This window comes from Alteromonas sp. 07-89-2 (assembly GCF_013113925.1).
GTDB lineage: Bacteria > Pseudomonadota > Gammaproteobacteria > Enterobacterales > Alteromonadaceae > Alteromonas > Alteromonas macleodii.
In genome coordinates this window covers 1-115,343 of the sequence record NZ_VTYM01000024.1, presented here as the reverse complement: position 1 = coordinate 115,343, position 115,343 = coordinate 1, and the positions used below count along the sequence as shown (strand labels likewise).

Genomic DNA, 115,343 nt, shown 5'->3' with positions numbered 1-115,343 from the left:
CGAAAATCTCTTTATCTACGGTAGCCATAATGTAAGGGTTGGCGTTAACCTCTCGCCCTACCATAACGCCATCAACAAGTTCTAGCTGTTGCTGGGTTTCTTCTAGCGTTTTAACCCCACCATTTATGCTAATAGATAATTCAGGGCGAGCCTGTTTCAGTCTATGAACCCGCGGATAGTTTAACGGCGGAATTTCGCGATTTTCTTTTGGGCTCAATCCCTGTAGCCACGCTTTCCTTGCGTGAACAATAAAGGTATCGCATCCGGCATCTGCCACGGTATCGATGAAACGAGCGAAGTCTTCATCTTCGTCCATATCATCAATGCCAATACGGCACTTTACGGTAACGGGAATATCTACCGCAGCCTGCATGGCTTTGACACAACTTGCGACCACCTCTGGCTGGGCCATTAAGCAGGCACCGAAGCTACCGTTCTTAACTCGATCACTTGGACAACCTACGTTTATGTTAACTTCATCATAACCGCGCGCTTGTGATAGCTCAGCACACTTGGCCATGTCAGACGGATCGCTTCCGCCCAGTTGAACAGCAACAGGATGTTCCTCTTGGTTGTAACCCAGATAGTCACCCTTGCCGTAAATGATCGCGCCTGTGGTTACCATTTCTGTATAGAGAAGTGTGTGCTTAGACATTAATCGTAAAAAGTAGCGACAATGGCGGTCTGTCCAATCCAGCATTGGAGCGACAGAGAATTTACGATTTAGCGGAGTGATAGACACGACAGGAACCTCAGACACAGTTATTACTCATATACCTCGCGTACGCGCGAGCGGCGTATAGTACCTATGTTCAATAAAAAAACAATGTCGCTTGCCATTATTTGATAGGCCTATTCCAGCCTCAAAAAACAGCTCAAATCGTAGAACGCATAAGTAAATCTTCATAGATTATTCAACTTACTGAAAAGATAACGTTTTTTGTATAAGGATTTTTGTAGGTATTTGCCACTATTATGCTTTTAGCGTATTTCAAAGTTCACGATTAGCGGCTATTGTATAAAGTAATAACCATAATTATTAGCACAGACAAAAATGTGATTGCAGCTCATTAGCGTGTTCAACGCAAAGAACTGCGCCTTCCGGAGACATTTTATGGCGGACAAGAAGCCGAAGGATCAGCAAGCGCAAGACGTAACTCAAACTGAAGGCGCGCCCAAACCAGCAGACGAACTTGCTCAACTTAGAGAAATTCTGTTTGGTCAAACAAACCGTGCTTTCCGTGCAGATCTTTCTGCGTTGGAGTCACGGGTCAACGACAGCTTCTCTAAACTGAATACGCATCTTGATAATCAGTTTAACGATATACGTAAGCTTATTGACCAACAGATCACAGAATTATCGAATCAGTTGGCCAGTGCTAACGACAACCACAGTAACGTGCAAGAGCAACTTCAAAACACCACTGACAAATTGCAAAGTGAATTGGAGATAGCGGAAACTGCTGCAAAGAACGACAACGATGCATTGGAAGCTCATGTGGTTAAAGAACTAGAGTCGCTTGATAATTTATTTAGTAAGCGTCACCAAGAGCTGCTAGAAAAGCTTCAGCAGGTTACCAGTGAGCTTTCAGAAAGTAAAACCGATAGAAAAACGTTGGCAAACTTACTTTCGACTATGGCCACCAACCTCGCTACAGATCATTAATTAATGACTGAAAAAGTGCCGCCGTCGGAGCTATCTGACAACTCTCTGGACAAAGTCAGAGAGCTACTCATTGGAAAGGACGACAAGTTCGTTCAAGAAAAGTTGAATCGCGATGCGAAAGGCATCGTGACAAACGTCGTTTCTGAAGCGCTCTTTGAACGCGAAACAAAGGACGGCTCAGTTAACAAAGTACTTGTTCCTCTTGTAGAGAAGTCGCTTCACCGCTCTATAGAAGCTAATAGCGATAAGATTGTTGGTACACTTTATCCCTTGGTTGGCACGCTTGTAAGAAAGGCAGTATCTTCATTTCTTGTTGAGTTTGTCGAGCGCACTAACGCGCTTATCGAAAACAGCTTAAGTCCCAAAAGCGTATCGTGGCGATTCAAAGCTTGGCAGTCTGGAGTCAGGTATTCTGAATTTGTCGCATCTCAAATTTACCAATACCAAGTCCAACAGCTGCTGGTCATTCATCGAGAGACCGGCACGCTACTTCACAGCATTTCTTCAGATCCTGAGAAAGAAAAAGACGCAGACTTAATTTCGTCAATGCTAGTGGCCATTAATGACTTTGTGGCAGATGCGTTTGGCGTTACCAGTACCGAGTCAGAAAACGAGCTCGGCGAGATAAAAACGGAAGACTTTACGCTGCTAATAAAAATTGGGCCACAAGCGCTGCTTGTTGCTGCAGTTACGGGCAGTATTCCTCCTGAGGTACGCGGAAAACTTCAACAGGCGTTGGAAGATTTTCATCAGTTCTATCAGCAACCGTTGCTCACTTATGAAGGTGACAATGCGCCCTTCGACGGTTGCGAAACCATTCTTTCAGACTGCTTAATAAGCGAAAAAAAAGAGGGTGAAGGAAAAAAATCAAACCGATTAATAGGCGCACTAGTGCTTCTGGTGATTTTTTTCGCACTTGCAGTGCTGTCTTTTATGCGTTTGTCGCTAAGCATCTTAAAAAGCGACTTGCACGAGCTTCCTCCTCCACCTGGAATCATAGTAACTGATACTTATATTTCCAATGGGAACGTGCACGCTAAAGTCCTTCGCGACCCGGTCGCCACCAGCATCGAACAATGGTTTAGCGATAATAACGTCGATGCAGAAAGAGTTACTGTTATTGAAGAACCCTTTGTTTCTTTAAAACCAAGTGTGGTTGAACGCAAACTTGAAAAGCTCGTGAGCGACTATCCACTCAGCGAATCAGAAAGCCTATTAATTAAAAAAGGGGATGAACGTAGCTTTATTATTTCAGGAACCGTATTCACCCCAACCGCAATTAACTTTACTCAGCAAATAAACGCTATTCCTGGTATTTCAACAGTTAACGTTGATACCACCGCGCTTAACGTCAAAGCAGCCTATCAAATTGACAATACTGAGCTCCAGAAAGCCGCATTGAACCGATTAGTTAATAAGGTTTCCTCACAAAATGTACTTTTTGCTACTAACCAAGAAGCGCTTTCTGAAGTACAGTTAGCAAAATTAGAACCTCTGGCAAACGACATAAAACAATTGTTAACCCTTGCTGACAAGACAAAAACTGTTGTCAGTATTGTTGTAATGGGTGCCAGTGATAATTCAGGCTCAAGCGCACGAAATCGCGCATTGAGTCAAAAACGAGCAGAGAATGTTGTGAATTCATTAATTTCACTTGGCGTAGAAAGTGATATTCTTATACCTGTAAGCTTAGGAGAGCTACCATTGCAGAAAGCATCAATGGGGCGTTCAGTCATGTTAAACGTTTTGATATCCAGTGAGCAATAGTAAGGAAGCTTTGCAGTGATACAGAAAAAAGTATGTATTTTAGGGCCCACTGGTGTTGGCAAAACAAGCTTGGTTAAGCAATTCGTTGAAGGTATTTTCTCCGAAAAATACAAGACCACTATTGGCGTAAAAATAGATAAGAAACAAGTCAATAAAGACGGACGCGGGGTTCAGCTTCTACTTTGGGATTTAGAAGGTATCGACAGATACTGTGGCTTCAACCCTCGCTACCTTCGCGGCGCAAGCGCCTACATTATTGTAGTTGACCAAACTCGGTCTCAATCCTTGCTTGAAGGCATGGAAATTCTAGAACTCGCACGCGAACACTACCCCGATATCCCCGCATTTTTTGTCGTAAATAAAACCGATCTCCCCACAAGTTGGCACTGGAGTGAGGAAGAACTTAATTCTTACGCTCAAAAATTCGCTTCACTAACGAAGACCAGCGCAAAGACCGGTGAAAATGTAGAGAATTTATTCAGTACAATTGCGTTTTGGTAGGAGATTGCCATGGATATTCATTTATTAAATGCATTGGGCATTACTAACTGCGCGCTATTTAGGTGTAACTCCGAAAGCGACATTGAATGCTTAACGCCAGAACTTCCATGGCTCGCAAATGTTGTGACGATTGACGAAAACAACAAACTGCAAAAGAAGCATATCCCCTCTATTTTTTTAGACGACTTTTTTCTCGATGCCGACGAAGTATGGAAAGGCGAAACGTCATTTACGCTTTCATCTGGCTTTTGGACGGAGCACAATGAGAGCCAAGTACTTCGCTTAGAAGCATTGGCAATTAATAGCGGATCGGGTTCTCGCTATCTGGTCGTTAAAAACGTAGAAGAGCAATTTGACGAAAAACGTAAAACGCTGCAAGCCGCGCGTGAATTATTGCTAAGCCATCACGAAATTGTAGGTCAGCATGAATATATTAGGCACAAATTAAACGGTGTTTTACGCAAGAACACCCGACTTCAAAAGCTCGTTCCGCCCATTCAGCAAGCTATTCACAACCTGGAAACCGGCGTTGTCATTTTAGACGACAAAGGCGGATTGATACTGGACAACAAAGCGTCTCATAGATTGCTGCTTTGTAATAGCACAACGCCAAGCTCTATTCGCGTCAACGAGCTTCTTACTGATATTGATGCGCCGGCAACGTTTCTTCCCGCACTAGTGCAGCGAAAAGCCCCCTGGCAAGGTGAGCTTTATTGGCAACCTGTTGACGATTATGGTGTGTGGCTTCAGGTTACCATTCACCCTGTATTACAAGGGGATGAGTTAACCCATTGGGTTTACCTACTTACCGATATTACCCATATCCACAATAAAGAAGAGAGCGTATTAACTGCCAGTGGAATGGACTCGTTAACAAAGGTAGCCAATCGCAATTTGTTTACCGATACAGTAAGAAGACTGGTTCAGGAAGAAATCGCATTCAAGTTGTTCATAATAGATATATGCGACTTTAAAAAGATAAATGAATCACTTAGCTATCAGTCGGGTGACGAGATCCTTAAATCGTTCGCACTGCGACTGCAGACCTTTGTCGGCAACAGCGGGTTTATAGCGAGAATAGGCAGTAATGAGTTTGCATTGGTGAAACGTGAAGATACCTTTAACGAACTTACCAGTGCCGAGTATATTGAGCAGCTAGTCAAAAAGCTCACTCAAACCTATACCGTTCTCAATGGCAGCGAGCCGAACTTAGGCATAAATATTGGCGAGGCAAACTTCCCCCGACACTGCCCGTCAACCGAATCACTTCTTCAATGTGCTGACATCGCCTTGCAGGCCGCTAAATACCAAGGTCGCAATGTGGCACTTACCTACAGTGAAGAACTACACAAACAACATCATGCAATTAGCGAGCTTGAGAGTCAGCTACGTTCTGCCATCGAAAACAATGAACTCAAACTCTTTTTGCAGCCTATTGTCGATTTAGAGACTGGCAAAATTGTTAAATGCGAGGCTTTGGCAAGATGGATAACGCCGGAAGGCAAGTTCATTTCCCCAGAAGTGTTCATTCCTCTTGCTGAAAAAAGTGAACTCATTTTCCCTTTCGGCGAGTGGCTTATTAATGAAGCTTGTGATGCTATAGAAGCGTTAAAGGCCTCTAATTTGGACATTAGGTTGGCCATTAATATCTCTGGCCGCCAAGTGTCAGATTTAGCACTACTAAACCAAATTAAAAACGCATTGGAAGATCACCAACTCCCCGGCTCAAACTTATCTATCGAGTTAACCGAAAGCGTGTTTGTGGAAAGCTTGGATACCGTTTCAGTATTACTCAACGAGCTTCGAGCAATGGGGATCACCGTGTCGATTGACGATTTCGGTACAGGTTTTAGTTCACTGGTGTATCTGAAGAAACTGCCTATCGATGAGCTTAAGATTGACCGCTCCTTTGTCAGTGAACTTGAGAAAAACACCGACGACCAAGCTATCGTTCAGGCTATTCTTGGACTGGCGAGCAACTTAAACATTAAGATTATTGCAGAAGGTATTGAAACCCAACAGCAGCAACAGTTTTTGCAAAATCATCGGTGTGCTTATGGTCAGGGTTACTTATATCAGCGCCCCGTTGCCATACCTGAATTTATAACTTTAGCGCAAAAGCTAAAGTAAGCTTAAGCAAAGCCTCATCAGCCATAAACAAAAAAGCCGGAGTACGATCCGGCTTTTTTACAGCTTTTATTCTACACTTAAATTAGCCCCATATGTCCTGCATGGAACTCCAAGTGCTCTTCAATAAATGATGCAATAAAGAAATAACTATGATCGTAACCTTCATGCATGTTAAGCGTAAGTTGCGTATCTGACTGTTGCGCAGCATGAACAAGACACTGAGGTTTCAGCTGCTCGTGCAAAAACTCATCTTTTGTCCCTTGCTCTACTAGCAGAGGTACACTGTGTGTTTTGCTTGCTAATAGCAACGAGGCGTCGTAATCCTGCCATGCTGCCTTGTCATCGCCTAAGTATCGATCTAAGGCTTTCTCGCCCCACGGACAATCTGAAGGATTTGAGATAGGGCTAAAGGCCGATACCGATACAAACTTATTAGGATTACGCATGCCAATAACTAAAGCACCGTGTCCGCCCATGGAGTGACCGCTAATAGCGCGCTCTTTGGTTACAGGGAACTCGCTTTCAATAAGCGCAGGTAGCTCGTTCACAATATAGCTATACATTTTGTAATGCTTATCCCACGGCGCCTGCGTAGCGTCAACGTAGAAGCCTGCCCCAAGGCCAAAGTCATAAGATCCTTCTTCGTCGTCTGGAACGTTCTCGCCACGGGGGGATGTATCGGGCGCTACAATAGCCATACCTAATTCCGCCGCTAGCTTCATTGCACCGGCTTTTTGCATAAAGTTCTGGTCGGTACATGTCAGCCCTGACAGCCAGTAAAGCACGGGCACTAGCTTTTCTTTCGAGGCGAAAGGGGGAAGAAAAATTGCGAAGGTCATATCGCATTGTGTTGTTTCAGCTTTATGGGTATAGCGTAAATGCCGTCCCCCGAATGCTCTATTTTCGCCAATAAGCTCCATTTCAGCTCCTTAAATACGTAAATTTGCACCTTTATTGTGGAATCAGTAAAGGCTCTATCGGATTTTAGATCAAGTTCGTTTACACTAAGCGCCTAATTTTTGAGGTAAGTACAATGGTAAAAGCACTGTTGCATCATATTGTTGGCACTATTTCGGTCATCTGCTATTTCGTCAATACGGTAGTGTGGTCAACGCCTATTTTTATATTGGCTATTTTTAAACTTATACCTTTTGCGCCGTGGCGACGATTCATTTCTTATTTACTCGACGCATGCGCGACTGCGTGGATCGGCGTTAATAACCTGAATCAGCGCATCAGCGGACGCACCAAATGGCAAGTAAACGGACTAGAAAAACTCACTCGAGATGATTGGTATCTCGTTGTTGCTAACCATCAATCTTGGGTCGATATTTTAGTTCTTCAACGTGTATTTAACCGAAGAATCCCATTTTTGAAGTTTTTCCTCAAAAAAGAGCTTATCTATGTTCCCATTTTAGGTCTGGCTTGGTGGGCACTCGATTTTCCATTTATGCGCAGGTATTCCAAATCATTTTTGGCTAAAAATCCACATTTGAAAGGAAAGGATATGGAAACCACGCGCCAAGCGTGTGAGAAATTTAGAAATAAGCCTGTAAGTATTATGAATTTTGTTGAAGGCACCCGCTTTACGCAAGCCAAGCACGACAAGCAGGCCTCGCCTTTCACTCATTTACTTAAGCCTAAAGCAGGCGGCATAGCATTCGTTTTGTCTGCGATGGGCGATCATTTGCATAAGCTTATTGATGTCACAATTGATTACCCTAACGGCGTACCGTCTTTCTGGGACTTTGTTAGTGGTAAGGTTCGTGATATTCGTGTGAATATCAACGTAATGCCCATCAAAGACATTATGGAAAACGGCATTTTCAACGACGATTATTTTGATGATCCGCAAGTTCGAGCCCGTTTTCAGACGTGGTTGAATGAGCGCTGGCATGCCAAAGATCAACTTTTAGATTCACTAAACGCAACACAGAAACCATTATGATTCGCGCAGTACTCGCTCCTTTTATTTTCGTATTACACACTTCACTACAAATCCTCAATCTTGCGTTGTGGGGAGGCCTAATTATCTTACTGGGCTTGGTAAAACTTATTATGCCTAACGGAAAGATAAGAACGGCATGGAATAAAGTGATGCACGGGCTAATGTTTAGCTTCGGACGGGTCAGCGTTCTCATGATACGCTTGTTCAACCGCGTCGATATTGAGTGTTCGGTACACGGCGAACTGTCAAAAGACCGTTGGTATCTGATTATTGCCAATCATTTAAGCTACCTCGACATTATTCTGCTCATTGAATTCGCAACGAACCGCATTCCTGCACCCAAATTTTTCCTTAAGAAAGAGCTTATTTGGCTGCCATTTGTCGGACTGGGTGCCTGGGCGCTTGATATGCCGTTCATGCACAGATACACCCGTGCTTATTTAGAAAAGCACCCAGAGAAAAAAGGAAAGGATCTCGAAACCACCAAAGCGTATTGTGAGAAGTTTAGAACGGTGCCCACAACGGTCATTAACTTTGTAGAGGGGACTCGATTTACTTCGTTGAAGCATCTGTCAAAGCAAAGTCCCTATGAAAACCTCCTGCCCCCCAAAGCCGGCGGCGTTTCCTTTACACTCTCAGCTATGGGCGAATTATTTACCAACGTGTTAGATATCTCACTGCTCTACCCAGAAAATAAGCGTCATCCTATGATGGCAATGCTTAGCGGTCAGATGACAAAAATAGTGATCGATGTGAACGTTACGCCGGTACCTGAATTACAACAGCATTCAGAACGCACTGAGTCTGAGTTTCGTCTTTATTTCCAAAACTGGTTGAACGGTCTATGGGAAAATAAAGACAACCGTATAAAGAAAATGTTGGAGTCGTAATTAATGGAAGTCAGTGCTTCAGTACGCGATAACTTTATTCACATAGTTAATGATATTTTCCCGAATCTTACTACTGAAGATCCGCTGTATAACGTCATCGCACTAAGTAGTATTTTAGTGGTGTCGGCGATAATCTATATTATCGCAAGGCTATTGGTGCGCCCCCAGATAGCCAGTTGGGTATACAAATCCAATAATCTCTGGGACAACGCCTTGCAGCAGCACGGATTTTTCCGTCGCTTAATGCACCTGTTTCCTGCCCTGTTTATTTACCTAACTACACCAGTACTTATTAGCGATGAAGCCGTGATGCACGGTATGGTGATAAAGAGCGCTCAGCTATACATGCTATATAGCGGCCTTCTTGCCTTATATGCCATGTTGAGCACAGTGGAAGACGTTTATAACGCCTCAGCGCTTGCTAAACGCGCACCTATCACTGGCTTTATTCAAGTCACTAAGCTCGCTTTTGCAATCATCACCATACTATTAAGTATTTCTTTGATTGTAGACAGAAGCCCGCTACTTATTGTGTCTGGCTTAACCGCCATTGCCGCAGTTTTACTATTGATATTCAGAGACACCATTCTGGGCTTTGTTGCCGGCATTCAAATAGCCGCTAACCGCATGTTTAATACAGGCGACTGGATTGCCATGCCTAAGTATGAAGTAGATGGTGAAATACTCGAGATAGGCCTTACCAACGTCAAAGTACAGAACTGGGATAAAACCATTTCTACGCTGCCGACTTACAGCCTTACTACAGAAGCAGTTAAGAACTGGCGCGGTATGCAAGAGTCTGGCGGACGCAGAATTAAGCGCGCCATTTATATTGATGTGCACTCTATTAAACTTTGTGACAACGATATGCTAGAGCGCTTTTCGAAAATTCGCTATATCAACGAATATATCGATAAGAAGAAAAATGAGCTCCGCGCTTATCACCGAGATTACTCCATTGATGAGTCGGATCTGCTAAACAGCCGTCGCCTTACCAACATCGGCACTTTTAGAGCTTATTTAGAGGCATACTTGCGCAAGCACCCGGATATAAACCAAGAACTGACCCTAATGGTTAGGCAACTACCGCCTAATGAGCTTGGTTTACCTTTAGAAATTTACTGTTTCAGCGCACAAAAGGAATGGGTGAGGTACGAAAAAGTACAGGCGGATATTTTCGACCACGTTATGGCTATGCTGGATTTGTTCGATTTACGCGCTTATCAACGTGATGGACATTTGTCGCTGCTTGCCCATCGCGAACAAAGCGCTTATAGAAACAGTCCTGAAAGCGACAATGCGCCTGAAGATGCTCAGGAGAAGAGCGAACCTAATCGATAAGGCAGTGATGAATAAAGACTTGTTCAAGACGAAAAAAAACCGGCTGAGATAGCCGGTTTTTTTAATGCTTATCGCTTAAGCCAATGCGTAGGCCATCAGTAAGCAAAGTACTAAACCAGTAACGCCAAAAAAACCGTACTCGATTTTTTCCTGCATACCTTCAGCACCTGCTTTAGCAGTCATAAAGCCCATAACGATGCTGCTTAGCCCTAGCGTAAAGGCAATTAGCGTAACACCAAACATAATTGCATTAATCCAATCAGCCATTGTGATAACCCCTTAAAAATATTGGCGGTATTATGCACCAATAAATAAGATTTAACCATGCTTGGATTGGCTTAAATGTACCGCTATTGATATTAATTGATCTTAGTCAAAACTACTAATTAGTTGGTAATCTCACTAAATAATGTATTTAGCAGAGCATAAAGAAATCATCAAATATCACTAACCATTTGAAAGATATAGACTTTAAATATTGGCAAGGCCATTGCTCTACCTTAGGTATAACAGCGAGTATCGTTAGCGTCTATCTGACAGTGACACTACAACGCATTGCAGTTTGCTTCGAGCACTTTCGTTAACGCGTCACACGTAAATTAAGGAATAAACAATGTCTAAGAAACTATTACTTTCAGTTGCCCTTACCAGTGCTTTAATGAGCGGCCACGCATTTGCGCATGACAGCAGCTTTCAAAACAACAGTTGTGACATGGAGCTTGATGGTCATATTCAATATTACCAAGGTGACCTAACGGTACAGATGGACAATGGCTCAGTGATGACGATTGACTCCCATCACAATATGACCATTAACGGCGAACCAGTATCGCTTGACAGCGAACAACAGCGCTGGGTAAGTGAATATTACAACAACATTGATATCGCCATCCCTATGACCTTGAATATCGCCAGTGAAGGGCTGCAAATTGCCAATGTGGCAGTAACTGAAGTATTTACTGAACTGTTAGGCGGCGATCAAATGGGTGATGATTTTCGTGAACTGTTCGACTCACTTGAAACCAAACTAAACACTTCATTCTATGATGACGCAGGCAATATTCGCGTTGATTCAACTAAATTCGATGAGCCAGGTTGGTTTGACGAAAGCTGGGAGCAAGAATTCGAAGCGCAAATTGAGTCTTTAATCAGTGAGTCTATGGGTAGAATTCTTATCGCCGTAGGAACACAAATGTTGTGGGAAGGCGGTGATATGTCTGAGTTTGAGCAAAAGATGGAGCGCTGGGGTGAAGATTTAGAATATCGCTTAGAAAGCCAAGCGGCTGCGCTAGAAGAAAAAGGTGATGCATTGTGTAAGGTACTGAAGAAAGCGGATTATGCCGAAGGCAAGATGCAGGCATCCATATCTGGGCTAGATGACTTGAACCTGCTAGATATTGATCAAGACAACCACCATGACCACAACGACGAAATGAAAATGTAGTTGGAAAATTCAGCGAACTAAACGCGCAGAGCGAAACGACTTACAACTCTAACCACTCACCTTAGAAAACCGACTGTAACCCAGTCGGTTTTTCATTTTTACAGTTAACGACAACCGCCCTTCAATTAATGTACTCTTAAGCCATAAACAAAGGGGTATTTAATCGATGACTCAAAATGTAGTAATTAGTGGCTACGGTTGGTTAGCCAGCTATGTGGGCAAAGCACTTTCAGGTAAGGTCAATATTGTTGGTACCACTCGAAGCCAACAGAAACGTCTCGCGTTAAAAGAGCAAGGTATCACCGCAATTGAATATGCCCTAGGCGAAGATACATCAGCGCTTTGTAACTACTTGCCAAACGCTACCTTGTTGCTAAATATTCCCCCTGGCAGGAGAAACACAGATCTCGCGTCATACACCAACAATATGCTGCAGTTGATAGACGCAGCCATCAATGTAAAGGTAGCGCATATTGTGTTTATCAGCACCACGTCGGTTTACGGCGATGCAACAAATGAGGTAGTGTCCGAAGTCAGCACTACACAGCCGCAAACAGCCTCGGCCAAAGCCCACGTGACTATTGAAGACTATTTATTGTCTAAACGAGGTCAGGTTGATATCAGTATTGTTCGCCTAGCCGGTTTAGTAGGCCCAGACCGCCACCCCGCCCGCTCGTTAAGTGGAAAACAGTTAGATGCAGGAAATAAGCGAATAAACCTTGTACATGTGTACGACATTGTATCTGCGTTGACGACCATCATTTGTGGCAAGCCGCTTAACGATGTTATTCACCTTTGCAGCTTGTCTCACCCTAAGCGCGGTATTTATTACGTGGATGCAGCGAAGGCGATGGATATTGATGCCCCGCACTTTTCTGATACTGAAGCAGAACCTGCTGGCAAGGTGATTGACGCCGCACAAAGCTGGGCAAGGCTAAATGTAACGCCTGTGTACGGTGACCCCTATCGCATGTTTTAGGCTTTACTCTTAGTGAAAATACATACTCTGACACAAACAAAAACGGCAAGCTTTAGGCTTGCCGTTTTTAAGTTGAGCTCGCTGCTAGCTCACGTCATTTCATGTAAAACCTGACTATCCGAATAGGCTCAACCCGAAGTATTTTACCGCTACCGTGTTTACAAAAATCACGAGTAAAATAAGTGGAATAAAGGTTTTCAGCGATATATCCACGTATTTTTCAAACCAACTACCTTTGTAACCACTGCTGCCCTCTTCCAAAGAAGCATTGAAGTTTGCACTCTTCCAACGATAAATAACAAACAAACAAATTAGCAAGCCGTTTAAAGGCAAAATCGTGTCGTAGAACACATCGTAAATGACATCAAATAGTGATTTATCTGCGCCAGCGTAGTGCATAAACGACGTAAGCATATCAACTTTACCGAATGACAACGCACTTAGGATGGCTAGCAAAATCATAATGCTTCCTAGCGACCCAAGCGCCCATTTACGGCTTACACCTTTTTCATCCATAAGCGCCGCAACAGGTACTTCAAAAATAGACACTAGCGACGTAATTGCCGCAAAGAACACTAATAAGAAGAACAAGCTAGCGACAATCGATGCGCCCATATATCCAATCGAGTCTTGTAACGCTAGAAAGATACTAGGCAGGTAAGTAAAAATCATGCCCACTGACGATTCACTTAAATCATCAGGGTTAATGTCTGGGTTAAAAGAGAAGATGGCTGGAAGGATCATCAAACCCGCAGTGAACGCCACGGCTGTATCCGTCAACGCCACCAGCTTGGCAGCGCTCGGTACATCTGCACGCTTATCAATGTAGCTCCCGTAGGTGATAAGAATACCCATGCCCAACGATAGAGAGAAAAAGGCCTGCGATAGCGCACCATTCACCACTTCAGCAGTGATTTTTGAAAACTCAGGAACAATGTAGAACTCAACGCCAGCCATCGCATTTTCGCGGGTTAATACGAAGATAACGAGACCGATTAGCATCACGAAAAGCGCAGGCATGAGCAGCTTTGCCGCTTTTTCTATCCCTTCTTTTACACCGCCTTGAAGGATGAGGTAGACCACACCAACAACGGCCGCCATATATAAAAAGATAGCTTCTGAGTTAATAAACAGCCCAAAGGTTTCTGGGTTAGCTAACTTGTCTAGATTTCCGCTTACTGCTTCGAACAAATAGCCGAAAAGCCACACAGTAATAACCATGTAGAAAACGGCAATCATGAATGGCGTAGCAATAGCTAGCCACCCCGCGACTTTCCATTTCTTTTCATTACCGCTTATATCACTGTATGCACCAAGCGGGTCTTTTTTAGCATGGCGACCTACTGACATTTCCGCCAGCATTACCGGTAAACAAATGGCAAAAACGAAAATAGCGTACATTAAAAGAAATGCACCACCGCCATTTTTAGCTGCACCGACAGGAAACCCTACCAAATTACCTATGCCTACCGCAGAACCTGCAGCTGCCAAAATAAAACCTATGCGCGATCCGAACTGTTCTCTGGCCCCGCTCATATCCCTTCCTCTTGTTGAGTTATTGTTATAGCAGTTCGCCGTATCATGCCTTGTGATGCACAAACACGTCGTGTGCTCACAATTTATGCTGGTTGTCGGTACTTACTATTCGTAAGAATCAAGCCGAGCGAACTGGTATTATTTATTATCAGGATGGCGTTTGTTGTTATGACTCACGTGTGGCGTCAACGCGTTGTATTGCTACCTCTATGGGCTTATCAATACGCTGCACCATTCCCAAAAATAGCATGGTAACAGCAGTGAAATAAAAAGTCTTGATGTTGGACTTGCTGAAATGATGTTAGACCGTATCACCAAGTTACCACTTCGCCATTCCAGTCGATAAAATGACAAGCTTGGTCTCGATTAAGCGCCGAAAGGTGGTGAATGAGCTGTTTAGCGGTAAACTCAGGCGTGAACAATTTCTTGGCGGCGACGTTCTTTTGAAAAGGCTTAGAAAGCCCCGTATCAACCGTCCCAGGGTGATAACAAACAAGCATCACGTCTTTCAATCTGCGCTTGTATTCTACCGACGCCGTTTTAACCAGCATGTTGAGCGCCGCTTTCGACGCGCGGTAGCCGTACCACCCTCCAAGTCCATTATCTGAAATACTCCCTACTCTCGCGCTTAAGCAAACAAGGGTTGAGCCTTCTTTACTCATTATATTCACCAAATGCTTGAGCCACATTGCGGGAATAATGCTGTTAGTTGAAAAATAAGCCGCTAAGGCCTGCTCGCTGACATCTTCCAAACGTTTCTCAGGATGAATGCCATCGCTTTCGTTATGCAAAAAACCGGTTGTTATTACTACCGTATTTAACACAACCTGCTGTTCAGCCAGCTGTTCAACAAATTCGCTTATGTGCCTATCGTCCTGTTCGGCCAGCTGATGATAGGTAACATCCCCAGAATGATTGGTGTCAGATATAGGGGCGCGACTAACCGCGAACACCCTAGCACCTTCACTGCTATATTGCTCAATAAGCGCAGACGCAATACCGCCCGACGCGCCCACTATAAGGACGTTATTTTTCACTGGCTTCTCCTGGTATGCAGCGATCGCACTGGCGTTTTTTACCTGTTAACAGGTATGAAATGGTGTATCTATGCTTTGCGAATACATTGTAGAAAGCATCGGCTATATGACAAATAACAGGCCAGCGAAGCGGTGCATATAGCCAACCCATGCCCACGGCTTTCCATGCTTCATGAGTGACATCAAGGCCAGTTATCAACGTCCCGTCTTCACGAAGTCCGTGAATTCTTGCATTGAGTGCATGCCAATCCATGGTTGGATAACGGCTCGAAAAATCGGGGGCCTGAATATCTACCAATGTTAATTTGTTGTGCTTGTCTCTTTTTCTTAAATGACGCATTTCAGCGATACACAACGGACAATACCCGTCATAGAAAATAATCACGACCGAATACCTCTGCCAAATTTCGAACACGCTTATACGCATTCTTACCGGTTGCAAACTGCTTGAAAGAAAGCAGTTAACCTCACATGTTAAAACCTTTCACTTAGCTTGCACATTATTCTTATTTAATATTCGTTTATACGATAAAAAAACACGCTTGGATGACTTGTGTTGTGACCTACCCGCACCCACACTACAGACAAAGATTAAGAGAGGTTTTTACTATGGCAAATTTACAAGTCGCCACGTTGGCAGGCGGATGCTTTTGGTGTATCGAATCAGCGTTGAATAGCGTTGAAGGCGTGGAAAAAGCAATTTCTGGCTATGCTGGAGGCGAAAAGGCCGATCCAACCTATGAAGAGGTATGCAAAGGAAATACTGGCCATGCTGAAGTGGTACAAGTGACGTTTGATGCCGACAGCATTAGCTACCGTGAGATACTAGAAATTTTCTTTGCGCTGCATAACCCTACACAGCTGAATAGACAGGGCAATGATGTAGGCACACAGTATCGCAGCGCGGTTTTCTATCACGACGATACACAAAAAGCTGAAGCAGAAAAAATTATCGCAGAAATCACAGAAGAAGAGATTTGGCCCGATTCCGTAGTGACTGAAATAGTAGCAGTAAATAACTACTACGACGCCGAAGACTACCACCAAGATTACTTCAAAAATAATCCACAGAACCAGTATTGCTCTATGGTCGTGGCGCCTAAGCTTGCGAAGTTCAAAAAAACCTTCGCTTCTCGACTTCGCAGCGACGCATAAATAAAACAGCGATATTAAGCGCGCTATCAATAGTGTTAGCCAACAATAAAAAGGGTTGCTTAAAAGCAACCCTTTTGTTTTTCAATCTATTCGTTTTCTTATTATTCAAACCAAACGCTGTTAATTTCTAGTGGAAATAATAAAGGCGCTAAGTCTTCATAACGCTTCTTATGCGCTTCACACGTCGCGTTTTTAAGGTAGTTTTTCTCCCAAGGATCGTTGATGATCCACAAGGTATTTTCAATGGTCACTAGTCCTTCCATCGACGAATTATCCATTGTGTACTGTTCACACTTCTGGTCGCCGGCAACGTCGAACTTAATAGGGATACGCTTTGTTGGCTTATTGCCATTCACATCAATTACCCACAGTTCATTGTCGTTTCTTGCTGCGCCAAACAAATAGGATGCGCCGGTTGAATGAGTATATAACGCCAGTCCATTGATAGGGTGATTACCTGAAGTAAACGAAGGAAGTTGAAGGTTAGGCTCGCTCACTGTGGCAAAATCATTCGACGAGAAAAAGTCTTCATCAACAGCCAATGTAAAAATTCTTGGCTGTCCTGCTTTATCTTTCTCTAGCGCCAGATATAACGTGCCGTCTTCAGCCATCGTCAACCCTTCAATGCCGTCGTTGGGGAAGTTACCTACTTCGAACTCTTGCGGAAACTGTAGTGGGCGCACATCCGACATTTCAACCGAGCCATTATCTTTTCGTGTCAATTTTACCAACAAGGTGGGGTAATCGGTTGACCCTGTTTCCTCGTATTTGGTTTCACAGCGAGGGCTTAATGCGCCGGTACGGGTAGCATCTTCGGTAACCGTATAAATTACATTGGTGTCTCTGGGGTCTACGGCTAGCGCTTCTAAATCAGGTTGCTCACTCAAATAGCTATAAAAGCAGCTTCGGCGCACGGTGTTGGAAAATGAAAAGCGTTCGCTCGATGCGCTCAGCGTTGCGGTATCTGGTGAAATGCTATGAAGTTTCAACTGTTGAGTGGTATCAGCGCTAGCATCTGCGATAGTGACAAGTTGACCGTCTAGCACCACTAACCCTGAGGTTTGAGGATCAAACATAACGTTGCCTTTTTCATCAAGGATCCATTGACCCACAGTGACTTCTGTTAAGTCTTGAGGTTCAGGAGTAATAACAACGTCTTTCGGCTCGCTACAGGCGCTTATCAGTAAAGTGGTTAGCACAGCACTGGTTAAATATTTTAGCATAGTGTGAAGTCCTCTCTCCGTTTATTAAGACGAGAGCAAAAGGTAAAACTGAAAAAATTGTAAGGGAGTATATCGAGCATACCGTTTATTCACAAAAAAGAGTAAGGTTATGCGATAGACATCAGGTTTGCTGAGTACATATATGATTTGGCAACGTTAAATAGTCGTGCTGTCATCATGTTTTTAATTAATGTGCAGCATATTTAGTTAACACGCTTACGTGTATTAATATTGACGAAAATTAAAGGAGAGCGTCATTTCTACGCAGCACTTGCCCCAAGTTATTGCAGGTCCGATAGTAAGAAAGGTGACATCTACAGAATGTCATATTTGGGTAGTAACCAGTAACGCCGATTCACCTACGCTAAATCTATCTGCAAATGAAGTCGTCGTCATCGGCAATTGTCAACGCGAAACCATACGCGTAGGTAAGTACGCATTTATACACTTGCTCTCTTTCACTTCGTCAGAGCCCTTCGAAGATACTGCGCGGATAGGTTACTCGCTATCTTTTAGCGACGATGCTCAGCAGGCTTCATGGGAAAATGAACAACGCGGGCTTCTTTACGATGGGCAGTCTTCCTTATGTTTCCACTACACCGAGACTCCCGAGACCATATTGCACGGCTCATGCCGTAAGCCTCACTTTCACAGTGATGATGCCCTAGCACAAGTAGATGTACTCCATAAAAATGCGTTCAAAAAGCAAAATGATTTTCCCGATCTTCTGTTGATGACGGGCGATCAGATTTACGCTGATGATGTCGCAGGTCCTATGCTTAAAGCCATACACAGCGTGATTGACCGTTTAGGTCTTTATCATGAAGCACTGGAAGGGGCAGTAGTAACCAACACTAATGAACTTGCCACACATGAACATGGGTATTACGAACGAGAGCAGCTTCTGCCACAAATTGCGACCAATACGGTACTGTCTTCAATATTCTTTGGTGCTAAGAAAAAACCGGTATTCACATCAGTAAACGCGCAAAACCATTTGATTGGCAGTGCGGAGATCATCGCTATGTATTTACTAGTGTGGTCCGACACGCTTTGGGCTGATATCAATATAGATAAAGATGGGATCCCCCCAAAATACCACGCTATTTTCGACAAAGAACACGAGGCGCTTAACGGCTTTGTAAAACAGCTACCGCAGGTACGTAGGGCCCTGGCACACATTCCTACCTATATGATCTTTGACGATCACGATGTTACCGACGACTGGAACTTAACCCGGGGCTGGGAACAAGAAGTCTATGGAAACCCTCTATCAAAACGCATGATCGGCAATGCGCTTATCGGCTACTTGCTTTGCCAAGGCTGGGGAAATGCACCAAAAAAAGTAGCGCCATTAATTGCTAAAGTACAAGAATCAATGGGAGAAAGCGGTTTAAACTCGCACGATGAAATCATTGATGAGCTGTTGGATTTTGATCAGTGGCATTACCGTTTAGATACCACACCACCTATTGAGGTTTTAGACACCCGCACGCAGCGTTGGCGCAGTGAATCTAATATGAATAAGCCCTCGGGGCTAATGGACTGGGAAGCACTGTGTGATTTTCAGCATTCTATAATCGGCAAAGAATCTGTCATCGTTGTCTCTGCCGCTCCCATTTATGGTGTAAAGGTTATCGAAGCCATTCAAAAGGTGTTTACGTTTTTTGGCAAGGCGCTTACTGTTGATGCTGAGAACTGGATGGCCCACAAAGGCACCGCGAACGTCATATTAAACATATTCAGGCATTACAAAACGCCCCCCGATTTCATCATTCTATCTGGCGATGTGCACTATTCCTTTGTATACGATGTACGCCTGCGCTTTAGGCGCAACAGCCCCCACATCACCCAGTTCACCTGCAGCGGATTAAAAAACGCCTTTCCGGATGGATTGATCAAATGGCTAGATAGATTAAACCGCGTGCTTTATCGCTCTAAATCGCCCCTCAACCTTTTCACAAGACGCCGAAATATGTCGGTAAAAGCGAGAGAACCAAGTTTGGGCTATGGCGAATTATTCAACGGTTGCGCCATTGGTGTATTAAAAATTTCACAGAAAAACACCGATGTTCAGTGCAAAGCTTTGTTGAGCAACGGTAAAGAGGTAGAATTCCCAGCTTCTAAAGACGATTAGTTCAAAAGAGGTATCTAATGAGTGATAGCGCACTGTCCATCGGATTATTTTACGGCTCAACAACCTGCTATACCGAAATGGCAGCAGAAAAAATCCAAGCGCAGCTCAATAGCCTTTTCGACGAAGATATTGTTGACCTTCACAACATTAAAGACGTTAACCTAACGCGCACGGCCGAATACGACATTATCATTTTTGGTATTTCAACGTGGGACTTTGGCGAGCTCCAGGAAGATTGGGAGTCTCATTGGGAAGAAGTGCACGGTTTGGATTTATCAGGGAAAACCATCGCCTTATTCGGACTTGGCGATCAACTTGGTTACGGTGAATGGTTTCAAGATGCACTAGGCATGCTTCACGATGCAATATTGCCATCAGGCTGTAAGATCGTGGGTTATTGGTCAAACGAAGGCTACGAGTTTACCGCCTCAAAAGCTTTGACCGAAGATAAGACCCAGTTTGTAGGTTTATCTCTTGATGATGAAAACCAATACGACAAAACAGACGCACGCATCGAAGCATGGTGCGAACAGTTATTGGTCTCGATGGCTTAACGCCTATTAATTTCGGATGTCAGTGTTGGAAAGTAAAGGCCGTATTCATCAGCAGTTTTATCGCAACGGCCCAAGCCACAGGGACGGCGCTGATGTTTCATTTCAAGATATTCGCAAACTGTTTAATTTCGCTACGATCACTGTGGGTAGATGGGTAACAGCAGAAGAACAACAGATCGCTGCCAACCTCTTTTTCGATGCGCTTTACGATCTGGTCGCGATCTTAAATATCAATGAACAGGTGTTATCGTTAAACGGATCCCTGTCACTGGCTTTTGGCAGTGGCGGTCAAAAACACAGCAGTGCCCACTACAACAGTGCGAAAAGACAGCTTGCGCTAGCAAAAAATGCAGGAGCCGGAGCGCTAGCCCACGAATGGTTTCACGCTTTCGATCATTATATTGCGCCGCGCATGTTCGACGGTATTGCCGCCGGTAGCTTTGCCACACAGGCCTGGCTCGACAATGCCCCGATGAATTCTCATCCGTTGAATCAAAAATTGAGCGATTGTTTCTCGCTATTGTTCCTAAATGATCAAAAAAGACCAAATGAGTACTTTGTGCGATCCGTAGAAGCTGATCGCGCGTTAAAAATGTATTATTATGCTATGCCTCAGGAGATGGCTGCCCGCGCATTTGAAGCCTGTATTCAAGATCACGAGATCAAAAATGCATTTTTGGTGCAGGGGACAAAAAAATCAACGGAAGCTAGACTTGGCATTTATCCTCATGGTAACTTGCGTACATCACTCAATCAGGCATTGATGTTGTATTTTTACCAATTAGGTGTCGCTATTTCACATAAACAAACCTAGTTTGTTGTTTTATTACTGTGAAACTGAGCATTTTTTCAACAACAAGTGTTAATGAGCACACTGTTTTTGTACAAAACCCTGTATATTTTTGTAACAAGCAGTATACTAAAGCGCTCGAACGTAACAGAAGAAAGAAGACGAGATGAAAAGAAAGAAGCATACCTCGGCTGAAGACGAGGCTCAGATTGATATGACCCCCATGTTGGACATCGTGTTCATCATGTTGATTTTCTTCATCGTAACGACCTCGTTCGTGAAAGAGAAAGGTTTGGATGTAAACCGTCCTGAAGATAATCAAGCGAAAAACGATAAGCCTTCAAAAGCGCTTTCTATCCGTATTGATGCTGATGGCACAATTATGATGGGCGGCCGCGAAGTTGATATTCGTCGTGTGGTTGCAAACACGCAAACATACCTAGCGGAAAACAACACGGATTCAGCTGCTATCCAGGCTCACGAAGACAGTGAGCACGGTACTGTGGTAGAAGTTATGAACCAAGTTAAAATTGCAGGTATTGATAAAGTATCTGTTTTGGTTAAAAAGAGCAGCTAAAACGCCTTTCTGACCACGCAAAATAAAGAAAGCCACCTTCGGGTGGCTTTTTTCGTATAAGACCTTATACCAAAGTATCTCTTGTGCTATCGCATGAATTTTGTTCAGATCGTACCATTCGGTGTGTCTGGAAAATCCATGTTGAAACTCGGTTCCAGACTCTGATGTCACTGGAGCCATTATGCACAAAAAAATACTCTATACTGCTGTACTTGCAGCGGTTATGTCAGCACCACATGTGTCTGCCGCCAAAATTGAATTGAGTGAAGCGTTTGAATACAACGCATTCATCTTCGATAGCTTTACCGGCCAATCTTCCGATGTTGAAGGAAGACTAGCTGTCGGTGGCGAAATGAACGTATCCGATTTCAATGTCGGCTTACTGCTATCGCCAGATATGTCTGAGTCTGCTCTTGCCGTAGGCGGTAACCTTCATTTCACGCGCGGTGATGTTCACGGTGGTTCAACTACCGTGTCAGGTATGGTGTTTGGCTCTGAACTCACATTCGATAAAGCGGTTAACGCTCAGCAGACTGTAAATCTCATTAATTCTACGGTGAAGTCTGGCGGTATCTCATCGAAAGGTGATGTCAAACTAGGTAACTCAAATGTTGTATCAGGTGATGTGCACGCCAATACTGTGAAACTTGGTGGGCCTAATAGTGTTTACGACAGTGTGAGTAACCCTACTTTGTATGGCTCCCAAGTTGAAAACGGAAACGTATTTGCTGAGTCTAGCGTTGAACTTGATAGCAGCGAAGTTAACGGTACCGTAACGCTTAACGACGTTAACAATTACACCGCTATCAATGGTTCGACAGCAACATCTGTTGAACAGGGCAGCGTGAGTAAGGCTGACGTTAACAATATTGACTTTAATGCTATGGCTGCCGAAGTAACAGCGCAGTCTCAAGAGTTTGCGTCAATGTCGGTGAATGGCACAACAACATTGTCGTGCACTGACGCTAACGATTCGGAGCAAGCGGTTGCTTGTACCGACGCTAGCAAGGATGTATTAAATACCATTACCTTCTCTGGCTCTGATGACATCAATATCTACAATATTGACGCTAGTTGGTTCAGCGCTGCTGATAAAGGCATTGTTTACGATTTCTCAACCACCAGCTACAACATTATCAATGTGTACGGTGAATCAGTTGAGTTATTTAACACTGGCTTCTTTAATACAGCCTTTACGCAGGAAAATGAATATTTCAGAGAAAATGGCCAGTACAGAGACAATGACAACAATGTAGGTCAGCGTCATGATGGCCTTTATACCAATAACATCTTGTTTAACTTTGTTGATGCTGATTTTCTTACACTACATAGTGTGGGTGTTAAAGGTAGTGTACTGGCGCCATATGCAGAGCTAAGTTTCTACAATGGTCATGTGGATGGTAATGTCATTGCTAATAGTTTGGTCACTCCGTTGGTGCAACTGATTAATGACGACGGCGAAACCTACAATGCGCCGACAGGCCAAGTAAATAACTATCAGTTCGGCGCTATCAACGTAAGTGAACCTGCATCAATCGCCCTCTTATTTGGCGCTGGATGTTTCATGCTAGCTAGACGTAGAAAAGCGAATTAACGCTTTAAAAAGAGAGTGAATCTTCAGGCAAAAGCGGCTTTATAGTGCAAAGCCGCTTAATCTTGGCGAAGACAGCAAAAGCTCATCACTTGTTACACCAGCACCTCGCCCTTCTCGCCACCTTATCTGAATACCCGCTTCAAATGCTTGGTACTCAACCGCAAATGCTTTTCCTATATACCCAGCCACAATCCAGTTGTGATTGATTCGATACTGACCTTCAGCCATAAAATTTCCGCTTAAACCCGTATCTGAGCTTTCACCAAGGGTCGCGTTCTCGTCTGCCGTAGGAAATGCACCTCCAATCGGAAAGCGCAGATCATCGTCTTGTTCAACACGTGAAAGCGCAAGCGAACTTCGAAGTTTAACTTGCCAGTTTAGCGCCTCAAGCGTTAACAGCTCTGAATAGCCCCCGATGCTGACAAACTGACTGGGGCTAAAGTAACCACCATTGCCGACCGTAAAGCCGCTTAAATTTTTATCGTAGCTTGTATAGCTCAAGAATGGCCCTACACGCCAATAGTCAAGCTTTGGAGATATCATGGTAGCAATATCGTAACTTACATCCCCCCGTAGAGAGAACGCGCTATTATCGGCAACCTGCTCGCCTTCTAAGCGACTAACCTGAGCAGTACCTGCAACAGACCAGTTGTCGGCTACTGCATGCGCTACTAACCCTCTTATGCCACTTTCTATTACGTAGCCCCAAGGTTTCGCGTGATTAGCATTGAAGGTTCCGGTTTGGCTTAATAAGCTGTCTTCTTTTGCCTTTCTAAATAAGGTTGTAGCTACCGTTGTACTGGTAAGAAATTTGGTTGCAGATATTTGCCCGGTTACTTTAGCGCCAACGGGTTGATCGAACATGGCATATTCAAGATTAGCGTAAAAATTGAAATCAGGTGCCTGATAATGCGCTTCGGCGCGAAGCCCCTTATCTTCAAAACCGCTTATTCCCGAAAATGCTCCACTCAATTGGTTGTTACCAAACCAGTCGCCAACTTGAGGGCGACCGCTGTAGAATTGCTTATAGTCGAGCGATACTTGCCACAGCCAGTTTTCATAACCGCTGCCAATGCCGATATATTGCGACAGAACATCGAAATTACCGAGCCCCTCACTTCCGCTTCGACTGCGAGTACTAATACCGTAGACTGCACTTAGGCCATCTTTAGTTTGTGCTGTAACTCCCCGCGCATCGCGATTTTGATAGGCTAGCCAAAACTGTTTTCTGGGCCAGGCGTTACGTGTGGTGCGTTCTTGCAATATGCTTTTTACCGCACTGTATCTCAGCGCCAATCGGTTCAGTGTGGCTTCGTCGTCTTGATTAATTGTAACCAATTCATTGGCAATTACCGCATCGGTTGGCGTCTTCCCGAGCACTCGCTCGAACGCAGCGGTGGCGGTTGTGGTGTCTTGTATCTCTTTAGCAGCCCACCCAATTAGTGCTTGCTCATCTATGCTTAAAGGTCGCAAACGGGCGAGCGCTTCGCCTGACTCAATACTTTGCTTGTAGCGCCGTGTATCGTAAAACTGAGCCTGTCGGCTAGCCAGACTATCAGCACAGCGTCGAATGAAAACCTCAGTATTGACACTACATGCTAGGTCGAACGCGCTTTGCTTGGCCGTGTCGCTGCTTTGCGCGCTAAGTGACAAATACCTGCCTTCGTTATCGTTCACCAAACTAAATAGCGCGTCGGCAAAGTCGTAATTTTTCAAGTCGTATTGTTGCCATGCCGCGCCCTGCAGCACTTCTTTCACGTAGCCGCTGTTATCAGATTTGAGAAGTTGCCCCAGCGTTGTCGTATCGCGCAAAGACAATGCCTGCTGTAGCTTAATACCAGTGACACTGTTAAGGCCTTGTTGAGCGGATTGTTTATCGATATCACGAACTGCCGATTGTTGGGCCTGAGAGAACTGCTGCGTTGCCATTTCTAACATGCCTTTATCAATGGCGGTCCACCCCATAAGCAAGTAAAAATCAGTACGCTTAATTTGATTGCTCAATGCAATAAGCGTTTCTACTTTTTGCTTCGGCGTATTTGCTCTGGCTTTCGGCGTTAACTGAGCAAATTGTTCGAGCGGGAGGAATTTAGAAGCGGGCTTATCTGGCTGCTTTTTTAAAGCCTGAAGCGATTCTCTTGGCGCTGAAACTACAGGCTTGATAGTACCTTTTAAGCGGCCGTTTATTCTGTTTAGTTCGGTTTCGACTTCTTGTGGCACCTGCCACGTAGGGTAACGAGCTTTTAAGCGCGTAAACTCTTCATTAGCTTGTTGAATCTGTCGCTCATTAATATGGTACCAAAGCCCTGTTAAATCCGGCTGATCTTGTTGTGCAGGTAATATACCCAAATCTTTTTCTTTGTACGTTGTTTTAGCTTGTCCGTATGCCTGCACCGACACAAGTGACGTGGCCAAAGCGCCTAGTGCCAGATACAAAGACGTGCGAGTAAACCGAGTTTTCACGATGCGTTATCCAAAACTGCTAGCATAGAAAGCAGCGTTAAACTTGCCGAGTAATAATCCATGTTTCGATTGATCTCAGGCCACTCTGGCCTTTGCTTTTCTTCTGATTTCATCAAGCTGTTTACGGCCATCTGCACTGAACGCATTCCCTTAGACATTTCGTATTCAGCGGTTTCCTCGTTTAACAGGTTGATGGTAGCTGGCGTAGGCGTTATCGCCCACCATGCATAGTAGGGAGAAAGTAGCTTCTCAGTTAACCTAGCGTTTTGGCGAAAACGTGGGGACCAGGCAAGCTGAAGCGGTATACGGATCGCATTAAAACCAAACTCAGGCGATATCACATTATCTAAACTTAACGCACCAATCTTACTGTTATCGGACTCAGTACTATTAGGGGTGAAACGCACCCAATCACTGGGCAATTGGTAGGTAGAAAACTGCATATTAGACAGCAAGACCAAGCCCGATTCGAACAGGCTTTCCCAACGTGACGGAGTATCCGACAGCGAAGACAGGTCAATTATGGCGGGAAAAACCCAATAGGACAGATTTAGCTGAAGGCTGCTATCTCCTGTTTGGTCAGATGCAAATCCGTATTCCCCTGGCAAGAGCACTACACTGTTATTATTCACCACCAGAAGTTTCTGCTCTACAGCACGTACAATATTCCTGGCGTCCTCCTCATACTTACCAACGCCCCACTTTTCACTTGCACGCAATAATGCCCACGCAATAAGAATCTCACCATCAGAGGCATTATTAGGGTCATCGATACAAGAAGATGAATTATCCACACAAGGTCGGTAGCGCCAGCTAAAGAGCCCGTCTTCGCGCATAAGCGTACGTTGTGTCCAGTGCCATAATGCATCAAAGGTATCTTTATCGTTGGCGGCGACGGCAAAGAGCATACCGTACCCTTGCCCTTCGCTGTGAGACACATCATCATTTCCTGTGTCTACCACGCGCCCGCCGTCAACAAACAATGCCTTATACGCTATGTACTGAGACTTGAATTCGCTATCTTCCTTGGTAGAGCACGACGCCAACAGGAACAAAAAACCTATCACTAGCGTCGCTTTTGTTGCGTAATGCCGCTTTACCATGAGTCTTGCACTTGTTTATTTCTGCGTTTAAGCAACAGGTAAATAAGTAGGCTCACAACAAATACAACCAATATAAAGCCTATTAACCAATACCACGGGTTGTTAGACAGCCATAGTCGTAAATGCAGCCAGCTGTCGTCGGCTTCACCCACTTCATATTTATCGCTTACCTGCATGATGAGTGATGGCGAAAGACCATCTTTCCATGCGAAGAAATCCCCTGCCATCTGCCCCCACATCGACAAACTAACCAGATCCTCGACTCTAGCTTGAAGAAGTTCCGGCGTCTGCGCTGCAACAATGAACAAGGTATCGGTTTGTGATGAAACAGGGTGTGCCTGTGCAGTAAGTACTGCTTGCTCACCTAAGTCACTTTCTTGAACGGTATGACCGTCTATGCGCATTTCTTTGAAAGACTGATCGTCAGTCAGGTTTCTTACGCGATTGTACAGATTGTTCTGTAACCGATAAGACCAGCGTTTCGTTGCCTCAATGGCCGTACTGAATTCAGACTGCTCAATATTCGTTAAGCTTTCAGGGGTACCTAGAACAATCACAGAACCTTCGGTTGTAATGTCGTTTCCAGTTGCTATTTTCACGTTCAATAAAGGCACTTGGGCTACTTGCGCTAATTTCGCTGAAAGGGTTAACGCTGTATCTAAATAGTCATCTGACGGAATAGCTATGGTTGACGATGGTGCTGACTTAAAGCGCGCAAACGGGTAAGCCGTTTCTGAAAGCAAGACGAGATTAGGTTGAACTGCCACGTTTCCTGCATCAGGTAGCTTTATTGCCGAAGAATCATCAAGCTGGAACACGAGGTGGGAACCAGGAATATCATCACAAGGCACACCTGCTAACGGCGCTCTCATGGTTACCGCAAAGTCTAAATTATTCGTCCCGCCTTTGAAGAACCGTGCAGGTATTCTTAGCTGATAGTCTCGGTAGGATTGTCCGTTAATATTATTAAGAGACAAACCGTGTACAAGTTCGTCATTCACGCTTACATTCATAACCGAACCTGGCCCAAAACCTGCGCCATATCCAAAATCTAAGAGCAAGCTCACGCTCGCGTTTTCAGGTACATAAAAATCTGCAGGCAATCTGAATGACACCCGTTTGGTGAAGTTCCCCTCATCCCTAAACTGAGTGGTCGCCACACCAAAGTCTTGGAATGTGTAGTGATTGTCTGGGTTCAGAATGCGATGCCGCTGCAGCGTTTCCGCCTGCATTTGTGACTGTGAAAGTACGGTGACTTGTGAAATAGGGTTAATCGCATCGTCCATTACCGCCAAAGCTTTCGCTGCCTCAAGTACTTCATCTTGCGTAGTACCGCTGACAATAAGGCGGTAGCTAGCCGGTACAATGACTTTACTGTCTTTTACAAACGCAGGGGTGCGTTGTGCTTTTAGAAACGCGCCATCAATGTCGTTAATCACTTCGTCAGATAACACAGGTGATAATGCGTCGACTGTACCAACTAGAATATGAACAGGCTGCTTTTGCTTGGCTTTGAGATACCATGCAGCACGCTCGTAGCGAGCAACATTTTGGTCGTTCCAAAAACTATTTTCTGTGTCTTCTAGCTGAGGCAAAACGTAACCATCAGCAAAGCTGTCATGCTCGATAATAAGCGGCTGATATTGATTCCTAAGAGACAGGGCTTGAGAAACAATGGGAAGTGTCTGATATTTAATTTGATCATCAGCTTCTCGCGCCGTGTAAAGCTGAACGTTTCGCTGTCCGCCAATTCCTGGATTAAAGAATCCGCTCAGCTCGTCTAACGTGAAGCGCTTTTCATTCACCGACGTCGCAATTTTTAGCGTTGAGTTGTATGCATTAATTTCGCTCCACAATTCAGGCGCACTGCCGTCAACGCATTGCTCGGCATAGTGCTGACTTACCGCTAGTGTCAGAGAGTTAAACCCGGCTCGCCACAATGAAGTAGGGATCGCAATTTCAGATACAAGAGAAGGTCTGTCTGGGTCGAACGCAATCTGTCCAATGGTCGCATTATTGAATCTCACATACAGCTGAGAACGCTTTTTGATTAACGCCTGCGAGCTGACCACTTCTAATGTAAGTAGCGCGCTGTCCACATCAGTTACTGAACTAAGGGGAATTGGAATATCAATGGAGGCAGATTTTCCCTGCAAGCGCACGGTACTTTCACCGCCAAAAAAGTCGGTTAATCGATACGTGTCAGTTTGCGCCGCTAGGGTAAAAGGCATGCACAAACATACGATGAACATAAGGTATTTTTTTATCATTGATTTTCCTTTGCCGGTTTAGCAAGCAAACCTAATTTCCCGGCGAATTTCCCCATTAATACAAGCATATGCAATAAAACAGGCTTTAACCCAACTTTCAACACATGTTTTGCGCCGAACCAATATGAGATAGCCCTTGTTCTTCTTCGTTGAAACGACATCCAGCGCAGACTATCACACAGTGAATAGGCGACGACTTCATTTTCTTGTTCTTCGGTTTGAGGCATAAAGCGTACTCGAAGAATTTTTGACCTATTGTCGTAATGCAGAACGCTAATTGGCAAATGAACGTTCTTATTCAGTGCGTGACTCCACGATGTGAGCGTGGCATTTTCAGGTACTAACGCTCCCTCACCTTTCAAGCGTAACCGAGCTCCACCAAGCGAAAGATCGACCAAATCTCCAACCCATGCTTCATCGCTTGTGGTCTTAATAACGACACTGTTGGTAGCTGGTAGACGTGCCTGACTGCGCACCTGTTTCCGCTCTAATAACACACTAAGAACAGACAACAATAGAATCAAATTAAATACATTCCACAACATGACCACCACAGTAAGTTCGCGTGTAAGAGGCTCTGTTATGAACTTATAGACGCCGCTCCCTAATGCGAATGTGATTACCAATATTAGCCAGTAAAACACGCTCGATAGTGGCGATACAAAGGTTCTGTCAAGACTCTCTCCTTTTGGCGTAACAACAAATGAAGGTGCCCGCGGCTTTAAGAAAACCTTTATTAATGCGTTTAGCGTAAATGCGCACTGTAGTATTTCATATAATTCTGACACTAAGGGCCATCGGGTTCGCCCAAAGAGCATGGTAGATATCATGTAAGTGGCAATAACGTGAGGCAGGGTGAAGGCAAAAATTTCCAGCATCGATGCATGGTAAACCTGAAGCCCAAAGACCAAATACGCCAGTGGCATAAGCAAAAAGATGACGCGAGCGAACGGGAACAGCCAAAACATGATTGAACTCATGTAGCCCACTCGCTGATACCATTTTAGTCCTTGCGCTTTAAAAGGCTTTTTAAGTAGTAAAATCTGCGTCATACCTTGTGCCCAGCGCATACGCTGCTGAATAAACGCATCAAAAGTTTCTGGCGCAAGGCCGCTTACCATAGGTCTGTCCACATATACAGACTCGTAGCCCATTTTGTGAAGATCTAACGCGGTTTCTGCATCTTCAGTGATAGAGTCGCCGGAAATGCCCCCAACCAAATCGAGGTGCTTTCTTCTCATCAATGCGGCTGATCCACAGAAGAAGGAACTCCCCCAGTAGTCTAAGCCTTTCTGTATAGTGCCGTAAAACATGTCGTTTTCTGAAGGCATGCGAGTAAACGCAGAGAAGTAGTTACGCTCAACAGGATCTGGGTTAGCCATAAAATGAGGGGTTTGAACGAGAAAGACCTTCTCGTTTTTAAGCATCCACGGCACGGTTCTATCAAGAAAATCCGAAGTAGGAACATGATCAGCATCCAAGATAACAATCAAATCACCCGTGGTATTTTGTATTGCACTGTTCACATTACCCGCCTTGGCAAACTCATTTTTTGCTCGAGTGTGATAGGTAATATCCAAACGCTTGCACAGTGCTTGCAAATCTTGTCGCCGCTGTTTTGCAGTGGCCGCTGACACAGGGTTTTCAGCGTTAATTTTCTGGTCGGTTCCGCCATCGTCAAGCAAATGAATACGAAGCTTTTCTTTAGGGTAATCGAGCATTTTTGCAGCGCGGATAGTGACTTCTAATATCCCTTCATCTTCGTTATAACTCGGGATCATGACGTCTACGCTGGGCAAAATTGATTTATCTACCCCTTCCAGAGACAAAAGCGGTCGACTGAGCGGAAACGCGTTAACGATCGCCCCTAACACGGATGTTATCCCCGCATAAATTTCAGCGCCAAATAATAGACAGACGGCAATCATTGAAAGAAAATCTGAGTAGGTTAGCGTGTAAATACCACGCCACAGCAAATACCTGACGCTAAGCGCAATGGCTAGCACCAGAGCTAAAATGCGGAATAAATGCTGGTATTTTTGCGTGTGCCGCGCTTCTTTGCTGCACAAGGATATTGCGATGAGAATAACGATTGAAGAGAGAAGCTGACCCGATGCATCCATGGGTGCCAACAGTAGCACCCCAAGAATAAAGGATGCTACTAACAGAACAATAATGAACTGAGAGGTGTAGTGTTGCCTACGAGTTTGCGAATAGTCCAAGTTTGCGATCCAATACGTGTATTTGCGTTACACTTGCATAGTTCGCCCTGTTAATTAACGTAATTTTACCGTCCGACATTTCGATCTCGTGATTACTTTTATAAAACAAACGAGAAATGTCGTCTCTCTGCTTTTTATTGCTTTTAGACGCTAATAACCACGCCGGATACGTTGCCATTCCAAATGCAGCCACAACAATAAGGCCATAGAAAAATACGGGCGACATTGTTGGCGCTATGTACAGGGAAAATAAAAACATAGCCATACTTGCAACAGTAAATATACCAGTAATTTTGCGAAAACGTATAACTTTCATAAGTTTATTTTCTGCGTCAAGCAGCATCGAAAGACGCTTCTTCCACAGCTGCTCTGTCTCTAAACTCGTGCGTTCTTCAACCAGTTGAGGTTTTTTAAAAGCAGGGTTGGTATTTTTAAACTGTTGAGCAAGCTCAAACACGTTTACCGCAGCGCCTTCATTAATAGCGCTCTGAAACGATTGTTCAAGCGTAGGTGATTGATCAAATTGTTGTGAGTTATCTACTAATTTCACTGCGCACACTCCCCTCATTACTACACACTGAGTCTACTTCCGTACATTCAGAGGAAAAATTGCTGAAACCATACTTACTGATTAATAATGATACGCTTACATACGCAAATTGATATTGAACTTTAGCTCATTGAACTTTGGTATAAGTCATGTAGGGCAAGGCCTACATGGGTGTGCAGACTATATGAAAAGCCATATAGCAGCTAGCATAAGTCGCAGGAAAGCAGCCCCAAAGTTTCAGCAACAAGAAAAACCTTTCTAATAGTGTGCGTACTGCGGATAACCAGAGATCCCACTGTAAAAATAAGTGACGACGCATAGGCAATGAAGATTATCCAGCTGTGCTCTAGCACAAACCACTCATAAGCGAGGAAGCCTAGATTCACCGCAACAAAGAAAAATAAAATGGCATTGCTTCTATGTTTAATGGCAATAAAGTTACGAACGCTGGCAAGCAGTGTTCCAATGCCTGCGGCCATGGCATCTAGCATAAAAAAATGCACGCTAAGTGCACTTAAGGCAAACGCAGAAATAAGCAAATACTTGTCTACGTTCGTTTGGCGATACCCAATAAAATTTAAAACAACGGCTATTGCGCCAAAGCCTTCTGCAACTATGTTCATTGATATAAGCTCATTAAAATTTAAGGTAGAAAGGCTGACAAAGGGCTTTGTATTCACTGGTATATTCGCCCTTTTGATCCCTAATTATCAGCTCATTTTTGATTGCATTTTTCGCTGTTAAGCTCGGCCATTCCCGATGTGCAGTAACGTTTTTAAGATTATCACTTGCGCCCTTCATTACTTTTTTAAAGTGGAACGCGCAAAGATAAGGCGATTTGTTAGATGTATGCTTTACATAAAGAATATCTGCCAGCGATAGGCCATAACCTTCAGCCGTTTCGATAGCCGAGGCTTCCATCGACGCTGGGTATACGCAGTACATTTGCCCTTGTTCTATTAACAACTTGCTGCTTGCACTAAAAAGTTCATCTGGGCCCAATGCAGACGTTTGCCTTGCCACCGAGCGAGATTGGCTTTGCTTGCTGTACGCATTTGAAAGTGTAGCTGGCGTGTCAAAGTAAGGCGGATTAGAAATCACGAGGTCATACAAGTGGGGTGAGGTGTAGCCAGTTACATCACAGCAGTAAATAAACAGCTGTTTGGCCCATTTTGCATTTTTAAAGTTGGTAGCGGCCTGCGCTGCGGCTTGCTCATCTATTTCTATCGCGTCAATTCTGGCTGCGCCATTATCGAACGAGCTGATGTCAATTGAACTGCTTTGAACGTTCTGCGCTTCACCATTCGGATTGCAAAAGTGCGCAGCTTTTTGGGCCATCATCAACGCTAAAATGCCACTGCCGGTGCCGATATCCAAGATACGTGGAGCATGGCTGAAGTTTGCTCGAAACTGTGCCCAACTTCCTAAAATCAGACTGTCGGTGTTCACTTTCATCGCGCATTTGTCCTGTGCTACGGTGAATTGTTTACAGCGGAACATAAGGAAGTCGTATTACCTAGTGCGTTAAAAGGCGCGCATTCTATATCAAGTCGGGTTGTGCTTCACGTTAAGGTTGTGACATTTACTGTGAGCGCTTATTTCCAGCGCTGCAGCGACATCATATTTCTGGCCACGTCAACGGCATGAACGGGTCGGTATTTCTTTAACGGACCTTTCATTATGCTTTGCCATATGGGCGCCGTTTTCTGCGCTATATCTTCCAGCGTTCGAGATTCATCGCGTTCGCCCAACAGTAATGAAGGGCGCACTGCAGAGGCATGGGGTAACTGAGGCATTCGCATAATCGCGTTTTCTAGCTCGCCTTTTACACGCAAATAAAAGTTACTACTTTTTGCATCAGCGCCGACCGAAGATATCCACACAAAACTGTCTGCGCGCTGTGCACGGGTAAGCTGTGCGGCAACATGCACATACTCAAAGTCAACGCGGCGAAAGGCTTGTTTAGAGCCCGCCTTTTTAAGCGTGGTGCCCAGACAACAGTACACATGATTTACGCTAAAGTAGCCTTGATAGTCCTGTAGATTGTCGAAGTCTATAACGACAGGTTTTAGGCGATTGTGAGGGTCGTTAAACATACTGGAGGAGAGCGGTTTTCTGACTAAGCAGGTTACCTCATTGTACCGTCTATCCTGTAACAGCATATTTACAAGCGTTCGTCCCACTAAACCTGTCGCTCCTAGCACCATTGCGGATTTCATATGTCGCACCTTGTATCATAAATTGATATAACTACAATCAAACCTTCGACAGTCAAATATGCAGATAAAAATGAAAAAAGCCCTTTTAATTGGAGCCGCTATGCTCTCTACTGCTTTAAACGCTGAAACGCTCACAATTGAGCGTATTTTCTCTTCTCCTTCACTCGATGGCAACGCACCCCGTTCGTTAAAAGTATCACCTGACGGTCAACGGGTAACATTTCTTAAAGGTAAGCAAACCGACTACGAGCGCCTAGATCTATGGGAATACCATATTGAAAGTGGCCAAACTCGCATGCTTTTCGACTCAAACGACCTACAAAGCGGCGAAGAAGTGCTTTCTGATGAAGAGAAAGCGCGACGCGAGCGTATGCGTTTATCTGGCAGCGGTATTGTAAGCTACCAGTGGTCGGACGATGGTAAAGCATTACTGTTCCCATTAGGGGGCGATGTGTTTTATCACAAGCTGGGCGAAAAAGGGGCGAAGCAACTTTTAGATACTGACGCTTTTGAAACTGATATTAAATTATCACCAAAAGGTAACTACATTTCCTTCATTCGCGACCAGAACCTTTATGTAAAACACATTGAATCGGGTAAAGAAACGGCAATTACCAAAGAAGGTGGCGACAACATTAAATTTGGTATGGCCGAATTTGTGGCGCAAGAAGAAATGGGCCGTATGACCGGATACTGGTGGTCGCCAGATGAGACTAAAATTGCCTTTACCAAGGTTGATGAAAGCCCGGTAGATGTGATCACGCGTTCTGAAATCTATGCTGACGACATCAAGCTTATCGAACAGAAATACCCGAAAGCAGGTACGCCAAACGTCTTGGTGGAACTTGCTATTCAAAACATCAACTCTGGCGATCGCACCTGGGTGGATTTAGGCGAAGATAACGACATTTATTTTGCTCGCGGTAAGTGGATGCCAAATAGCACCACCTTTACCTACCAGTGGCAGACACGGGATCAGCAAACACTGGAGCTGCGCGCGTTCGACCTTAACAGCAAAAAAGAAAACGTGCTGCTTACAGAATCAAGCAACACGTGGGTAAACCTGCACAACGACCTTTACTTCCTAAAAGACAAAGGCCAATTTATTTGGGCGTCTGAGCGTGACGGTTTTAAACACCTTTACCTATTTAACAACAGCGGCAAAATGGTTAAGCAATTAACCAAAGGCGACTGGGTCGTGGACAGCGTTGAAGCTATTGATACAGCGAACAACCGTTTGTACTTCTCTGGCCGGAAAGACACCCCACTAGAAAGCCATGTTTACAGCGTGCCTTTAGATGGCGGCGAGATTTCGCGTATCACTGAACTAGGCGCGTATCACAGCGCGGCATTTAGCAAAGATGCCTCTATCTTTATTGACCGTTTCTCAACGATTAACTCTCCTGCACAAGTTAGCCTAAATAGTGCTACCGGCGAGCGAATTACCTGGCTTGAAGAAAATAAAGTTGAAGAAGGCCACCCTCTGCACGCTTACATGGATAGCTGGACGGCACCTGAGTTTGGTGACATCACCACAAAGGATGGCGCAACCCTTAAATATCGAATTTACACGCCTGATAGTGCCAAGCAAAATCCTAAACAGAAGCACCCTGTTATTGTTTACCTATACGGCGGCCCGCACGCACAAGTGGTAACAAACAGCTGGGCGGGTAACCGTGGCTTGCTATTCCAACACTGGGTTGATCAAGGCTATGTGGTATTTACGCTAGATAACCGCGGCTCTAACTATCGCGGTAAAGGCTTTGAAGATCCTATTTATAAAAAAATGGGCTTTATTGAAGTGGACGATCAGGTTGCTGGCGTAGAGTTCTTGCGTACGCTTGACTACGTTGACGCTGAGCGTATTGGTGTTCATGGCCACAGCTATGGCGGCTACATGACGCTGATGACCATGTTCAAAGCGGGCGATTACTTTGCAGCTGGCGTGTCGGGTGCGCCGGTAACTGACTGGCGCTTATACGATACCCACTACACTGAACGCTACATGGGCAACCCAAATACAGATGATGATGCTTACACTGCGTCTTCAGTATTCCCTTACGCAAAAGACCTGAAGGGCGACCTTTTGATTTACCACGGCATGGCAGATGACAACGTGTTGTTTACCCATTCAACGATGCTATACAAGCACCTTCAAGACTTGGCAATTCCATTTGAAACTATGGATTACCCGGGCAAGAAGCACAGCATCCGTGGTAAGCAAACGGGCATTCATTTATACAAAACTATTACTAACTTCTTTAACCGTAACTTGAAAGACTAATACGGTTAGAGCCTGGGGCCTGTTGATCTCTCCTGTACATCCAAGCTCAACAAGCCCTAGAAAGTAGTAAAAAGCAAAAAGCGATGCTTATGAAGGCATCGCTTTTTTGTTTGGTCAGTTTAATTAACGCTTATTTTGTACATGTTTGCGTTGTGGCGCTTTGTGCACTTGCAGGGTGATTAGACTTTCTTCACTTGCTACTTCAAAGCATCAATCAAATATTACAAATGCAGAAACTAGCTAAACATCTGGGTTGCTAGGTTTTGCTGTACCGCCTGAGCAGACGATGCACTTAGTTCAATCTCGATAGGATCGGCTTTGCCCGACAGCCAGATTTTAAGCTCGGCGTCAGTATCAAAATGCCCTGCCGTCTCAACGATAAACTGCGTGATAGATTTATAAGGTATTGAGTGATAGTTCACTTTGCGCCCGGTAAGGCCTTGCTTATCTATAAGAATTAGGCGCTTGTTTGTGAATACACTTAAATCGCGCACTAGCTTAAACGCAGAGGTAACGGTTTCGTTAGCAGCAAGTATAGGCGTAAGCTCTTCTTGAACATCTGAAGCGCTAGTCTCGCTTGCATTACCCATGATGGTATCAAATAAACCCATGACATTTCCTTTTAGGCAGAGGCAAGTTTAACTCGCCATTGAACTCTATGCGCCAGTGGCTTGGGTTTATCTAAAGCAAAGCCTTGACCGAAATCTACTTTAAGCTCTCGTAAAACTTCGGCGGTCGCGTTATCGACCACAAACTCGGCCACAGTCTGTTTACCCATACTGTGCGCGATATTATTTATCGCAGTTACTGTAGCATGATCGATAGGATCGTGAACGATATTTCGCACAAAGGAGCCATCGATCTTAACGTAATCAACATCTAGGTTTTTAAGATAGGTGAACGAGGACATACCTGCCCCAAAGTCGTCTAAGGCAAAGCTACACCCCAAATCGCGTAGTGTAGAAATGAAATGTTTAGCAGCGCTTAAGTTAGTTACCGCTGTTGTTTCTGTAATTTCAAAACAAATTTTCTCAGCAGGTACAGAAGTACTTTGCATACGCTTGGCAATCTTATGCAGCGCCATTTCATCACCCAATGTAATACCCGATAAATTAATCGCGACTTTGCCCACGTTATCGATGTGAGCGGGGTTACGTTCAAGAGTTTTAAGGGTGTTATCTACTACCCACATATCCACTTTGTTCATTAAACCGTGGCGTTCTGCCAACGGGATGAAAAGCCCTGGACTTATAAGGCCACTGTCTTTTGCATTTAGACGAAGCAAGATCTCGTAATGCTGAAGTTGGGCGGCCTTTTCTTGATTGGGCACGTTAAGCGGCATGATAGCTTGGCTATACAACTCAAACCCGTCGTTTTGTAATGCGTGATGCAAGGCATGTAACACCTGGTTTTCACTGTCATCAATGGCCATTTGCGAGTCATTATCATGAAACACAAAGTAACGGTTTCGACCCAAGTGTTTGGCTTTGTAACACGCGTTGTCAGCAGCTTTAATTAACGCTTCTGCACTTTGTGTACTCTCGTTTATTTCGATAACACCAATGCTTGCCCCCACAAAGAACAACTTGTCGTCATAAACAAAACGATAATTTGAAATCGCCAATAAAAGCTTGTCTAGGCGCTTGGTCACCTCATCCAAACTTTGATTGCGAAATATAATGCAGAACTCGTCTCCCCCTATTCGGGCAAGCAGATCTTGCCCATTCACGTATTGCCTAAATATGGTGGAGATTTCTTTTAGCAGCTTATCGCCCGCTGGATGACCACAGCTGTCGTTTACTAACTTGAATCGATCCATATCGATAAAGCACATCACGCTTTGCTTGTGGTAAGCGCGAGGAAAATTGATACTCGCCACTTTTTCAAAATCAACGTGGTTTAAAGCCTTGCTCTCGCCCTGCTGACCAGCCGCTTTATGCGTTTCATCAAGGATCGCTCGCAGTTTTTCATCAAATGCATAGCGATTAAACAGCCCGGTTAACTGGTCATGGTTAGCTTGAAAATACACTTCTTCCTGCAGCGCCAGCTCTTTCGTCACATCGCGAGCTATGCCTTCAACGGCAACCAGTAGTCCTTGCTCGTCGACAATGGGTGTGTCTGAAAATTCAATCGCTAACGGCTCGCCGACCTTGCCTTGATAATGCACAATATAAGGCTCGGGCTTTTCGCCACGGGCAATGGTTTGGCGTATCTCAAACGTCTCGTCAGGTACTTGGCGAACGTACTTCGACTCGTTTGCACAGAAGTCTTCTGCGCTAAACCCTAAAATCTTTTCAATACCTGCGCTCACATACATAAAGTTGTGCTCGACGGTCTTGGTGTAAACAAAGTGGCGGTGCATGCCGTCAACTAAGCGGCGATACTTTTCTTCGCTACGCTTTAAATCATGCTGGGCGCGAAAACGTTCGGTCACGTCCCTTACGGTCACCGCAATATTGTCACCAGCTTTTACCACCTGAACTTTTATCCATTGAGGCGCAATCTTATCACTATGAATGGCAAGGTGAGCTTCATAAGGCACGCCAAGTTCAGCCACGTTTTTGGCGTTTTTAAATTCACTGCTTAAGCCTAAATAACGCGTTTGCTCGGCTAAGCTCATAGACCGCAATACATCACATGCACCGCGAAATAGGTAGCGACTGTATGAGTTTGCTTCTACCAGAGAAAAGTCATCATCTATTGGCTGATAAATAAGAAGCGCATCAAGGGAGGCTTCGCTAGCGGTGAGGTAACGCTGCTGACTTACGGATAAATTGACCGCACCTTTAAGCTGCTTGTGCAGCACATAGCTCACTAGCGCTGACATCAACAGTCCAATCATAATAATTAACAAGCCAGCGTTATATGGGCTTAGCTGAGACTGCATGGAAAGGTAAAAATCGCGTTCTAAAAAACTGAACGGCAAAAGCGACACAATGGTGCCATCGTTGATTAACTCACCGCTTTGAAAAAGCGTTGCACTGTCGGCGTTAAGCTGGAAGTTAAACTGTGGGCCTACTAGCTCGCCTAACATCACGGTTAATATGGTTTGTATGTCGAACCCCGCCACCAGAAATCCGTGCTCAGGCTCTTGAGGGCTTATGGCCCTGCCCACAACGATAAAGTGATGTTGAGCAGCATCTGAATACAAAAGCGTGCTTTCCAAATCCTCGGACAAACGCGATATGTTTAAGCCCAACGCGTCCATAGGATGGCCAATGAGGCTGTTGTCTATACGGGTTTTAATACCGGAAGATGGCGTTGCCACCCACGCTATCTCACCGTTAGCATCGACAAATACCAACGATGAAAAGCCTCGCTGCATGCCCATCAATGACAGGGCTTGCGCATTAAACCAGTCTACTTGGTTTGGCTCAAAGGTGGGCCAGTTTCGCATAAGGTTGTGCAGCGCTTGAATACGTTCGCTTGAGAAAACTTCAAGACTAATTTTTACCTGCTCTGCAACCGACTGCGCTTTAGAAATACGTGCTGCGCGTTCATCGTTTTGAATAAAAACACCAGCTGAAACAAATAAAAAGGTGAGAAAAAGAAACAAAACCGTAGGTAAGGCGTAAATACGATGGTTGTGTTTGCTTAACATGTGCCTGTCTCCGGTAACTAGCGCCGGTATACTAAAGTAGAATTATTAAATAAATATGAATTGTCTTATGTGGTGTAGGCTCTGGCGTTATCTAATAGTATCTGGCACTGTAAGGCTTCCGATTTCCTTTTAGTGCGTAAAGGCCCTTGTCGGCGCTACCCCATAAAAAAACCAAAATGAAAAGAGCGTTACTTAATGAGTATTTCCCCAAATTTCGAAGACATTAAACAAGCCTATGAACGTATAAAAGGCGACGTAAAGAAAACGCCGATTGTTGAATCTTCGTTGCTCAACAAATGGATGGGCAACCGCATTCTGTTTAAAGCGGAGTGCTTACAGACCATTGGGGCATTCAAAATTCGCGGCGCCATGAATTTTTTAGCCCGCTTGAAAGAGGAAGGTCGTTTACCGAAGCATGTGGTTGCCAATAGTTCTGGAAATCATGCTCAGGCAGTAGCCTATGCAGCAGCTCACTTTGGTATTAAGGCCACTATTTTCGCGAGCGAGACCATTTCGCCGATTAAAGCTGCTGCTACGCAAAGCTATGGTGCTGAATTAAAACTATTTCCTACCCGTCCAGAAGCAGACGCTGCTGTCGAGCAAGCCTCAAAAGCACCAGACACGGTCTGGATACCGCCGTTTAACCACAAAGATATTGTGGCAGGACAAGGCACGGCAACGTTAGAAGCGCTTAACGAAATTGGTGAGGTGGATGCTGTCTTTGCGCCGTGTGGTGGCGGAGGGTTATTGTCGGGCTCATTACTGACAACTCGCGCACTACAGCCAAATGCATTGGTCATTGGCGCTGAGCCCGCCGAAGCGAATGATGCCTCTATGTCGTTGCAAGCTGGTGAGATCATTGCTTTAGACTATGCTCCAAATACCTTAGCAGACGGTGCAGCCACGCCTTCTGTTGGCGATGTAACGTTTCCTATACTGCAAGAAATAGATGATTTCTACGAAGTGGATGAGCTGCAAATTGCTTATTGGACCCAATGGCTACATCATTTACTAAAGCTTCATATAGAGCCCACGTGCGCGATGACCATGGCTGCAGTAGCGGCTTGGGCTGCCAACACTCCACCTGGGCAAACCGCTCTTGTTATATTGAGTGGTGGCAACATTAGCCAGTCGAGTATGGCTAAGATTTGGGAGAGAGATTTTTTGCTGCAGCCTCCCATTCTTGACCTTGATGACGAAGACGAATTTGAAGACACCGAGCGTGTCGAGGCATAGCGTTGCGTTAGTGCGTAGCTATTGAAACTCGAGCAGCTCGGTATAAAAGCTAAAAAAACAAAGAATAAAACAGAAATAAAAAAGGCAGAAACTCACTATGAACTCTACATTGTCGGCACTGACATTTAAAAAGCACTCGCTTTCAAAATTGCTAACCACAACGTTTGCAACAGCGGCAACGTTAGGTGCTATGACCACCACGCTAACGGTAGATGCTGCAACGCTAGTCGAGAACGTAAAAGGCTATACGTTAAATGAAAGTGGCAAACTGATTACGTTTAAAAACCTTGTCATTGATGAAGGCAAAGTAGTTGCATTAGATATCGACAAAGATAACACGCCTGTCGATAGCACTATTGATGGCAAAGGCAAAGTCATGCTACCCGGGCTTATCGACGCTCACGGGCATTTGCTTGGCTTAGGCGCAAACTTGTTGGAAGTCGATTTGCGAGAAAGTAGCAGTGCACAAGACGCGGCCAAGACAGTTGCCGAATACGCCTTTGCAAATGGACAACAAGCTTGGATTACCGGGCGCGGTTGGAACCAAGAATTATGGTCTGACAGAGCGTTTCCAACAGCGGCTGATCTAGATAAAGTCATTTCTGACCGACCTGTGGCACTAGCTCGCGTAGACAGCCACGCTACCTGGGTGAACAGTAAAGCGATGGAAATCGCGGGTATAACTAAAGACACCCCATCGCCTGCAGGGGGCGAAATCATTAAGGACGCTGACGGTAATCCTACCGGTGTTTTCATTGATAATGCATCGCAATTAATTGAAGCGCATTTGCCTAAAGCAAGCAGCGCTATTTACGAGCAACAATTACATGCAGCAGGTGAGCACTTACTAGCAAATGGCGTTACGTCAATGCACGATGCTGGCGTAGGCAGAGACGTTTACGATTTCTATTTAAAAGAAGCGGTAGAAGGTGACTTGCCCGTGCGTATTTATGCCATGGTGAGTGCGACAGACCCTGACCTCAGCACCATGCTAGGCAATGGTACTATTCGCGACCAAGATGACTTTTTATATATTCGTTCGGTAAAAGCCTATGGCGATGGCGCACTAGGTAGCCGAGGCGCAGCATTGCTTGAACCTTATTCAGATGCACCGCATCAACATGGTTTGCTGTTAACTCAACCAGAAGATATGACCCAACTGTTTACTACGGTAATTGGTGCGGGCTTCCAGCTTAACTACCATGCCATAGGTGATAAGGCTAACCATGTTGCACTGAACGAGTTTGAAACCACGTTTAAGAGTATTGGCGGCAGCGAACTGCGCAACCGCATTGAGCATGCACAGGTGATTGCGCCTGACGACCTAGCCCGCTTTGCTTCGCTAGAGGTCTTACCTTCCATGCAGCCTACCCACGCCACCAGCGATAAGAACATGGCGGAAGATCGCCTTGGTAAAGATCGTATGAAAGGCGCTTACGCGTGGAAAACGCTACTCGATTCGGGCATTGCACTGCCTTTAGGCTCTGATTTCCCTGTTGAGCTTGCTAACCCATTTTACGGCCTTCACGCTGCGGTTACGCGACAAGACAGAAACAACCAGCCCGTAAAAGGTTGGTATGCCCACGAAGCGTTAACCATTGAACAAGCCTTCAAAGGATTTACGTTAGATGCAGCCTATTCAGGTCACATGGAAGATACCTTGGGCACACTAACGCCTGGGAAATGGGCAGACTTTATCTTGGTCGACCAAGATATTTTTACCATCGATGCCAAAGACATTTGGAAAACCGAAGTACACGCAACTTATGTGGCGGGAGAAGAAGTTTTTTCTAAATGAGTAGCGAAAACAAAAGCCTGTTAACCAAAGGGATTGGCGGCATTGGCGCTGCCCTTTTGGTGTTAAATGGCCTTATTGGGGCGGGCATTTTTGCTCTGCCCGCTAAAATGGCCGCTGAGCTCGGCGCTTTCAGCCCTTACATCTTTTTGATTTTTGGCGCGCTAATGCTGGCCATTGTGTGGTGTTTTGGGCAGCTAGCGGCGCTGTACCAAGAAACCGGTGGCCCTGTGGTGTACGCCCAGAAAGGCTTCGGCGACGCAGCGGCGTTTCAAACTGGCTTTATTTACTATTTAGCTCGCGCAACCGCGATTGCTGCCAACATGCACGTGTTATTGCTGTACGCCGGCTATGTGTGGCCCGAACTAAATGCGGGAATAGGCAAATCATTCGCTATTATCGCGCTTACCACAGCACTAATCGTAGTGAATATTGTCGGCCTTAAGGCCGCCATGCGTTCACTTGATACAATCTCGGTGCTAAAACTGCTGCCTTTCGTGGCGCTTATTGCGGTTGGTTACTGGCAGCTCGATTTTTCTACTGCGCTAGCACGTTCTTCGGAAACCGTCGTACCTGCGTTTGACACCATATCTGCTGGTGCCCTACTTACGCTTTACGCCTTTATTGGCTTTGAAACAGTAGTGGTTACGAGCGGCGAGACCAGTTCACCAAAAAGGACCATACCTCGGGCTTTAATGCTTACGGTTTCAGGTATTGCCATATTTTACTTTTGCGTGCAGTGGCTTTATTGGCACACAGTAGGGCCTGCAAAGCCGGATAGCGCACCGCTTATTGCGCTCGCCAATATGATATTTGGCGAAACTGGGGCGCTTATAATGACGCTAACCGCCGTGGTGTCGGTTGCCGGTAACTTGTTAGCGAATATGATATCTACGTCTCGGCTGACTTTTTCAATGGCAAGACAGTCACTTATTCCAGGTAAGCTAGGCAGCGTCCTGGGTAGAGTCCACACCGCCTTTACTACCCCCTATTTTTCCATACTAGTACTAGGGCTATTCGCCGGTGCTTTGGCGCTTAGCGGCAGCTTTGTGTGGTTAGCTATTTCCAGTGTACTTGCTCGGCTTGTGGTTTATGCCGTATGTGTAGTGGTGTTGATGAAAACTCAGCGGGCTTCATTGCAAGGGGCTTCCTTACAGAGCGCTTCTTCACAAAGCAACATGCAGCAAGATACTTCTGAGAAAGACGCTTACCTTAAAGGCTCTGCAGGCGTATTTGTCAGCCCTGTAAACTTGTTTCGACGTCTGATACCCTTTGTCGCGCTAGCGGTTTGCGCATGGTCTATTGCGCAGTCTTCAACCAACGCGTGGCTATTTTTACTGATCAAGGTGACACAACAAAGAGTACGGACATTTTAAACTCGCCCTTCGGGAAGGTCTGGCAAGCTTCCTAGCTTCATTCTGGGAATTTGAAAGGGAACAGCCATGCCTGCATTCCCACGCTTCGCTAGGAAACTTGCCAGCGCCTTCTGAGTGGGTAATTATCTGTGCGGACTGGTATTATCATCTCAAGCAACAAAGAATCAAAAGGTTAAACCGTGGAAATTCAAGTTATACCCGTTACGCCCTTTGCCCAAAACTGTTCATTAATTTGGGATTCATCCACTAACAAAGGCGCGTTTGTCGACCCAGGCGGCGACATTGAAAAGTTGATTGAAGCTGCATCGAATAAAGGCGTGAGTATAGAAAAAATCATACTCACTCATGGGCACTTAGATCATGTAGGCGGCACTGTCGCCATTGCTGAACATTACGGTGTACCTATTGTTGGGCCGCATATTGGCGATAAATTCTGGCTAGATGCACTTATGCAGCAAAGCCAAATGTTTGGCTTTCCACCCGCCCAACCTTTCACTCCCAACGAGTGGTTAAACGACAACGATACCATTTCAGTGGGCAATTTAACGCTAGAAGTGCTGCATTGCCCGGGTCATACACCTGGTCATGTGGTGCTGGTAGAACGCTCAAGTAATCGCGTTATTGTGGGTGATGTAATTTTCGCAGGCTCTATTGGCAGAACTGATTTCCCACAAGGTAATCATCAGCAATTAATCGACTCGATTAAACAGAAAATTATGGTGCTGCCGGATGATATGACGATTTACCCGGGTCATGGGCCAACCACTACGGTTGCAACCGAAAAGGCCACGAATCCTTATGTGTCTGGCAGGTTCGGTTAGCCTAATTAAAAATAAAAAGGCGAGGTACGTTTAATTGCTATTAACGCCCTCGCCTTCCTGCTAATTAACGCCCGCTACATACAAGCATGAAGCGATAATTAACAGACCTTACAAACAATGCTTATTCGTAAGCGCCGCTTGCATAATGCAACTCATAGCTGTGGCTATAAATTTCAAGGATGTTGCCAAACGGGTCTTCCATGTAAATCATGCGGTAAGGCTTTTCACCCGGATAGTAATAACGCGGCGCCTTCATTCGCTTTTTACCACCAGCAGCGACAATCTTCTCAGCCAAGCCTTCTACATCTGGGTCTTGAACACAGAAATGAAAAATACCGGTTTTCCAATATTCAAAGTTGTTTTCTGGGTTCTCTTGGTTGCTGAACTCAAAAATTTCAACGCCGACACGATCACCTGTTGAAAGGTGCGCAATGCGAAATTTCCCCCAACCTGGACCAAATACATCGGTACACATTTCGCCAATTGCCGAGTCATCTTCAACAATCTCAGTTGGCTTCATGATGAGGTACCAACCAAGTACTTCGGTATAAAATTTCACGGCAGCTTCTAAGTCAGGTACTGAAATTCCAATATGAGAAAACGTACGTGGATATGGTGTTTTTACTGCTTCAGTCATCACTTACTCCTATGTAGTGCAAGTTATCGAAATGGCTTAAGCGGCCGCCTCTTCAAGAAGGCCAACTCGGACACCGCTTAAGTGAATGTGCATACATAGTAACTGGACAAAGATGAAACATGAAATTATGATATTTTCTAAATTTAATAATTTTAAATTATAGAAAAATGATAAACCCTATTTGGCTCGACACCTTCATCACGTTAGTAGAAACGGGGAACTTTACGCGTACCGCAGAGCAACGGTTTATGACGCAGCCGGGCGTAAGTCAGCACCTTAAGAAACTGGAAGAAGCTTGTTTGTGTGAACTAGTCGTCCGTTTAGGCAAGGGCATTCAGCTAACTGAACAGGGCCAGCGTGTGTACCACTATGCCAAAGAGCAGCAGGAAAAAGAGCAAGATTTTATTGCCAGCTTAAAGTTTGACGCCCCTTTTGAAGGTAAGTGCGTAGTGGCCTGCTCAGGTGCGATTGCTCAGCGTGTTTACCCAGCCCTACTGGCACTGCAAAAGCAGCATAGCGCGCTTAATATTCACGTGGAAGTCGCGCCTCGACGCACAATTTTGTCAGGCATTGCGAACAATACGCTGGAGCTTGGCATTGTGACAAACCAGCCAGAGAGTGAAGATATACATAGTGAGTATTTAGGCGAAGAAGCATTGGGGCTTATTCTACCGCGTAGCCTACCTGACGCGCTTGCTGCGCAGGTACCTGGGTTATCTGAAAACGCGCAGGGTTTTATTTCGGATTCGGATTCGGATTCGGATTCGGATTCGGTAGCAAAAGTAGCAAGCGTATCTGGAAAAGCAAAGAGTAAAACTGATGATGGAAGAACATTAAAAGGCGTCATCAAGCATTTAGGGCTTATTAATCACCCTGATGCTATGCACTACTTGCAGCGCTATTTTAACGATTGCGGAGAAGCTGAGTTAGCTAACGTTAATCCGAATAAGTTGCCTCATGCCGGCTACATAAACCAGCTTTCGCAAATTCTACTGCCGGTAAGCGAAGGGTTGGGATACACCGTGCTGCCCACCAGCACACTAGACTTTGTGTCTTTTGCCGACAAACTTACCGTCTACAAAGCTAAAAATGAAGTAACCGAGCCCCTATACAGTGTTCAAACACCCCACAGCGCTCTACCCGCCCGCTACCAAGCAGTTAAACAAGCCATCACCCAAGTATTGGGTTAAAAGTGGGGTCAGAGTACATTATTCCCCTGGGTTACCAACCAAGCGCTAAGCTTTTAAAGAGCGGACTATTAAAGTTACTCTGACCCTATAGTTAGAGTTTTGGGGTCAGAGTACATTATTAGGCTGGCTTAACGACTAAGCGAAGAGCTTTTTGAGAGCGAGGCCATTAAAGTTACTCTGACCCCACAATTCGTGATTAGTCGTGAAGCGATGGATCTGGTGCAACCATTTCGGCTTCTTTTTTGTGTTCAGGGACATCTACTTTACCCGAGGCTATGACTTCGCCTTCCTGCCATAGCTTCCACTCACCCCGTTCGTAGATGTCCCATTGCTCGTCGTTGGTTAGCGGTTCAGTAGCAATAATGCTCACTACATCTTTTGGCGTGGTTTCAGCTGCAAAATCAATTTCCACCTCTACATCACTCAAACAAGCGGGGCCAAAAGGTGCTCTGCGGGTAATGCTAGCTAACTTTGTACTACAGAACGTAAATAACCAGTCGCCATTGCTCAGCAAGCAATTGAATACACCTTGCTGAGCGTACTCCTTTGCAAGTGAAACTAGCGTTTCAGCTAACTGCTCAGGCATAGCGTCTCGTGGAAGGTTTTGCCTAACATTATTCATAATATCGCAGAAAAGCTCTTCGCTATCGGTATCCCCAACTGCTTCGTAAATACCCGTTCGGCGCGAGAAGTTAGGTAGTTGCCCGTTGTGCGCAAATACCCAATATCGCCCCCACAGTTCGCGAGTAAAGGGATGCGTGTTAGCTAAGTTAATGTTACCCACATTAGCCTGACGAATATGGCAAATCGCATTCTTGCTTTTTATAGGCAACTTCGAAACAAAGTCAGCGATGGGTGATGTGGCGCAAGGCTCGGGATCGTGAAACATACGCACGCCCTTCCCTTCATAAAAAGCAACGCCCCAGCCGTCTTTATGCGGCCCTGTTTCACCACCGCGGCGAGTTAGCCCGGTAAAACTAAAACATAGGTCTGTAGGAGTGTTCGCACTCATGCCTAAAAGTTCACACACAACGTTTGTTACCTATAGCAGTTGTTTCATTAAGTACGTCGAGAATACGCAACCTCTCGAATTGAATCAATTCGACAATGGTCCGTAATAAAGGAGAAGCAGCAGACTTTACAACTCATTCACCTTTTTAAAGCCAATAACCTTCATACCACTTTATTTTAATTGAATTGCGTAAAAACGTCCGTTTTATGTTTACCTCCCCTTTCATTTATAGTTAATAATAATGATAATCAATTACAAACAAACGACTCTTTCATATATATGATGCGCTACCACTATTTCTCGATTTATTCGTTTTTCGTCATTGTTATGTGTTCGGTGTTATTACCCTACACTTCTTTTGCTAACGAGGTTTCGCCTTTAACTCACATCGCTACTACTGCGAACAACAAGATAAATCAGACCTTTGAGCATTTACTATCTGAAAACCAAATCGTGGCAATTGGTGATATACACGGCTCCGCAGCACCGACAGAGCTCTTAATCAACGCTCTGTCTGATCCTGATATCTTTGAGAGTGTCAACGTTATTGTGACTGAGTTTGGTAATAGCCATTACCAAGCTGAGTTGGATGATTATTTGCTTAATCCCAATACAATGGTTTCACTGCAAGAATTAGAGCCTTTGTGGCAGGACAGTATTTATTTTATGGCGTGGCAATATGAGCATTACCGCCATTTCGTGCAGGCACTAAGGTTACTCAATGTATCGTCAAACCATAAAGTTCGCATAGCTCTTGCTGAACCAGAGTTTAAATGGGAAGGATTGAGCAAAAAGCAATGGCAGTCTCTCACCAAAACACGCATTGTGAACTATGAGAAAACTGTGAAGCAGGTAGCTGAACAAAACGATAAAGCGATTCTTCTGTTTGGCGCAATGCATACATTAAAGCAGCCGGTGTCGTTAAAGCGGGGTGAAGCAATCAATGAGTTTGTGCCCTTTACTTCTAAGCTTGAGGACCTAAATATTGCGACGATATGGACCCACTTTTCTACATCGACAATACCTGATATTTCTACTCCTACGCTTGTTTTGCTTAACGAAAAGAGTGAATTGAACTCCCCTTTATCCAGCGTTTCAGCACGATTTGCAGACGGCACGAATCAAAAGCTTTCAGACGTTGCTGACGCATACTATTACCCAGGCCCTTTGGACCGACATGCGCCAGTGCCTTTACGTATTAAACGAGACAGCCAGTGGCACCACGAGATGAATCGACGCGCCGCAATAGTTGACGAACGAGTCTCAGCACAAATCGCTAAGCAATTAGCTGAATGGAAAGCCGAAACCGACTAGCATTGTGAGATTATGGGGTCAGAGTACTTTTTTAGTAATGTACTCTGACCCCATTTATTCGGTGACCCCATTTATTCGGTGTGTTGTTGGGGCTGACAAATCCCATGTAATGCTGACGGGTCGTCGACACTGAGATAAAGTGTGTCCATCGGCTCAATAAAAGTCGCTAAACCCGAGTAATACTTTTGTTCTGACACAAAGGTAAGCTTAACGTTTGCGTTGCCTCTACCGAAATGGAACTGTTCTTGTGTTGAAGCTGCTGCCCAACTGCCTGTTTCGACTTGATGAATATTTGAAAGTGGAATAACAGTCATTCCCCACCACGAATTATTCACCATAAGCTTATCTTTTATAAGGTAAACAGAGTAATACTTGCTGACTCTGTAGTTTGCAATGAACATCACTATGAGGTAAAAAACCAAGGTTGCCACGACAATGGCAACCGTTTCACTCCAAAGTGCAATGGCGAGATAACTTGCATACGTCGCAACTACAAGCGCTACACAAACCAATGACACATGCCACCACTGTGCAGACCATAAACGCAGATTGGCTATAGCGGGAACATGGTTTCTACTAAAACGAGGTATGGCGTAGTACCAACTGGCGGGCTCATGAGCAAACATTAGTGCCAACTCTAACTTCTTTGCTTCCTTTGATCCTTTTTCATAAATGTTATCGCCTTCATATTGTTCCAGCATATGAAGGCGCGGATCGCCAGAGAGCTTTCGAGCCCCCCACAACGCTTTAACTATCGTTACCAGGAGGAGAATTTCAATCACCATCAATACGGCAATAACCGGGTATTTAAGGTAGGTAATGAATTCAAAGTAATAGGCTAACTTCTCTGGATAGTTATAGCGTGCGACCAAACTACTTAAAGAAAGAACTAACAATAATTTCCACAGAGCCTGATTGCCAATTTGAATAATCCAGAAATAGTAAAGTACAGGCAAAAAGACGAAATATGCCAACGTAACAAGCAAGGTATTTCGCCACTGTGCGTTAGCCCAAATACTTTCAAAGGAGAGCGTTATTTCAGGAAGGGTTTCAGGTAAAAATAACGTTCCTACATAAAAGCAGGCAGCAGCAACTATTAGAAAAGCTATTCGGTATTTAACGGGTTTGCGCATAATTCATCCCTGATGCGTTAAACAAGCTGGCTGAATGCTTAACCAGCGATACTACCAACCATACTGAAAATGCGCCGAAACCAAAAGCATAAATCGTAAAACTAATGGGGTCGGAGTACATTACTTAGAAATGTACTCCGACCCCATTTATTTAATGTACTCTGACCCCATTTTTTAAGCGGCTTTCACTTTGGGAGAGTCTTCGTGCTTGGTAGCGCTGCTTTGAGTATCGCTTTTTGTGTTGCGTGACTCATCTGCAGTTTGGCTATCGCGTACGTTTTTCTGCACCGTAATAGCGGCGAAAAGGCTTAATATGAAGGCCATGCCGAAGAAGCCTTTTTCACTTAATAAAAGCTCAGCATTTAATAGGCCAATTACTAACAATACGATGGCTGATGCAGTGGCTACAGCTGATGCAAGGAAGTACGCTTTGGTAGTTGGCACACCTTCCATTTTATCGCGTACCGTTTTTTGTAAGCTCACCACAGAAAACAAGCCAAATAACATAATGGTGAAGTAATAACCTTTTTCATTAAGCGCCATTGGGGCATTGTAAAGGCCGATAAAATAAGCGGCTACACCCACAATTAGGGCTGCCAGTGAAGCTATTCGAAATGCTTTCGTTGGTTTATTCTGAGTCTGCATTATTAAATTCCTCGATAATAGTTGTCTCACCGTTACTCGCAAAAATAACTGCCTTTTCCGATAAATCGTATTTCTGCATGTAACGAGCAAGGCTTCCAAATGTAGTCGTTTCTACCTTACGACCGTGATCGGACAGCGTCACGCCGTTGCTGAACATACTCGCCAAGCCAAGTTTGGCGCGGCTCATATTTACTTTTTGCGGCGTAAAATATGCTTTTGCATTAGCTTTTAGTTGGGCTATATCTGTGGTGGAGTACACCGCAGCATTCAGCACATCTAGGGTGTACTCGGTACAGTTTTGTCGTTCACTGTTGAATGGGTTAGCAACCACTGAATAGCGTGGGTTATGCAACAATTTTGCTCTATCTTCGCTGTACATACTTATAAGCGCTTGCTGCACAGCAACCGATGGGATAATCAGGCCTGCTTCGAGCACATAAGCACTCCAGAAAAAATCTACCGGATAATCTGTAACTAAATGACTCACGTCTTGTTTATCAGCATCTTGATACAAATTATGGATTGCATAGCCTTTGGCTGTCTCTCCATTATCTAGCTGAATGCTTGAGTAGATACCAATAGCTGTGTGCGTAAAGCGAATGCCCTCCGGCATGTCTTCAATCGGTCTGCCTCTCCTTGCAATAATGAAGGCACGAGCTCCTTGGCTTGCCGCATACTTTTCTACTTCTTTAGAAAAAATGGCAATGGCTTCTGGTGAAAACGAAGGTTTTCCGTGCTGCTGACTACCTGCCAAAGCGTGATTAGCGTTGGCAGTAAGTAGTACCAAAGCCACAGCCATTGAATACAAAAATGTTTTCATACTCTTCCCTGCTTAAATTCTCTCGACTTGCACTGAATAAGAGCCACCTAAAGCGCTCGCTATTTATTATGAAGCGCTAGATGCACAACGCTTCGCTGTAGCAGTGTTTTACCAAACTATAGCCACTTTTATAGCGTCCAATCGCGCTTCAAAGTTCGAGCAATTAATTAACCGTTAGCGTTTAGTTGTGATAGTAGTTGTCGTAGTCGTTGTTGTGTTAGTGGTCGCAACGACTTTGTTTGGCGCAGGGTCTGCAGTAATGATTGTTTGGGTAATCACTAACGGCTGGTTATTATCAACGGAGAGCTGATGACTAGCTCCGTGAATACTGCGGCTACTCTCGCCAATCACACTTTCAGCAACTGCGCTACCTGCCACTACAGCACTGCCGGTAAGTATCACCGGAACAGCAACTACTGCACTCGCTACTGACGCCGTCGTTGCTAAGCCTTCTGATGCAGCAAGCGCGCTATGTTTACTGGCTTTGGCACTGTGGTCGATGGAATCATCTGCCATTACAGAATGGGTAAGAAGCGCACTACTTAATAGTGCAGTTAACATCAATGTTGAACGCGAATTTTTCATATCACTTGCTCCTAGTATGTAAAGGCGAGATGTGCCTGAACATGTTCTACACTAGAACCAAGAATAATTTTCGTAAACCACAATCACTGATGTAGTATTAAATTACACCACAAGTATAAATATTTAATACCATGAGCCAAATTAACCTTGTTTACGACACGCTTAAACAATGTTTACGAGAGCAGCGATTTACCTACAAACAGATCGCACAGAAACTGAACGTAAGCGAGGCCAGCGTAAAACGAAATTTCTCTTTACAGGCTTTCAGTCTCGATAAACTGGAACAGATTTGTGAATGCCTAAATTTGTCATTGAGCGACCTTTTTAGCCTGTCGCAAAAGCAGCAGGAAAAAATATCACAGCTGTCTGAGAAGCAAGAAATGGAACTACTTGCCAATCCCAAACTACTGCTCGCAGCAGTTTGCGTGCGCGATGGTTGGCGATTCTCGGAAATCATCAAGCACTACGATATTTCTGAGGTAGAGGGCATTAAGCTAATGACAACCTTAGATAAACTTAAGCTTATAGAGCTGTTGCCGAACAACCGCTACAAGCTACTTATTGCGCAAAACTTTCGCTGGATCCCTGCCGGCCCGCTAGAGAAATTTATGGAACAGGAAGTAATGGTGAAGTTTATGGATCCAAAGAAAAACGAGCCATGGATGTTCCGTTTCTATTTACGCGGCCGCTATTCTCAGACCTCGGTTTCGATTATTCAGCGCCGTCTTGAACAACTGCGACAAGAAGCCGCAAAACTCAGCAGCGAAGATAATGCCCTACCAATTGAAGAACGCCAGCACATTGGCCTTTTAATGGCGATGCGGCCTTGGGAACCCTCGCTTTTTGAAAATATGAAGCGAAAATAACCCTGTCGAAGTATATTTGGGGGGTCAGAGTACATTAAATAGAAAAGTACTCTGACCCCATTTTTAAGCGGTCCCGCTTTTTCGAAAGCACGCTAAGCAACATCCAGCACATTATTTTGGATGGGCTAAAGCCAGCGTAATACTTGATGCATGAGTTGCCACGGGCGTGGAATAAATTTGAGGAAGGGTCTTCTGGCGCTCTTGCATGTGGAGGACATTAACCACTCTTACAATGGTAATAGTGACGAACTTTCTTTTAAAAAACCTTCCAGTCGCTCGACCTGAGTAATTGCCACGCCCCCGTAGCGCTTTTCAATCAACTTTAAATCATACAGCTTCGTTAATGATTTATGTGCGGTAAGTACGGTAACGCCCAACCTTTCAGCATAATCACTCTGCCTTAAGGGTATAAAGGCGTGCTTAGAGGTAAGATACGATTGATAAATTAGCTTAGCTAACTGGACGTGAGTGGGTAAGCGTCGAATATCATCCAACCTTTCCAGCGCCGAGTGAAGCTTTATTGCCAGTGACCGAGTGATGAATTCAGCAATCGCTGGATGTTGGCTTGTCAGAGAACGAAAAGCAGGTTCAGGGATTTGTAAAACCTTACATTGCGTTAGCGCTTCAGCGTGATGCGTTCTTGCAAGTGATGCATATAATGTGAACTCGCCAAACGTATCTCCTCGTTGCAATACAGTAGTAATTTGATAACTGCCGTCCAGGCCATAATTACCAATCTTTACTTCTCCTGATACCACAACAGACAGCCCTTTGTTTTTACTTCCCCTATCGTGAATTGTCGACGTAGCCGCATAGGTTCTTAGCGTTCCAAAAGGCAAACAAAGCTCGACGTAGTCGTCAGACATAATGGTTTGCTGTTTGCCGTGGATGTAGGACATGGCATTGAAATCTATACAAGTATATATTCTTACATGTTAACGCAATGTAAATTCACTCTCAACAATCTCTTGGCGGGAGTCATTACAATGGGTTATCAATGGGCAATTTTAGCGGTTTTTATCACGTTTGCTTTGCTGGAAGCGAAGAATGGTAAGCTATTTAAAAAAGCGACAGAAGTGAGCGATGATGGAAAAGTAGAGCTGATAGGTACTTTACTCTTATTTATTGTAACCCAGCCACTGGTTCTATTTTGTTCTGCAACAATGATGGCACTAGCATTTCCCCAATATCAGGGAATACTTGTAGACTCCCCTATTATCTTGCACATAGCGCTACTTTTGATTTTCGATGACATGATGCAATATTGGTGGCATAGGCTGTCACATTCCACCCGATTTCTTTACAACTTACACAGAGCCCACCATAACGCTAAGTACATGAGCGTTCGCATTATTTACAGAAATAACTTTTTCTATTACCTGTTTATGCCTTCGCTATGGTTTTCCGGTGCACTAATTTACCTGGGTTTGGGTTGGACCTATGCCTTTTACTTGGTGGTCAAACTTACCGTGATCACTGGCGCCCACGCAGAGTGGAAATGGGATAAGAGACTTTACAATATTCGGTGGTTACATCCTGTGGCCTGGGTAATTGAACGCACGATATCAACGCCTTCAACACATAGTGCGCATCACGGATTAAAAGCAGATGACGGCGTGACCAACTACAAAGGTAACTATGGAAATCTGTTGTTCTTTTGGGATGTGCTATTTGGTACCGCTAAGATCACCAGGCAGTATCCTGCGCAATACGGTATTGAGGGGATGTTTTACGCCAACTGGAAAGAACAGCTTATTTGGCCGCTTTATAAAACACCACGAAAGCCTAGAGTAGTGCACATTCCATCGACGAAAGTGAACGACGCTAGCCAACCTTTGATACCGAACACAAAACAAATACCTACGGGTGAAACTATTGAAAGTAAAGCCTAGCGCATTGATACGCAGCAAGTGGGTTCGTGCTAGAATAGGGTATTAACTTAGAACAAGCAGCGGCACTTTATGAATCAACAACCTAATAATCCCTTACATGGCTTAACGCTAGAGAAAATCGTCACGCAACTTCACGAGCGTTACGGATGGGATGGATTGTATTACCGCATCAAAGTGAACTGCTTTAATAGCGATCCTTCGATTAAATCGTCACTTAAGTTTCTTAGAAAAACCCAATGGGCGCGAGATAAAGTAGAGCAGCTTTACATACAGACGTTTAGTAATAATGCCTCAAATGGTGAACCTTAAAGCCATTTGAGCTGTTAAAACTTGAAACCGGTTTCCACCAAAACGATTCAAGTAGGTCTGAGCCGTTTGGGACATTAGACAAATAAGCCAAGCGTTAGTACGAGAAAAAGCCCAATAAAACCTATTAGGGTTGCCATACACGTCCAAGACACAAACGTGTCTTTCACAGAAATATCAAAATAACGGTTTACGATCCAAAATCCCGTATCGTTCACGTGAGACATGGCCGTAGCGCCTGCCGCTATTGCAATTGTCATCAGGGCGAGTACTGATGGTGAAAACGCCAGTTCCTGCACTACAGGGCCCATTAAACCAGCAGCCGTTAACATGGCCACCGTAGCCGAGCCCTGAATAATTCTGACTGAAATTGCGATAAGAAACCCGGCTGCCAATGGTGGGAGCGGCGATAATGCGACAACATCGGCGAAGGCCTGCCCCGCCCCAGAATCGATGAGCACTTGTTTAAACATGCCACCCGCGCCTGTCACCAGTATGACCAGGGCAACCGGTTCTAACCCTCTTGATGCAATGTTTCTAATTTGTTCGCTTGATAAGCCTTGCTTCTTCCCTAGCACTTTAAAACAAGCAATGGTTGCAATGGTCAGGGCGATAAAGGGATGCCCAATAAATAGCAACGCCTCCTTCAAGACACCTTCTGAAAGCGTGAACTTTGCCAACGTACCCACCAGAATAGCCACTAGCGGAAATGTCAGTAGCGCCGCAACTGAACCAAAGCTGGGGAGTTCCTTTGGCTTTTTATGTGAAGCTTCAATGATATGGTTTGGGACAGGTACGTGCAGGCGTTTCGCTAAAAATGTTGCGTAAATTGGGCCGGCTAAACACGCGCAAGGAATACCAACGATAAAGCCGAACAAAATGACTAAGCCGATATCCGCCCCTAAAATTGAAGCTACCGCAACAGGTCCTGGTGTTGGAGGAATAAAAGCGTGGGTGACAGCGAGCCCTGCTGTGAGCGGGATTCCATAATAAATAAGCGACTTTCCTGATTTCTTTGCTAACGAGTAAATAAGAGGCATTAATATGATAAGCCCCACTTCAAAGAAGACAGGTATAGCAACAAGAAACCCCGTTAACACAACCGCCCACTGACTATTCTTATCACCAAATTTATTGTTGATAGTTTGCGAAAGCCTATCAATGCCGCCGGATTCTTCTAAGAATTGCCCGAACATAGCACCAAGGCCAACAATGGTCGCTACAAATCCCAGCGTGTTGCCCATGCCTGACTGCATGGAAGCCAGAACGTCGGCCGCTTGCATTCCCGTACCCAGGCCAACAAACGCTGCTGCCACAAGGATAGCGATAAAAGCATGAACTTTTCTAACTACAACTAAATATGTGAGAAGCACAATGCTACAAATGGCGACAAAAAGAAGGGAAAAAGTATCGGTCATACGTGCTCTCTGGTACCTGTTAGTGACACTGTCTTCATGTCGACGAAGTCATAATACGGAAATCACCCGCTACCTTTACAAGCTAAGTTGAAAAACCCAGCCAATGTTAAATATTTATTAATACAAGATAGCTATCTGGTAACACTATTATAATCACCCCTTGAACGCAACCGGTTTCCAAACTAATATTTATGAGTAAAATGGAGTCCAAATAACTCGCTCTTGATGTACTCCTGAACTTTAATGTGAGAGATAAGCTTATGACCCATTGCCATGTATTTTTCGTTTCGGGAGTTTCAGGAACGGGAAAATCGACATTGAGCCAGCATTTAGCCCAACGTTTTGACATGCCTTTCGAAGAAGGAGATCGTTACCATAGCGAGGCAAACGTAGAGAAAATGTCTTCAGGTATACCACTGCAGGATGCAGACAGGTGGGAGTGGTTAATTACGTTAAACATGATTGCCAAGCAACACATTCACGCCGGCCGGAACGTGGTTATAAGCTGTTCAGCGCTGCGCTCAGCCTATCGTGACGTGCTAACCAAAGATATCGCGCCTCACTGCCACTTTATTTACCTTCATGCGTCACAGTCTGTGCTTAGTGCGCGATTAAAACAACGGGAGCATTTTTTTAACGGTGATGCTATGCTCGAAAGCCAGTTTGCAGCCTTAGAGCTGCCTTCTAAAGAAAACGCATTCATTATTGACGTTACACAAACTTTCGAGTGTGTTTCTCAGCAGGCGGAAGACTTTATACGCCCTTTGATATCGAATTAAGCATCACGACATTAACACACACTTCCGCGCGGAATAGCGGAACTAGCAGCACATAAAAAGATCGAAAAATGAGTAAGGTAAAAAAGTCACGCACAAAAATATCAGACGTAGCCAATCATTTGGGGGTTCACAAAACTACCGTATCTCGTGCGCTTAATAATTCTAGTGGCATTTCTAAATCACTCGCCCTTAAGATCAAAAATGCAGCGCGAGAGCTAAACTATATTCCGAACCGCGCCGCCCAGTCATTATGCTCAGACAATAATAGAACCATCGCGTTATTGCTTCCGTCTTTTGGAAACAATGTGTTTAACGATGTGATGTTAGGCGTGAAGGCCGTTGCCGACAAAGCCAATTATGCACTGATGATTGGCGACTCGACCTATACCGAGCTTGGCGAGGAGCGTACTGTAGAGTCTTATATCCAGCAGAACGTGAGTGGATTCATTCTTACTTCCACGCGTCATACTGAAGAAACGAGAAAAATGCTGCTAACCACAGGGACGCCTGTGGCCGAAATTATGGATATTTCTAGTGAGCCTTTTGATATTAATTACGGAGTAAATAACGAATTAGCAGCCCAGTCTATGACCCAGCATCTTATCGATAAAGGGCGCCGCAACATTGCTTTTTGCTCATTGTATTTAGATTGGCGTGCAATATTGAGAAAACAGGGCTGGGCAACCGCACTGGACAATGCTGAGTTGTCCGCCGAGCGATATGTTTCCTCTAGAGCCGACGCCACATTTCAAGCTGGTGCTGAGCTTCTTTCAGAAACACTGCATAAATGGCCGGATACTGATGCGCTATTTTTTGTGAGTGACGAGCTTGCTGCTGGCGCGGTGATGGAATGTAATAGACGAGGTATCAAACCTGGCAAGGATATCGATATCTGCGGTTTCAACGACTTGAGTTTTGCGCGCTCAATTTACCCTGCCTTAACAACCGTATCAGTCCCGCGCCGTAAGATGGCAGAAATGGCAGCGGAATCATTGATATCGCTAATTGAGGGCGAAGACGTTGAACAAGCGAGCCAAGTTCTACCCTTTGAGCTTAAAATACGAGAAACCGCTTAGCAGACGTTTGGCAGCTCTAGCCCCTAGACTTGGTGCTCATAAACCTGCATTTCCTAACCTATTGCCTTTGAAGTTAGTGCTCAAAAACCCAGTGATAGTGCCATTTTAACGAAATTGCAGGGTCGTAAAGAAAACTACCCTGCACACTCGCTCGATATTAAAATGTAACCAATACTATTTAGGCATCAGTATAGAGTGTAGTTATCCACTTCTCTTCATTGATGAAATTCCAGCTCCAGTCGGCCCACTTATCGTCTAAGCCCATCGCTTTAACCTCATCGAGGGTTTTGCCGTCTTGCTTAAGTGCCTTAACGTAGTTGAACGTTTCAAAGATCATAGCTAAAAATGCGCTGTATTCTTGCTTGTTACTGATGTCGCCGTGGCCAGGAATAATAACGGTTTCATCGTCTATTTTAGCAAGCAGTTGTTTTACTGAGTCCATATAGCCTTCCACATTACCGCCAGCACCTTGGTCGATGTAGGGAAAGCGACCATTAAAGAACAAGTCGCCGGTGTGCATAACGTTGGGTTGCTCGAACCACACTACGCTATCGCCGTCGGTGTGGCCTACTGCTAAGTGCATCACGTGAAGGGTTTCACCATTGAAGTAAATTTTTATTCCGTCTTCATAGGTAATAGTTGGCAGCGCTTCCGGTTTTACTTTTTCATCGTTAGCTAGGCGAACACGCACATTTTCGTGCGCCAGAATGGTCGCGCCTTTATGGCTGTGGAAAAACGCATTAGAGCCTGTGTGGTCGCCGTGATAATGCGTGTTTATCACATACTTTGGCTTGTCACTCCCGAGCGCACCAAGCTGGGCCGCTATCTTTTCTGCAAGCGGCGCAAATTGATCGTCGATGATCAAAACACCGTCTTCCCCAGCAGATACGCCGATATTTCCACCTGCACCTGTAAGCATGTGCACAGAGCCTTTTATCGCTGTCGCTTTAACTTCGACATCGGCAAATCTATCTTGTGCTTTTGCGGGATTAATAGTTGAATAAACCAAAGGGCTCGCAGCAATAAACGCAGCCAAAACGTGTGCGCTAAAACGAGGTGCAGTTTTCATTATTATTTCCTTGTAAGAAGCCTGTTTATTAAAGACCTCTTACACTATGACCTAATTTCACAATTAGATCATTTTTTCATCATCAGGAATATTGCCAACATAAGCAAAACGGGGAAGTGTTTCTCCGTCTTTTTCAACCGACTCAACAAACATTTCTAGGGGACGAACCCAAAGCGCTTTTTCGCCGTAGCACGGGCGGTATACCACTAGCTTACTTTCATCTTCTGAATGCGTTGCCACTTCGTATACATCGTATAAATTACCTTTGTAATGCTTGTAGCGACCTGGGGTTTTAAGTTCTTTCGAGTCCATAACGTCCTTCATTAAAGTGGAAAAAATAGTAAGGGTTAGCCAATCGCTTTCATTTGCCAAAGATTAAGTGGTCTTAGAAACTAAACTCTGTGGGATTGGCCTTTAATCGGGTAATACAAAAGCGTCAGTCTATCGCATAGTATCAGTACGTTAAGTATAACAAGTGGTTAGATTGAGGCTACTGCATGTTAGTACTTAACAAGTGAGCTTATTGGCTAAATCGGTTCAAAAGGTAACACCAATTGCTGTGTTGATTGGTCGGCAGCAAGACCTATATGAACGCCAACAAGACGAATACCCCGCCCTGTTGCTCGTTCGAAGGCTTCCTGCATTAGCGTGCGAAAATACGCTTCATCAAGCGTGGCACAGCGGTGCTCTACCGTAGTTAGTTGGAAGTCGTTAAACTTAAGCTTAACGCCCTGCGTGCGAATACGTACCGGCTTACCCGTACGTTTCTTGTGATTTTCCATTCGCTCTTGAAGCTTTTCAAATAAATGTGGCAAAAAATCTATGCATTGGTCGAAGGTGTGAATGTCTTCGCTTAGCGTGCGCTCTACGCCGATAGACTTTCGCTCACGAGATACCGATAGTTCACGCTCATCAATACCGTGAGCACGCTCCCACAGCACACTGCCAAATTTACCCAGCTCTTTTTGAATGCGCTCAAAAGGGTATTGGCGAACATCGTCGCAGGTATTAAGCCCCATACGCTGAAGCTTTTGCATGGTGACTTTGCCTACGCCCGGAATTTTCTTTAGTGGCATTTCGCGTACAAACTCATCGAGCTTATCAGGAGTAATAACACAAATTCCATCGGGCTTATTTTCATCGCTCGCCACTTTAGCCACAAACTTACAAGGCGCAACACCTGCTGAAGCTGTAAGCCCAAGTTCATTTTTAATGCGCTCGCGTATTTCTTCGGCAATTAACGTGGCGCTGCCACCGCAAAATTCACTGTTAGTCACGTCTAGGTAGGCTTCATCTAATGATAAAGGCTCAATGAGGTCGGTATAATCAGCAAATATCTTACGTATTTTTTGCGACTCGGCAGCGTACACATCCATGCGCCCTTTTACGAGGGTCAAGTTTGGGCATAGCTTTAAAGCATACGCTGTAGCCATAGCTGAGCGCACACCAAATTTACGGGCGGGATAGTTACAGGTAGAAATAACCCCTCGACGGTCGGCACTGCCGCCTATCGCAATGGGAATATCGCGCAAGGCTGGGTTGTCGCGCATTTCAACTGCGGCGTAAAAACAATCCATGTCGACGTGGATAATTTTTCGCATTACCTGCCTTTATTCTTTAGCTATAAACACAAAGCTGTACAAAATCACAGTATATTATTATTAATGCTGAATTACACTATTTCGTTGTGATCTCCCAAAAAAATTGATGGCTCGGCTAGCTACATTTCAACCAAGTCACAGTGTGAGCGAATTTATCGAAACAACGTCAATAGAGCTCAATATTAAAGAACGTAATAGATATACCCACAAAAAAAGCGCTGTCGATTAGTATCAAACAGCGCTTTTAAACCTTAAACCAACGATGGGTTAAGCATTACAAAATTTGGTTCTGCTTCCACTCGTTTAGTTTTTTCTGGCGGGCTTCTTCTTTTTCCATGCGCGACTTTTTACGGTCACACGGTTCTGGACAGTCACAGGCTTTTTCAATACCTAGCGCACCTAAGCCACCACAGCTTCCAGAGATTGATTTTTTCTGAAAAAGGTAACCTACGGCCATAGCCAGTACCATTGTTAGAAAGAAACCAAAAGCAAGAATGAATGTAGACATTGCTACCCCCTAATTATGAACTGTGACCAGTTTATCAAATTCTGGCGATGCATACTCTTCAAATCCGTCTTCTGTGCGACGAATGAGGAATACAGCGAGTTGTTCTTGCTCAGCAACCGCTATCGCTTGTTCCCATCCCATTACATTAAACGCCGTAGCCAAACCATCAGACGTCATTGAAGAAGGATGAATTACCGTAACCGAAACCAGGTTATGTGAGATAGGTTTGCCCGTTGTGGGGTCGATTAGATGCGAATAACGAACGCCGTCTTCTTCGTAATAGTTGCGATAGTCACCTGATGTAGCAACCGCGTTTTCTCCTATTGAGACAACTTTTTGAACAGCACGTTCAGTGGTAACTGGCTTTTCAATGGCAATCAGCCACTCACTGCCGTCGCCTCGTTCACCTTTCACACGCATTTCACCACCTATTTCTACAAGATAGTTTTCAATGTTGTGGTTTTCAAGGATCTCCGCCACTTCATCAACGCCAAAACCTTTTGCAATAGTCGACAGGTCGACATAAAGCATTGGGTGACTTTTCTTTAAGCCTGTAGGCGTGGTTGACAGCTTCTTATAACCCACATATTCGCGAATATCGTCGATGTCTGTCTGGCTTGGTACTTTTTCAGGGCGTTTAGTTGGGCCAAACCCCCATAAATTAACCAATGGGCCAACGGTAACATCAAGTACTCCGCCACTAAGGTTAGCCAAGCGTAATGCCTCGTTAACTACGGTTAGCGTATCTGGTGATACGGCGAAATTGTCGGTGTAGCGATATTGATTGAACCTTGATAGTTCTGACGTTGGGTCGTAAGTAGACATCATCTTGTTAACCTCAACAAGACGGGCATCTATTTCAGCTTGTAAGCCTTCTACCGGTGTCTCCGCTACAAGGTACTTAACATTGTAGGTTGTGCCCATTGTCTGCCCTTGCAGGTGTACTACAGGCGTTTTTTCATCGCTACAGCTTGCGAGAAGTAGAATACCTACCGCAACAAAGGCGAGGAAAATTCGAATAGCAAATCGAATCACGATGTTGTCCTTAGCTAATCTGCACATTACTCAATCGCTATTATGTGCATTATGCGTTTTGCTTCAACGAAAAAGGGGCTTACGCCCCTTTTAATATGCTTGAGTTTTTAAGCGAGTAGCTCTTAAATCAAACCCTTAGCCACCGAAGTCATCTAGCATGATGTTTTCGTCCTCAACACCTAAATCTTTAAGCATGTTGATTACGGCCGCGTTCATCATAGGTGGTCCACACATGTAGAACTCACAGTCTTCTGGTGCAGGGTGATCTTTCAAGTAGTTCTCAAGAAGTACTTGGTGGATAAACCCAGTGTAACCTTCCCAGTTGTCCTCTGGCTGAGGATCAGAAAGTGCTACATGCCACTCAAAGTTATCGTTTTCTGCTGCTAGCTCGTCGAAGTCTTCTGTATAGAACATTTCACGAAGTGAACGTGCACCGTACCAGAAGCTCATCTTACGCTTAGACTTAAGGCGACGAAGCTGATCGAAGATGTGAGAACGCATTGGGGCCATACCTGCACCACCACCTACGAATACCATTTCGTTTTCAGTTTCTTTCGCGAAGAATTCACCGAATGGACCAGAGATAGTCGCTTTGTCACCTTCTTTCAGGCTCCAAATGTACGATGACATTTTACCCGCAGGTAGGCTTAAGTTATTAGGTGGCGGCGTAGCGATACGCACGTTCAACATAATAATGCCTTCTTCTTCTGGGTAGTTCGCCATTGAGTAAGCACGAATAGTCTCTTCGTCTACTTTAGACTCGATGTCGAAGAAGCCAAAACGCTCCCAGTCACCGCGGTATTCTTCAGGAATATCGAACTCTTTGTACTTAACGTGGTGCGCTGGCGCTTCAATCTGAATATAACCACCTGCACGGAAAGGTACACTTTCACCGTTAGGAATTTTAAGCTTAAGTTCTTTGATAAAGGTTGCTTTGTTATCGTTAGAGATAACTTCACAATCCCACTTCTTAACACCAAATACCGACTCTTCCAGTTCAATTTCCATGTCCTGCTTGATAGCAACCTGACATGAAAGACGGCAGCCTTCGCGCGCTTCACCTTTAGTGATGTGGTCTAGTTCAGTTGGAAGGATTTCACCACCACCTGAGTGTACATCTACACGACACTGGCCACATGAGCCACCGCCACCACACGCAGACGATACGAAGTAACCTGCGTCAGCTAGTGCACCAAGAAGTTTGCCACCCGGTGCAGTTTTGATTGCCTTGTCTGGGTCACCATTGATAGTGATAGTTACATCACCACTTGGTACCAATTTAGACTTGGCAAACATAATGATAAATACTAGCGCCAATACGATGGCAATAAACATGCCGACGCCAAGAAATATTTCTACGTTATTCATTTATATGCTCCCGAGCTCTATTACAGCTGAATACCAGTGAATGACTGGAAGCCAAGTGCCATTAGGCCAGCGATCATGAATACAGAACCAAGACCACGAACACCATCAGGCATATCAGCATACTTCAGCTTTTCACGTACTGCCGCTAGCAATACAATTGCTAGTGCCCAGCCCATACCACTACCAACGCCGTAAACGATGCTTTCAGTGAAGTTGTATTCACGCTGTACCGCAAACGCCACGCCACCGAAAATTGCACAGTTAACGGTAATTAGCGGAAGGAAGATACCTAGTGCGTTGTAAAGCGCAGGGAAGAACTTGTCTAAGCTCATCTCTAGAATCTGTACCAACGCCGCGATAACACCGATAAACGTTAGGAAGTTAAGGAAGCTTAGGTCAGCTTCTGGGAAACCTGCCCATGCTAATGCGCCTGGAGCAAGAATGTTTACATAAATAACTTGGTTAACGGGTACAGAGATACCTAGTACCACGATAACTGCAACACCAAGACCCATAGCAGTTTTAACTTTCTTAGATACCGCTAGGAATGTACACATACCCAAGAAAAGTGATAACGCCATGTTCTCAACGAAAATTGAGCGAACAAATAACGACAAATAATGTTCCATGACTTACTCCTTAGGCTCTACTTGCTCTGGACGGATAGTACGGATAAACCAAATCATACCGCCGATTAAGAAGAATGAGCTGAATGGTAGGATTAACAAACCGTTACCCTGATACCAGCCACCGTTTTGAACCAGTGGAAGGATTTCGAAACCTAAAATAGTACCGAAACCAAATAGCTCTTTAATTGTACCAATAACAATTAGAATGAAAGAGTAGCCCAAGCCGTTACCAATACCATCAAGGAAGCTCATCAGAGGTGGGCTCTTCATGGCGTAAGCTTCAGCACGACCCATTACGATACAGTTAGTAATAATCAGACCAACGAATACCGACAGCTGCTTCGATATTTCATACGAATACGCTTTCAGAATTTGGTCAACAACGATTACCAACGACGCAATGATAGTCATCTGGATAATAATTCGAACGCTAGATGGGATCTGGTTACGAATTAGTGAAATAAACAAGTTTGAGAACGCTACAACGCTTGTAAGCGCAAGCGACATTACCAATGCTGTTTCCAGCTTAGTGGTAATTGCCAGTGCTGAACAGATACCCAATACCTGTAGGGCGATCGGGTTGTTGTCCAGGATTGGCCCAAAGAGGGCCTTTTTCATTTCTTTAGTATCTGCCATGAGACTTCCCTTATGAACGCCATGCTTGGTTCTTCAGGAACTGGCCGAAGCCTTGCTCGCCTACCCAGTAACGAATAGTGTTTTCAACACCGTTGCTGGTTAGGGTTGCACCTGAAAGCGCATCGATAGTGTGAGGATTGCTAGGGTTAGCATTTTTCACTACGCGAATAGCAACTTCGCCATTTTCGTAAAGCTCTTTGCCGTCCCATTTGTCCTGCCAAGCAGGATTTTGCACTTCACCACCTAGTCCTGGCGTTTCTTTTTGCTGATAGTAAATAAGCTCGCGAACCGTTTGGCCGTCTGCGTCTACCGCTAAGAAACCGTACATAAGATCCCAAAGACCGCTGCCGTGTACAGGAAGGATGATACGAGAAACATCACCTGCGTCGTCGCGAACTAAGTAAACACTTGCCACGTTAGGGCGGCGTTGGAAACCAACATTGCTGTTGGTTACCTTAGTGCTGTACTCAGTTTCTTTGGCTGCTTTATACATATCGTAATCTGGCTTAGGCGCTTCTACGAAAGTACCTTCGTCAAGATTAACAAAACGCTGCTCTACTCGCTCGCTATAAGTGCTTTCAATTGCGCTATTGCTCATGCCCATTTCATAAAGGCCTGCAGCATTAAGAATGTTGCTCTTTTTATCTAGAGCTGCGTTTGTTTGTTGTAGAGAGCGAAGGCCAACAGCCGCGCCAGACACAACAATTGAACAAACCAAACATACGGCAACAACAATACCTACCGTTTTGCCTAAAGATTCTTTCTTAGCCGACACGTGCTACCCTCCGCTTGATATTGCTTTGTGCGACGAAATAGTCGAACAGTGGCGCCCACAAGTTAGCAAATAGAATTGCTAGCATTACACCTTCAGGGAAGGCTGGGTTAAGGACGCGGATTAGTACCGTCATGAAACCAATGAAGATACCGTAAGCCCACTTACCTTGGTTTGTGAACGACGCAGAAACTGGGTCTGTCGCCATAAAGAACATACCAAAAGCAAGACCACCAACAACAAAGTGCCAATGAGCAGGCATTGCAAACATAGGGTTAGTATCGCTGCCGATTAGGTTTAGCAAGGTTGCGAAGAACGCCACACCAATTGCTACACCAGCAACAATGCGCCAGCTTGCTATACGCATGTACATGATGAACAAGCCACCAAGAATAATAGCAAGGGTAGACACCTCACCCGCTGAACCTGAGATAGTACCGATGAAGCTGTTCATCCACTGATCCATGTTCGCGTAATCAAGGTTGCCAGAAGCCGCTTGGCTTAGAGACGTTGCACCAGAATAACCATCTGCCGCTACCCATACTTGGTCACCTGAAATTTGCGCAGGATACGCAAAGTAAAGGAATGCACGACCAGACAATGCTGGGTTAAGGAAGTTACGACCTGTACCACCGAATACTTCTTTAGCAATTACAACACCGAAGGTAATACCTAGTGCAACTTGCCATAGAGGAATAGTAGCTGGAAGTGTTAGTGCGAACAGTACCGATGTAACGAAGAAACCTTCGTTAACTTCGTGCTTGCGCACAGACGCGAACAATACTTCCCAGAAACCACCTACCGCGAACGTTACCGCGTAGATTGGCAGCCAGAAACATGCGCCATAGAAGAATAGACCTAGTGTTCCCGCATTTGCCAAGTCACCGCCAAGGGCAGCGAATAGACCTGCTTGCCACGTATCAGGTAGTGTTCCTGCGCCAGCAGCAATAGCTTCTTGCGCTTGGAAGCCAATGTTATACATACCAAAGAACATAGCTGGGAATGTTGCCATCCATACCATGATCATAATGCGCTTAAGGTCAATGCTGTCACGCACGTGCGTGTTAGCTTTATTTACTTTTCCTGGGGTGTAGAAAATGGTCGCCGCAGCTTCGTAAAGCGCATACCACTTTTCATGCTTACCACCTGGTTCGAAGTTTGGTTCGATCTTTTCTAAATACGCTTTTAAACCCATGACTTAACCCTCTTTCTCTATCGTGGTCAAACAGTCGCGTAAGATAGGAGCGTAGTTGTATTTGCCAGGGCATACATAAGTACACAATGCCAAATCTTCTTCGTCCAACTCTAAGCAACCCAACGTCTGAGCACCGTCAGTATCACCAGAAATCAGGTCCCTAAGCAGAAGCGTAGGAATGATATCTAGGGGCATAACGCGTTCGTAATTACCAATTGGAACCATAGAACGTTCAGAACCATTGGTAGTTGTTGTCATATCAAATTTCTTGCTGCCACTTAGGTGACCTAAGTAAGCACGAGTCACTGAGTGTTGGTTTGAACCGGGTAGGATCCAACCGAACAATTTCTTCTCGCGACCTTCTTTTAGTAGTGAAACTTGGGTGTGGAAACGACCAAGGAAGCCGTGAACGCCCATCGCTGTCGTACCGCTAAGTACAGAACCAGAGATAACACGTACTTCACCGTCTACTTGCTCGCTAGCAGTAAGCTCGGTCAAGTCTGCGCCCATTACGGTGCGCACTAGGCGTGGGTTAGTTGCTGCAGGACCTGCAAGTGAAATAACACGACGGTTATCTAGCTCGCCAGAGGTCAGCAATGCACCAATTGCCATAACGTCTTGGTAGTTGATGTGCCAAACCGTTTTGTTCATGCCAGCAGAATCAAGGAAGTGGATGTGAGTACCCGGTAGGCCCGCAGGGTGAGGACCGCCAAATTCTTCAACATCAACTGCCGCATCGCCAGTAGCAACAGATGCACCTGCCGCTTTACAAACGTAAGTCTTGCCACCGCTCAATTGCGTTAATGCTTTAAGACCATTTACGAAATCGTCTTGGCGCTCAGCAATAATCACTGCAGGATCTGCTGCTAGTGGATTGGTATCCATTGCTGTAACGAAAATTGAACTTGGAACAGAGTCTAGCTTAGGAGATTTGCTAAATGGACGTGTACGGAACGCTGTCCACATGCCTGACTCTACAAGGATTGACTGAAGTTGCTCGCGTGTTGCGCTCGCGATCTGGTCAGCTGCAATTTTATCAAATGTCACAGCATCGCTGCCGTTCATTTTGATAACTACAGACTGAAGAACACGTTTTGCACCACGGTTAACCTCTACCACTTCACCCGCTGCTGGGGCAGTGAATTTAACGCCAGGGTTCTTTTTATCTTCAAAAAGAACCTGACCTTTCTTCACTACATCGCCAACTTGGACGTGCATGGTAGGGCGCATACCCACATATTCTTCTCCCAGAATGGCAACGCGCGTTGCAGCAGATGCATCAGCAATCTCCTGCTTTGGCGCTCCCTCAATTGGGAGGTCGAGACCTTTCTTGATTTTTATCATATGTAATCGCACTACTCTAATAGAAATACCCTTTTGCATGACCGCAGAAAACCTGCCTGTCAGCATGCAAAAGCGCACTATTAACAGGTGTAGAACACCTTTTCGTTGTTGATTGATGGAACTTGCTGCAATTGCTACGGTCAGCCTGTTATGAAGCCGTAACGCATAATTCCTTTTGCGGACGCTTAATTCGCCCTTTCTTTATAGACCACCAGCAGAAATTTACACTTATTATTGTTTTTGTGTAGCTGCAATCGCTACTGCTGTTTTGGTAGAGGCAGAAAAGACCCCTACTTAATTTCGGGATTTTAGCATTAACCCATACGTTTGTGCCACGCTAATTCAAGATAAAGGCAAATTTTTCTACAATTTAATGTAAACCTTTGGTCTTATTCATTTACATTTTGCGAATCCATACGCCGTATCAACTTGTAATCAGGTACAAAAAAGCCGTCAAATCAGACGGCTTTTGCGTACATAAGCATTAGGTTAATTAATGGTAAGTTTAGGCTTTACCAATTAACCATTGGGTCAACTTCACTGTCGTAATCAACACTTGAAATGTCAAAACCGAACAGTTTTAAGAACTCATGGTTGTAACCTTTGTAGTCACTTAAGTCATGAAAGTTCTCTTGTGTCACTTGATCCCATAGCGCCTTAATTTTTGCCTGTGTTGCATCGTTAGTTTCTTTGCCATCCATGCGATAGCGATTTGCTTCATCTAACGTTGGTGTATTGCCGAACAGGCACTGTGTGAACAAGCCATGAATCTGCTCAATACACCCTTCGTGGGTCCCTTCCTCTTTCATCACTTTATAAATAAGTGAAATATACAAAGGCATTACAGGAATGGCTGAGCTTGCCTGCGTTACCAGTGCTTTCAACGAGCTCACATTGGCTTGCACAAGCAAATCACTGTTTTTACCGATAATGGCTGCGGCAGCGCGATCTAGGTCTTCTTTCGCTTTACCAATCGTCGCTTGACCATAAATAGGCCATGTTAGCTCTTTACCAATGTAGGTATATGCGGTGGTTTTACAGCCTTCAGCAAGCACATCGGCTTCACGTAAAAAGTCCATCCAACGTTCCCAATCTTCACCGCCCATCACTTTGATGGTGTTAAGGATTTCTTCGTCGTTGGCTGGCTCTAGCGATACTTCATGCACTTTGTCTTTATCAGTATCGTAGGTTTTCGTAGTGTACGCCTGCCCTACAGGCTTAAGCGTAGATTTATACGTCACGCCTGTTTCTGGGTCGGTTCTACGCGGGGATGCAAGGCTATAGATAACCAAGTCAACCTTGCCCATTTCCGCTTTGATCTTTTCTATGGCTTCGTTTTTAATTTCATCAGAGAATGCATCGCCATTGATGGTGTCTGCATACAGGCCTTTCGCTTTCGCCTTTTCATGAAATGCAGCTGTGTTATACCAACCTGCTGTACCTGTTTTTCGTTCCGTTGGTGCTTTCTCAAAACACACACCGAGTGTTTTTGCGCCATAGCCAAACGCTGAAGTGATGCGTGACGCCAAGCCATAGCCTGTAGAGCTTCCAATCACTAATACGTTTTTGGGGCCTTCGCCTAAGTCACCTTTTGCTTCCACATAAGCAATTTGTTCTTCAACCGCTTTAGCACAGCCGACCGGATGCGCGTTTGTACAAATGAAGCCTCTCACTTTAGGCTTGATAACCATAATAATTTTCCTTATTTGAGCGTAGGGCTATTGTAATGCCGAAGCCACTGATAACAACTCGGAGCAGATGAAACCTAGCATATCGCAAACGCAAGGCGACACCAATGAAACAACGTGCCAAATTTAGGTTTGCTTTGTATTTACGAGAAAAGAAATAGGAGAAAGGAACATTAGGCCATAACGCTAAATCTAACGAAGTGCGGGCTAATTTTTAAACGCTATGAACTATGTATAAGAAAAGATGGAACACAGGTGTACAGAACTGCACACCTGTGAACAACACATTAACCTAGAACGTCTAGAAGCTCTACGTCAAAGATAAGCGTGCTGTATGGTGCAATAGCTGCACCCGCACCTTGCTCACCGTAAGCAAGATCATGTGGCACGTATAAACGGTACTTAGCACCTACTTTCATAAGTTGAAGTGCTTCAGTCCAACCTTTAATGACGCCGCCTACTGGGAATTCAGCTGGCTGGCCGCGCTCGTAAGAGCTGTCAAAGGTAGTACCGTTGATAAGTGTACCGTGGTAGTGAACACGTACAGTGCTAGCCGCAACTGGCGTTTCACCGTCACCTTCAGCGATAACTTCGTACTGAAGACCAGATTCAGTAACGGTTACTTCGTCACGCTTCGCATTTTCTTCAAGGTACTTTGTGCCTTCTTCAATAACCGCTTTGCTAGCTTCTTCTTTAGCCGCTTGCATGCGCTTGTGAATTTCGCCGAACGCATCACGTAGTGTGTCGTTGTCAACCTGAGGCGCTTGACCTGCGAAGGCGTCTTTTAGGCCAGCTACAACAGCGTCAATCGCTAGTCCGTCAAACGGATTTGATTGTAATTGTTGACCCATTTGAAAACCAATGCCGTAACTTGCTTGGGTTTCTACTGTATTGAATGTATCAGTCACAAGAACTCCTGAAATTAAATTACAAATGCAGTACAAATTTCAAACAAAACGCATAACGCGAGAATGTTTCTGCATTTTCCGGTGCAAGAGTGTATCACACCACAAAATATCTTGCTTTGAGCAATGTTAACTAGGGTGCAAAAGTATCAAAATGTTGTAAATTATAACCGAAAGTGGTTAGACAAGTCGCAAAGGACACAGTATGGTTAAGGCCATATATTTAGGAGGATAGCATGCAAACACACTACGATGCTGAACTGAAAGATACCGTTCGATACCTAGGTAAAACCTTAGGTGAAACAATCAAAAATCAATTGGGTCAAGAGTGGCTAGACCGTATTGAAAAGATTCGTAAAGGCGGCCGAGCTTCTTATCAGGGAGACGCTACATGTAGCGAAGAACTGAAAGAAACTTTCAAAACAATGTCTGACAGCGATTTGCTTACTGTTGGCCGTGCATTCGCACAATTCTTGAATTTGGGCAACATTGCTGAGCAAGAATACAATGCGGCAATGAATGTTGATGCGTCTATTGATGCACTATTTAAACACCTAGATAAAGCTGAATTAACAGCTGAAAAAGTGCAGGACGCGGTTGCAAAACTGAACATCGATCTTGTACTGACCGCGCACCCAACTGAGGTTACCCGCCGTACACTTATTCACAAACATAAAGAATTGGCGAACTGCCTTCAGGCTATTCACCAAGAGTCGCTTAGTGATGTTGAGCGTAAAAAAATTGAAACCCGTATTGCTGACCTTATTGCACAGGCTTGGCACACTGAAGAAATTCGTTCAGTACGTCCAACACCTGTTGATGAGGCACGCTGGGGCTTCTCTGTTATTGAAAACTCATTATGGGAAGCAGTGCCAGACTTTATGCGCGAGCTTGATGGTCGCCTAAATGAAGATTACGACGTATCGCTACCGCTAGACTCGTCACCAGTACAATTTAGCTCTTGGATGGGCGGCGACAGAGACGGTAATCCATTTGTAACGTCAAAAGTGACTGAGCAAGTATTATTACTTGCTAGAAAACGTGCGGCCAAGCTTTTCGCGATTGATCTTGATCGCTTGCAAGTTGAGCTTTCAATGTACGACTGCAACGACGCGTTACGCGAAAAAGTCGGCGACGCCAACGAGCCATACCGCGCCCTTCTTCGTCCACTTGTGGACAAGTTCATCACAACCCGCGATGGCATTAGCGACTACTTAGCAGGTAAAAATCCAGATACTTCAAACTGGGTTGAAAGTGATGATGAGCTAATTGAACCACTGATGCTTTGCTACCAGTCACTGTTAGACTGCGGAATGCAAGTTGTAGCAAACGGTCTGCTGCTAGACACTATTCGTCGTGCACGTGTATTTGGCATTCACCTTCTGCGCCTTGACGTGCGTCAGGACTCTGAGCGTCATGCCGACGTTTTCAGCGAACTAACACGCTATCTTGGTCTTGGTGATTATGCTCAATGGAGCGAAGCCGACAAGCAAGCGTTCTTATTACGTGAGCTTGGTTCAAAACGCCCGCTGTTCCCTGCTCAATGGGATGCGTCTGATGACGTGAAAGAAGTGCTTGATACCTGTAAGGTAATTGCGAAGCACAGCAAACACGGTTTTGGTATCTATATTATCTCTATGGCCAGTGAGCCATCGGATGTTATGGCCGTTCAGCTGCTACTTCAAGAAAGTGGTGTAGATTGGCCAATGCCAGTGGCGCCATTGTTCGAAACGCTAGACGATTTGAACAACTCGCCTGACGTAATGCGTAAATTGCTGTCTATCGACTGGTATCGCGGTTACGTTAAAGGTCGTCAATTCGTTATGATTGGTTACTCAGATTCAGCCAAAGACGCAGGTGCACTTGCTGCGGGCTGGGCTCAATACCAATCACAAGAAGCCTTGGTTGCGATTGCTGATGAGTTTGACGTAAGCCTGACGCTATTCCACGGCCGTGGCGGTACAATTGGTCGTGGTGGCTTGCCAGCACATGCTGCCATTTACTCTCAGCCTCCTGGCTCGCTAGACGGCGGCTTCCGTGTAACTGAGCAGGGCGAAACTATTCGCTATAAATTCGGTATGCCTAAGCTAGCTAAACGCAGCCTAGGTATTTACGCCAGCGCCATAATTGAAGCCATGTTATTCCCGCCTCCGGCACCAAAAGAAGAATGGCGAGAGCTTATAACTGCAATGGCAGCCCAAGGTCGCGATAATTACCGTGCAACCGTGCGTCACGATAAAGAGTTCGTACCTTACTTCCGTGTTGCAACGCCAGAGCAAGAGTTAGGCAAACTCCCACTAGGTAGTCGCCCAGCGAAGCGTAAGCCACAAGGTGGTATTGAGAGCCTACGTGCGATTCCATGGATATTCGCCTGGGCACAAACCCGTTTGGTACTGCCAAGCTGGTTAGGCGTTATGCGCGCTATCGATAGCGTGAAGACACCGGAAAATGAAAAAGTGGTTAACGAGATGTTCAGCGAATGGCCGTTCTATCGTTCACGTCTTTCAATGCTGGACATGGTGTTCCATAAAGCCGATCCGCGTATCAGTGAAGCTTATGATGAGCGCTTGGTACCCAAAGAGCTCAAACACTTTGGTGAAGCGTTGCGTGGCGAGCTTAAAGAAAGCATCTCGTCGCTGTTGGCTATAACCGGTGACGGCGACATCATGAAGAACGACCCGCAGGGTAAAGAGTCTATGGAGATCCGTGCAGGATATCTTCAGCCCCTTCACTACCTGCAAATTGAGCTTCTGGATCGTATTCGTAAAGCCGGGGACGATGCACAAAACACCAGCCTAGAGCGTGCCATGATGGTTACCATCGCGGGTATTGCAATTGGTATGCGTAATACAGGCTAGAGCCCAAGTGAACGCGTAACGTTATAATGAAAAGCCTGCTCATTGAGCAGGCTTTTTTTGTAATGTCTTAAATGTAAAAAAGGCTGGGTACGTAAGAACGTATCCAGCCTTTTCTAGCGGATGCTAGTACATCCGCTTCAGGCGTTATTAGCCGTTTACGAAGTCTACGCCTAGCTTGATGTCGCCACGGAGGCCTTCAAGCATGTCGTTTTTCGCTTTTTCTTCAAATGCGCTTAACTCGCCGTATGGCAAGATTTCTTCAACACCGTTTGCGCCTAGGCGAACTGGGTGTGCAAAGAATGCTGCGTCGTCGCTGTCATCAGTTTGTACATAAGTGTACTCAACAACGTTCTCACCTTGCATTGCTGCAACTAGAGATAGACAGAAGCGTGCCGCTGCTTGACCCATTGATAGGGTTGCAGAACCGCCGCCCGCTTTAGCTTCAACAACTTCAGTACCCGCATTTTGGATACGAGTAGTTAGGCTAGCAACTTCTTCGTCTGTGAACTCTACGCCTTCAACTTGTGAAAGTAGAGGAAGGATAGTTGTACCAGAGTGACCACCGATTACCGGTACGTGCACAGAAGATACGTCTACACCTTTAAGTTCAGCAACAAACGTTTCAGCACGGATAACGTCTAGTGTCGTTACACCGAAAAGCTTGTTTTTGTCGTAAACGCCTTTTGCTTTAAGCGTTTCAGCTGCAATAGCAACAGTAGTGTTAACTGGGTTAGTGATGATACCAACACACGCGTTCGGGCAGTTATCAGCTACACCTTCGATAAGGTTTTTAACAATGCCGGCGTTGATGTTGAATAGATCAGAACGATCCATACCTGGCTTACGAGGCATACCCGCTGGAATTAGAACAACGTCTGCTCCAGTTAGTGCATCAGCTAGGTCATCTTTACCGTGACCGGTTACTTTTACCGCAGTGGGGATGTGGCTCAAATCAACGGCAACACCAGGAACAACTGGCGCTACGTCGTAAAGCGCTAAATCTGAACCTGCTGGCAATTGTGTTTTCAACAACAAAGACAGCGCCTGACCAATACCACCGGCAGCACCTAACACGGCTACTTTCATACCATTTCTCCTATGGGATTACTTCACGTATTTAAACGGAACGTCACACTAATGCAACGCGGGGGAAAACTCAATCACCGGATCGTCTTATTAACGTTATTTATGGCGATTTTATCTCGATATTCATTATCATGAATGATTATGCAAAGAAATTGCGCAAAGTCTACCTGTACGGCACAATATACGCATACTAAATATAATTCCTAACGATAACCCTCAAAAAAGAAAAGAGCGCTAATGGCAAACGCAAAACAAGAGCTACTCATCAAAGCTTTTAAAGAAATTCTTAAAGCAGAAAGTTACGGTTCACAGGGCGAAATTGTTGATGCATTAAAAGCACAAGGCTTCGACAACATCAGCCAATCTAAAATCTCTAGAATGCTAAGCAAATTCGGCGCGGTACGCACGCGAAATGCCCGAGGTGATATGGTGTATTGCTTGCCTCCAGAGCTAGGTATGCCTACGGCTAAAAGCCCCCTTAAACAGCTGGTACTGGATATCGTTCACAACAACGTAATGGTAATTATTAGAACCAGCCCTGGTGCTGCGCAGCTTATTGCGCGCTTGCTTGACTCATTGAGTAAGAAAGACGGGGTTTTGGGCACCATTGCAGGTGACGACACTATTTTCATCGCGCCAGCGGATGTGTCTAGAATTGAAGAACTAAGACAGCGTGTTGAAGACCTGTTTGAGAACGTTTAGGTAGCCACGCTTTTAAAACGGTGCCCTCTCATTGAGGGCACTATATATTCTGCTGTTCGCTGACGCTAACTCAATAGCTTAATCAACGCATCGGCTGCTGGTCGTGATGACGGCGGATTCTGTCCCGTCACCAGTAACCCGTCGGTACACACTTTTACAGCAAAATTGTCGGCGCTCTCATACTTACCGCCTTTTTTAACCAGTTCATCTTCAACCAGATAAGGCACTACGTCAGTAAGTTCCATTGCAGCTTCTTCACTGTTTGAAAATCCGGTAACAGATTTTCCCTCTACCAGGTATTTGCCATCAGGCGTTTTAACGTCTTTAAGCACAATTGGCGCGTGACATACTGCCCCAACGGGTTTATTAGCTGCGATAGTGTCTTCGATGAGTTTTATCGAGTGCACATTGTCAGAAAGGTCCCACAACGGACCGTGTCCCCCTGGATAAAACACCGCGTCAAACTCTTCAGCTCTCACATCTTCAAGCGGAATAGTCGACGCTATTGCGCTACGCGCCAGCTCATCTTTCGTATATCGCATAGCGTCGTCGGTCATTGCATCGTCAGCCAGACTATTGGGATCGATTGGCACTTGCCCACCCATGGGTGACGCCAAAGTTATCGTATATCCTTGGTCTTTAAATGCGTAGTACGGCGCAGCAAACTCTTCCAACCACATGCCTGTCTTTTTGCCGGTATCACCCATAATTTCGTGAGATGTCATTACCATTAGCATACGTTTTGACATAAGCCCTCCTTGCGAGCATTTAAAAATTTGTCGTCAATTACTTCGGCTAATGTACCTAGTTAGATCATTAAAAAAGCGGAGGATCGTTTGATTGCATGATTGTGAGATTAATGACGGGCATAAAAAAGTGCCACTTCCTGTTAAGGAGAGTGGCACCTAACACTACAACTTGTAGCTAGTGTTTTTCTACAGCTTAGAAGCGGTAGTTAACACCTACGCGTAGTTCCCAAAGTGACGCATCACCTTGACGGCGCTCTGGATTAGCAGTGCCGACTACAGCCGTGTTGAATGAAGTCTCTTCTAGGATACCCCAATCATCGTTTAGCATATTCGTGAAGTTATCGATTACGAAGAATACTTGTGCGGTGTGGTCTTCGTGGAACGCTGGAACATCTTGGCGAACCGCGATGTCAACCTTCGCCCACCATGGGCTTTCTTCATCGTTACGCTCAGCACCGATTGGAAGTACGTTGTTAGAATCCAAGTAAGGTGTGAAATTGAAGATATCGTTAACTTCGTCTTCAGAAATAGTGAAGCTATAAGGCTTACCAGACTGAGCAACCGCGAATGCAGAGAACGTGGTGTTATAACCATCGATTAGCTCTGTAGTATAACGGAAGTCTAACGTAAAGCGGTGTGCGATATTCCAATCTGAAAGTGAAGATACTTCTTCATTCGGGTTGGTAAATGCACGGAACTGGAAGTTAGAGAACGCTACAGAGCTAGTCATAGGCTGTACATCTTCAGCGTGGCTGTAGTTATAACCACCCACGATTGAGATGCCGTTGTCCCAAGACTTGTTCATAGTCGCTGTTAATGAATAAGAAGTAGAGCTTTCATCAGAGTTAGTTAACTCTAGTGAACCTAAGCCCGTTCTTTCATATTCAATATAACCTTCCTCTGTAAGACCCACAGGCTCTATGCCTTTGTATTTAATCATCGCTTGGTTTTGCGTAATGCTAACCAATAGATCTAAGTTAAATACGTAGTCTTCGTCTGTGATGTGCGTCATACCTGCAGAGATTTTCCACTCGCTAGGCATTTCAAAGTCTGGGTCAAGGTTATTTGGTTCAAAGTTACGGCCAACACCTGAATCCATTTGTGCATCTAGGTCAGACGGTACTGAGTAACCTGGACCGGCGGTAACGCCGTCTTCAGTGTTAACCCAAGTGATGCTGCCATCTAGGATATTTGCATAGTCGTTTCTAACTTCACCACCAGTAACGTTAGTGTTCTGGTAGTTGTTAGTCATCCAAACGTTAGGATTTCCGCCTGAGAATAAACCGAAGCCACCGCGTAGTTCTGTGCTATCGCTTAGCGTGTAGTTAAGACCTACACGTGGTTGAAGTAGGTCTACACCGTCAAGGTTTGCACTGTTGCTATAACCGTAAGATTCAGTGAATTCCGTGTTTTCTAAAGGACGATCTGACGTTGTGATCCAGTCATAACGAAGACCAGCAACCACTTTCAAGTCGTCAGTTAGGTAGAACTCGTCTTGCGCGTAGGTTGAGTGAGACGTGTAGCCCCATTCTGCTGCACGGTCAAGAAGGTTACCCGAGTATGCATAACCGTATTCGATACGTGCATTGGCACCGTTTTCGAAATCGTCAATGCTGTTGAAAATCGTTGTTGTTTCAGCGTGCTGTACGAAAAGGTTGAAGATATCAAGCTTGTCGTTTTCATAACCGAAAGTTAGCGTGTGACCGTTATCGAAGTAGTAGTTACCGCGGAACAAGATGCTAGTTGCATCCCAGTCTAGGTCGTTGGCTTGACGGCTGTCATCAGAACCTAGGTAAACGGTTAGGTTATCTGAAGAATCGTCCGGATCATTAGCCATACGGATTAGGATCTCACCGAAGTCGTTTCCACCTGGAGTGCCGTCACCGTAGAAAGAGCGCTGAAGGTTATCAAGCTCTGTACGTGCTATACGGATTTCGGTTGAGAACTTGTCTGTCCAGTCTGAGTAAAGTACACCGATGAAAGACTGAAGCTCTGCACCACGCTCATATAAGTGGCTTTGGAATTCAAATTCATTTGAATCGCCGTCAGACTGCGCAAAGTTGTTGCCGTCGTTGTAGTTATAAGTAAACGCTAAACGATGCTGGTCGTTGATGTTCCAGTCTAACTTAACAAGTAACTTTTCATCTTCGTTAGCAAGGCTTGATGGAACACCGCCAGCGTCAAAGTTGTAAACGTCTTGAGAAATTTGTTGGATGCGCTCAACTTCTGCTTGAGTAATATTAACCTCGTTAATCGCACCAGAGCCGATAGCGCCACGGTCAAAAGTATTTGCACCTTCAAGTTTTTCGTATGCAGCGAAGATAAATAGTTTATCTTTGATAAGCGGTGCACCAACGGTGAAGCCGTAACGTTTCTCAGTATACGCGCCTAGGTTGATATCATCACCTTCAAGTGAGTCACCACGTAAGCTGTCGCTACCGAAATCGTAGAATGCAGAACCGTGAACTTCGTTAGTACCGGTTTTACTTACGGCACTGATGTTACACGCAGAGAAACCACCGTAGATCACGTCGAAAGGTGCGATTTCAACTGAAACACCTGCGATAGCGTCGAAAGAGAAAGGCATTCTTTCTGTTGGGTAGCCGTTTGAGTTAAGACCGAAAAGGTCATTCATGCGAACACCGTCAACAGTCAGGCTGTTGAAACGCGGGCTTTTACCCACACACTGGATACCGTTGCTGCCGCCTTCGTCTACGTAAATACGTGGGTCAATACGAACGATGTCAGTGATATCACGGTTAATAGCAGGTGCTTCTTGAAGAGTTGAAAGGTCGAAGCTTGCTACTGGGCCAGTTTGACCGAAAGATAGGCTGCTAACCTGAGAACCAGTTACAACAATGTTTTCGTATTGAGCAGCAGGCTCAAGCATACGCTCGATAGACGCTGATTCACCAAGCTCTAGGTAAACATCGTTGATAGTTTGATCAGCGAATTCGTCAGAATCAATAACAACTGTGTATGGACCACCTACGCGAAGACCACGAAGACTGAACGTACCACCGCTGTTTACTGTTACTGTTTTAACAGCACCAGTAGGAACGTGAGTAACCGTTACTACAGTACCTGCTGCAGGGTTACCTTGCGGGCCCATAATTTTACCGTTCAATTCAGATGACGTTACCTGCGCCATTGCAGTTGACGACAAACCGATTGACAGCGCAACCGCAGCCGCAATGCGACTGAACTTTGCTGATGTTCTCATGTGTGTTTCCCTTTTTGTTTAAATTTGTTTTTAGGTTCGCTAGTAGGGTATTTCCCGTAGTCGACCTTCAATTAATATGAATCGACGAAATTGTTATAGAGATTCATGTCAATTTTATTACAACTTTACATTTTTATTTAGCAGCAATCCCCCTAGGCCTTTGACTTTGCAAAAAATATCTTGACCAAATGGTCAGATTAATTTACTTGTTATTATTCTCGTCAATTCACGGCGATTAGCTGTTCCTATTCTTGCCATATCGAGCACTAATAAACAGCGTTTAATAAAAATCAGGTTTACCCATAAAAATAACAAAAATAACAATGACTTACTATTTTAAAATAAATTTACCTATTGCAATAAGTAACCTTAACTGATGAAATCCGCGTATAAATCGTTAATTCATTTGGTCGTTTTTTTGACAGATTTTAGAATTGTTACCTCTGTAAAATGGATTGTCTTTGTTGTCGTTGCATTATTATGTAGCGTAGCTAGCTATTTTAAAAATTCTATTTTTTATGATGACATCCTGCCACAAACCGGTCAAATATTAACCTGTGAAACGGGGTTATCTGGAAATGAAGACATATTTTCTGCCTATATAACCGATGGCCGTATCGCAGAAATGGTTAATGAACGCTTATGCTCGGACAGTACAATAAAGCGTCAATATAGCGGCATTAAGGTAGTGGTTGGACAAAGCGATTACGACACCTTTAGATATATCAATCACGGCGTTGTTGATCTCGCTTTAGTGAAAAGTAATATAGTAGACGCTTTCGGCGCTGACAAAATATACGGTCTAACGAAGTTAGCCGCGCACCCCGACTATCCCGCATTCTTCATTTCACTCAGAGAGAAGCCAACATTAAGCAAAGAATATCTTCTAGGAAAACGCATAGGCCTTCTTGATTATCCAAGTAGTCGCTCTGGCCATATAGTGCCGAAAACCGTTCTTCATCATTTAGGCCTGAACAGTAGCAATATCGATATTATTTATTACAGCTCTCATAAAGAACTAAGGCGGGCACTCCTTGCAGGCGAGGTCGATATTATTTCCACGTATTGGGCTGAAGAAGACGGTGAAACTTTCTCTAAAAACTATATATCTCCACTGCTAGAAAGCGTAAGCGGCATGCAATGGTATTTGAAGATGCAGACTCAAAATACCGACTTATTCTGCGCTGTGCAGTCGGTTGTTTACGAAATAGCGACAACACACCCGAGACCATATTACAAAAATATTACGCTGGAAGAAGGGTGTAACAAATGAGTAAAATAAAGCTTCGCCCTAGGCCTCCTCTTAAGCTCGCAATTACCTTCTCTTTATTGCTAATCTCATTGCAAATTGCATCTGTTGTAGGCCAGTATTTCGCGCATCAATCTTCTATTCACCGGGCCATTGACGTAGTTGAGAGAAGAATCAGCTTAGATAGCGCTTTCCTTGATGTAGGAAATGAAACGCTTAACACGCCAGAGAACAGATATGCTATAGGCCGTTACCTTGAACGCCTAAATCGAGTAGTCGAAGAAAAGGCACTTCCTGTTGTCGTTAGTGAAATTCAAGGAGTTCAGGTCAAGTCAGACTTATCTGAATATCCAGCACTACACCGCACTACCTTCGAGAATGCAGAGCAAACCATAAATATTTCTATCAATAGTAGAGCACCTATCAATGAGGTCGGTCTTAGTTGGCTTGGCATTTTACTCGCGTTTCTTATTGCTCCCCTTTTCGCCTTTACGAGTAAAAAGAGACGAACACAGTCTTCACTTGAAGAATTAGTGCTTCCTCCTAAACCAAAGCTTGTTATCAACCTTCAGGAAAAAACGATTTCGAACGGTATTGATGACAAAGTAGTCACACTACAAAACAAACCTCTGTGTTTCTATACCGCTCTAGTTAAGTACTGCATAGATAACCCAAATGAGTCTCTGCCTCCTCACAAAGATGTACCACACGAGTTAATGGCATTGGCTAACAAGTGTTTTGGTCGATTAATCGAATTGGGCCATACCAAGCGAAAACGCCCAGATTTCAATGCAAATTTAGATAAAACCCTCAGCGAAATACGCGCTGCACTTGATGATGTATTCTCTGGTTATGTTGATGAAAAAGAAACCTACTACCCACCCAGAGCGCAAGGTGAGGGCTCTCGCTCGAAGCAGCATTCGTATGCATTACCGAGCGTTAAGGACGACGATATAGAGATAATTGGTAACTAGCGATATTTTGACTTGTTCAGTTAAAAACTGACCACTTGGAGAACTTTTTGGTGTTTTTTACGTGCTGACTAAACGCCCTGCAATACCTTGAAAATACGATAAAGTTCTAGCAAAGACCGATCCAAAAACCGAGAACTTGTGAATATAACATTGATTCGCGAGGCCTAAACGCGTATCTTTGCACCAACAAAATCAGCTTTATAGTACTATGCAATCGCCACTTATTATTGCCATTTCTGGGGCTTCTGGCTCTGGGAAGTCTCTTTTTACAAAAAATTTGTTTAACGGCTTCAGTGCTCAAGGCCGCCCTGTTCAAGTGCTGCGCGAAGATCATTACTACCGTGCGCAAGATCATCTTCCCATGGAGCAACGTGAGAAGAACAACTATGATCACCCGAACGCCTTTGAACATGAGCTTTTAAAAGCACACTTGCAAGCATTGCGTGATGGTCAGCCTATTGACTATCCACATTACTGCTATAAAACGCATACGCGTTTGCCTGAAACTGAGCGTCTAAATCCTGCGCCAGTCATTATTCTTGAAGGCATCATGCTACTAGCTCGTACTGATCTTCTTCCTTTGTACGACGTGAAGATCTTCATTGATACTCCTCTTGATATTTGTTTGATGCGCAGAATGATGCGCGACCTAAAAGAACGCGGTCGTAGTATTGAATCTGTGGCAAAACAGTACGAAGAAACTGTTAAGCCTATGTATCATCAATTTATAGAACCTAGCCGCTTCACTGCCGACGTAGTAGTGACGCAAGGTGGCAAAAACCAAATTGCATTAGATGTGATCAAATCACACATTCAGCAAGCGCTTCTTTAAGGGAACATTACTATGGTGAGTTTACTGGGCATTGCAGTCCTTCTGGGTATTGCCTTCGCGTTATCATCGGCGAAACGTAATATAAACTGGCGCACCGTCGGTGGCGCATTTGCTATTCAAGCATCCGTTGGCGCGTTTGTCCTGTATTCTGAACCTGGTAAAGAAGTATTGTTGAGCGCAACGCGTTTTGTCGCCAACATCATTGCTTATAGCCAAGAAGGCATTAATTTCTTGTTCGGTCCTATTGGCGACAAGTCGATCGCGTTTATTTTTGCCTTTAACGTGCTTCCAGTTATCGTGTTTTTCTCGGCGCTTATTGCCGTTCTTTATCACCTCAAAGTAATGGGTTTGATCATCAAGGTTATCGGTGGTTTTTTACAGAAAGCGCTGGGAACTAGCCGACCTGAATCCATGTCTTCTGCTGCCAATATTTTTGTGGGCCAAACAGAAGCGCCTCTTGTGGTTCGCCCTTTTATTCCACACATGACGAGCTCTGAGCTATTTGCCATTATGGTGGGGGGGTTGGCGTCAATTGCTGGTTCAGTAATGGCGGGCTACGCAGGCATGGGGGTAGATCTTAAGTATTTGCTAGCAGCCAGCTTTATGGCTGCGCCAGGTGGCTTACTTATGGCAAAAATCATGTTGCCAGAAACCAGTAAGCCAAATGAAGATTTACATGACGTAGATGCGGAAGATACCGGCTACGCCAATGTATTTGATGCAGCCGCCAGTGGCGCTGCATCAGGCATGCAACTTGCGTTAAACGTAGGTGCAATGCTACTCGCTTTCATAGCACTTATAGCCATGTTTAACGGCCTTATTGGCTGGACAGCAGGATTATTTGGCTATGAAAACGTGACGTTTGAAGGGATCCTGGGTTATGTGCTTCAACCTCTTGCATGGGCAATCGGCGTACCATGGGAGGAAGCGCAACTTGCAGGCAGCTTTATTGGTCAGAAAATGGTAGTTAACGAATTTGTCGCCTACCTAAACTTCCTAGAGAACCAATCACAGCTATCTGAAGCATCTCAGGCCATTATCACCTTTGCACTTTGTGGTTTTGCAAACTTCTCTTCTATCGCTATTTTGATGGGTGGAATTGGTGCCATGGCACCAACACGCAGAAAAGAAATTGCGAGACTGGGGTTAAAAGCTGTTATTGCTGCAACGTTATCTAACTTAATGAGTGCCGCGCTAGCGGGCTTTTACCTCTCTCTTGGTTAAATTTCATTAATTTGGACCAGTTGGTCAAGATTTTACTAGACTAACTGGTCAGGTTTCTGTAAATTACGCGCAAATTCCTCGCGGGGTTGATTTATGTCAATTTCTGCGACTTTTTTCTGTAGCCCGTCTACCTTTATAATGCCGCAGTCAAAATATACGGGATAAAGTTATGCAATTAGTTGCTGTTGATTACCAAGCGGAAAACGCACAAGAAGAATTCGTGAAGTCACTTCGCGAGACAGGGTTCGGTGTTTTAAAAAATCACCCTATCCAACAGTCATTAGTTCAAGGTATTTACGACAATTGGCAGGGCTTCTTCGACAGTGAAGAGAAGAACGATTACCTGTACAACAAGGGTAAACAAGACGGATTTTTCCCTCAGAGCGTATCTGAGGTAGCCAAAGGCTTTACGAAAAAAGACATTAAAGAGTATTACCATTTCTATCCGTGGGGTCAGTGTCCAGAAGCACTACAGCCGCAGATTTCCCAGTACTATGGGGAAGCAAACACACTAGCGAAAGAGCTATTGGGTTGGATAGAAAAGCATTCTCCTTCAGAGGTGAGCGATAAGTACAGTCAACCGCTAGGTGACATGATCAAAGATTCTGATCAGACCTTGCTACGTATACTGCACTACCCACCACTAAAAGGTGATGAAGAAGTAGACGCAATTCGCGCAGCTGCTCACGAAGATATTAATTTGATTACTATCTTGCCTGCAGCCAACGAGCCTGGATTGCAAGTACAAGCTAAAGACGGTAGTTGGATTGAAGTTCCGTGTGATTTCGGGAACTTGATTGTGAATATTGGCGACATGCTTCAAGAGGCATCTGGCGGATACTTCCCATCAACTACGCATAGGGTTGTAAACCCAGATGGTGCTGACATGACGAAATCTCGTATTTCATTGCCGCTGTTCTTACACCCTAGACCAGATGTTGTTCTTTCAGAACGTCATACCGCAGGGTCATACCTGCAAGAGCGCCTTCGTGAGCTGGGCGTTATATAAATTAAGTTCCTTTTGTAGTGTTATTCTTTTGCCGCAGCTAGTCTGCGGTTTTTTTTGCCTGAATTATACCGCCTACCCTCTCAACACCCACTTCATTGATTATTCGCTAAAGCTGATAATTTGGACTGATAACGAGACTTGTCTTGCCTATTGTTTGCATGCTTGATAGCCCGAGACAAGTATTGCTCAGCGTTGGTTATGTCTCCACTTTCAAAATACGTTTTCGCTAATCCAAACAGAATTTCATGACGGGTATTATCAAGTTTTAGTCCCTTTAAATAATATGATATCGCTGCCTCGTACTCTTCATTATCGAAAGCTTGTTCACCCAATATATAGTGGTAAAAGGGATTGCTTTGGCGTTTAGTATCCACCATTTGGTTGATTGTTTTCGCCTCTTCAAATCTATCTTGATAACGATAAAGTATCGATAAATTTTCCCATGCTGTGAGGTTTTCACTATTCAAAGATAAAGCATGCTTGTAGGCCGCCTCTGCTTGTTCGTATGCATCGGCCATTCGATAAAGTACTCCAAGATTGACCCAACTTTGGGCCAGTTCCGGTGCGATGGTAGCAGCAGCCCTAAAATAGCTATAGGCTTTGGTATAACTGTTGGCAACAAGCGCATCAGCTCCCTTATTGTTGTAGAACATCGCTATAACTTTTTCCTCTGACACAGCGATTCTAGGAAAGTAACTTCTGAGGGTTTGGGGGTCGAAATCCACGTCCGCAAAACTTCCTCCAATAGAGACGATATTGGGATCTTCTGGAAGTTGAACTCGTAAGTTGATATGACCATTTAGTAAACTGTACCCTTCTCGACGAGTCCAGTATTCAGGGATTTCTACTTCGTAGAACGTGGCTTGTAGCCCTACATGTTTCGCTAACGCATACGTCATAATGGAAAGAGACAAACAATTCGCGGCTCTATTATTGAACGTAGTATTTGCTGTGGTGTTAGCACCGTTTCTGTAAAGCATTCCCTGATCAGAGTGGTCAAATATGGCCTTCACTAACCCTTTTACATTTTTTTGCAGCGCGCTTTTTTCATAGACCGCTTGCTCAGCAAAAAACTGTGCGTCTTCGTCTAAGTAAAAAATTTCATCTGAAGACTCTACGGGAAATAACGTATAGGAAGGAAAGAGACTGTCATTTAACAAAGTGGGCGCAGCTTTTACATGCTGATTATCAGTAGATTGGCAAGCGGCAAGCACTATGCATAACAACAAAGGAACAGCGAGTCGAGCATTCATAATAGGCACCTTTCTTATTTACTCGATAGATTAAGTATAGCAGCGCGCCATGAATTTACATTTTATTTACAATCCAGTTTAAAGCTCGTTCAACGCATAATTTTACTCGCTTCCTTAGGTGCTCATACATTGCGACTTGGCATTACACAAAGTTAATCATCAAATTTCCCTGAAGTACCGTAACAATTCTCAATTCAGTAGCTTTCAGTGGCGTAGGTCAGTAGTTGGCTAAACGAAGGATGTTGAATTTCACTTAACGTAATTTAATAGGCAAAAGGAAAGAGTATGAAAAAGTTAATTAGTGCGTTCTTCTTAGTTGTATTGAGTGCCTCAGCGGTTGCTGGCCATCATGCCAAGGATGGACATAAAGATATTGTCGACACCGCAGCAAGCAACGACATGTTCTCAACACTTGTCACCGCAGTTAAGTCTGCCGACTTGGTTACTACACTGAAGGGAGATGGGCCATTCACTGTTTTCGCTCCCACCGATGAAGCTTTTGCTGCACTCCCGGCAGGCACCATTGAGATGCTATTGAAACCTGAGAATAAACAAACCCTTGTTAAAATTCTCACTTATCACGTAGTAACGGGTAAAGTCACAGCAAAAGATGTAGCTGGGCTATCTGATGCCACTACCGTCGAAGGAAGCAAGGTAATGGTCTCAACTGATATGAATAAGGTTATGATAAACGGCGCAAATGTGATCAAAGCCGACATCATGACGAGTAACGGTGTTATTCACGTGATCGATACTGTGTTGCTTCCAAACGATGTTAAAGCAGCGCTGTAGTCCCTCTTGCAAAGAAAAGCGCTGAAAACGAAAGCACTAAAAGTTGGTGCTTTCGTTCATCGATTTATGCATGTGCTTCGATCTCTTCAACAAGTCTGGGCGTAGAAACATTGAACGGTTAGTTGGTCACGGGCATGTTTAACATACGCATGTTTAAACAGGCCTTCGTTGTCATCTAACCAGTTGTCTGAATCCATTCAAGGAATAAAGAAAGGAGTTCACGTGTTCACAGTCTACACATATAGTATTGCGGGCCTTTTGCTTATAAGCTTTACCGTTTTCGTGCAAAACATCGTTGCCGCTATCGCTCACAGAAAACAGTCTCGCTATATTCCAGGGAAAGTCAGCGAGGAATTGAGTCATGATAGTTTCGTATTCAGAAGCCACAGAACATTTCACAATTCGCTCGAAAATATTCATCAGTTTACGCTTCCAGCTCTTCTTTGCATTTTTCTTGGCGCATCAACCAGCATACTTGCGGCTCTTGTTTGGATTTACGCGCTAAGTCGCATCATTCATATGGGGCTGTATTACGCAATCGCTACAGAAAAAAATCCAAGCCCAAGAAGCTATTTTTATATGATAGGCACACTGTGTACCTTCGGCGTATTTGGTCTTGCAGTGTTTAATTTGTTTTCTTAGAAACGATATAAAATAAGAAGATAAGAGTGAAATTGAACCAAATGGTTAAATATTAAACTTTTGGTTAATCCACATTTTCTAAAATTAGGCGTACTCTTGAACCTGAACACTCACCTTTGTGTTTAGGAGTACTTGTGTATATTGAACAAGTTGGCGACCGAACTTTAGCAGATTGCAAAGTACTGATTGTCGACGACCAAGCCAGCAGCAGACTTGTTCTGGAAACTTTACTTGAAGACACAGTCGCCTGCGCCTCTGTGGGCTCAGGTAAAGAAGCAATTGAATATTGCAAGTACCATACGCCTGACCTAATCCTCATGGATGTTTCAATGCCCGAATTAGACGGGCATCAGACCACCGCATTGTTAAGAAAAAAGCCGTTGTGTGCTCACATTCCTATTATTTTCGTAACCTCTTCGTCAAGTGATGAAGAAGAGTCGAGATGTTGGGAATCAGGCTGCGTTGACTTTGTGGTGAAGCCGGTAAACGCTTGTACCCTACGCAACCGTGTAAAATCACACATCAATCACAAGCTTAGAAACGATTTGCTCGAAAAGCTTATCTATGTAGATAAGTTAACAGGTGCCTACAATCGCCACTATTTAGACGACTATTTACCCCGTTTAGTGAGAGATGGGTTGCGTAATGTTACTCCTCTCTCCTTGGTTATTTTTGATGTTGATCACTTTAAACTGTTCAATGATATGTATGGTCATATAGATGGCGATAGCTGTTTGTGGAAGGTCAGTAAAACGATCAACGACGCCCTACTTCGACCTATGGACAAATTAGTGAGAATTGGCGGTGAAGAGTTTTTGGTTATTCTGCCTAACACCGATGTAAACGGCGCGAAGGCCGTCACTGAGCGCTTATTGCGAACGGTTTATGACCTGAATATTCCTCATGCGGCATCTGAGTATGAACGCGTTACGCTAAGTGCTGGCTTAGCCGTCAAGCATGCTGATGACAATAAAACTATCGACTACGTCATGTTAGAAGCAGACAAAAATCTGTATGTGGCCAAAACCTCTGGGCGAAATCAACTCGTGGCGCCGACAGCAGTAAGCGCTGGCAAAATAAAAGCATCGAGTCATTCCACAAAACTTAAGGCTTAGGCACTATAATTAGCGTTGCCTTGCTCTAGACGCTAATGCGGTACTCCCAGCTTAAAACTGCCGACAGCATTCGTGTGAGCCAAAGACTCGAGTGAATTCTCCAAAGTAATTCCCAATTCATTTAGCTGGGCGTAAAACAACTGCATTGTCGCTAGCGCGTCATCTAGTGCGTTGTGTTCAGGAAACGCGGGTAAGTCTAATCGTTGCCTACAAACCGTTAGCGTTGCACTATTACTCGGTAACACCTGATGTTGTTTGTTTAACTGATAAAGTGCGAGCTGAAGCGTATCAATATAGAGCACTTCCATCTGCGTTAATCCACACCGTTTGAAGGCACTATCAAGCGCCATCAAATCTAATCGCGCATTGTGAAAAATTAGAACATGTGTCTTCAGTAGTGGTAGCAATGAATTGATGGCGTCTGCTAAGCCTTCGCCTTGTTGCAAAATATCTAAGGTCAATCCGTGTATTACAGGGCTTTGTCCTAAGTCCGCTGACGTATTAATAACGTGATAGCCACTGGAGGAAAGCGTAATTTTTCCAGCTGAACCACTTACATAACCAATCGATGTAATTTGAGTTGTCACAGGGTCTAACGATGTGAGTTCTAAATCCACAGACGCCAAAGGGGTGTCGCCCAACGTTTTATCACGTAACGACTTTCTGAATTGACGCTTCCCAAACAGTACCGATGCACAGGCTTCGATTATTCGCGTTATCATGGAGTTAACTTACGCCGCCAGAAAACTTCATAACCATTGCTTGATTGGTTCGCTCTATAGCCTTGAATGCGGCTTTTAGCTGATGCTTTTCAATCGATGATAAACTTGAAACCGACACACGATTGTCCGTTACTTTATTTTCCAACTGATGACGCCAACGCAAACGATTTAAAAACAGCCAAATATCACGTAGGTTAGTTGCATCTCTTTTTGAGAGCTGTGAATTTTCCGATAGCGCGTCTAACCGAGCAAGTGTGTTAGGCAACGTCACGCCATCAGCTAGCGCGTATATACGGGCGATATTGTTAATTAAGGCCACGGCTCGGGTTTTAAGGTCGATCACGTCCTTCTCTTTACGGCCTTTTTCATAAATGAACTTTTGAAACATGGAAAGCGGAACCGATATTTCGTTACTATTTCTCGTAAGCGCTGCTAAGAACATATTTTGCTTCATCAAGGGGGCCCTTTGACGCTGCAACTGCTTAAATAAACTTATATCACCGGCTGCGCAGCGAACATCAAGAAAAATATTAAAGTGCATAATCGCATCTTTAGTTGGTGCTTTTACCCATCGCTTCGCTTCTTCAATGGCTTCTTCAAGCGAGAGTCTAAGTTTAGAATTGCTCGCCATAATATTACCATCGCACAGTTTAATGCCGCATTTGGCCAAACCGTTACACACATAATCAGCCATTTTTGCGAAATATTCTGCTTGCGCTTCGCTTGGCCGCTCAGCAAGAAGCAGTCCATTGTCTTGATCCGAACCCATCGTCTGATCTTCTCTTGCCTGTGATCCATAAACAAGCCACGCAAACATCATGGGAGCTTTCCCGTTAGCCTGTTGGAAAAAGCCAATAAGCTTTCTTGTCATAATATCGGTAGCTTGAGATAAAATTTTGCCAGCAATGTCATAGTCCCCTGCTTTTTTCGCATGAGCAGAGAAATAATGCGGCAACTGCCAGGATAGCCGTGTTAGTTCGTAAAGGTTCTCCGCTTTGCTTAGCTCTCCAATAATAAAAAGAACGTTACCACGCTGATGACGAATGATATCGCTGGCTGTCACCATACCCAATGGCACAAGGGTTTTCTGGTCGATAACCGGTAGGTGATGGATGTTCCTTTCGGTCATAAGCGCCAAGGCATCAAATAGCGTTCTATTTCCCATTATCTGCGCAGGATTAGGCGTCATTATATGGCTGACTGGATGATGAATATCGAGAGAGGTGGCAACCACTCTTGAACGTAAGTCTCGGTCGGTGATAATGCCAATAAGTTTATCTTCTCGTGTAACCAGTAATGACGATACCTTTTGATTCGTCATGATCTGCGCCGCCACTGTTATTGACGTTTCTACGTCCACCGACACGGGAGACTTATTAATAACATCCTCAAGCCCTTTATAAAGCCACATGGAATTACTATCGGAAATAGCATGGTTTTGAAGGGCATTATTGCGCAGCCCATCAAAAAAATTTCGAATTGCTGGCAGTTCAAATAACGGGGTAACAGCAGACGCTTCAAAACAGTAAACCAGACCTGGACTGTCTACACTGATGCTTAATGAAAAATTACGTTTTTCCATTATATTGGTGTAGCCGAAGTAGTCGCCCTCACTTAAATGGCGTAAAGGGGCATCTGAATCTTGGACGGAAAACTGTCCATTTTGAATAAGAAAAAGTGACGCTTTGCCCTTTTGCAGGTCGCCCACATTATCCGCTGTTAGGTAAATCAATTCAGTATGTTTTACTAGCTCAAGCTTTTGCTCTTTATCCAGCATGTCAAAAGGTGCTGAAGTGTTGAGAAAGTCTTCAACTTGTTTAGCCATCGCAGTCATAGGGAATGTCCAGTTCACAAAAAGAAAAAACCAACCTACTCACTTTCGCCAGTAGATTGGTTTTATTTTGCTAAAGCCTATCTTAAGGCAACATTAGTTTAGTGCGCTGATGCTTCACCCGCTCCTTTAGGATAACGAATGCTTTCAACCAGTTCTTGGATTTCTTCTGGCGCTTCATCTGTTGCTTTGAACACAAGGAAAGCCACAATGAAGTTCACCATCATACCTAAGGTACCAATACCCTCAGGAGAAATACCAAACCACCAGTTGTCTGGCGTATTGGCCGCTGGGTTTACAAATTTGAAGTAAATAATGTAAGCCGCAGTGAAGGCAATACCTGAAATCATACCAGCAATAGCACCTTTATCGTTCATGCGCTTGCTGAAGATACCCATAATAATTGCCGGGAAGAAACTCGACGCCGCTAAGCCGAAGGCAAATGCTACCACCTGTGCAACAAAGCCTGGCGGATTGATACCGAAGTAACCTGCTATAACAATGGCCACCCCAGCAGCAAGTCGCGCATACATGAGCTCGGCTTTATCGGTTATGTTTGGCATAAAGTTTCGTTTCAGTAAATCATGGGAAACAGAGGTTGAAATAACCAGCAGCAAGCCTGCGGACGTTGACAGTGCTGCTGCCACACCACCCGCTGCAACGAGTGCAATAACCCACGCAGGTAAGTTCGCAATTTCAGGATTAGCCAATACCATGATATCGCGGTCAACTTTCATTTCGTTGCGCTCGTCACCCGAATAGAACATCTTGCCATCACCGTTCTTATCTTCATATGAGATAAGGCCAGTTTGTTCCCAGTTTTTAATCCACGACGGCGCTTCTTCATAGCTGGTTCCCGTCATTTCAGGTCCATTAATGGTTTCTATCATATTCACACGGGCAAACGCTGCTAGTGACGGTGCTGTGGTATATAGAATTGCGATAAACGCTAGTGCATAGCCTGCAGATTTACGCGCATCGTGAACTTTAGGCACAGTGAAGAAGCGAACGATTACGTGTGGAAGACCCGCTGTACCTACCATTAACGCAAAGGTGATAAAGAATACATCAATGGTACTTTTTGTTCCTGAGGTGTATTCGTTAAAGCCTAACTCGACAGATAAATTATCGAGTTTCTGCAGCATATGCACCCCCGAACCGTCTGCTAAGGTTGCACCAAAGCCAGTTTGCGGCAGGATATGCCCTGTTACCATCATAGAGATAAATACCGCCGGCACAATGTAGGCGAAAATCATTACACAATACTGTGCAACTTGCGTGTAAGTAATGCCTTTCATACCGCCAAGTACGGTGTAGAAGAACACGATAACCATACCGATAACCACGCCAGACACAATATCAACCTCTAAGAAGCGGCTGAATACCACACCTACGCCACGCATTTGACCTGCAACGTATGTAAAGCAAACGAAGATTGCACAAAATACAGCAACTGTACGCGCGGTTTGTGAGTAGTAACGATCCCCAATGAAGTCAGGTACCGTGAATTTGCCAAATTTACGTAAATAGGGAGCTAAACAAAGCGCAAGTAGAACATAACCACCTGTCCACCCCATTAAATATACTGCACCGTCATACCCCATAAATGAGATAAGACCCGCCATTGAAATGAACGAGGCTGCCGACATCCAATCTGCTGCCGTTGCCATCCCATTCATAACGGGAGGTACACCGCCACCTGCAACGTAAAAATCGTTAGTTGAGCCTGCGCGAGCCCAAATAGCGATGGCGATATAAAGCGCAAACGATGCGCCAACGATAATAAACGTTAAAGTTTGAACGTCCATGATTTACTCCTCATCTACGCCGTAGCGTTTGTCCATGGCGTTCATCTTCGCCATGTAGACAAAGATCAATGCAACAAATACGTAAATTGCGCCCTGCTGCGCAAACCAGAAGCCTAATTTAAAGCCAAAAAATTGGATTTCATTTAAGATATCGACAAAAATAATGCCGGCACCGAATGATACGATAAACCAAACGACTAAAAGCTTGGCGAGAAGAGCGAGATTCTCCCTCCAATACGCTTTTTTGTCCTCTTCGTTTCTAAATGCCATTGTTTCACCCTCATGTCAGGTTAATTGATTGTTATGATTTTACATATTCCTAACGCCCGGCTTTGTTAACGTTATTGCTGCGTGTTACGTGGTTGAGGAAAAACAATCACAAGCAGCAAAGTCAAGCATTTAGGAGCTCGCGTATTACTCTAGACCTGCCTTTAAAAATTCAAAATGAGACCATGGTCGTAGGTAGACCATGGTCGAAATGATTATAATAGCGACAGCATTGTTAAAACTAAGTTAAAAGGAACGTTATGGTTTTTGGTTGGGTAACACTTGCAGTACTGTACCTCTTCTTGCTGTTTTCACTGGCGAGTTGGGGTGAAAAGAACTCGCCCACCGCTAGAGCACTAACGTCACATCCCGCTATATATTCGCTGGCCCTCGCTATTTATTGTACCGCATGGACTTTTTTCGGCATGGTAGGCCAAGCAAGTAGAGACACCTGGATTTACCTGCCAATCATGCTTGGGCCTATTCTCGTTTACGTCTTGGGTTATAAGTTTATTTACAAGTTAACCCTCGTCAGCAAGAAGCAACACATCACTACCATTTCCGACTTCATCGCGTCGCGCTATGGCAAGCGCCAAACCGTAGCTTTGGTAGTTACACTTATCGCGCTCCTTGCCACTATTCCTTATATCGCGCTTCAATTAAAAGCAGTGGGCGCTACTTTCCAACTCCTTACTCAGCAGCCTAACAGCAACGGCATTATTATTGCCGCCACTGGCTTCATCGCGGCATTCGCAATATATTTCGGTACCCGGCAAACGGACGTCACCGAATACCGACGGGGTTTGATGCTGGCTATCGCCTTCGAGTCGACCATTAAATTGCTGGCGTTAGTGCTGGTTGCCATTGTTGGTTATAGTGCGTGGAAGCGCACCCAGTCTGGTCCATTCTTCGAAAGTTTCACCAATGAAATAGCCTTGGCGCAGTTTGGTTCGTTTACTTTCATCGCTCAAACTATCATGGCAGCAGCGGCCATTGTTTGTTTGCCTAGGCAGTTTCACGTTGCCATTATTGATAACCTAAGCCTAGGTCATCTGCGCACGGCAAGGTGGTTATTCCCTCTCTACCTGACCATTATTTCAGCGGTAATTCCTATTATCGCCATTGCAGGCAAAGCCATTTTTGCTGGCGCTAATATCGAGCCCGACTCTTACGTACTGTCGCTGGCTGTATTTTCAGAGTCAGTTCTTCTTCAAGTGATTGTCTTTGTAGGTGGGCTCTCTGCCGCAACAGCTATGATCATTGTGGCAACACTCACGCTGAGTACTATGCTCACCAACGATGTGATTTTGCCGCGCATTCTTGCATTTACAGGCAATACCGATGACAAACAGGACGTGTCGAGCAAAATCAGGCTTATTCGCCGTATCGTCATCGCGTTTATCTTGCTTATGGCGTTTTTGTACCACCAGCAAATGACCAGCAGCCGCTCGCTTCATTCAATTGGGCTTATTGCGTTCTCGTTAGTTATCCAGCTTATGCCAGCCATTGTTGGCGGACTTTACTGGAAGCGCGCGCATGCGCACGGGGTTTACGCAGGGCTAATGGTGGGATTAGTGATTTGGGTGTTGTGGCTTGTGCTTCCCATTGTGAGCGAGCAAGTTTCACAAATGGAACAAAACGAACTCATTAGCCAAGGCGCTATGATTAGCTTAGCGGCAAACAGCTTTGTTTACATACTCTTTTCACACTTTGCACCGCAGCGTCTTATCGACAGAATGCAAGCTGAAGCCTTTGTGTCTCCTGCCATTTCCACTAACAATACCGTTAAAGCGCAGGCAACTAACGTGACCGTCTCCGATCTCATAACGCTATTGTCGACCTTTATGGGATCCGGTCGTTGTGAACAATTGTTGGAACAATATCAGCAACTCAATAATTGCCAATTAAAGCACGACGATACGCCGAATGAGTCGTTTTTATCATTTTGCGAACGCGCCTTGGGTGGCGTTATTGGCGCATCGAGTGCCAAAGTACTGCTAGACAGCGCATTGCGTGGTAAGAAGATGGACTTTACCGAGGTTATCAACTTCTTCGATGACACAACGCAAGCCATGCAATTTAATATGACTGCACTACTCACGTCACTTGAAAATATGGACCAAGGCATTAGCGTAGTCGACAAACACTTAAATTTGGTAGCGTGGAATAAACGCTATGCCAACCTCTACCCTTACCCTGATAACTTGTTGGCAGTAGGTACGCCTATAGAAAAGCTTATTCGGTATAACGCTTCACAAGGTGAGTTCGGCACAGATAACGTAGACGGTGAAGTGGAAAAAAGGCTGGCTCATTTGCGCTCTGGTATGCCCCATCGCTTCACGCGACAACGAATGGATGGACGGGTTATTGAGATGGTAGGTAATCCTTTACCTGGCGGAGGCTTCGTAACAAGCTTCAACGACATCACCGGACACGTGGAAATACAGCAAGCGCTTGAAGAATCAAACATTGACCTTGAGGCTCGTATTAAGAAGCGTACTGAAGAAGTACACTCCATAAACGCCGAGCTTCGACTTGAAATAGAACGGCGCTCTGATGCCGAGAAAGAACTGATAAGGGCACGAAAGGCTGCAGAAGATGCCAATGCTAGTAAAACCCGCTTCTTGGCGCTCGCAAGCCATGATGTTTTGCAGCCGCTAAATGCGGCCAAGCTCTACGTGAGCGCCCTTGAAGAACAAGAACTGACTGAGTCAGCGCTAGCCATTATTCAAAAGCTTAGCCATAGCGTGACGTCTAGCGAAACACTGATTGGCACTTTGCTGGATATCGCACGCTTAGATCAAGGTGAAATGAAACCCGATATTGAGTCTATTGATGTAAGGACCCTGCTGTCACCACTTGTGGACGAAATGGCGATGCGCGCGCGGGAAAAAGGACTTGGTTTTAAAGCGATTATACGCCCGTGCTGGGTAAAAGCTGACAAAACGTACTTATACCGAATAACGCAAAACTTGCTTTCAAATGCGGTGAAATACACGGAAAATGGCCGCGTCTTGTTCATTATCAAGCCTGTCAAAGACACCGTTTATTTCAAAGTTATCGACACAGGCATTGGCATATCTACCGATAAAAAAGACAGCATTTTTGGTGACTTTTTCCGCGCAAACGAAAGCAAGGAACACGGTATAGGTCTTGGCTTGGGGGTTGTACGACGTTTAAGTCTGCAGTTGAACAGCGATATTAGTGTTACCTCGAAAATAGGCAAAGGCAGCTGCTTTGCGTTTAGCTTGGATAAGGCTGAGCCAAAACAGGTATCCAACGTTACAGCAAAGCCCCGCAGTACAACATTTACAGGCATGGACGTGCTTTGCGTGGACGATCAAAGAGAGAACTTAGATGCCATGCAGACCCTATTACAGAAATGGGGAATCAATGTGGTGCTTGCGAACAACTGGGATGACGCGTTGAAAGTCTGTGAGACTATTCAGCCTCAAATCTTACTCATGGATTATCAGCTCAGTCATGACAGCGAGAAAAATGGGCTAGCTTTGATTGAAGAGATAAGACATCGACTTAATATTGTGGTGCCAGCAGCGCTTATTACGGCGACACCAGATGAAAGCTTAGTTACACAGTGTAAAGCCCAAGGCGTAAACTTCTTAGCTAAACCGCTAAAACCAGCGAAACTGCGCGCACTACTTCAAAGTATGACGCGCTACATCAGGGAGGCGAAAAACGTGTAGCTAGTAGCTCGCTGCAGGTTTTTCGCTATGTGAGTAAGGAAAGACGTCTAGAGTAATTCGTCGTGTGGTTTACTTTCTTCAATTTTAACCACCGGCGTTTCTACGCTCGACTTCGCCACCACTTTTCCCATTGCTCCCCACTTCTCTTTAGGGTTGAGCAAAACAGGACGGGTTAAAATTAGGTTATTAGGATACATGAGGGTTTCACGCTCAGCAGTAAGCAAGCGCGTGCTAAACGGCCCTACATCGGCAATCACACCTTCAATGAAGTTATCGCCGTCGAGAATGCGCACATAATTACCTCTGCGATACGCTACGTTTGTGAGCAGAATAAAGTACGCAGTGATGTTACTGATGAGTGACCAACTAGCAAAAAGCGCAACACCGGTTACCGTGATGATAGAAGTGGAAAGCACTAAGAGCCCAGAAAAATCAATCCCCCATGCTAGCAACAACAAGGCTAACGATACTGTAGCGACAATAACCCGTGCAGCAAAAAGTCCTTTAATAGCACTATTTGATTTTAGCTTTGACTTTACGATGTTGGTTTCTAATTTTGGCAGCAACTTACGAGACATCGCCAAATAAATTAGTAAAACCAAACCACTCCACACGACATTTGACTGGTACTGAGTTAACCACGCCAAAAACCCATGCCACCACTCATTCATTAACCCAAATCCTTACATTTTTTCGTTAAGCAGACTGACCTTAATTCTGATTTTACGTTACAAAGGCCGACGCGCTCTAATGCTAACGTGAAAAACAGTCAAGTTCATGCAAGGTGACACAACAAAGAGTACGGACATTTTAAACTCGCCCTTCGGGAAGGTCTGGCAAGCTTCCTAGCTTCATTCTGGGAATTTGAAAGGGAACAGCCATTCCTACATTCCCACGCTTCGCTAGGAAACTTGCCAGCGCCTTCTGAATGGGCAATTATCTATACGGATTGGTATCATCACGTTCTAACGTGGTGATAGATTGGTCGATAAAACGACAAAATAAAACACAAACTACAGGCTTTTTTATAATGCGCATTGCAATTCTTTCTAGAAATCCTCGTCTTTACTCTACTTCACGCTTAGTCGAAGCTGGGCAGGCTCGCGGGCATCAGGTTGACGTTATCGATACCATGCACTGCTACATGGATATCACCAGTGCGCGACCGTCAGTTCGCTATAACGGTAAGCGACTACCCTATTACGATGCAGTTATCCCGCGAATTGGCGCATCGGTTAGCTTTTATGGCACATCAGTCGTTCGCCAATTTGAAATGATGGGCACATACAGCCTTAACGAGTCGGTTGCTATCAGCCGCTCTCGAGATAAATTGCGTTCGTTGCAGCTTTTATCACGTAAAGGCATAGGTATGCCGAGAACAGGCTTCGCACACCACCCTGATAAAATCGACGATGTTATTAAGACGGTTGGCGGCGCCCCAGTGGTTATTAAGTTACTTGAAGGCACGCAAGGTATTGGCGTGGTATTGGCAGACACGCAAAAAGCGGCAGAGTCGATCATTGAAGCCTTTATGGGTCTTAACGCCAGTATTTTAGTGCAAGAGTTCATTAAAGAAGCGGGCGGTGCAGATATTCGTTGCTTTGTGGTAGGTGGAAAAGTTGTAGCTGCGATGAAGCGCCAAGCAGCACCTGGAGAATTCCGCTCTAACCTTCACCGTGGCGGTCAGGCAAGTTTAGTTCGCCTAAGTCCAGCGGAACGCAAAACAGCGGTAGATGCGGCTAAAACGATGGGACTAAATTGTTGTGGCGTAGATATTCTTCGTTCGAACAACGGTCCAGTCGTTATGGAAGTAAACTCATCGCCGGGCCTTGAAGGCATTGAGAAAGCGACCAATAAAGATGTCGCCAGTATGATCATCGAGTTCATTGAAAAAAGCGCAGAGCCGCACAAAACAAAAACCCGTGGAAAGGGCTAGCGCCCTTTAACCTTTGCTATGCAATAACGTAAATATAGGAAAACGTTAGTGGTAAATGATGTTTTAAGAATTGGGGGTGAAAACATTGCTCCTGGCGAAACAAAAAAGATTGAGTTAGAAATGCCGCCGTTGTACACGGCCACCAACATGAGCATTCCGGTTTACGTTAAACGAGGAAAGCGACCAGGTCCCATTATGTTCGTCAGCGCAGCCATTCACGGTGACGAATTAAATGGCATCGAAATAGTAGGCAGACTTATCCGCTCAAAAGCGATTGAACGCCTAAGAGGAACCCTTATCGCGGTGCCTATGGTTAATGTGTACGGCGTACTAAACCAGTCTCGTTATTTACCCGATAGACGCGATTTGAACCGCAGTTTTCCAGGGAGTAAAAAAGGTTCGCTTGCCGGTAGGTTAGCCAACTTGTTTTTCAAAGAAGTGGTAAGTAAGTGCGATGTCGGCATTGACCTTCACACCGGCGCTATACACCGTAGTAACTTGCCACAGATTCGCGCTGACTTAGACGACCCAGAAGTACTGGAAATGGCAAAAGCGTTTGGCGTACCTGTGCTTCTTAACGCAGAGTTACGCGATGGCTCTTTGCGCGAATCGGCCAGTGAAAGTGGCGTTAAAATTCTGCTTTACGAAGCAGGTCAAGCGTTACGTTATGACGAATTTTCTATTCGTGCCGGCGTAAGAGGCATTATTAATACCATGCGTCATTTGGGCATGCTGAATAAAAGCCGCAGCAAGGGCCACAGTATCGAGCGTTTTATAGCGCGTCAAAGTGGATGGGTTCGAGCGCCAGAAAGTGGCTTTGTGACGCATCTAGCACAGCTAGGTGACCATGTTGAGAAAGGTGACAAACTGGCCATTATTGCTGATCCGTTTGGCAATTATTTAGACAGCCTTGAAAGCCCTGCAGAAGGTGTTGTAATTGGTAAACAAAATATTCCGCTTACCCAAGAAGGTGAAGCGGTATACCACATTGCATACTTTTCAGAGCCTGATACTGTTGCAGAACACGTAGAATTATTACAAGACAATTTATTGCCACCAGAACAGGGTCCTGTTTTATAAAATTGGTAGAAAAACTGATGAACAATAAAAAAATTGTTGGTGCGGTAGAGCTATGCGATTTACCAAAACTCGCCATCTCTGATTTGAACGTACGCGTTGATACAGGGGCGGCAACGTCTTCACTTCACGTTGATAACATTGAAGAGTTTGATCAAGACGGTGAATTATGGATTAAATTTGATATTCATCCGGACATTCACAACGTTGAACGCGTGGTTCGCAGAGAAGCACGTGTAGAAGGACAAAAACGCGTAAAAAGCTCAACGGCTACACTTGAGAAGCGCTATGTTATAATTACGCCTATAATAATGGACGGGTACCAGTGGGATATTCAGTTAACCCTAACGGACCGCTCTGAAATGACCTATTTGATGCTGCTCGGAAGAGAAGCGATGAGTGGTCAATTTATTGTAGACCCCGAGCACGACTTTTTGCTGACGGGGAAAGACTAGCAATACAAGTTTGCCAATGGTTATTCAACGTTAATACATGCGGCAACTTGCAGTAAGGCATGCGTTTAGTGCATGAAATACAAAATATGGACGTTACGAAAAAAGCCCTAAGTGTTGCCGCTTTGCTATTGAGTGTATTTACACTATTGAGTGCTCATGCTCAGCAGGAAAACACAAGTGAGGTAAGTACTGACTTACCTCACACCGTTCTCCGCTTGCCAAATATTCATCCTGGGCGAGACGCCGTATACGCCTACGCTAAACGTCTTCTCACAGAATCACTGCGCGTTACTGAACCTCAATACGGTTCTTTTGAACTGATCGTCAGCGACCAAGAAACGGCGCAAGAACGTCAACTACGCAGCCTTGAACACAACATGCTAGACGTGACGTGGAGCGTTACCTCGACAGAACGTGAACGTCAGTTCCTGCCCATTCGCATTCCCATTATGGCGGGACTTTTTGGTAAGCGTGCACTGCTGGTCAGAGAAGGCGATACGCGACTTAAAGAAGTGAAGTCATTAAACGCGTTACGAGCATACCGCGCGGTTTTGGGCTACGACTGGCCCGATACGAAGATATTTCGCGCAAACGATATCCCAGTGTTGGAAACGACCTACCGGGCGTCATTTCGCATTGTTTCGGAAGGCTTCGCCGATATGTTTCCAAGAAGCGTAATGGAAATCAAAGAGGAGCTCTCAGACAAAACCCTTTCTCGCGGCCTAACTATTGATGAACACCTTATAATATCGTATCCAAGCCCCATCTTTTTCTTTGTAGGAAGCGACAATCAGGCATTAGCCGGGCGGATTGCTGAAGGTCTGTTAAGGCTCTTCGAAACGGGTAAGTTTCAGGAGCTACTGTTAGCTCACGATAACTTTAGAGAAGGTATGGCACTTACCGAAGGGCGAACGGTTATTGAAATTGACAATCCTTTGCTCAGTGAACAAAGCCGCTTGGCATTAGAAAAGTTCTTACCGGAATTTGCTACCTCAGAAGCCGTGCTTAAGTTCGACGTTACTGAACCGGCGGCTCCAACTCAAGTTGTGAAGCAATAAGTACCGCTTGTGTGCGGTTGTTTATGCCCAACTTTTTAAAGATAGCAGTAACATGCGCTTTTACCGTGGCCTCTGCGATATCTAAATTAAAGCCAATTTGCTTGTTCAGCAAGCCGTCTCGCATGTAACAAAGCACTTTGTATTGCGAAGGCGTTAGCGAGGCAACTTTGTCCGCTAATTCAGAGAATTCTTCATTCACCTCATCAACGTCTTCACTTAAGTTATCAGGTAGCCATACATCGCCATCCAGAATTGCTTCTACGGCGTTTGCAATATCTTGCGCACTGGCTGTTTTTGGGATGAACCCTAGCGCGCCCACGCTAATAATCTTTGAAATAAGTGTGGTGTCTTCTGTGCCAGAGACTACGGCAACAGGAAGTTCGGGAAAGAGTTTTCGAATATGCAGCAAGCCAAACAAATCATTGCTACCGGGCATGTGCAAATCAAGCAACAATAAGTCGATATCCTCATTATTGAGAATATCGACCGTTGTATTCAGGTCTCCCGCCTCTTTGAGGGTTAAGGCTGGAAGTGACAACGACAACGCGCCTCTTAGTGCATCGCGATACAGCGGATGATCATCTGCGATTAGAAGGGTTATCATTGTCTATATCCTTAGTTTCTACTTATTTAGACGTTCCTCTATCAGTGTATCAACAACCGATGGATCCGCCAACGTAGATGTGTCACCTAATTGCTCATGCTCATTGGCGGCAATCTTACGCAAAATACGGCGCATAATTTTACCAGAGCGGGTTTTAGGTAATCCGCGAGACCATTGGATCATATCAGGTGTAGCAATCGGGCTTAGCTCTTGACGCACCCACGCCTTAAGCTCTTTAGTAAGGGCTTCATCTGCTTCAACCCCTTCATTTGGTGTTACATAAACATAGATCCCCTGCCCTTTAATGTCATGTGGGAAACCAACAACGGCAGCCTCGGCCACTTTAGGGTGGGCAACAAGTGCACTTTCAATCTCAGCGGTACCCAAGCGGTGACCCGATACGTTCAATACGTCATCCACACGACCGGTGATCCAGTAGAAGCCATCTTCGTCACGACGTGCGCCGTCGCCCGTGAAGTACACGCCTTTGTATGCGCTGAAGTAGGTGTTAATAAAGCGTTGGTGATCGCCGTAAACCGTGCGCGCTTGACTTGGCCAGCTGTCTTTAATTACTAGGTTACCTTCTGCTTCCCCTACAAGCTCATTGCCGTCTGCGTCAAATAGCGCAGGCTGTATTCCGAAAAACGGACGCGTTGCTGAACCTGGTTTTAATTCTGTGGCGCCTGGCAGCGGTAAAATCATGTGTCCGCCGGTTTCAGTCTGCCACCATGTATCAATGATAGGGCAACGACCTTCGCCAATAACACGGTGATACCACTCCCATGCTTCTGGGTTAATTGGCTCACCTACCGTTCCGAGCAAGCGTAGCGAAGATAAATCGCATCCCTCAGCCGGCACATCACCGTGTGCCATCAACGCACGAATAGCAGTTGGCGCGGTATAAAGACTATTTACTTTGTATTTTTCTACCACCTGCGCAATACGCTTAACGTCAGGATAAGTCGGTACACCCTCAAAAAACACTTGTGATGCAGCATTTACCATAGGGCCATAAACCATGTAGCTGTGACCTGTGATCCAACCAACATCGGCCGTACACCAGTAAACGTCATCGTCTTTGTAATCGAAAGCATATTTGAAGGTCATAGCGGAATATAGTAGATAACCGCCTGTGGTGTGCACTACGCCTTTTGGTGTGCCCGTAGACCCCGATGTATATAAGATGAAAAGCGGGTCTTCTGCGTTCATTACTTCGGGCTCACACTGGGCAGACATACCATCTACAGCCTCATGCCACCACACATCGTGCTTCGCATTCCAGTCCACGTCGCCGCCTGTTAATTTATGTACCAAAACATGTGTAATAGACGGGCAGGCATCATCGGCTAACGCTTTATCCACATTTGCTTTAAGCGGGATACTTCTTCCAGCACGACGGCCCTCATCGGCAGTAATTACCACTTTTGCACTACTGTCGTTAATACGGTCGGCTATGGCGTTAGGCGAGAACCCACCAAAAATGACCGAATGTACCGCACCAATGCGTGCACATGCCAACATAGCGTAGGCAGCCTCGGGTACCATTGGCATATATATGGCGACACGATCGCCTTTGGCTACCCCCATCTCTTTAAGCGCATTCGCTAATTTACATACTTCATAATGAACTTGTTGATATGTCACATCTTGACTATCTTCTGGTGAGTCGCCTTCCCAGTGAAAGGCAACTTTTGTGGCATTATCAGCTAGGTGGCGGTCAATACAGTTATAGCTGGCATTTAACTCACCATCTTCGAACCATTTGATAGACACATCTTTTTCACCAAACATGGTGTTTTTAATTTTGGTTGGTTTTTGATACCACTCAAGCATGGACGCGTGTTCAGCCCAGAATTTTTCGGGCTGCTCTACTGACTGCTTGTACATCTCGTCATACTGCGTTGCAGTCAAGTGAGTAGATTGAAGAATGTTCTCAGGCACAGGGTAAGTTTTGCTGGCGGTCATAAAGATTGCCTCCAATATCAATAATGTAAAATTCTTGTTGTATGGTGAAACACTCTAGCTATTCACCCGCAAAGCAAAATGAGACTTTGGTCTTAGCAGCCTACAACTAAGGTGCTAGTTAAAAAGTTAGACTAAAAGCATTACGACTATAGTCTTATGCGACCATCGGCTTATTTAAATTTGAGATAATAAGTACACAATCAGCAATGTTAACGTTGAATTTACATTTATTTAACCACTTTTTTGGAACAGACACGATGAAAGCTAAAATAAAAAATACGGTTACAGCAGTAGCGCTGTGCCTGGCAGCATCTACAGGTGCAGCACAAGCAGCAACAATCGGCGACACAAGTGTGAAATTCACAGGCTACGTTAAAGTCGACGCTATGGTTAGTGACTACTCAGATGGCACCATTGCATCAGGTAGCGTAGGTCGCGATTTCTATATTCCTTCACTAACACCTGTTGGTGGCGTTGACGAAGATCCACAATTTGACGCGCATATCAGAACCTCACGATTCCGCTTTGCAACGTCAACGCCTACGGCTGAAGGCGACACAATTAACGGTGTATTCGAACTCGACTTCCTTGTAACGAGCGGCGGTGATGAGCGAATCAGTAACTCCTACACTCCGCGAGTACGCCACGCGTACTTAACTTACAAGAATTGGTTGGTGGGCCAAACATGGACGACCTTTATGGACGTAGGTTCATTACCAGAATCACTTGATTTTATTGGTACCACTGACGGCATCACCTTTGCCCGTCAAGTGATGGTGAGATATACCAACGGCGGCCTACAGCTTGCGCTTGAAAACCCAGAATCAACCATTACGCCATTTGGCGGTGGTAGCCGAATTACGAGTGACGACAGCAGCGTTCCAGACTTTGTAGCTGCCTATACGTCAAAGTATGACTGGGGTTATGTAAAAGTAGCGGGCTTATTAAGACAGTTGTCTTACGATAATGCCGCTGGCATTGATGCGGACGAAACCAGCTTTGGTGTATCGGTAACCGGTAAATACAATTTGTCTAATGGCGACGATATTCGCTTCACGTTCAACACGGGTAAAGGTTTAGGCAGATACTCTGCGCTAAACGCAGTTAATGGTGCAGTACTTACCGAAAGCGGCGACCTTGAAGCCATAGACTCAACAGGTTACGGCATTGCGTATCGTCACAAGTGGAGCGAAAAAGCGCGCAGTAGCATCATGTTCTCGGCGTTTGAAGCAGACAATGACGTATCATTAACAGGTTTAGCCACCACTGAAAGCACTTATAGTACACGTGTAAACTACTTGTACTCGCCAACTAAAGCGCTAACCGTTGGTGCTGAATACGCTTTCGCAAAGCGTGAGATTGAAGCCGGCCTTGAAGGCGACATGAACCGCTTCCAAGTTTCAGCAAAATACGCATTCTAAGAAACGCGCTAAGTTAAAAAAGAGAAACGGCACTGAGCTCATCAGCGCCGTTTTTTTGTGCATACAGAAAATAGAATGGCGCGCTAAGTTAGCTACATAGTGGTGAAGATGATACCCAATGGCATAATAAAGAATAAGCCACCGATATAAGCTGCGCCGTACATTTTCCGCTCTGCCGCTATCACTGATAATTGATAAGACAAATTGAGCGGAATATTGCGCAATAAAGGCAGCCCGTAAATAAGCGTAACGCCCAGAACGTTATAAATCAGGTGCACAAGCGCTATTTGTAGTGCAAATCCACTATTAACCCCCACTACACCCAACGCTGCGATAAGCGCAGTGATACATGTGCCTATATTTGCGCCCAATGTGAACGGATAGATATCCTTAGCTTTTAAAATTCCACTGCCAACCAAAGGAACCATGAGCGATGTGGTGGTTGACGAGGATTGCACTAGCACTGTCATCACAGCACCCGACGTTATTCCAGAGAGTGGCCCTTTTCCTATGCTGGTATGCAATAACGCCTTTGCCTTGCCTACCATAAGTGATTTCATAATTTTACCCATGTAGGTAATTGAAAACATAATAAGGCCGATACCAAGAATTATTTTCGCTACGCCCGGATAAATAGAAGGTAAAAAGGAGAATGCTTGTGTAACTATGTCTGTTACCGGTTGCGTCATCGCTTTAATAGGATTAACACCAGACACACCGATGGCTTCACCTGTATGGATAAGCGCAACCAATTGGGCACTTAAAAACTCCAAAATACCAAACGCCATTTCAAGAGGTAAGAAAATTAGTACCGACAGTACATTGAAGAAGTCATGAATAGTGGCCGCATTGAAGGCTCTTTGAAACTCATCTTTTTTTGCAACATGACCAAGGCTCACCAAGGTGTTGGTAATACTGGTCCCAATGTTGGCACCCATCATCATGGGTATAGCGATAGTTATGGGTAAACCACCCGCTACCATTCCGACAATAATAGAGGTAACCGTACTTGAAGACTGAATAAGTGCGGTACACACCATACCAATAATCAATCCCATGACAGGATTAGAAGCAAAACTAAAAAGAGATTTCGCGTGGTCGCCAGTAGCAAATTTGAATCCGCTGCCAATCATGCTGACAGCTAATAACATCACATAGACTAACAAGGCTAAAAGAAGCCACTTACGCCAGTTATGTGCTTTTTCTAGCACGCTGTTCTGGGCTAGTTGAGGGTCAATCATTGACATAATACGCACAACTTCATACTTGAAAAACTCATAATATGACGTGCGTATTACACAAAAATGACGGGGAGTGAAGTGCTACCCCGCCATTCTTAGGAAGAAAATAAATTCGCTTAGAAGCCTAAAGGATACTGCCTTAGTACACTGTGAATGTCGTCCAATGTTTCCTTCGAAAGTGAAATATCAAACGCGTCTATATTTTCTTTAAGCTGAGGCACAGTGGTAGCACCAATAATTGTTGAGGTAACACCAGGCACTTGCTTACACCACGCCAACGCGAGCTGCGAAGGTGTTATTCCTGCTTTTTCTGCAATCTTCATATATTCAGCTGTAGCTGCCTGCGCTGGCGCTTTATCTCTAAATAACCCCATACGCTGAGCTAGTGTCCAACGACTACCTTCCGGTCTGGCTCCATCCTGATACTTACCACTTAACATACCCGTTGCTAACGGCGACCACGGAAGGTAAGCAATGTTCTCTAGTTCACACATTTCAATTAAATAAGGCCAGTCTTTCGCATGAAGTAAACTGAACTCATTTTGGATAGAAACTGGAAGCGGCATATCCAGCTCTTTGCAAAGTGTAAGAAAGGCGTGAATGCCCCAAGGCGTGTCATCTGACAGCCCCCAGTGTCTAATTTTCCCTTCATCCAGCGCGCGCTTAATGCCTAAAAGGATATCACGCATACCATCCAGTTCTTTTTCTCGATTGGTTTTGGTTGGATCAGCACCATCCGGCCAATGCTTACCGAAATGAGGTGTAACTCTATTCGGCCAATGAAGCTGGTAAACGTCGATATAATCGGTTTTTAAGCGCTCTAATGAATAGGTGAGTGCGTTTGCGATAGCGTCAGCTGTAATGGGCCCTGCGTTGCGAATGTACTTCAAACCGCTGCCAGCAATTTTAGTCATTAAAACAATGTCAGAGCGCTTTGATTCGTTCCGCGAAATCCAATTACCGATAATGCGCTCTGTATCGCCATAGGTATCTACATTTGGGGGAACAGGATACATTTCGGCCGTATCGACAAAGTTCACGCCTTTATCCAGGGCAAACGCCATTTGCTCGTCTGCATCTTGCTGGGTGTTTTGAATGCCCCATGTCATTGTGCCCAAACACACATCCGACACCTGTAAGTCGCTATTTCCTAAGCGGTTAAACTTCATTTTTGCTTCTACCTTGCTTGGCTTATACCTTATTGATGCAATAATGAGTCGACCGCTTAAGAAATAAAAGTGCCCTCTGTGGTTATGAGGCTTTCTTAGTGGCCAACTCGGCTTCTACACTTGCTAGCCGCGCCTCAATATCTCTTTTGGACTCGACCATTTCATTCGCCAACTCTGCGAGTGATTTTAACTCTGCAAACCCTAACTTTCTCGTATCAATCATTTGATACTGACGCTTACAGCGATAAAAGAAAGTAAGAAAGTTAACAAAAGCTCGGTGAAATGTCGCAAAACTCTTGATCAATACCAGAATTAACACGATAGACGTGAGCGCAGCAACTAAACGGTCAGCCTGTAACCCGTAATTTGGGTAGACTCATGGTTTTCTAGTACTAGTGGCGAAGCAGCAAGCGCATCAGCCAATGTTTTTCTGCTTCCCCTATTTCGTAAAGCCGGTGAGGTAAGCTACTTATTATCTTTGTTCAGTGCCTCAGCCAGCGCGTAATTGCCTTGCGACAAGGCTATATCTGCCACTGAGTTACCAGCTTTATCTACATGCTTGGGATTTGCGCCTTTTTCTATTAGGCTGCTTACAACCTCTTGTCTATTGAAGAGGCTTGCAAACATTAGCGCCGTTTGCCCTTGTGCGTTTTCTTCGTCTATATCGCAATCGGCAAATACCAGCTGCTTTGCCACACTGACATGACCTTTAAATATAGCGCCCATAAGTGCAGTATTCCCGCGGTTGTCTTCTTGACACGGGTTTACCTTCGCCTGCTCAATAAGAAAGTTCACGGTGTCAGTGTGACCGTGGTACGCCGCAAGAATAAGTGCTGTATAGCCTTTTTCATCTGCGACGTTTACATCTAGCCCAGCGTTATAAAAGGCTTGCAACATGGTGCTGTCGCCTTCTCTAGCTGCGTCGAAATACCGCACTTTTAGTGCTTCCATAGATAGCGAAGCTGATTGCGCAGGTTTGTCCGCCGCGCTAGTTACTTGTGTTACAGCACTGGCATCGAAGCTGAATAGAGTGACAATAACGAACAGTGTTGATAGTAGTGAGTGCTTAAAAATAGACATTGTGCCCTCTTTATTTATCGACGCATGAAGTGAAAAGTAATTGAAATTAGGTAGCTACGCATTGGGTGGACTATTTATCAACGATAAATAGTCCACCTTTTAGTACTTCTGACTTTAATATTTCTGACTTAAGTAGCTCTGACTTTAGTAGCTCTGGTTTATTGCATTAGCGCCGTCAGGCTTTCTGCAACTTGTTTCGCTTTAGCTGCACGTGCAGCCTGCTGTTCCATCAAGTCTTTCGCCGTTTGACGGACTTTAGCCATTGGTGCGTTTGCTAGTTTAGCTACGCCTTTGCCGTAGTCTTTATCTGCGTTGTACATATAAGCACTAATAATGACGCGGATTTCTTCTTCAGGCACCGATGCCAGTGCTCCACCTAAGTTATTAATCAGGTTTTGCTGGCCTTCTTTGGTTAGCTTTCTGAAAAACTCCCCTGCTTGTTTAAAGTTCTGCTCTTTGTAGAACGGAATTTGTTGCGTCATACCTGCAAGCGGTTTGCTTGAGTAACGGAACGCCGGTTCTTCGTTAAGATCAAGACGTCGACTTGGCTGGTAGTTCACATCGCGATTAGTACTCGTTGTGCGTAGCTGACCATGCTGTTCGTGGTTATTGATAACCGCATTTTTGAGGTTCTCACAGCTGTACTCCCACATGAAGGTTGGTACGAGGTTTAGGGGCTTTGACTTCTACGCAAACTTGGTCGCCATAATAGTTATCAGCGTAATTGCATTGCGTTCGAATGGGTTGATTAGTTGTGGAGGAAACACGGTGGCTATTCGCCGTTGTTAGCTTTTTTAATAGTGCGCTCATTTGGCTCTCCTTCTTAAGTTGAGCGTATTATCATTAATTGAACAAAACTATTAAAACGGGTTAAAACGATTCAAATAATTAATTTATTAGATTGTAAAGGTACTCGTTAATCGAGAAAAGGTATGAAAGTAAGTAAATGATGCGTGACGAAAGAAAGGTTGATAGAAATTTGCAGTTCACACTTTGGGGATAGCGGCGCCATTTTAAAGTAATAAAAATAAATGACGCCAGTTTACTAGAGAACCCTTAATATCTGGTCTCCAACCTCTGATCTCTAACCTTCAAGCCATGCCCCGGTTATAGCTAAGGTCTTCGTTGGAGAGTAAATATTCACGAAAAGCGTATTACCGTCAGGCGAGAAACACGCGCCAGCAAGTTCAGTTTGCGCATGGAGCTTTGCAAAGTTATACACTTCTCCATTTGGTGTAACACCGCGTAAATGGTTATCAACAATGTCGGTATATTGGTCTTCACACACCAGAAGATGTCCGTTTGGACATACGGTTAAGTTATCGCCGAAGTTATATAAGTTCTTGTCTTCGCTTTCTAAAAATAGCTGAAGCTTGTCTTGTTTACCATCAGCAGAAGGAACAAGTTTCATTACTTGACCGAGCTGCTTTTGGCCGCCATTAGTACAGCAAAAATAAAGCTCATCTTCACCCCAATGTATACCTTCACCGCGAGCGAATAAGGCAGCACCTTTCTCGTATCCTCTAGCGCGTAAGTCATCGTTCGGGCTTTCTGGATTGTCTAATGCTATCCACTCAACGTCGAACCACGTCGCCAATGGCATAGTTGTGGAATTCCAGTTACGTGTATCAAACTGAGGTTTATTTTTTACTACCAGGGCTTCTAATTGGCCGCCAGCTGCCAAGTTACCGAACTCGTTAGGTACAAAGCGATAAAGCAAGCTGTCGCCTTGATCTTCAGTCAGGTAAACAATACCGGTTTTGGGGTCAACACATGCCGCTTCATGGTTAAAGCGCCCCATTGCTTTAAGCGGTTTAGCTTCAATGAGTGAGTCAGCATTTGCAGGTACTTCAAATATGTAGCCGTGATCTTTGTTTACTAAATCGCCGTTGGGGCCATGAGGTCGGTCTACGGACTCTTCACACGTTAGCCACGTGCCCCAAGGCGTAATGCCGCCCGAGCAGTTTCTTACCGTTCCAACAAGACTGATAAACTCTCGCTCTACCATTTTGGTGGTAAGGTTATACACCATGGTTGTGGTGCCGCCTGGTAAAGCAACGCCACTATGATAGTTGTCATAGGCCAACTCGCTAGTATGCATTTGAATAGACTTTGGCTGAGCACTTAAATGTTTGGGGTGCAGTTCGTGGTTACGTATAAGCGCCACTTTGTCGCTACTGCCTTCTACAGGCAAACAACCCATACCGTCCGCTCTGTCAGGTACATGCATACCATCAGACATGTTATTTCCAAGGCTTGATATAACCTTATAGCTAAAGCCTTTAGGTAAATCGAGCAGCTTTTGAGGGTCGGCGACTAGTGCACCATAGCCTTCACTAATAGGCATAGACGCCAAATTTGTTTTCTTACCAAAAGCACTGGTCGCTAGGCCACCAAATGCCAAAGAGCCTACTAAAAACTGGCGTCGTGTTATCATCAAAGTCTCTCACAGCACTAAATTCAAAAATTATAACTCGGTATTGTTACAGTATGACAAAAGGAGCTTATAAAACTTACAAGAAAGCCGCTTTTTCAGGTGGAAAAGAGAACCTAGAACACGATCAAGACTTGGCTAGCCAATAGCGGATAATTGCAAACTTTCATTAAATTTAGGGCAGTTTTGTGTTTTCATTGATTCCCGCCCAATGTGCTTCCGGTTCAGGCCTTGAGAAGTAATAGCCTTGAAATTTTTCACAGCCTTTACCTATTAGGTATTTTAGCTGCTCTTCACTCTCTACACCCTCTGCAATACATGTGACATTCAGTGCTTTGGCCATTTCAATAATTGCATCAACAATCTGCGCCGCTTTTCCATCAAAGTCTTTTCCTATGTCGTCCACAAAGTACTTATCAATTTTAAGCTCACTGATAGGGAGAACTTTCAGGTATGCAAGACTGGAATATCCAGTACCGAAATCATCAATTGAAAAGCGAAAGCCGAATCTTGCGAGTTCAAGCATGGTTTCCTTAACCAGCTCAATATCCACCACTAAAGCGGTTTCTGTTAATTCCAGCATTAACATGTGAGGTGGAATGCCGTATTGATTTACGCGAGAAAGTAGCGAATTTATAAAGTCAGGCACAACGATTTGTCTAGCGCTTATGTTGATCGCAATACTGGTTTTTAAACCGCTTTTCACGAAGTTACTAATAACGCTCAGCGTTTTTCTTAAAACTATGTCACCTATTTCGCAGATAGCGTAGCTATCTTCGGCAATAGGAATAAATTCACTTGGGCTTACTGGACCTAACTCTTTCGAGTACCACCGCACCAACGCTTCGAAAGAAGAAATCGTTCCATCATGGGTAACTTGAGGCTGAAGTACTATTGATAATTCATCGCGTTCTATCGCTTGTTCAAGCTTAGATTTTATATCTAAATAACGGTCGAACTCTTTAAACCCATCCTCTGAAATATGACAAAGACCAAAAGGTGCCGACCTTTTTGCCCTTTTAACAGCCTGTTCGATTACATTGATGATTGACTCAAAGCTTTGACCTTGCGGGTTAAAGATAGCACTGCCAAGTGACGCAGTAAGAGACCATTTCACTGAATTTATGACAATATCGAAATGACGTGGACTAAGGAGTGCGCTTTCCACTAAGTTCGCATCAAATTTATGAAGGTCTTCTTTTATGTACGTTTTTTTAGACAGTACGACAAAACTATCACCGCCATATTTAAAAATTTCATAATCGTGGCCGATGACGAAAAGCAACTGCTCTGCAATCTTTCTTATAGCATAGTTGCCATTACCAAAGCCGAAACGCGTATTGATTTGCGCCATATTATCGATATCTAACAACAAAATATGTATATATTCTTGCTTTAACGATGCGCGTAACATCAAGTCTTTAAAGCGTTGATGGAACCACTGCTGATTTCGAAGGCGGGTAACAGAGTCAGTATAAGCGAGGTTATAAATGGTATCCTGCGCTTCTATACGTTCACTAATATCCCGTATAACACCTATAAATCCCCTTTCACCCTGGTCAAAACTCTCCGACAATGACAATTCCATCTGGAATATATCGCCGTTTTTTCGCTTAGCCGGAAGCTGACGACCTACTCCTATAATTTTACCTACCCCAGTCTCCATATAATTGCGCATATAAAAAGCATGGTTAGACGCATAAGGTTCTGGCATTAGAATCTCTACAGACTGAGCGATTAACTCCCTTCGCGTGTAACCAAACGTTTTAAGCGCAATGTCGTTACAATGTGTGATTGTGCCCTTGACGTCGATACTAAATACAGCATCATTGATATTATTCAAAATATTTTGAATTTTCATCGCTCGCTCTTCATTGAGAGTAAGCGCGGTTTTATATTCAGTAATATCTTCAAATGCACCGAAAAGACGCTTCACTGCGCCATTCTTATAAAGCTCCGCTTTCCCAGAGGCTCTTACCCATCGAATAGTGCCTGACGAATCGATAATTTTGCACTGAATGTCATAGGGCTGTTGGTGAAAACGGAGGTTATCAAATGCGAGCGTTAACTCCTCAGTATATCCCGGGGCGAAAGAGTTGATGGCTTTTTGGACGTTTATGGCACTACCGACTGGTAAACCGAAGATACGGTATGTCTCTGATGACCATATTAACTTTTCAGTTTCAGGATAAAACTCCCATGACCCTGTTTTCGACATACGGCTTATTTCATCAATAAGGCTTAGGTTACGCGCGGTTTTTATTGCGAAAAAGTCCTTCTGCAGTTGTGTAGAAAACAACTTAGCTTGAAGTGAGAAAACTTGTAACCACTCATTGATGTCATGCTTGGGAGTGTTAAAAATAGCAACGAGTAAACCAATATCTTGGTTTTTCTCATTAAAGAGGCCCGCGCCTAAATACGCTTGCGCATTAAGCTCACTGAGAGTTTGATCATCGGGAAAATGCTCGCAAATGTCCGACTTGTAACCACACGCTCCAGTTAGCAAGACAGTTTCACAAGGCGAACCCTTCAGGTCATATTCAATTTGTGAAATTGGAGAGTCGTGCGCAAGCCCTACTAATACGGAAATTTTATCCGCTTTTTTGACGCCTAAAAAGAGATAGTCAGCGTGAAGTAACTCATTAAACCCTAATAAATCTTGCTCATAAGCACTACGATTTTCCAAAACAATTGTGCTGAACTCCGATTCATTTAAAACTGACTCGAATGACATTACTTATAAAACCTTGTTAAAACATTAAAATGGAGTTTGCCACTTCGCACTGACGGAAAAAAGGCAGGACGATAATAAGTTTCAAATTTATCAATGCCTAAGCATAGCTCAACTTGCGATTAAGGCTAGCCTCGAACCTAGTCATTTTGAAATAAGTTTGTCCGCTTCCCCATAAAACCCGCCGGGCCTTAAGTTATTTCTGTATTAGAGAGTGAGTGCTGTGCCCTCTGAAACTCTACAACGCAGGGGGGGCGGTGTCGAAGCACTAACTTAAAAAGAAGGGTAAGTTTACGGCGTGTTTCCTTCTCTCCCCAAAGCTTTCTGTTATGCAGATTGCGAGGGAGTGACGTTCTAAATCGCAGGCATAAAAAAGCGCACCTAAGTGCGCTTTTCTTGGCTTGTGTTGCTAAGTCTAGATTAGTCTAGGATCTTAGATACAACACCAGCACCTACTGTACGACCACCTTCACGGATTGCGAAACGAAGACCTTCTTCCA

Annotated in this window: 100 protein-coding genes and 1 pseudogene (1 of these 101 running past the window's edge); 43 read left to right on the top strand and 58 right to left on the bottom strand. The window is 44.7% G+C overall.

Annotated features, from left to right (window positions below):
• Nucleotides 1-760 carry the 5' portion of a tRNA dihydrouridine(20/20a) synthase DusA gene (dusA, locus tag F0261_RS15580; protein ID WP_367613870.1) on the bottom strand. It extends 275 nt beyond the left edge of the window, so the window shows 760 of its 1,035 coding nt (coding positions 1-760); it begins with the start codon at nucleotides 758-760; the stop codon falls past the left edge of the window.
• A 354-nt stretch (nucleotides 761-1,114) separates the two neighbouring features.
• Here dusA and F0261_RS15575 point away from each other — a divergent pair, with 354 nt between their 5' ends.
• From F0261_RS15575 to F0261_RS15560, 4 genes are read left to right on the top strand one after another with little or no spacing between them, the layout of a single operon-like run.
• Nucleotides 1,115-1,666: a hypothetical protein gene (locus F0261_RS15575; protein WP_014950727.1), complete on the top strand. Its 552-nt coding sequence runs from the start codon at nucleotides 1,115-1,117 to the stop codon at nucleotides 1,664-1,666.
• Nucleotides 1,667-1,669: 3 nt separating this feature from the next.
• Nucleotides 1,670-3,433, top strand: a complete 1,764-nt coding sequence (locus F0261_RS15570; protein WP_171338406.1) for an OmpA family protein — start codon at nucleotides 1,670-1,672, stop codon at nucleotides 3,431-3,433.
• A 15-nt stretch (nucleotides 3,434-3,448) separates the two neighbouring features.
• The gene (locus F0261_RS15565) at nucleotides 3,449-3,934 is read left to right on the top strand and encodes a Rab family GTPase (protein ID WP_014980321.1); all 486 of its coding nucleotides are present in this window, start codon (nucleotides 3,449-3,451) and stop codon (nucleotides 3,932-3,934) included.
• Nucleotides 3,935-3,943: 9 nt separating this feature from the next.
• The gene (locus F0261_RS15560; RefSeq protein WP_171338405.1) at nucleotides 3,944-6,064 is read left to right on the top strand and encodes a bifunctional diguanylate cyclase/phosphodiesterase; all 2,121 of its coding nucleotides are present in this window, start codon (nucleotides 3,944-3,946) and stop codon (nucleotides 6,062-6,064) included.
• Between the two features lie 77 nt (nucleotides 6,065-6,141).
• Here F0261_RS15560 and fghA read toward each other — a convergent pair whose 3' ends face one another.
• On the bottom strand, nucleotides 6,142-6,984 hold the full coding sequence (gene fghA / locus F0261_RS15555; protein ID WP_171338404.1) for an S-formylglutathione hydrolase: 843 nt from the start codon (nucleotides 6,982-6,984) through the stop codon (nucleotides 6,142-6,144).
• Between the two features lie 113 nt (nucleotides 6,985-7,097).
• Between fghA and F0261_RS15550 the strand changes: the two genes are divergently transcribed.
• Genes F0261_RS15550 through F0261_RS15540 form a run of 3 tightly spaced genes read left to right on the top strand, consistent with a single transcriptional unit; the run spans nucleotide 7,098 to nucleotide 10,243 of the window.
• Entirely contained in the window at nucleotides 7,098-8,012 is a 915-nt protein-coding gene (locus tag F0261_RS15550; protein ID WP_014980324.1) for an acyltransferase, read from the top strand.
• Nucleotides 8,009-8,902, top strand: coding sequence for an acyltransferase (locus F0261_RS15545; RefSeq protein ID WP_014950733.1), 894 nt, complete (start codon nucleotides 8,009-8,011; stop codon nucleotides 8,900-8,902). The genes F0261_RS15550 and F0261_RS15545 overlap by 4 nt, the downstream gene beginning before the upstream one ends.
• A gap of 3 nt (nucleotides 8,903-8,905) precedes the next feature.
• Nucleotides 8,906-10,243, top strand: coding sequence for a mechanosensitive ion channel family protein (locus tag F0261_RS15540; RefSeq protein WP_061486557.1), 1,338 nt, complete (start codon nucleotides 8,906-8,908; stop codon nucleotides 10,241-10,243).
• Nucleotides 10,244-10,318: 75 nt separating this feature from the next.
• Here the strand turns inward: F0261_RS15540 and F0261_RS15535 are convergent, their stop codons facing one another.
• Nucleotides 10,319-10,510, bottom strand: a complete 192-nt coding sequence (locus F0261_RS15535) for a hypothetical protein (RefSeq protein ID WP_171338403.1) — start codon at nucleotides 10,508-10,510, stop codon at nucleotides 10,319-10,321.
• A gap of 346 nt (nucleotides 10,511-10,856) precedes the next feature.
• Between F0261_RS15535 and F0261_RS15530 the strand changes: the two genes are divergently transcribed.
• Nucleotides 10,857-11,687, top strand: a complete 831-nt coding sequence (locus tag F0261_RS15530) for a DUF2884 family protein (RefSeq protein ID WP_014950736.1) — start codon at nucleotides 10,857-10,859, stop codon at nucleotides 11,685-11,687.
• Nucleotides 11,688-11,853: 166 nt separating this feature from the next.
• Entirely contained in the window at nucleotides 11,854-12,666 is an 813-nt protein-coding gene (locus F0261_RS15525; RefSeq protein ID WP_061486558.1) for an NAD-dependent epimerase/dehydratase family protein, read from the top strand.
• 114 nt (nucleotides 12,667-12,780) lie between these two features.
• Here F0261_RS15525 and F0261_RS15520 read toward each other — a convergent pair whose 3' ends face one another.
• The 3 genes from F0261_RS15520 to F0261_RS15510 all read right to left on the bottom strand — a co-directional run bounded on the left by F0261_RS15520 (nucleotide 12,781) and on the right by F0261_RS15510 (nucleotide 15,624).
• The gene (locus F0261_RS15520) at nucleotides 12,781-14,202 is read right to left on the bottom strand and encodes a sodium-dependent transporter (protein ID WP_014950738.1); all 1,422 of its coding nucleotides are present in this window, start codon (nucleotides 14,200-14,202) and stop codon (nucleotides 12,781-12,783) included.
• A gap of 311 nt (nucleotides 14,203-14,513) precedes the next feature.
• Nucleotides 14,514-15,239, bottom strand: a complete 726-nt coding sequence (locus F0261_RS15515) for an SDR family NAD(P)-dependent oxidoreductase (protein ID WP_171338402.1) — start codon at nucleotides 15,237-15,239, stop codon at nucleotides 14,514-14,516.
• Nucleotides 15,229-15,624, bottom strand: a complete 396-nt coding sequence (locus tag F0261_RS15510; protein WP_014980330.1) for a thiol-disulfide oxidoreductase DCC family protein — start codon at nucleotides 15,622-15,624, stop codon at nucleotides 15,229-15,231. The genes F0261_RS15515 and F0261_RS15510 overlap by 11 nt, the downstream gene beginning before the upstream one ends.
• A gap of 224 nt (nucleotides 15,625-15,848) precedes the next feature.
• Between F0261_RS15510 and msrA the strand changes: the two genes are divergently transcribed.
• Complete coding sequence (gene msrA / locus F0261_RS15505; RefSeq protein WP_171338401.1) at nucleotides 15,849-16,394, top strand: peptide-methionine (S)-S-oxide reductase MsrA; 546 nt, start codon at nucleotides 15,849-15,851, stop codon at nucleotides 16,392-16,394.
• Between the two features lie 101 nt (nucleotides 16,395-16,495).
• Here the strand turns inward: msrA and F0261_RS15500 are convergent, their stop codons facing one another.
• Nucleotides 16,496-17,617: a hypothetical protein gene (locus tag F0261_RS15500; RefSeq protein WP_014980331.1), complete on the bottom strand. Its 1,122-nt coding sequence runs from the start codon at nucleotides 17,615-17,617 to the stop codon at nucleotides 16,496-16,498.
• 271 nt (nucleotides 17,618-17,888) lie between these two features.
• On the opposite strand from F0261_RS15500, the gene F0261_RS15495 reads away from it, so the two are divergent.
• The 5 genes from F0261_RS15495 (at nucleotide 17,889) to F0261_RS15475 (ending at nucleotide 23,269) form a co-directional block, all read left to right on the top strand.
• Entirely contained in the window at nucleotides 17,889-19,754 is a 1,866-nt protein-coding gene (locus F0261_RS15495; RefSeq protein ID WP_171338400.1) for an alkaline phosphatase family protein, read from the top strand.
• A 17-nt stretch (nucleotides 19,755-19,771) separates the two neighbouring features.
• Nucleotides 19,772-20,308, top strand: coding sequence for a flavodoxin FldB (gene fldB / locus F0261_RS15490; protein WP_171338399.1), 537 nt, complete (start codon nucleotides 19,772-19,774; stop codon nucleotides 20,306-20,308).
• 25 nt (nucleotides 20,309-20,333) lie between these two features.
• The gene (locus tag F0261_RS15485; RefSeq protein WP_014980333.1) at nucleotides 20,334-21,122 is read left to right on the top strand and encodes a CLCA_X family protein; all 789 of its coding nucleotides are present in this window, start codon (nucleotides 20,334-20,336) and stop codon (nucleotides 21,120-21,122) included.
• A gap of 142 nt (nucleotides 21,123-21,264) precedes the next feature.
• Nucleotides 21,265-21,675 carry a biopolymer transporter ExbD gene (locus tag F0261_RS15480; RefSeq protein WP_014950746.1) on the top strand — a complete coding sequence of 137 codons (411 nt, stop codon included), beginning with the start codon at nucleotides 21,265-21,267 and terminating at the stop codon, nucleotides 21,673-21,675.
• 181 nt (nucleotides 21,676-21,856) lie between these two features.
• Nucleotides 21,857-23,269, top strand: coding sequence for a collagen-binding domain-containing protein (locus tag F0261_RS15475; RefSeq protein ID WP_171338398.1), 1,413 nt, complete (start codon nucleotides 21,857-21,859; stop codon nucleotides 23,267-23,269).
• A gap of 39 nt (nucleotides 23,270-23,308) precedes the next feature.
• On the opposite strand, the gene F0261_RS15470 is transcribed toward F0261_RS15475, so the two are convergent.
• The 8 genes from F0261_RS15470 to F0261_RS15435 form a co-directional block, all read right to left on the bottom strand.
• Nucleotides 23,309-25,732: a cellulose synthase subunit BcsC-related outer membrane protein gene (locus F0261_RS15470; RefSeq protein WP_171338397.1), complete on the bottom strand. Its 2,424-nt coding sequence runs from the start codon at nucleotides 25,730-25,732 to the stop codon at nucleotides 23,309-23,311.
• Nucleotides 25,729-26,799 carry a glycosyl hydrolase family 8 gene (locus tag F0261_RS15465; protein ID WP_367613869.1) on the bottom strand — a complete coding sequence of 357 codons (1,071 nt, stop codon included), beginning with the start codon at nucleotides 26,797-26,799 and terminating at the stop codon, nucleotides 25,729-25,731. Before F0261_RS15465 ends, F0261_RS15470 begins: the two co-directional genes overlap by 4 nt.
• A 29-nt stretch (nucleotides 26,800-26,828) precedes the next feature.
• On the bottom strand, nucleotides 26,829-29,105 hold the full coding sequence (locus F0261_RS15460) for a cellulose biosynthesis cyclic di-GMP-binding regulatory protein BcsB (protein ID WP_171338395.1): 2,277 nt from the start codon (nucleotides 29,103-29,105) through the stop codon (nucleotides 26,829-26,831).
• On the bottom strand, nucleotides 29,102-31,327 hold the full coding sequence (gene bcsA / locus F0261_RS15455; protein ID WP_171338394.1) for a UDP-forming cellulose synthase catalytic subunit: 2,226 nt from the start codon (nucleotides 31,325-31,327) through the stop codon (nucleotides 29,102-29,104). Before bcsA ends, F0261_RS15460 begins: the two co-directional genes overlap by 4 nt.
• Nucleotides 31,305-31,877, bottom strand: a complete 573-nt coding sequence (locus F0261_RS15450) for a hypothetical protein (protein ID WP_014980338.1) — start codon at nucleotides 31,875-31,877, stop codon at nucleotides 31,305-31,307. The genes bcsA and F0261_RS15450 overlap by 23 nt, the downstream gene beginning before the upstream one ends.
• Nucleotides 31,878-32,080: 203 nt before the next feature.
• Nucleotides 32,081-32,500: a YgjV family protein gene (locus F0261_RS15445; RefSeq protein ID WP_253819431.1), complete on the bottom strand. Its 420-nt coding sequence runs from the start codon at nucleotides 32,498-32,500 to the stop codon at nucleotides 32,081-32,083.
• 13 nt (nucleotides 32,501-32,513) lie between these two features.
• Complete coding sequence (locus F0261_RS15440) at nucleotides 32,514-33,332, bottom strand: tRNA1(Val) (adenine(37)-N6)-methyltransferase (protein WP_171338393.1); 819 nt, start codon at nucleotides 33,330-33,332, stop codon at nucleotides 32,514-32,516.
• A 140-nt stretch (nucleotides 33,333-33,472) separates the two neighbouring features.
• Complete coding sequence (locus F0261_RS15435; protein ID WP_014980341.1) at nucleotides 33,473-34,096, bottom strand: NAD(P)H-binding protein; 624 nt, start codon at nucleotides 34,094-34,096, stop codon at nucleotides 33,473-33,475.
• 70 nt (nucleotides 34,097-34,166) lie between these two features.
• On the opposite strand from F0261_RS15435, the gene F0261_RS15430 reads away from it, so the two are divergent.
• On the top strand, nucleotides 34,167-36,380 hold the full coding sequence (locus F0261_RS15430) for a S9 family peptidase (RefSeq protein WP_014980342.1): 2,214 nt from the start codon (nucleotides 34,167-34,169) through the stop codon (nucleotides 36,378-36,380).
• Nucleotides 36,381-36,616: 236 nt separating this feature from the next.
• On the opposite strand, the gene F0261_RS15425 is transcribed toward F0261_RS15430, so the two are convergent.
• Together F0261_RS15425 and F0261_RS15420 are read right to left on the bottom strand one after the other, a co-directional pair.
• Nucleotides 36,617-36,991, bottom strand: a complete 375-nt coding sequence (locus F0261_RS15425) for a PH domain-containing protein (protein ID WP_014950757.1) — start codon at nucleotides 36,989-36,991, stop codon at nucleotides 36,617-36,619.
• 11 nt (nucleotides 36,992-37,002) lie between these two features.
• Complete coding sequence (locus tag F0261_RS15420) at nucleotides 37,003-39,981, bottom strand: bifunctional diguanylate cyclase/phosphodiesterase (protein ID WP_171338392.1); 2,979 nt, start codon at nucleotides 39,979-39,981, stop codon at nucleotides 37,003-37,005.
• A gap of 195 nt (nucleotides 39,982-40,176) precedes the next feature.
• Here F0261_RS15420 and F0261_RS15415 point away from each other — a divergent pair, with 195 nt between their 5' ends.
• From F0261_RS15415 to F0261_RS15400, 4 genes are all read left to right on the top strand, one after another.
• Entirely contained in the window at nucleotides 40,177-41,217 is a 1,041-nt protein-coding gene (locus tag F0261_RS15415; RefSeq protein ID WP_171338391.1) for a serine/threonine dehydratase, read from the top strand.
• A gap of 97 nt (nucleotides 41,218-41,314) precedes the next feature.
• Nucleotides 41,315-43,015: an amidohydrolase gene (locus F0261_RS15410; RefSeq protein WP_171338390.1), complete on the top strand. Its 1,701-nt coding sequence runs from the start codon at nucleotides 41,315-41,317 to the stop codon at nucleotides 43,013-43,015.
• Complete coding sequence (locus F0261_RS15405; protein WP_171338389.1) at nucleotides 43,012-44,388, top strand: APC family permease; 1,377 nt, start codon at nucleotides 43,012-43,014, stop codon at nucleotides 44,386-44,388. The genes F0261_RS15410 and F0261_RS15405 overlap by 4 nt, the downstream gene beginning before the upstream one ends.
• A gap of 179 nt (nucleotides 44,389-44,567) precedes the next feature.
• Nucleotides 44,568-45,209: an MBL fold metallo-hydrolase gene (locus F0261_RS15400; protein WP_171338388.1), complete on the top strand. Its 642-nt coding sequence runs from the start codon at nucleotides 44,568-44,570 to the stop codon at nucleotides 45,207-45,209.
• Nucleotides 45,210-45,330: 121 nt separating this feature from the next.
• On the opposite strand, the gene F0261_RS15395 is transcribed toward F0261_RS15400, so the two are convergent.
• Nucleotides 45,331-45,846 (bottom strand): lactoylglutathione lyase family protein, encoded by a 516-nt coding sequence (locus tag F0261_RS15395; RefSeq protein WP_014950763.1) that lies wholly within the window; start codon nucleotides 45,844-45,846, stop codon nucleotides 45,331-45,333.
• 167 nt (nucleotides 45,847-46,013) lie between these two features.
• Here F0261_RS15395 and F0261_RS15390 point away from each other — a divergent pair, with 167 nt between their 5' ends.
• A complete protein-coding gene (locus tag F0261_RS15390; protein ID WP_171338387.1) occupies nucleotides 46,014-47,036 on the top strand; it encodes a LysR family transcriptional regulator in 1,023 nt (340 codons plus the stop codon).
• Between the two features lie 196 nt (nucleotides 47,037-47,232).
• Here the strand turns inward: F0261_RS15390 and F0261_RS15385 are convergent, their stop codons facing one another.
• Nucleotides 47,233-48,066: a class II glutamine amidotransferase gene (locus F0261_RS15385; RefSeq protein WP_014980350.1), complete on the bottom strand. Its 834-nt coding sequence runs from the start codon at nucleotides 48,064-48,066 to the stop codon at nucleotides 47,233-47,235.
• Between the two features lie 309 nt (nucleotides 48,067-48,375).
• On the opposite strand from F0261_RS15385, the gene F0261_RS15380 reads away from it, so the two are divergent.
• Nucleotides 48,376-49,362 carry a hypothetical protein gene (locus F0261_RS15380; protein WP_253819430.1) on the top strand — a complete coding sequence of 329 codons (987 nt, stop codon included), beginning with the start codon at nucleotides 48,376-48,378 and terminating at the stop codon, nucleotides 49,360-49,362.
• A 71-nt stretch (nucleotides 49,363-49,433) separates the two neighbouring features.
• Here the strand turns inward: F0261_RS15380 and F0261_RS15375 are convergent, their stop codons facing one another.
• The 4 genes from F0261_RS15375 to F0261_RS15360 form a co-directional block, all read right to left on the bottom strand.
• Complete coding sequence (locus tag F0261_RS15375; protein WP_171338385.1) at nucleotides 49,434-50,495, bottom strand: hypothetical protein; 1,062 nt, start codon at nucleotides 50,493-50,495, stop codon at nucleotides 49,434-49,436.
• Between the two features lie 174 nt (nucleotides 50,496-50,669).
• Nucleotides 50,670-51,140 carry an inner membrane protein YiaA gene (gene yiaA / locus F0261_RS15370; RefSeq protein WP_014980353.1) on the bottom strand — a complete coding sequence of 157 codons (471 nt, stop codon included), beginning with the start codon at nucleotides 51,138-51,140 and terminating at the stop codon, nucleotides 50,670-50,672.
• Nucleotides 51,124-51,960 (bottom strand): DUF2145 domain-containing protein, encoded by an 837-nt coding sequence (locus tag F0261_RS15365; RefSeq protein WP_171338384.1) that lies wholly within the window; start codon nucleotides 51,958-51,960, stop codon nucleotides 51,124-51,126. The genes yiaA and F0261_RS15365 overlap by 17 nt, the downstream gene beginning before the upstream one ends.
• Nucleotides 51,961-52,134: 174 nt before the next feature.
• Nucleotides 52,135-52,545 (bottom strand): hypothetical protein, encoded by a 411-nt coding sequence (locus F0261_RS15360; RefSeq protein WP_171338383.1) that lies wholly within the window; start codon nucleotides 52,543-52,545, stop codon nucleotides 52,135-52,137.
• Nucleotides 52,546-52,676: 131 nt separating this feature from the next.
• Here F0261_RS15360 and F0261_RS15355 point away from each other — a divergent pair, with 131 nt between their 5' ends.
• Nucleotides 52,677-53,411 (top strand): helix-turn-helix transcriptional regulator, encoded by a 735-nt coding sequence (locus F0261_RS15355; protein ID WP_171338382.1) that lies wholly within the window; start codon nucleotides 52,677-52,679, stop codon nucleotides 53,409-53,411.
• Between the two features lie 227 nt (nucleotides 53,412-53,638).
• Here the strand turns inward: F0261_RS15355 and F0261_RS15350 are convergent, their stop codons facing one another.
• Nucleotides 53,639-54,310, bottom strand: a complete 672-nt coding sequence (locus F0261_RS15350) for a Crp/Fnr family transcriptional regulator (RefSeq protein ID WP_014980357.1) — start codon at nucleotides 54,308-54,310, stop codon at nucleotides 53,639-53,641.
• Between the two features lie 87 nt (nucleotides 54,311-54,397).
• On the opposite strand from F0261_RS15350, the gene F0261_RS15345 reads away from it, so the two are divergent.
• Both F0261_RS15345 and F0261_RS15340 read left to right on the top strand, forming a co-directional pair.
• Nucleotides 54,398-55,303, top strand: coding sequence for a sterol desaturase family protein (locus F0261_RS15345; RefSeq protein ID WP_171338381.1), 906 nt, complete (start codon nucleotides 54,398-54,400; stop codon nucleotides 55,301-55,303).
• 69 nt (nucleotides 55,304-55,372) lie between these two features.
• Nucleotides 55,373-55,612 (top strand): VF530 family DNA-binding protein, encoded by a 240-nt coding sequence (locus F0261_RS15340; RefSeq protein WP_171338380.1) that lies wholly within the window; start codon nucleotides 55,373-55,375, stop codon nucleotides 55,610-55,612.
• 74 nt (nucleotides 55,613-55,686) lie between these two features.
• On the opposite strand, the gene F0261_RS15335 is transcribed toward F0261_RS15340, so the two are convergent.
• Complete coding sequence (locus F0261_RS15335) at nucleotides 55,687-57,027, bottom strand: GntP family permease (protein ID WP_171338379.1); 1,341 nt, start codon at nucleotides 57,025-57,027, stop codon at nucleotides 55,687-55,689.
• Nucleotides 57,028-57,287: 260 nt separating this feature from the next.
• Between F0261_RS15335 and F0261_RS15330 the strand changes: the two genes are divergently transcribed.
• Nucleotides 57,288-57,806 (top strand): gluconokinase, encoded by a 519-nt coding sequence (locus F0261_RS15330; protein ID WP_171338378.1) that lies wholly within the window; start codon nucleotides 57,288-57,290, stop codon nucleotides 57,804-57,806.
• 68 nt (nucleotides 57,807-57,874) lie between these two features.
• On the top strand, nucleotides 57,875-58,882 hold the full coding sequence (locus tag F0261_RS15325; protein ID WP_171338377.1) for a LacI family DNA-binding transcriptional regulator: 1,008 nt from the start codon (nucleotides 57,875-57,877) through the stop codon (nucleotides 58,880-58,882).
• A gap of 178 nt (nucleotides 58,883-59,060) precedes the next feature.
• Here F0261_RS15325 and F0261_RS15320 read toward each other — a convergent pair whose 3' ends face one another.
• The 13 genes from F0261_RS15320 to F0261_RS15260 form a co-directional block, all read right to left on the bottom strand.
• On the bottom strand, nucleotides 59,061-59,951 hold the full coding sequence (locus tag F0261_RS15320; protein WP_171338376.1) for an MBL fold metallo-hydrolase: 891 nt from the start codon (nucleotides 59,949-59,951) through the stop codon (nucleotides 59,061-59,063).
• A 63-nt stretch (nucleotides 59,952-60,014) separates the two neighbouring features.
• On the bottom strand, nucleotides 60,015-60,263 hold the full coding sequence (locus F0261_RS15315; protein WP_014980364.1) for a DUF1653 domain-containing protein: 249 nt from the start codon (nucleotides 60,261-60,263) through the stop codon (nucleotides 60,015-60,017).
• A gap of 215 nt (nucleotides 60,264-60,478) precedes the next feature.
• Entirely contained in the window at nucleotides 60,479-61,552 is a 1,074-nt protein-coding gene (gene dinB / locus F0261_RS15310) for a DNA polymerase IV (protein ID WP_171338375.1), read from the bottom strand.
• Between the two features lie 274 nt (nucleotides 61,553-61,826).
• Nucleotides 61,827-62,060: a (Na+)-NQR maturation NqrM gene (gene nqrM, locus F0261_RS15305; RefSeq protein ID WP_014950791.1), complete on the bottom strand. Its 234-nt coding sequence runs from the start codon at nucleotides 62,058-62,060 to the stop codon at nucleotides 61,827-61,829.
• A gap of 9 nt (nucleotides 62,061-62,069) precedes the next feature.
• Nucleotides 62,070-63,095, bottom strand: coding sequence for an FAD:protein FMN transferase (locus tag F0261_RS15300; protein WP_014950792.1), 1,026 nt, complete (start codon nucleotides 63,093-63,095; stop codon nucleotides 62,070-62,072).
• A gap of 135 nt (nucleotides 63,096-63,230) precedes the next feature.
• Nucleotides 63,231-64,463 (bottom strand): NADH:ubiquinone reductase (Na(+)-transporting) subunit F, encoded by a 1,233-nt coding sequence (nqrF, locus tag F0261_RS15295; protein WP_014950793.1) that lies wholly within the window; start codon nucleotides 64,461-64,463, stop codon nucleotides 63,231-63,233.
• Nucleotides 64,464-64,483: 20 nt separating this feature from the next.
• The gene (gene nqrE, locus F0261_RS15290) at nucleotides 64,484-65,092 is read right to left on the bottom strand and encodes an NADH:ubiquinone reductase (Na(+)-transporting) subunit E (protein WP_014950794.1); all 609 of its coding nucleotides are present in this window, start codon (nucleotides 65,090-65,092) and stop codon (nucleotides 64,484-64,486) included.
• A gap of 3 nt (nucleotides 65,093-65,095) precedes the next feature.
• On the bottom strand, nucleotides 65,096-65,728 hold the full coding sequence (locus F0261_RS15285; protein WP_014950795.1) for an NADH:ubiquinone reductase (Na(+)-transporting) subunit D: 633 nt from the start codon (nucleotides 65,726-65,728) through the stop codon (nucleotides 65,096-65,098).
• Between the two features lie 10 nt (nucleotides 65,729-65,738).
• Nucleotides 65,739-66,503: a Na(+)-translocating NADH-quinone reductase subunit C gene (locus F0261_RS15280; RefSeq protein ID WP_014950796.1), complete on the bottom strand. Its 765-nt coding sequence runs from the start codon at nucleotides 66,501-66,503 to the stop codon at nucleotides 65,739-65,741.
• Nucleotides 66,493-67,695 (bottom strand): NADH:ubiquinone reductase (Na(+)-transporting) subunit B, encoded by a 1,203-nt coding sequence (locus F0261_RS15275; protein ID WP_014950797.1) that lies wholly within the window; start codon nucleotides 67,693-67,695, stop codon nucleotides 66,493-66,495. Before F0261_RS15275 ends, F0261_RS15280 begins: the two co-directional genes overlap by 11 nt.
• A gap of 3 nt (nucleotides 67,696-67,698) precedes the next feature.
• A complete protein-coding gene (locus F0261_RS15270) occupies nucleotides 67,699-69,039 on the bottom strand; it encodes a Na(+)-translocating NADH-quinone reductase subunit A (RefSeq protein ID WP_014980366.1) in 1,341 nt (446 codons plus the stop codon).
• Between the two features lie 512 nt (nucleotides 69,040-69,551).
• Entirely contained in the window at nucleotides 69,552-70,730 is a 1,179-nt protein-coding gene (gene fabV / locus F0261_RS15265; protein ID WP_171338374.1) for an enoyl-ACP reductase FabV, read from the bottom strand.
• Nucleotides 70,731-71,014: 284 nt separating this feature from the next.
• Nucleotides 71,015-71,635 (bottom strand): FKBP-type peptidyl-prolyl cis-trans isomerase, encoded by a 621-nt coding sequence (locus F0261_RS15260; protein WP_014950800.1) that lies wholly within the window; start codon nucleotides 71,633-71,635, stop codon nucleotides 71,015-71,017.
• A 233-nt stretch (nucleotides 71,636-71,868) separates the two neighbouring features.
• Here F0261_RS15260 and ppc point away from each other — a divergent pair, with 233 nt between their 5' ends.
• A complete protein-coding gene (gene ppc / locus F0261_RS15255; RefSeq protein WP_171338373.1) occupies nucleotides 71,869-74,490 on the top strand; it encodes a phosphoenolpyruvate carboxylase in 2,622 nt (873 codons plus the stop codon).
• A 147-nt stretch (nucleotides 74,491-74,637) separates the two neighbouring features.
• Here the strand turns inward: ppc and mdh are convergent, their stop codons facing one another.
• Nucleotides 74,638-75,576: a malate dehydrogenase gene (mdh, locus tag F0261_RS15250; protein WP_014950802.1), complete on the bottom strand. Its 939-nt coding sequence runs from the start codon at nucleotides 75,574-75,576 to the stop codon at nucleotides 74,638-74,640.
• Between the two features lie 237 nt (nucleotides 75,577-75,813).
• Between mdh and argR the strand changes: the two genes are divergently transcribed.
• Entirely contained in the window at nucleotides 75,814-76,278 is a 465-nt protein-coding gene (argR, locus tag F0261_RS15245) for a transcriptional regulator ArgR (protein ID WP_014950803.1), read from the top strand.
• Nucleotides 76,279-76,343: 65 nt separating this feature from the next.
• On the opposite strand, the gene F0261_RS15240 is transcribed toward argR, so the two are convergent.
• Together F0261_RS15240 and F0261_RS15235 are read right to left on the bottom strand one after the other, a co-directional pair.
• On the bottom strand, nucleotides 76,344-77,027 hold the full coding sequence (locus F0261_RS15240; RefSeq protein WP_014950804.1) for a type 1 glutamine amidotransferase domain-containing protein: 684 nt from the start codon (nucleotides 77,025-77,027) through the stop codon (nucleotides 76,344-76,346).
• 193 nt (nucleotides 77,028-77,220) lie between these two features.
• Complete coding sequence (locus tag F0261_RS15235; protein ID WP_014980369.1) at nucleotides 77,221-80,250, bottom strand: TonB-dependent receptor; 3,030 nt, start codon at nucleotides 80,248-80,250, stop codon at nucleotides 77,221-77,223.
• A 376-nt stretch (nucleotides 80,251-80,626) separates the two neighbouring features.
• Here F0261_RS15235 and F0261_RS15230 point away from each other — a divergent pair, with 376 nt between their 5' ends.
• The 5 genes from F0261_RS15230 (at nucleotide 80,627) to F0261_RS15210 (ending at nucleotide 85,538) form a co-directional block, all read left to right on the top strand.
• Complete coding sequence (locus tag F0261_RS15230; RefSeq protein ID WP_014980370.1) at nucleotides 80,627-81,523, top strand: ABC transporter substrate-binding protein; 897 nt, start codon at nucleotides 80,627-80,629, stop codon at nucleotides 81,521-81,523.
• Entirely contained in the window at nucleotides 81,520-82,473 is a 954-nt protein-coding gene (locus F0261_RS15225) for a hypothetical protein (protein ID WP_171338372.1), read from the top strand. Before F0261_RS15230 ends, F0261_RS15225 begins: the two co-directional genes overlap by 4 nt.
• Nucleotides 82,474-82,681: 208 nt before the next feature.
• Complete coding sequence (udk, locus tag F0261_RS15220) at nucleotides 82,682-83,305, top strand: uridine kinase (protein WP_014950808.1); 624 nt, start codon at nucleotides 82,682-82,684, stop codon at nucleotides 83,303-83,305.
• Between the two features lie 12 nt (nucleotides 83,306-83,317).
• Nucleotides 83,318-84,529, top strand: a complete 1,212-nt coding sequence (locus F0261_RS15215) for a NupC/NupG family nucleoside CNT transporter (protein ID WP_014950809.1) — start codon at nucleotides 83,318-83,320, stop codon at nucleotides 84,527-84,529.
• Nucleotides 84,530-84,698: 169 nt separating this feature from the next.
• The gene (locus F0261_RS15210) at nucleotides 84,699-85,538 is read left to right on the top strand and encodes an isopenicillin N synthase family oxygenase (protein WP_014980372.1); all 840 of its coding nucleotides are present in this window, start codon (nucleotides 84,699-84,701) and stop codon (nucleotides 85,536-85,538) included.
• A 92-nt stretch (nucleotides 85,539-85,630) separates the two neighbouring features.
• On the opposite strand, the gene F0261_RS15205 is transcribed toward F0261_RS15210, so the two are convergent.
• Complete coding sequence (locus tag F0261_RS15205) at nucleotides 85,631-86,791, bottom strand: lipopolysaccharide assembly protein LapB (RefSeq protein ID WP_014980373.1); 1,161 nt, start codon at nucleotides 86,789-86,791, stop codon at nucleotides 85,631-85,633.
• A 285-nt stretch (nucleotides 86,792-87,076) separates the two neighbouring features.
• Here F0261_RS15205 and F0261_RS15200 point away from each other — a divergent pair, with 285 nt between their 5' ends.
• From F0261_RS15200 to F0261_RS15190, 3 genes are all read left to right on the top strand, one after another.
• Entirely contained in the window at nucleotides 87,077-87,583 is a 507-nt protein-coding gene (locus F0261_RS15200; RefSeq protein ID WP_014980374.1) for a fasciclin domain-containing protein, read from the top strand.
• Between the two features lie 222 nt (nucleotides 87,584-87,805).
• Nucleotides 87,806-88,225, top strand: a complete 420-nt coding sequence (locus F0261_RS15195) for an MAPEG family protein (RefSeq protein ID WP_014950813.1) — start codon at nucleotides 87,806-87,808, stop codon at nucleotides 88,223-88,225.
• 134 nt (nucleotides 88,226-88,359) lie between these two features.
• Nucleotides 88,360-89,340: a diguanylate cyclase gene (locus tag F0261_RS15190; protein ID WP_171338371.1), complete on the top strand. Its 981-nt coding sequence runs from the start codon at nucleotides 88,360-88,362 to the stop codon at nucleotides 89,338-89,340.
• Nucleotides 89,341-89,372: 32 nt separating this feature from the next.
• Here F0261_RS15190 and F0261_RS15185 read toward each other — a convergent pair whose 3' ends face one another.
• From F0261_RS15185 to F0261_RS15170, 4 genes are all read right to left on the bottom strand, one after another.
• Nucleotides 89,373-90,062, bottom strand: coding sequence for a 3'-5' exonuclease (locus F0261_RS15185; RefSeq protein ID WP_171338370.1), 690 nt, complete (start codon nucleotides 90,060-90,062; stop codon nucleotides 89,373-89,375).
• Nucleotides 90,063-90,066: 4 nt separating this feature from the next.
• Complete coding sequence (locus F0261_RS15180) at nucleotides 90,067-91,896, bottom strand: putative nucleotidyltransferase substrate binding domain-containing protein (protein ID WP_171338369.1); 1,830 nt, start codon at nucleotides 91,894-91,896, stop codon at nucleotides 90,067-90,069.
• A 98-nt stretch (nucleotides 91,897-91,994) separates the two neighbouring features.
• Nucleotides 91,995-93,701 (bottom strand): sodium:solute symporter family protein, encoded by a 1,707-nt coding sequence (locus F0261_RS15175; protein ID WP_014980378.1) that lies wholly within the window; start codon nucleotides 93,699-93,701, stop codon nucleotides 91,995-91,997.
• A 3-nt stretch (nucleotides 93,702-93,704) separates the two neighbouring features.
• Nucleotides 93,705-93,971, bottom strand: coding sequence for a DUF4212 domain-containing protein (locus F0261_RS15170; protein WP_014950817.1), 267 nt, complete (start codon nucleotides 93,969-93,971; stop codon nucleotides 93,705-93,707).
• 257 nt (nucleotides 93,972-94,228) lie between these two features.
• Here F0261_RS15170 and F0261_RS15165 point away from each other — a divergent pair, with 257 nt between their 5' ends.
• The gene (locus F0261_RS15165) at nucleotides 94,229-97,672 is read left to right on the top strand and encodes a PAS-domain containing protein (protein WP_014980379.1); all 3,444 of its coding nucleotides are present in this window, start codon (nucleotides 94,229-94,231) and stop codon (nucleotides 97,670-97,672) included.
• A gap of 47 nt (nucleotides 97,673-97,719) precedes the next feature.
• Here F0261_RS15165 and F0261_RS15160 read toward each other — a convergent pair whose 3' ends face one another.
• Nucleotides 97,720-98,343, bottom strand: a complete 624-nt coding sequence (locus F0261_RS15160) for a mechanosensitive ion channel family protein (RefSeq protein ID WP_014950819.1) — start codon at nucleotides 98,341-98,343, stop codon at nucleotides 97,720-97,722.
• Between the two features lie 359 nt (nucleotides 98,344-98,702).
• On the opposite strand from F0261_RS15160, the gene rimK reads away from it, so the two are divergent.
• From rimK to F0261_RS15140, 4 genes are all read left to right on the top strand, one after another.
• Nucleotides 98,703-99,608 carry a 30S ribosomal protein S6--L-glutamate ligase gene (gene rimK / locus F0261_RS15155; protein ID WP_014950820.1) on the top strand — a complete coding sequence of 302 codons (906 nt, stop codon included), beginning with the start codon at nucleotides 98,703-98,705 and terminating at the stop codon, nucleotides 99,606-99,608.
• Between the two features lie 48 nt (nucleotides 99,609-99,656).
• Nucleotides 99,657-100,688 (top strand): succinylglutamate desuccinylase/aspartoacylase family protein, encoded by a 1,032-nt coding sequence (locus F0261_RS15150; protein ID WP_014950821.1) that lies wholly within the window; start codon nucleotides 99,657-99,659, stop codon nucleotides 100,686-100,688.
• Between the two features lie 17 nt (nucleotides 100,689-100,705).
• Nucleotides 100,706-101,140, top strand: a complete 435-nt coding sequence (locus tag F0261_RS15145; RefSeq protein WP_014950822.1) for a RimK/LysX family protein — start codon at nucleotides 100,706-100,708, stop codon at nucleotides 101,138-101,140.
• 68 nt (nucleotides 101,141-101,208) lie between these two features.
• Nucleotides 101,209-102,198 (top strand): hypothetical protein, encoded by a 990-nt coding sequence (locus F0261_RS15140; RefSeq protein WP_014980380.1) that lies wholly within the window; start codon nucleotides 101,209-101,211, stop codon nucleotides 102,196-102,198.
• Here the strand turns inward: F0261_RS15140 and F0261_RS15135 are convergent.
• Both F0261_RS15135 and acs read right to left on the bottom strand, forming a co-directional pair.
• Nucleotides 102,158-102,802, bottom strand: coding sequence for a response regulator transcription factor (locus tag F0261_RS15135; RefSeq protein WP_014950824.1), 645 nt, complete (start codon nucleotides 102,800-102,802; stop codon nucleotides 102,158-102,160). The two genes, F0261_RS15140 and F0261_RS15135, sit on opposite strands and share 41 nt — an antisense overlap.
• An 18-nt stretch (nucleotides 102,803-102,820) precedes the next feature.
• Nucleotides 102,821-104,767 (bottom strand): acetate--CoA ligase, encoded by a 1,947-nt coding sequence (gene acs / locus F0261_RS15130; RefSeq protein WP_171338368.1) that lies wholly within the window; start codon nucleotides 104,765-104,767, stop codon nucleotides 102,821-102,823.
• Nucleotides 104,768-105,024: 257 nt separating this feature from the next.
• Here acs and F0261_RS15125 point away from each other — a divergent pair, with 257 nt between their 5' ends.
• A complete protein-coding gene (locus tag F0261_RS15125; protein WP_171338367.1) occupies nucleotides 105,025-106,188 on the top strand; it encodes a DcaP family trimeric outer membrane transporter in 1,164 nt (387 codons plus the stop codon).
• Between the two features lie 92 nt (nucleotides 106,189-106,280).
• Here F0261_RS15125 and F0261_RS15120 read toward each other — a convergent pair whose 3' ends face one another.
• The 9 genes and pseudogenes from F0261_RS15120 to F0261_RS15080 form a co-directional block, all read right to left on the bottom strand.
• Nucleotides 106,281-107,435, bottom strand: coding sequence for a Na/Pi symporter (locus tag F0261_RS15120; protein ID WP_014977486.1), 1,155 nt, complete (start codon nucleotides 107,433-107,435; stop codon nucleotides 106,281-106,283).
• A 110-nt stretch (nucleotides 107,436-107,545) separates the two neighbouring features.
• Nucleotides 107,546-108,598 carry an aldo/keto reductase gene (locus F0261_RS15115; protein ID WP_171338366.1) on the bottom strand — a complete coding sequence of 351 codons (1,053 nt, stop codon included), beginning with the start codon at nucleotides 108,596-108,598 and terminating at the stop codon, nucleotides 107,546-107,548.
• An 82-nt stretch (nucleotides 108,599-108,680) separates the two neighbouring features.
• Nucleotides 108,681-108,821: a hypothetical protein gene (locus F0261_RS19995; protein WP_239240177.1), complete on the bottom strand. Its 141-nt coding sequence runs from the start codon at nucleotides 108,819-108,821 to the stop codon at nucleotides 108,681-108,683.
• A gap of 242 nt (nucleotides 108,822-109,063) precedes the next feature.
• Nucleotides 109,064-109,678 (bottom strand): ankyrin repeat domain-containing protein, encoded by a 615-nt coding sequence (locus F0261_RS15105; protein WP_171338365.1) that lies wholly within the window; start codon nucleotides 109,676-109,678, stop codon nucleotides 109,064-109,066.
• A gap of 158 nt (nucleotides 109,679-109,836) precedes the next feature.
• A pseudogene (locus tag F0261_RS15100) lies at nucleotides 109,837-110,304 on the bottom strand (catalase-related domain-containing protein); the annotation flags it as partial.
• 7 nt (nucleotides 110,305-110,311) lie between these two features.
• The gene (locus F0261_RS15095; RefSeq protein ID WP_155279885.1) at nucleotides 110,312-110,488 is read right to left on the bottom strand and encodes a hypothetical protein; all 177 of its coding nucleotides are present in this window, start codon (nucleotides 110,486-110,488) and stop codon (nucleotides 110,312-110,314) included.
• Between the two features lie 274 nt (nucleotides 110,489-110,762).
• Nucleotides 110,763-112,115: an alkaline phosphatase PhoX gene (locus F0261_RS15090; RefSeq protein WP_168463503.1), complete on the bottom strand. Its 1,353-nt coding sequence runs from the start codon at nucleotides 112,113-112,115 to the stop codon at nucleotides 110,763-110,765.
• A gap of 172 nt (nucleotides 112,116-112,287) precedes the next feature.
• Complete coding sequence (locus tag F0261_RS15085; protein WP_171338364.1) at nucleotides 112,288-114,846, bottom strand: GGDEF domain-containing phosphodiesterase; 2,559 nt, start codon at nucleotides 114,844-114,846, stop codon at nucleotides 112,288-112,290.
• 417 nt (nucleotides 114,847-115,263) lie between these two features.
• A partial coding sequence (locus F0261_RS15080) for a hypothetical protein (protein WP_171337449.1) occupies nucleotides 115,264-115,343 on the bottom strand: 80 nt, incomplete at its 5' end.

Bases quoted from the DNA above. Each gene is read 5' to 3' on its own strand.
- F0261_RS15535 (WP_171338403.1), bottom strand. From the start codon at position 10,510: ATGGCTGATTGGATTAATGCAATTATGTTTGGTGTTACGCTAATTGCC.
- F0261_RS15320 (WP_171338376.1), bottom strand. From the start codon at position 59,951: ATGAAAACTGCACCTCGTTTTAGCGCACACGTTTTGGCTGCGTTTATT.
- dinB (WP_171338375.1), bottom strand. From the start codon at position 61,552: ATGCGAAAAATTATCCACGTCGACATGGATTGTTTTTACGCCGCAGTT.
- F0261_RS15380 (WP_253819430.1), top strand. From the start codon at position 48,376: ATGTGTTCGGTGTTATTACCCTACACTTCTTTTGCTAACGAGGTTTCG.
- F0261_RS15180 (WP_171338369.1), bottom strand. From the start codon at position 91,896: ATGACTGCGATGGCTAAACAAGTTGAAGACTTTCTCAACACTTCAGCA.
- argR (WP_014950803.1), top strand. From the start codon at position 75,814: ATGGCAAACGCAAAACAAGAGCTACTCATCAAAGCTTTTAAAGAAATT.
- F0261_RS15085 (WP_171338364.1), bottom strand. From the start codon at position 114,846: ATGTCATTCGAGTCAGTTTTAAATGAATCGGAGTTCAGCACAATTGTT.
- F0261_RS15435 (WP_014980341.1), bottom strand. From the start codon at position 34,096: ATGAAATCCGCAATGGTGCTAGGAGCGACAGGTTTAGTGGGACGAACG.
- F0261_RS15240 (WP_014950804.1), bottom strand. From the start codon at position 77,027: ATGTCAAAACGTATGCTAATGGTAATGACATCTCACGAAATTATGGGT.
- F0261_RS15125 (WP_171338367.1), top strand. From the start codon at position 105,025: ATGAAAGCTAAAATAAAAAATACGGTTACAGCAGTAGCGCTGTGCCTG.
- F0261_RS15460 (WP_171338395.1), bottom strand. From the start codon at position 29,105: ATGATAAAAAAATACCTTATGTTCATCGTATGTTTGTGCATGCCTTTT.
- F0261_RS15200 (WP_014980374.1), top strand. From the start codon at position 87,077: ATGAAAAAGTTAATTAGTGCGTTCTTCTTAGTTGTATTGAGTGCCTCA.
- F0261_RS15270 (WP_014980366.1), bottom strand. From the start codon at position 69,039: ATGATAAAAATCAAGAAAGGTCTCGACCTCCCAATTGAGGGAGCGCCA.
- yiaA (WP_014980353.1), bottom strand. From the start codon at position 51,140: ATGCAGACTCAGAATAAACCAACGAAAGCATTTCGAATAGCTTCACTG.
- F0261_RS15405 (WP_171338389.1), top strand. From the start codon at position 43,012: ATGAGTAGCGAAAACAAAAGCCTGTTAACCAAAGGGATTGGCGGCATT.
- F0261_RS15115 (WP_171338366.1), bottom strand. From the start codon at position 108,598: ATGAAGTTTAACCGCTTAGGAAATAGCGACTTACAGGTGTCGGATGTG.
- F0261_RS15420 (WP_171338392.1), bottom strand. From the start codon at position 39,981: ATGTTAAGCAAACACAACCATCGTATTTACGCCTTACCTACGGTTTTG.
- F0261_RS15175 (WP_014980378.1), bottom strand. From the start codon at position 93,701: ATGGACGTTCAAACTTTAACGTTTATTATCGTTGGCGCATCGTTTGCG.
- F0261_RS15160 (WP_014950819.1), bottom strand. From the start codon at position 98,343: ATGAATGAGTGGTGGCATGGGTTTTTGGCGTGGTTAACTCAGTACCAG.
- nqrM (WP_014950791.1), bottom strand. From the start codon at position 62,060: ATGTCTACATTCATTCTTGCTTTTGGTTTCTTTCTAACAATGGTACTG.
- F0261_RS15105 (WP_171338365.1), bottom strand. From the start codon at position 109,678: ATGTCTATTTTTAAGCACTCACTACTATCAACACTGTTCGTTATTGTC.
- F0261_RS15360 (WP_171338383.1), bottom strand. From the start codon at position 52,545: ATGAAAAATTCGCGTTCAACATTGATGTTAACTGCACTATTAAGTAGT.
- F0261_RS15520 (WP_014950738.1), bottom strand. From the start codon at position 14,202: ATGAGCGGGGCCAGAGAACAGTTCGGATCGCGCATAGGTTTTATTTTG.
- F0261_RS15135 (WP_014950824.1), bottom strand. From the start codon at position 102,802: ATGATAACCCTTCTAATCGCAGATGATCATCCGCTGTATCGCGATGCA.
- F0261_RS15550 (WP_014980324.1), top strand. From the start codon at position 7,098: ATGGTAAAAGCACTGTTGCATCATATTGTTGGCACTATTTCGGTCATC.
- F0261_RS15365 (WP_171338384.1), bottom strand. From the start codon at position 51,960: ATGAAAACATTTTTGTATTCAATGGCTGTGGCTTTGGTACTACTTACT.
- F0261_RS15095 (WP_155279885.1), bottom strand. From the start codon at position 110,488: ATGAGCGCACTATTAAAAAAGCTAACAACGGCGAATAGCCACCGTGTT.
- F0261_RS15185 (WP_171338370.1), bottom strand. From the start codon at position 90,062: ATGATAACGCGAATAATCGAAGCCTGTGCATCGGTACTGTTTGGGAAG.
- F0261_RS15315 (WP_014980364.1), bottom strand. From the start codon at position 60,263: ATGGACTCGAAAGAACTTAAAACCCCAGGTCGCTACAAGCATTACAAA.
- F0261_RS15170 (WP_014950817.1), bottom strand. From the start codon at position 93,971: ATGGCATTTAGAAACGAAGAGGACAAAAAAGCGTATTGGAGGGAGAAT.
- F0261_RS15230 (WP_014980370.1), top strand. From the start codon at position 80,627: ATGAAATCCGCGTATAAATCGTTAATTCATTTGGTCGTTTTTTTGACA.
- F0261_RS15540 (WP_061486557.1), top strand. From the start codon at position 8,906: ATGGAAGTCAGTGCTTCAGTACGCGATAACTTTATTCACATAGTTAAT.
- mdh (WP_014950802.1), bottom strand. From the start codon at position 75,576: ATGAAAGTAGCCGTGTTAGGTGCTGCCGGTGGTATTGGTCAGGCGCTG.
- nqrE (WP_014950794.1), bottom strand. From the start codon at position 65,092: ATGGAACATTATTTGTCGTTATTTGTTCGCTCAATTTTCGTTGAGAAC.
- F0261_RS15445 (WP_253819431.1), bottom strand. From the start codon at position 32,500: ATGAACATAGTTGCAGAAGGCTTTGGCGCAATAGCCGTTGTTTTAAAT.
- F0261_RS15440 (WP_171338393.1), bottom strand. From the start codon at position 33,332: ATGAAAGTGAACACCGACAGTCTGATTTTAGGAAGTTGGGCACAGTTT.
- F0261_RS15205 (WP_014980373.1), bottom strand. From the start codon at position 86,791: ATGAATGCTCGACTCGCTGTTCCTTTGTTGTTATGCATAGTGCTTGCC.
- F0261_RS15525 (WP_061486558.1), top strand. From the start codon at position 11,854: ATGACTCAAAATGTAGTAATTAGTGGCTACGGTTGGTTAGCCAGCTAT.
- F0261_RS15425 (WP_014950757.1), bottom strand. From the start codon at position 36,991: ATGGGTTTATTTGATACCATCATGGGTAATGCAAGCGAGACTAGCGCT.
- F0261_RS15430 (WP_014980342.1), top strand. From the start codon at position 34,167: ATGAAAAAAGCCCTTTTAATTGGAGCCGCTATGCTCTCTACTGCTTTA.
- F0261_RS15210 (WP_014980372.1), top strand. From the start codon at position 84,699: ATGCAATTAGTTGCTGTTGATTACCAAGCGGAAAACGCACAAGAAGAA.
- F0261_RS15145 (WP_014950822.1), top strand. From the start codon at position 100,706: ATGAACAATAAAAAAATTGTTGGTGCGGTAGAGCTATGCGATTTACCA.
- F0261_RS15215 (WP_014950809.1), top strand. From the start codon at position 83,318: ATGGTGAGTTTACTGGGCATTGCAGTCCTTCTGGGTATTGCCTTCGCG.
- F0261_RS15165 (WP_014980379.1), top strand. From the start codon at position 94,229: ATGGTTTTTGGTTGGGTAACACTTGCAGTACTGTACCTCTTCTTGCTG.
- fabV (WP_171338374.1), bottom strand. From the start codon at position 70,730: ATGGTTATCAAGCCTAAAGTGAGAGGCTTCATTTGTACAAACGCGCAT.
- F0261_RS15345 (WP_171338381.1), top strand. From the start codon at position 54,398: ATGGGTTATCAATGGGCAATTTTAGCGGTTTTTATCACGTTTGCTTTG.
- F0261_RS15330 (WP_171338378.1), top strand. From the start codon at position 57,288: ATGACCCATTGCCATGTATTTTTCGTTTCGGGAGTTTCAGGAACGGGA.
- F0261_RS15090 (WP_168463503.1), bottom strand. From the start codon at position 112,115: ATGATAACACGACGCCAGTTTTTAGTAGGCTCTTTGGCATTTGGTGGC.
- F0261_RS15475 (WP_171338398.1), top strand. From the start codon at position 21,857: ATGCACAAAAAAATACTCTATACTGCTGTACTTGCAGCGGTTATGTCA.
- F0261_RS15395 (WP_014950763.1), bottom strand. From the start codon at position 45,846: ATGACTGAAGCAGTAAAAACACCATATCCACGTACGTTTTCTCATATT.
- acs (WP_171338368.1), bottom strand. From the start codon at position 104,767: ATGACCGCCAGCAAAACTTACCCTGTGCCTGAGAACATTCTTCAATCT.
- F0261_RS15545 (WP_014950733.1), top strand. From the start codon at position 8,009: ATGATTCGCGCAGTACTCGCTCCTTTTATTTTCGTATTACACACTTCA.
- F0261_RS15325 (WP_171338377.1), top strand. From the start codon at position 57,875: ATGAGTAAGGTAAAAAAGTCACGCACAAAAATATCAGACGTAGCCAAT.
- msrA (WP_171338401.1), top strand. From the start codon at position 15,849: ATGGCAAATTTACAAGTCGCCACGTTGGCAGGCGGATGCTTTTGGTGT.
- F0261_RS15285 (WP_014950795.1), bottom strand. From the start codon at position 65,728: ATGGCAGATACTAAAGAAATGAAAAAGGCCCTCTTTGGGCCAATCCTG.
- F0261_RS15335 (WP_171338379.1), bottom strand. From the start codon at position 57,027: ATGACCGATACTTTTTCCCTTCTTTTTGTCGCCATTTGTAGCATTGTG.
- nqrF (WP_014950793.1), bottom strand. From the start codon at position 64,463: ATGAATAACGTAGAAATATTTCTTGGCGTCGGCATGTTTATTGCCATC.
- F0261_RS15375 (WP_171338385.1), bottom strand. From the start codon at position 50,495: ATGCGCAAACCCGTTAAATACCGAATAGCTTTTCTAATAGTTGCTGCT.
- F0261_RS15575 (WP_014950727.1), top strand. From the start codon at position 1,115: ATGGCGGACAAGAAGCCGAAGGATCAGCAAGCGCAAGACGTAACTCAA.
- F0261_RS15340 (WP_171338380.1), top strand. From the start codon at position 55,373: ATGAATCAACAACCTAATAATCCCTTACATGGCTTAACGCTAGAGAAA.
- rimK (WP_014950820.1), top strand. From the start codon at position 98,703: ATGCGCATTGCAATTCTTTCTAGAAATCCTCGTCTTTACTCTACTTCA.
- F0261_RS15480 (WP_014950746.1), top strand. From the start codon at position 21,265: ATGAAAAGAAAGAAGCATACCTCGGCTGAAGACGAGGCTCAGATTGAT.
- F0261_RS15225 (WP_171338372.1), top strand. From the start codon at position 81,520: ATGAGTAAAATAAAGCTTCGCCCTAGGCCTCCTCTTAAGCTCGCAATT.
- F0261_RS15415 (WP_171338391.1), top strand. From the start codon at position 40,177: ATGAGTATTTCCCCAAATTTCGAAGACATTAAACAAGCCTATGAACGT.
- fghA (WP_171338404.1), bottom strand. From the start codon at position 6,984: ATGGAGCTTATTGGCGAAAATAGAGCATTCGGGGGACGGCATTTACGC.
- F0261_RS15350 (WP_014980357.1), bottom strand. From the start codon at position 54,310: ATGTCCTACATCCACGGCAAACAGCAAACCATTATGTCTGACGACTAC.
- ppc (WP_171338373.1), top strand. From the start codon at position 71,869: ATGCAAACACACTACGATGCTGAACTGAAAGATACCGTTCGATACCTA.
- udk (WP_014950808.1), top strand. From the start codon at position 82,682: ATGCAATCGCCACTTATTATTGCCATTTCTGGGGCTTCTGGCTCTGGG.
- F0261_RS15355 (WP_171338382.1), top strand. From the start codon at position 52,677: ATGAGCCAAATTAACCTTGTTTACGACACGCTTAAACAATGTTTACGA.
- F0261_RS15500 (WP_014980331.1), bottom strand. From the start codon at position 17,617: ATGCTAAAATATTTAACCAGTGCTGTGCTAACCACTTTACTGATAAGC.
- F0261_RS15530 (WP_014950736.1), top strand. From the start codon at position 10,857: ATGTCTAAGAAACTATTACTTTCAGTTGCCCTTACCAGTGCTTTAATG.
- F0261_RS15390 (WP_171338387.1), top strand. From the start codon at position 46,014: ATGATAAACCCTATTTGGCTCGACACCTTCATCACGTTAGTAGAAACG.
- fldB (WP_171338399.1), top strand. From the start codon at position 19,772: ATGAGTGATAGCGCACTGTCCATCGGATTATTTTACGGCTCAACAACC.
- F0261_RS15275 (WP_014950797.1), bottom strand. From the start codon at position 67,695: ATGGGTTTAAAAGCGTATTTAGAAAAGATCGAACCAAACTTCGAACCA.
- F0261_RS15120 (WP_014977486.1), bottom strand. From the start codon at position 107,435: ATGTCAATGATTGACCCTCAACTAGCCCAGAACAGCGTGCTAGAAAAA.
- F0261_RS15235 (WP_014980369.1), bottom strand. From the start codon at position 80,250: ATGAGAACATCAGCAAAGTTCAGTCGCATTGCGGCTGCGGTTGCGCTG.
- F0261_RS15570 (WP_171338406.1), top strand. From the start codon at position 1,670: ATGACTGAAAAAGTGCCGCCGTCGGAGCTATCTGACAACTCTCTGGAC.
- F0261_RS15560 (WP_171338405.1), top strand. From the start codon at position 3,944: ATGGATATTCATTTATTAAATGCATTGGGCATTACTAACTGCGCGCTA.
- F0261_RS15410 (WP_171338390.1), top strand. From the start codon at position 41,315: ATGAACTCTACATTGTCGGCACTGACATTTAAAAAGCACTCGCTTTCA.
- F0261_RS19995 (WP_239240177.1), bottom strand. From the start codon at position 108,821: ATGATTGATACGAGAAAGTTAGGGTTTGCAGAGTTAAAATCACTCGCA.